This is a genomic window from Robertmurraya sp. (assembly GCF_036676585.1).
Classification (GTDB): Bacteria; Bacillota; Bacilli; order Bacillales; family Cytobacillaceae; genus Robertmurraya_A.
Genome location: NZ_JAKFCQ010000085.1, coordinates 1 through 81,217, shown reverse-complemented (window position 1 = coordinate 81,217; position 81,217 = coordinate 1). Strand labels below are relative to the sequence as shown.

Annotated in this window: 79 protein-coding genes, 1 riboswitch and 2 other annotated features; of the genes, 25 read left to right on the top strand and 54 right to left on the bottom strand. The window is 38.4% G+C overall.

Annotation, left to right across the window (positions count from 1 at the left end; genetic code table 11):
- Positions 1-209 precede the first annotated feature (209 nt).
- Positions 210-1,469, bottom strand: a complete 1,260-nt coding sequence (gene tyrS, locus ACGLXV_RS12110) for a tyrosine--tRNA ligase (RefSeq protein WP_391558791.1) — start codon at positions 1,467-1,469, stop codon at positions 210-212.
- 56 nt (positions 1,470-1,525) lie between these two features.
- Positions 1,526-1,754 (bottom strand) — a binding site (T-box leader).
- A gap of 145 nt (positions 1,755-1,899) precedes the next feature.
- Between tyrS and ACGLXV_RS12105 the strand changes: the two genes are divergently transcribed.
- A complete protein-coding gene (locus tag ACGLXV_RS12105) occupies positions 1,900-4,779 on the top strand; it encodes a transglycosylase domain-containing protein (protein ID WP_391558790.1) in 2,880 nt (959 codons plus the stop codon).
- Between the two features lie 42 nt (positions 4,780-4,821).
- On the opposite strand, the gene acsA is transcribed toward ACGLXV_RS12105, so the two are convergent.
- Positions 4,822-6,540 carry an acetate--CoA ligase gene (acsA, locus tag ACGLXV_RS12100; protein WP_391558797.1) on the bottom strand — a complete coding sequence of 573 codons (1,719 nt, stop codon included), beginning with the start codon at positions 6,538-6,540 and terminating at the stop codon, positions 4,822-4,824.
- Positions 6,541-6,748: 208 nt separating this feature from the next.
- Between acsA and ACGLXV_RS12095 the strand changes: the two genes are divergently transcribed.
- The 3 genes from ACGLXV_RS12095 to ACGLXV_RS12085 are packed head-to-tail and all read left to right on the top strand — an operon-like array spanning position 6,749 to position 9,254.
- Positions 6,749-7,381, top strand: a complete 633-nt coding sequence (locus ACGLXV_RS12095; RefSeq protein WP_391558788.1) for a GNAT family N-acetyltransferase — start codon at positions 6,749-6,751, stop codon at positions 7,379-7,381.
- A 50-nt stretch (positions 7,382-7,431) separates the two neighbouring features.
- Complete coding sequence (locus ACGLXV_RS12090) at positions 7,432-8,079, top strand: acetoin utilization AcuB family protein (RefSeq protein ID WP_391558787.1); 648 nt, start codon at positions 7,432-7,434, stop codon at positions 8,077-8,079.
- Positions 8,076-9,254: an acetoin utilization protein AcuC gene (locus ACGLXV_RS12085; protein WP_391558796.1), complete on the top strand. Its 1,179-nt coding sequence runs from the start codon at positions 8,076-8,078 to the stop codon at positions 9,252-9,254. Before ACGLXV_RS12090 ends, ACGLXV_RS12085 begins: the two co-directional genes overlap by 4 nt.
- A gap of 18 nt (positions 9,255-9,272) precedes the next feature.
- On the opposite strand, the gene motS is transcribed toward ACGLXV_RS12085, so the two are convergent.
- The 4 genes from motS to ACGLXV_RS12065 all read right to left on the bottom strand — a co-directional run bounded on the left by motS (position 9,273) and on the right by ACGLXV_RS12065 (position 13,180).
- Positions 9,273-10,001 carry a flagellar motor protein MotS gene (motS, locus tag ACGLXV_RS12080; protein ID WP_391558795.1) on the bottom strand — a complete coding sequence of 243 codons (729 nt, stop codon included), beginning with the start codon at positions 9,999-10,001 and terminating at the stop codon, positions 9,273-9,275.
- Positions 9,988-10,806 (bottom strand): flagellar motor protein MotP, encoded by an 819-nt coding sequence (motP, locus tag ACGLXV_RS12075; RefSeq protein WP_119709501.1) that lies wholly within the window; start codon positions 10,804-10,806, stop codon positions 9,988-9,990. The genes motS and motP overlap by 14 nt, the downstream gene beginning before the upstream one ends.
- 60 nt (positions 10,807-10,866) lie before the next feature.
- Positions 10,867-11,865, bottom strand: a complete 999-nt coding sequence (gene ccpA, locus ACGLXV_RS12070; protein ID WP_119709502.1) for a catabolite control protein A — start codon at positions 11,863-11,865, stop codon at positions 10,867-10,869.
- Between the two features lie 238 nt (positions 11,866-12,103).
- The gene (locus tag ACGLXV_RS12065; RefSeq protein ID WP_119709503.1) at positions 12,104-13,180 is read right to left on the bottom strand and encodes a bifunctional 3-deoxy-7-phosphoheptulonate synthase/chorismate mutase; all 1,077 of its coding nucleotides are present in this window, start codon (positions 13,178-13,180) and stop codon (positions 12,104-12,106) included.
- A 247-nt stretch (positions 13,181-13,427) separates the two neighbouring features.
- Here ACGLXV_RS12065 and pilM point away from each other — a divergent pair, with 247 nt between their 5' ends.
- Complete coding sequence (gene pilM, locus ACGLXV_RS12060; RefSeq protein WP_391558794.1) at positions 13,428-15,593, top strand: pilus assembly protein PilM; 2,166 nt, start codon at positions 13,428-13,430, stop codon at positions 15,591-15,593.
- A 19-nt stretch (positions 15,594-15,612) separates the two neighbouring features.
- Here the strand turns inward: pilM and ytxJ are convergent, their stop codons facing one another.
- The 3 genes from ytxJ to ACGLXV_RS12045 all read right to left on the bottom strand — a co-directional run bounded on the left by ytxJ (position 15,613) and on the right by ACGLXV_RS12045 (position 16,995).
- Entirely contained in the window at positions 15,613-15,939 is a 327-nt protein-coding gene (gene ytxJ, locus ACGLXV_RS12055; RefSeq protein WP_391558786.1) for a bacillithiol system redox-active protein YtxJ, read from the bottom strand.
- Positions 15,940-16,048: 109 nt separating this feature from the next.
- A complete protein-coding gene (locus ACGLXV_RS12050) occupies positions 16,049-16,510 on the bottom strand; it encodes a YtxH domain-containing protein (RefSeq protein ID WP_391558785.1) in 462 nt (153 codons plus the stop codon).
- Positions 16,511-16,524: 14 nt separating this feature from the next.
- Positions 16,525-16,995, bottom strand: coding sequence for a DUF948 domain-containing protein (locus tag ACGLXV_RS12045; RefSeq protein ID WP_391558784.1), 471 nt, complete (start codon positions 16,993-16,995; stop codon positions 16,525-16,527).
- A gap of 192 nt (positions 16,996-17,187) precedes the next feature.
- On the opposite strand from ACGLXV_RS12045, the gene ACGLXV_RS12040 reads away from it, so the two are divergent.
- Entirely contained in the window at positions 17,188-18,303 is a 1,116-nt protein-coding gene (locus ACGLXV_RS12040) for an aminopeptidase (RefSeq protein WP_391558783.1), read from the top strand.
- Positions 18,304-18,336: 33 nt separating this feature from the next.
- On the opposite strand, the gene murC is transcribed toward ACGLXV_RS12040, so the two are convergent.
- The 7 genes from murC to ACGLXV_RS12005 form a co-directional block, all read right to left on the bottom strand.
- The gene (gene murC / locus ACGLXV_RS12035; RefSeq protein WP_391558782.1) at positions 18,337-19,632 is read right to left on the bottom strand and encodes a UDP-N-acetylmuramate--L-alanine ligase; all 1,296 of its coding nucleotides are present in this window, start codon (positions 19,630-19,632) and stop codon (positions 18,337-18,339) included.
- Positions 19,633-19,866: 234 nt separating this feature from the next.
- On the bottom strand, positions 19,867-22,446 hold the full coding sequence (locus tag ACGLXV_RS12030) for a DNA translocase FtsK (RefSeq protein WP_391558781.1): 2,580 nt from the start codon (positions 22,444-22,446) through the stop codon (positions 19,867-19,869).
- A 188-nt stretch (positions 22,447-22,634) separates the two neighbouring features.
- Complete coding sequence (locus tag ACGLXV_RS12025) at positions 22,635-23,438, bottom strand: DUF1444 domain-containing protein (protein ID WP_391558793.1); 804 nt, start codon at positions 23,436-23,438, stop codon at positions 22,635-22,637.
- 91 nt (positions 23,439-23,529) lie between these two features.
- Complete coding sequence (locus tag ACGLXV_RS12020) at positions 23,530-23,841, bottom strand: thioredoxin family protein (RefSeq protein ID WP_391558780.1); 312 nt, start codon at positions 23,839-23,841, stop codon at positions 23,530-23,532.
- Positions 23,842-24,111: 270 nt separating this feature from the next.
- A complete protein-coding gene (locus ACGLXV_RS12015; RefSeq protein ID WP_391558779.1) occupies positions 24,112-24,630 on the bottom strand; it encodes a hypothetical protein in 519 nt (172 codons plus the stop codon).
- 82 nt (positions 24,631-24,712) lie between these two features.
- Positions 24,713-25,243, bottom strand: coding sequence for a DUF84 family protein (locus ACGLXV_RS12010; protein ID WP_391558778.1), 531 nt, complete (start codon positions 25,241-25,243; stop codon positions 24,713-24,715).
- Positions 25,244-25,303: 60 nt separating this feature from the next.
- A complete protein-coding gene (locus ACGLXV_RS12005; RefSeq protein ID WP_391558777.1) occupies positions 25,304-26,377 on the bottom strand; it encodes a M42 family metallopeptidase in 1,074 nt (357 codons plus the stop codon).
- 161 nt (positions 26,378-26,538) lie between these two features.
- Here ACGLXV_RS12005 and ACGLXV_RS12000 point away from each other — a divergent pair, with 161 nt between their 5' ends.
- Entirely contained in the window at positions 26,539-26,850 is a 312-nt protein-coding gene (locus tag ACGLXV_RS12000) for a PepSY domain-containing protein (RefSeq protein WP_391558776.1), read from the top strand.
- A 28-nt stretch (positions 26,851-26,878) separates the two neighbouring features.
- Here the strand turns inward: ACGLXV_RS12000 and ACGLXV_RS11995 are convergent, their stop codons facing one another.
- From ACGLXV_RS11995 to trmB, 3 genes are all read right to left on the bottom strand, one after another.
- Entirely contained in the window at positions 26,879-27,718 is an 840-nt protein-coding gene (locus ACGLXV_RS11995) for a YtnP family quorum-quenching lactonase (RefSeq protein WP_391558775.1), read from the bottom strand.
- Between the two features lie 736 nt (positions 27,719-28,454).
- Complete coding sequence (speD, locus tag ACGLXV_RS11990; RefSeq protein ID WP_391558774.1) at positions 28,455-29,264, bottom strand: adenosylmethionine decarboxylase; 810 nt, start codon at positions 29,262-29,264, stop codon at positions 28,455-28,457.
- A gap of 89 nt (positions 29,265-29,353) precedes the next feature.
- Positions 29,354-29,998: a tRNA (guanosine(46)-N7)-methyltransferase TrmB gene (trmB, locus tag ACGLXV_RS11985; RefSeq protein ID WP_391558773.1), complete on the bottom strand. Its 645-nt coding sequence runs from the start codon at positions 29,996-29,998 to the stop codon at positions 29,354-29,356.
- A 178-nt stretch (positions 29,999-30,176) separates the two neighbouring features.
- On the opposite strand from trmB, the gene ACGLXV_RS11980 reads away from it, so the two are divergent.
- Positions 30,177-30,455, top strand: a complete 279-nt coding sequence (locus tag ACGLXV_RS11980; RefSeq protein WP_119709513.1) for a YtzH-like family protein — start codon at positions 30,177-30,179, stop codon at positions 30,453-30,455.
- Here the strand turns inward: ACGLXV_RS11980 and ACGLXV_RS11975 are convergent.
- The 5 genes from ACGLXV_RS11975 to thpR form a co-directional block, all read right to left on the bottom strand.
- Complete coding sequence (locus tag ACGLXV_RS11975; protein WP_391558772.1) at positions 30,443-31,228, bottom strand: phosphotransferase; 786 nt, start codon at positions 31,226-31,228, stop codon at positions 30,443-30,445. The two genes, ACGLXV_RS11980 and ACGLXV_RS11975, sit on opposite strands and share 13 nt — an antisense overlap.
- Before the next feature lie 194 nt (positions 31,229-31,422).
- A complete protein-coding gene (gene pulA / locus ACGLXV_RS11970) occupies positions 31,423-33,561 on the bottom strand; it encodes a type I pullulanase (RefSeq protein WP_391558771.1) in 2,139 nt (712 codons plus the stop codon).
- Entirely contained in the window at positions 33,558-34,526 is a 969-nt protein-coding gene (locus ACGLXV_RS11965) for a diacylglycerol/lipid kinase family protein (RefSeq protein ID WP_391558770.1), read from the bottom strand. Before ACGLXV_RS11965 ends, pulA begins: the two co-directional genes overlap by 4 nt.
- A 20-nt stretch (positions 34,527-34,546) precedes the next feature.
- Entirely contained in the window at positions 34,547-35,527 is a 981-nt protein-coding gene (locus ACGLXV_RS11960) for an NERD domain-containing protein (protein ID WP_391558769.1), read from the bottom strand.
- A 29-nt stretch (positions 35,528-35,556) separates the two neighbouring features.
- On the bottom strand, positions 35,557-36,120 hold the full coding sequence (gene thpR, locus ACGLXV_RS11955; RefSeq protein ID WP_391558768.1) for an RNA 2',3'-cyclic phosphodiesterase: 564 nt from the start codon (positions 36,118-36,120) through the stop codon (positions 35,557-35,559).
- A gap of 211 nt (positions 36,121-36,331) precedes the next feature.
- Here thpR and cysK point away from each other — a divergent pair, with 211 nt between their 5' ends.
- On the top strand, positions 36,332-37,258 hold the full coding sequence (gene cysK / locus ACGLXV_RS11950; RefSeq protein ID WP_119709519.1) for a cysteine synthase A: 927 nt from the start codon (positions 36,332-36,334) through the stop codon (positions 37,256-37,258).
- 40 nt (positions 37,259-37,298) lie between these two features.
- Here cysK and dat read toward each other — a convergent pair whose 3' ends face one another.
- The 5 genes from dat to ACGLXV_RS11925 all read right to left on the bottom strand — a co-directional run bounded on the left by dat (position 37,299) and on the right by ACGLXV_RS11925 (position 42,834).
- Positions 37,299-38,153, bottom strand: a complete 855-nt coding sequence (gene dat / locus ACGLXV_RS11945) for a D-amino-acid transaminase (protein WP_391558767.1) — start codon at positions 38,151-38,153, stop codon at positions 37,299-37,301.
- Positions 38,154-38,177: 24 nt separating this feature from the next.
- Positions 38,178-39,590, bottom strand: coding sequence for a dipeptidase PepV (pepV, locus tag ACGLXV_RS11940; RefSeq protein WP_391558766.1), 1,413 nt, complete (start codon positions 39,588-39,590; stop codon positions 38,178-38,180).
- 10 nt (positions 39,591-39,600) lie between these two features.
- Positions 39,601-40,773, bottom strand: a complete 1,173-nt coding sequence (locus ACGLXV_RS11935; RefSeq protein ID WP_391558765.1) for an ABC transporter permease — start codon at positions 40,771-40,773, stop codon at positions 39,601-39,603.
- On the bottom strand, positions 40,773-41,480 hold the full coding sequence (locus ACGLXV_RS11930; protein ID WP_391558764.1) for an ABC transporter ATP-binding protein: 708 nt from the start codon (positions 41,478-41,480) through the stop codon (positions 40,773-40,775). Before ACGLXV_RS11930 ends, ACGLXV_RS11935 begins: the two co-directional genes overlap by 1 nt.
- An 85-nt stretch (positions 41,481-41,565) precedes the next feature.
- Positions 41,566-42,834, bottom strand: a complete 1,269-nt coding sequence (locus ACGLXV_RS11925) for a M48 family metallopeptidase (protein WP_391558762.1) — start codon at positions 42,832-42,834, stop codon at positions 41,566-41,568.
- Between the two features lie 350 nt (positions 42,835-43,184).
- Between ACGLXV_RS11925 and ACGLXV_RS11920 the strand changes: the two genes are divergently transcribed.
- Positions 43,185-43,406 carry a DeoR family transcriptional regulator gene (locus ACGLXV_RS11920; protein WP_066057490.1) on the top strand — a complete coding sequence of 74 codons (222 nt, stop codon included), beginning with the start codon at positions 43,185-43,187 and terminating at the stop codon, positions 43,404-43,406.
- 39 nt (positions 43,407-43,445) lie between these two features.
- On the opposite strand, the gene ACGLXV_RS11915 is transcribed toward ACGLXV_RS11920, so the two are convergent.
- Positions 43,446-44,165, bottom strand: coding sequence for a pseudouridine synthase (locus tag ACGLXV_RS11915; protein ID WP_391558761.1), 720 nt, complete (start codon positions 44,163-44,165; stop codon positions 43,446-43,448).
- A 22-nt stretch (positions 44,166-44,187) separates the two neighbouring features.
- A complete protein-coding gene (locus ACGLXV_RS11910) occupies positions 44,188-45,804 on the bottom strand; it encodes a putative polysaccharide biosynthesis protein (protein ID WP_391558760.1) in 1,617 nt (538 codons plus the stop codon).
- A gap of 202 nt (positions 45,805-46,006) precedes the next feature.
- On the opposite strand from ACGLXV_RS11910, the gene ACGLXV_RS11905 reads away from it, so the two are divergent.
- Entirely contained in the window at positions 46,007-47,278 is a 1,272-nt protein-coding gene (locus ACGLXV_RS11905; RefSeq protein ID WP_391558792.1) for a BaiN/RdsA family NAD(P)/FAD-dependent oxidoreductase, read from the top strand.
- A gap of 13 nt (positions 47,279-47,291) precedes the next feature.
- Here ACGLXV_RS11905 and ACGLXV_RS11900 read toward each other — a convergent pair whose 3' ends face one another.
- The 10 genes from ACGLXV_RS11900 to ACGLXV_RS11855 all read right to left on the bottom strand — a co-directional run bounded on the left by ACGLXV_RS11900 (position 47,292) and on the right by ACGLXV_RS11855 (position 57,306).
- Complete coding sequence (locus tag ACGLXV_RS11900) at positions 47,292-47,474, bottom strand: sporulation protein Cse60 (protein WP_066057499.1); 183 nt, start codon at positions 47,472-47,474, stop codon at positions 47,292-47,294.
- A gap of 90 nt (positions 47,475-47,564) precedes the next feature.
- Positions 47,565-47,864 carry a rhodanese-like domain-containing protein gene (locus tag ACGLXV_RS11895; RefSeq protein WP_119709527.1) on the bottom strand — a complete coding sequence of 100 codons (300 nt, stop codon included), beginning with the start codon at positions 47,862-47,864 and terminating at the stop codon, positions 47,565-47,567.
- A 111-nt stretch (positions 47,865-47,975) separates the two neighbouring features.
- A complete protein-coding gene (leuS, locus tag ACGLXV_RS11890) occupies positions 47,976-50,390 on the bottom strand; it encodes a leucine--tRNA ligase (RefSeq protein ID WP_391558759.1) in 2,415 nt (804 codons plus the stop codon).
- A gap of 53 nt (positions 50,391-50,443) precedes the next feature.
- Positions 50,444-50,663: a binding site (T-box leader), on the bottom strand.
- A gap of 96 nt (positions 50,664-50,759) precedes the next feature.
- Entirely contained in the window at positions 50,760-51,536 is a 777-nt protein-coding gene (locus tag ACGLXV_RS11885; protein ID WP_391558758.1) for a 3-hydroxybutyrate dehydrogenase, read from the bottom strand.
- 13 nt (positions 51,537-51,549) lie between these two features.
- Positions 51,550-52,869: a GntP family permease gene (locus ACGLXV_RS11880; RefSeq protein WP_391558757.1), complete on the bottom strand. Its 1,320-nt coding sequence runs from the start codon at positions 52,867-52,869 to the stop codon at positions 51,550-51,552.
- A gap of 293 nt (positions 52,870-53,162) precedes the next feature.
- Positions 53,163-54,524, bottom strand: a complete 1,362-nt coding sequence (locus tag ACGLXV_RS11875) for a sigma-54 interaction domain-containing protein (RefSeq protein ID WP_391558756.1) — start codon at positions 54,522-54,524, stop codon at positions 53,163-53,165.
- 106 nt (positions 54,525-54,630) lie between these two features.
- Positions 54,631-55,350: a toast rack family protein gene (locus tag ACGLXV_RS11870; protein WP_391558755.1), complete on the bottom strand. Its 720-nt coding sequence runs from the start codon at positions 55,348-55,350 to the stop codon at positions 54,631-54,633.
- A gap of 131 nt (positions 55,351-55,481) precedes the next feature.
- On the bottom strand, positions 55,482-56,678 hold the full coding sequence (locus ACGLXV_RS11865; RefSeq protein WP_391558754.1) for an MDR family MFS transporter: 1,197 nt from the start codon (positions 56,676-56,678) through the stop codon (positions 55,482-55,484).
- Between the two features lie 174 nt (positions 56,679-56,852).
- Complete coding sequence (locus ACGLXV_RS11860) at positions 56,853-57,032, bottom strand: glycogen biosynthesis protein GlgD (RefSeq protein ID WP_391558753.1); 180 nt, start codon at positions 57,030-57,032, stop codon at positions 56,853-56,855.
- A gap of 10 nt (positions 57,033-57,042) precedes the next feature.
- Positions 57,043-57,306, bottom strand: a complete 264-nt coding sequence (locus ACGLXV_RS11855; RefSeq protein WP_391558752.1) for a YtzC family protein — start codon at positions 57,304-57,306, stop codon at positions 57,043-57,045.
- A 178-nt stretch (positions 57,307-57,484) separates the two neighbouring features.
- Here ACGLXV_RS11855 and mnmL point away from each other — a divergent pair, with 178 nt between their 5' ends.
- Entirely contained in the window at positions 57,485-58,447 is a 963-nt protein-coding gene (gene mnmL, locus ACGLXV_RS11850; RefSeq protein ID WP_391558751.1) for a tRNA modification radical SAM protein MnmL/YtqA, read from the top strand.
- On the top strand, positions 58,444-59,019 hold the full coding sequence (gene mnmM / locus ACGLXV_RS11845; RefSeq protein ID WP_391558750.1) for a tRNA 5-(aminomethyl)-2-thiouridylate-methyltransferase MnmM: 576 nt from the start codon (positions 58,444-58,446) through the stop codon (positions 59,017-59,019). Before mnmL ends, mnmM begins: the two co-directional genes overlap by 4 nt.
- A gap of 32 nt (positions 59,020-59,051) precedes the next feature.
- Here the strand turns inward: mnmM and ACGLXV_RS11840 are convergent, their stop codons facing one another.
- Both ACGLXV_RS11840 and ACGLXV_RS11835 read right to left on the bottom strand, forming a co-directional pair.
- Positions 59,052-60,137, bottom strand: coding sequence for a tetraprenyl-beta-curcumene synthase family protein (locus ACGLXV_RS11840; protein WP_391558749.1), 1,086 nt, complete (start codon positions 60,135-60,137; stop codon positions 59,052-59,054).
- Positions 60,138-60,151: 14 nt separating this feature from the next.
- Positions 60,152-60,955, bottom strand: coding sequence for an alpha/beta hydrolase (locus ACGLXV_RS11835; RefSeq protein WP_391558748.1), 804 nt, complete (start codon positions 60,953-60,955; stop codon positions 60,152-60,154).
- A gap of 92 nt (positions 60,956-61,047) precedes the next feature.
- Here ACGLXV_RS11835 and ACGLXV_RS11830 point away from each other — a divergent pair, with 92 nt between their 5' ends.
- Together ACGLXV_RS11830 and ACGLXV_RS11825 are read left to right on the top strand one after the other, a co-directional pair.
- Positions 61,048-61,560 carry a gamma carbonic anhydrase gene (locus ACGLXV_RS11830; protein ID WP_391558747.1) on the top strand — a complete coding sequence of 171 codons (513 nt, stop codon included), beginning with the start codon at positions 61,048-61,050 and terminating at the stop codon, positions 61,558-61,560.
- 90 nt (positions 61,561-61,650) lie between these two features.
- Positions 61,651-62,517 carry a C39 family peptidase gene (locus ACGLXV_RS11825; RefSeq protein ID WP_391558746.1) on the top strand — a complete coding sequence of 289 codons (867 nt, stop codon included), beginning with the start codon at positions 61,651-61,653 and terminating at the stop codon, positions 62,515-62,517.
- Here the strand turns inward: ACGLXV_RS11825 and asnB are convergent, their stop codons facing one another.
- From asnB to ACGLXV_RS11810, 3 genes are all read right to left on the bottom strand, one after another.
- Positions 62,518-64,413: an asparagine synthase (glutamine-hydrolyzing) gene (gene asnB / locus ACGLXV_RS11820; protein WP_391558745.1), complete on the bottom strand. Its 1,896-nt coding sequence runs from the start codon at positions 64,411-64,413 to the stop codon at positions 62,518-62,520. It abuts the gene before it with no gap.
- Between the two features lie 240 nt (positions 64,414-64,653).
- Entirely contained in the window at positions 64,654-65,856 is a 1,203-nt protein-coding gene (gene metK / locus ACGLXV_RS11815) for a methionine adenosyltransferase (RefSeq protein WP_119709542.1), read from the bottom strand.
- Between the two features lie 229 nt (positions 65,857-66,085).
- Positions 66,086-66,224: riboswitch (SAM riboswitch) on the bottom strand.
- Between the two features lie 72 nt (positions 66,225-66,296).
- Positions 66,297-66,680 (bottom strand): thiol-disulfide oxidoreductase DCC family protein, encoded by a 384-nt coding sequence (locus ACGLXV_RS11810; protein ID WP_391558744.1) that lies wholly within the window; start codon positions 66,678-66,680, stop codon positions 66,297-66,299.
- A gap of 194 nt (positions 66,681-66,874) precedes the next feature.
- Between ACGLXV_RS11810 and pckA the strand changes: the two genes are divergently transcribed.
- Positions 66,875-68,461 carry a phosphoenolpyruvate carboxykinase (ATP) gene (gene pckA, locus ACGLXV_RS11805; protein ID WP_391558743.1) on the top strand — a complete coding sequence of 529 codons (1,587 nt, stop codon included), beginning with the start codon at positions 66,875-66,877 and terminating at the stop codon, positions 68,459-68,461.
- A gap of 36 nt (positions 68,462-68,497) precedes the next feature.
- On the opposite strand, the gene ACGLXV_RS11800 is transcribed toward pckA, so the two are convergent.
- Positions 68,498-68,740 carry a DUF2584 domain-containing protein gene (locus tag ACGLXV_RS11800; protein ID WP_391558742.1) on the bottom strand — a complete coding sequence of 81 codons (243 nt, stop codon included), beginning with the start codon at positions 68,738-68,740 and terminating at the stop codon, positions 68,498-68,500.
- A 34-nt stretch (positions 68,741-68,774) separates the two neighbouring features.
- The gene (locus ACGLXV_RS11795; protein WP_391558741.1) at positions 68,775-69,554 is read right to left on the bottom strand and encodes an alpha/beta hydrolase family protein; all 780 of its coding nucleotides are present in this window, start codon (positions 69,552-69,554) and stop codon (positions 68,775-68,777) included.
- A 132-nt stretch (positions 69,555-69,686) separates the two neighbouring features.
- On the opposite strand from ACGLXV_RS11795, the gene ACGLXV_RS11790 reads away from it, so the two are divergent.
- Genes ACGLXV_RS11790 through ACGLXV_RS11780 form a run of 3 tightly spaced genes read left to right on the top strand, consistent with a single transcriptional unit; the run spans position 69,687 to position 72,273 of the window.
- A complete protein-coding gene (locus ACGLXV_RS11790) occupies positions 69,687-70,682 on the top strand; it encodes an ABC transporter substrate-binding protein (RefSeq protein WP_391558740.1) in 996 nt (331 codons plus the stop codon).
- A 27-nt stretch (positions 70,683-70,709) separates the two neighbouring features.
- On the top strand, positions 70,710-71,477 hold the full coding sequence (locus tag ACGLXV_RS11785) for an ABC transporter ATP-binding protein (protein WP_391558739.1): 768 nt from the start codon (positions 70,710-70,712) through the stop codon (positions 71,475-71,477).
- Positions 71,467-72,273 (top strand): ABC transporter permease, encoded by an 807-nt coding sequence (locus ACGLXV_RS11780; RefSeq protein WP_391558738.1) that lies wholly within the window; start codon positions 71,467-71,469, stop codon positions 72,271-72,273. The genes ACGLXV_RS11785 and ACGLXV_RS11780 overlap by 11 nt, the downstream gene beginning before the upstream one ends.
- Positions 72,274-72,303: 30 nt before the next feature.
- On the opposite strand, the gene ytkD is transcribed toward ACGLXV_RS11780, so the two are convergent.
- Positions 72,304-72,774 (bottom strand): RNA deprotection pyrophosphohydrolase, encoded by a 471-nt coding sequence (gene ytkD, locus ACGLXV_RS11775; RefSeq protein ID WP_119709549.1) that lies wholly within the window; start codon positions 72,772-72,774, stop codon positions 72,304-72,306.
- 97 nt (positions 72,775-72,871) lie between these two features.
- Between ytkD and ACGLXV_RS11770 the strand changes: the two genes are divergently transcribed.
- A complete protein-coding gene (locus ACGLXV_RS11770) occupies positions 72,872-73,726 on the top strand; it encodes a DUF6612 family protein (protein ID WP_391558737.1) in 855 nt (284 codons plus the stop codon).
- A gap of 213 nt (positions 73,727-73,939) precedes the next feature.
- On the opposite strand, the gene ACGLXV_RS11765 is transcribed toward ACGLXV_RS11770, so the two are convergent.
- On the bottom strand, positions 73,940-74,269 hold the full coding sequence (locus tag ACGLXV_RS11765) for a hydrolase (RefSeq protein ID WP_119709551.1): 330 nt from the start codon (positions 74,267-74,269) through the stop codon (positions 73,940-73,942).
- 165 nt (positions 74,270-74,434) lie between these two features.
- Between ACGLXV_RS11765 and ACGLXV_RS11760 the strand changes: the two genes are divergently transcribed.
- Complete coding sequence (locus tag ACGLXV_RS11760; protein WP_119709552.1) at positions 74,435-74,692, top strand: DUF6154 family protein; 258 nt, start codon at positions 74,435-74,437, stop codon at positions 74,690-74,692.
- A gap of 71 nt (positions 74,693-74,763) precedes the next feature.
- Here the strand turns inward: ACGLXV_RS11760 and ACGLXV_RS11755 are convergent, their stop codons facing one another.
- Together ACGLXV_RS11755 and ACGLXV_RS11750 are read right to left on the bottom strand one after the other, a co-directional pair.
- Complete coding sequence (locus ACGLXV_RS11755; RefSeq protein ID WP_391558736.1) at positions 74,764-75,759, bottom strand: methyl-accepting chemotaxis protein; 996 nt, start codon at positions 75,757-75,759, stop codon at positions 74,764-74,766.
- A gap of 191 nt (positions 75,760-75,950) precedes the next feature.
- Positions 75,951-76,397: a Dps family protein gene (locus tag ACGLXV_RS11750; protein WP_119709554.1), complete on the bottom strand. Its 447-nt coding sequence runs from the start codon at positions 76,395-76,397 to the stop codon at positions 75,951-75,953.
- Between the two features lie 149 nt (positions 76,398-76,546).
- Here ACGLXV_RS11750 and ytzI point away from each other — a divergent pair, with 149 nt between their 5' ends.
- Positions 76,547-76,705: a YtzI protein gene (gene ytzI, locus ACGLXV_RS11745; protein WP_119709555.1), complete on the top strand. Its 159-nt coding sequence runs from the start codon at positions 76,547-76,549 to the stop codon at positions 76,703-76,705.
- Positions 76,706-76,715: 10 nt separating this feature from the next.
- Positions 76,716-78,164, top strand: a complete 1,449-nt coding sequence (gene cls, locus ACGLXV_RS11740; RefSeq protein WP_391558735.1) for a cardiolipin synthase — start codon at positions 76,716-76,718, stop codon at positions 78,162-78,164.
- A 33-nt stretch (positions 78,165-78,197) separates the two neighbouring features.
- Here cls and ACGLXV_RS11735 read toward each other — a convergent pair whose 3' ends face one another.
- Complete coding sequence (locus ACGLXV_RS11735) at positions 78,198-78,671, bottom strand: S-ribosylhomocysteine lyase (protein WP_066057584.1); 474 nt, start codon at positions 78,669-78,671, stop codon at positions 78,198-78,200.
- A gap of 148 nt (positions 78,672-78,819) precedes the next feature.
- Between ACGLXV_RS11735 and yidD the strand changes: the two genes are divergently transcribed.
- A complete protein-coding gene (gene yidD / locus ACGLXV_RS11730) occupies positions 78,820-79,053 on the top strand; it encodes a membrane protein insertion efficiency factor YidD (RefSeq protein ID WP_119709556.1) in 234 nt (77 codons plus the stop codon).
- On the opposite strand, the gene ACGLXV_RS11725 is transcribed toward yidD, so the two are convergent.
- Positions 79,050-79,616 carry a beta-class carbonic anhydrase gene (locus ACGLXV_RS11725; protein ID WP_119709557.1) on the bottom strand — a complete coding sequence of 189 codons (567 nt, stop codon included), beginning with the start codon at positions 79,614-79,616 and terminating at the stop codon, positions 79,050-79,052. The two genes, yidD and ACGLXV_RS11725, sit on opposite strands and share 4 nt — an antisense overlap.
- Before the next feature lie 223 nt (positions 79,617-79,839).
- On the opposite strand from ACGLXV_RS11725, the gene ACGLXV_RS11720 reads away from it, so the two are divergent.
- The gene (locus ACGLXV_RS11720) at positions 79,840-80,889 is read left to right on the top strand and encodes a metal ABC transporter solute-binding protein, Zn/Mn family (protein WP_391558734.1); all 1,050 of its coding nucleotides are present in this window, start codon (positions 79,840-79,842) and stop codon (positions 80,887-80,889) included.
- Positions 80,890-81,217: the final 328 nt, after the last annotated feature.

Below are 81,217 nucleotides of genomic sequence, written 5' to 3'. Positions count from 1 at the left end.
TCTGAATTGGAAAACCAAAGAGCTCCATTTAATCACCTCTTTTATAAAACTTAAATCTCCTTTCGTATGTAATTAGTAGTTAATACGAAAGGTATAGAAAAAAGTTTCAAAAAATTTCCTTCTCCCCCCCAGTGCCTCCCTCAGCATATGATTGTCTATTTTATTACAACAACAAAAAAAGACCGCTTAATCAGCGGTCCCAACATTCATCAGTATTTAATCAAAAAGTACTTCTTCTTGCCACGTCGAATAACAGTAAACTCTCCGTCAATGCGGTCTTTTTCGTCTAATGTGTATTCGAGTTCATTCACACGTACTCCATTTACAGAAATCGCGCCATTGGTCACATCTTCACGTGCTTGACGCTTCGACTGTACAATCCCAGAGTTTACAAGTAACTCAACAATATTCAGGCTGCTGCCTTGCTCGTAAGTAAATGAAGGTACATCCTTGAAGCCTTGTTTAATTTCGCTTCCTGTTAAGCTTTGAATATCACCACTAAATAAAGCGGCGGAAATTCGAATGGCTTGTTGTAATGCATCTTCACCATGAATCAAACGAGTCATTTCTTCACCTAAAGCTTTTTGCGCCTTACGAAGATGCGGCTCTTCTTGAACGGCTTTTTCAAGCTCTTCAATTTCTTCTTTAGATAAGAATGTAAAGAATTTCAAGTATTTCACAACGTCGGCATCACTTGTGTTAATCCAGAACTGGTAAAACTCGTACGGCGATGTTTTTTCTGGATCTAACCAAACGGCTCCACCTTCCGTTTTCCCGAATTTCGTTCCGTCAGCTTTTGTCACTAGAGGAATCGTTAAACCAAAAGCTTTTGATCCTTCTGGTGACATCTTTCTGATTAACTCAAGTCCAGTTGTGATATTCCCCCATTGGTCGCTTCCACCAATTTGCATTCTACACTCATAGTTTTTATGCAGGTAGTAGAAATCCATTGCTTGTAAAATCGTGTACGTAAATTCAGTGAAAGAAATTCCCGTTTCTAAACGTGAGGAAATGGTATCCTTCGCCAGCATGTAATTGACTCCCACATGCTTTCCAAAATCACGTAAAAACGTAACGATATCCATAGAACCAGCCCAATCGTAGTTATTCACCATAACTGCGCCGTTTTCGCCCTCAAAATTAAACAGTCGATTCAACTGTCCCTTGATTCCCGCTACATTCACCTGAACTTGTTCAAGTGTTTGCAGCTTTCTCTCTTCACTTTTTCCACTCGGATCACCAATTAGACCTGTGGCTCCTCCCACTAATACGATTGGTCGATGTCCTGCTTGTTGAAAACGTCTTAAGGTTAAAAACGGAAGCAAATGACCAATATGCATGCTGTCAGCTGTTGGATCCACACCACAGTACAACGATATTTTCTCTTTATCTAAAACGTCTTTAATACCCTCTTCATCTGTTTGTTGGTAGACGATTCCTCGCCACTGTAAGTCCTGTAATAAATCCATACAAAGATCCTCCTTAATTGTGAGAAAAATAAAAAAGCCCCTCCGAATCAAAGATTCGAAGGGACGACTAATATAATCGCGGTACCACCCAACTTGAGGAACAGAATGCTCCTCCACTTAAAAAGATAACGGAATAACCGTTTACTGCTATAACTGACTTTAATTACAGGTTCACAGTAAATGCTCAGGGAGGTAATTCGATATTCTACATGTACTGACTCGCATCAAACGTCAGCTTTCTTTAACAGAGATAGAACAGCTACTAATTCCCATCAAGGCAAAATATTTAGGTGTTATTAGCATTTTTAACATAAAGGAACCTTTATTGTCAATCCAATTTTAGGTAATTTCTCATAAAACGACAGGATTCCCCCTTTTTGATAGCCTTTTTGTGGTATAATATAACTTGATTTTAGGGGGAATGTTGCCAATGAATGAAGAACGTAATTGGAAAGAAAAACTGAGGACATTGCTTCAACTTTTTACAAATAAAAAAACAGTAAAAGGTGCGAGCATTACCTATCAAGTAGTTTGGAACCTGACCTTAATATTACTTATTATTATTCTACTTGGTGGGGCGTTTGCAGGTGGTGTTGGAGCAGGCTACTTCGCATCATTGACAAAAAACGAACCTATCCGATCTTACGAAAGTATGAAGAAAGATATATACAACTATGAAGAAACATCGAATCTTTATTTTGCAAATGATGTATACCTCGGAAAGCTTCGAACAGATCTAGAAAGAGAAGAAGTTAAATTAGAGGAAGTGTCCGACTATTTAATAAAAGCTGTCGTTGCTACTGAGGACGAATACTTTTATGAACATGACGGAATAGTTCCCAAGGCAATTCTACGCGCACTTTTCCAAGAGGTAACAAACTCCTCTGTACAGTCTGGCGGAAGTACGTTAACACAGCAGCTTATTAAGAATCAAATTCTAACAAATGAAATTTCTTTTGACCGTAAAGCGAAAGAAATTCTTCTTGCTCTACGTTTGGAAAAGTTTTTTGACAAAAAAGAAATTTTGGAAGCGTATTTAAATGTATCGACTTTTGGTAGAAATTCCTCTGGAAGAAATATTGCAGGGGTCCAATCGGCTGCAAAAGGACTATTCGGGATTAGTGCAAAGGAATTATCACTTCCGCAGGCAGCCTTCATTGCTGGTTTGCCGCAAAGTCCTTTCGGCTACACTCCTTTTACCAATAAAGGAGAGCTAAAAAAGAACCTTGAGCCAGGGTTAACAAGAATGAAAACCGTATTACAAAGAATGTACGAAAATAACTCGATTACAAAAGATCAATATGACGAAGCATTAAGCTATGATGTGACAAAGGATCTTATCCCAGCTGGGACAAGTTCTATAGAGCAATATCCATGGGTTACCTTTGAAATCGAAAAAAGAGCCATAGACATACTTGCTAAAATTCTTGCAGAAAAAGATGGTTATACAGAAGAAGACTTACAAAATGACAATGCTTTGTTTGAAGAATATCAAACATTAGCAGACAGAGATATCCGTCGTAACGGGTATGAAATTCACTCCACGATTGATAAGAACATTTATGACGCAATGGATAAGGTGAAAAATGAGTATCAAAACTATGGGCCGGACAAGCCAGAAACGGTAATAGACCCTGAAACAGGGGAAGAAGTGACCATTATGGAACCTGTCCAAGTAGGTGCGATTCTTATTGAAAATAAAACCGGTAAAATTTTGAGTTTTGTAGGCGGTAGAGAGTATTCCGAAGACTCTCAGCTGAACCATGCTACGAATGCGATTCGTCAAAACGGGTCAACGATGAAGCCGCTGCTTGTTTACGCCCCTGCTTTTGAGCTTGGAAAGGCATCACCAGGTAGTATTTTACCTGATGTACCGTTACGATTAGCGCCAGGGATTAATCGCCCTTGGCCAACGAACTATGATAAGAGCTATAGTGGACTGGTTACTGCGAGATACGCTTTAGCTAAATCATTTAACGTTCCTGCTGTTAAACTATACAAAGATATTATTGGTCAGAGACCAGCTGAATACTTAAAGAAGATGGGATTCTCCGCTTTAACTCCTGGTGACTATGAACAATTGTCAACGGCTATTGGATCATTAGATAACGGAGTAACCGTTGAAGAAAACACAAATGCATTCGGTACTTTTGCAAATAGTGGACAGTTTATCGACGCATATATGATTGAAAAAATCGTTGATAAAGACGGGAATATTCTTTACCAGCATGAAGTAAAACCGGTAGAAGTATTTAGCCCACAAACCGCTTACCTCACGATTGATATGATGCGTGATGTAATCAATATGGGGACAGCTACTTCCGTTAAAAGTAGACTAAAGTTTTCATCTGATTGGGCTGGAAAAACTGGAACAGGAACAGATTTCCATGATGCCTGGTTCGTGGCGGTAAATCCAAATGTCTCTTTTGGTATTTGGAACGGATATGATACACCAAAATCTCTAAAATCATCTGGCCTCAATTATAGCTTACGGAATAACTATTTATGGGCTGACTTGATGAATGCAGCTTATGATGTAAATCCTGCTTTAATTGACCCTGCTGAAAGCTTTAACATGCCTGGTGGAATTGTGAGACGTTCATTCTGTGGTATTTCTGGTTTGCTCCCTTCAGATGCATGTTCAAAGGCTGGACTAGTTCAAACCGACTTATTTAATGCGAAATACGTACCGACGACTGTTGATGACAGCTTAGTCCAAGGAAAATATGTAACAATCGGAGACAAAAAGTATTTGGCACTAGATTCAACTCCAGCAGAGTTTGCAGAAACAGGAATGATATTAAACCCTGATTATATTGAAAAACTCTTTGGAATTAAGACAGGAGTTCAAAACCTGATTCCGAAAAAGAACAATAGCAATTGGGCAAACATTCTTCTTCCGGATGATAAACTTTCAGATAATGGAAAGGCGCCATCTCCTTTATCAATAGGTGTAAATGGCAATCAAATTACTTGGGGTTCTCACCCTGAAAATGATATTGTTGGATATCGTGTGTATTTGAATGGAAATAAAGTTGCTAGTATTAAGGTTGGCTCAGCACTTTCGTTTAGTGGTGGAAACGGCAAATATTATGTAACCGCGGTTGACATTGCTGGACAAGAATCAGCACCTTCGAATGAGGCATTAATCGGGCCAAAAGAAGAGGAAAAGCCTGCTGAACCACCAGTAACAGATCCTGGGACCGGAACAGGCACAGACCCTGGTACAGGAGGAGAAACCGGTTCAGGAAACGGAAATGGAAACGGGACAAATCCTGGCAATAACGGTGGAAATGGTTCAAACGGATAACCAAAAAAGCAATCCTCAATGAAAAGAGGATTGCTTTTTTTCTTAATCTTCCATTGTAGAAAGATCACCTGTTGGTAAATCTAACTCCCATGCTTTTAAGACGCGTCGCATAATTTTACCACTTCTTGTTTTCGGAAGTTTATCTCGGAATTCAATTTCACGAGGCGCTGCATGAGCCGCTAACCCTTTTTTCACAAATTGACGGATATCCTCCTTTAACTCTTCCGTTACTTCGTATCCATCTCTTAATGCAACAAATGCCTTAATAATTTCCCCTCTTACTGGATCTGGCTTCCCAATGACACCTGCCTCAGCGACTGCTGGATGTTCAACCAGTTTGCTTTCTACTTCGAAAGGTCCTACACGTTCACCAGATGTCATAATTACGTCGTCAATTCTTCCTTGGAACCAGAAATAACCATCTTCATCCATATATGCAGAGTCACCAGACACATACCAACCACCCGGCATAAAATACGACTCGTATTTCTGCTCATTTTTCCAAATGGTATGCATCATGGATGGCCAGCCTTTTTGAATGGCTAAGTTACCCATTCTATATGGAGGCAGTTCATTTCCTTGGTCATCAACGATGGCTGCTTTTACTCCTGGGATTGGTTTACCCATAGAGCCTGGCTTGATTTCCATACAAGGATAATTACAAATTAATTGAGCACCCGTCTCTGTCATCCACCATGTATCATGAATTCTAAGCTGGAATACCTTCATTCCCCAACGAACGACCTCTGGATTTAATGGCTCACCCACACTTAAAATATGTCTTAAGCTACTTAAGTCAAAGCGCTTTACCACTTCATCTCCCGCACCCATCAACATTCTAAAGGCGGTTGGAGCACTATACCAAACACTAACGCCGTATTCTTCAATCATTTTGTACCATGTTTCTGGATTAAAGCGGCCACCTACAACTACATTAGATGTCCCCGTAAGCCATGGACCAAAGATTCCATAGGAAGTTCCGGTTACCCAACCTGGATCAGCTGTACACCAGTACACATCGTCATCCTTAAGGTCTAATACCCATTTTGCTGTTTGATAGTGTTGAATCATTGCATTATGTACATGCAGTACACCCTTTGGTTTTCCCGTTGACCCTGATGTATAGTGGAGAATGAGTCCGTCTCTTCGGTCTACCCATTCAATGTCTAGCTTGCTGCTTGACTCTTCAAATCTCTTCTTAAAATCAATAAACTTTCCTTCTTCTTTAATATTTTCTCCCACCAAGAAAATCGTTTTTAAAGCAGGAAGTTCATCTACTGGGACTCTCTCAAGGAGTTCCGGTGTTGTCACAAGAACCTTTGCCTCACTGTCTTCCAAACGATCTCGAACAGCACCTTCCATAAATGCTTCAAATAATGGTCCAACAATGGCTCCTAGTTTGATTGCTCCTAAAACAGCAAAATACAATTCTGGTGATCTCGGCATAAAAATGAAGACACGGTCCCCTTTTTCCACATCTCCAAATGATTTTAATGTATTACCAGCTTTGTTTGAGAATTGCTTCATTTCTTTAAACGTATACTTTTCATTACGATCTGCATCTCTGTAATAAAGAGCAACCTTGTTTTTACGGTAGGATTCTGCATGTCGGTCAATCGCTTCATACGCAAGGTTTACTCGACCTGTTTCAGACCATGAAAATTCCTTTTCCACTTCTCGCCAGTCGAATTGCTTGTACATTTCATCATAGTTTCCTAGATTAAATACCCCATTGACTACTGATAGCGCTTCCACTTTCATCAAACCGTATCCCCCTTTGTTCATGCTTATTGTTATTATATAACAGAAAAATATTTTTCTCAATTTTTAAAATATTTGTTCAGGAAAATATTTATGTCACAAAATCTTTTTAAATTTAACAGAAAATTTGGTGAAAGCGCTTAAATTAAATGATTTTCATGTATAATATTGATTACAAAAGGTACGATTTTCATTGGGTGGTGTATAGATGGAACATATTAAAATATATAATGCAAAAAAATTAAAAACTCCCCATGGTGATTTAATTATTGAAGGTCCTATCTCTCCTGAAGCCTTATCAGGTTATGAATTTCATCATGACTTAGTTGCTTTTCGTCCCCCAGCGCAACAGCATCAAGCATTAATTGAAATCGCAGCCCTGCCAGAAGGAAGGATTATTGTAGCGAGGGACCGTCATACAATTGTTGGTTATGTTACCTATTTATATCCAGATCCTCTCGAGCGCTGGTCTGAAGGGAAAATGGAAGATCTAATTGAATTAGGTGCCATTGAGGTTATTCCTAAATACCGAGGTTGCAGTGTAGGGAAAAGCTTACTTATCGTCTCCATGATGGATGATGCAATGGAAGATTTCATTACTATTACAACGGAATACTACTGGCACTGGGATTTGAAAGGTACTGGCTTGAATGTGTGGGAGTATCGCAAAATAATGGAAAAAATGATGAATGCCGGCGGTTTAGAATATTTTGCAACTGATGACCCTGAAATTAGCTCTCATCCGGCTAACTGTCTTATGGCTAAGATCGGAAAACGTGTTCCCAATGAATCGATTGAAAAGTTTGATCGATTAAGATTCATGAATCGTTTCATGTACTAACTCTTATGTTTCTAAAAGAGTGATGTATTCATAGAAGGGGAGAAAATAGTATGATTGTCGAAGAGATTATGAAATCTGACGTCTCAACTTTAACCTCTGACAGCACGATAGCAGACGCCATTCAAATGATGAAAACAAAGCGGATTAGACATCTTCCAGTAATAGATACTGACCATCAGATCATCGGATTAGTGACAGATCGTGATATTAAGGATGCAACTCCGTCCATTTTTTATGCGTCCGAACACAGTGATGTGCTTCAAAAACCAGTAAAAGAAATTATGAGAACCAATATAATTACTGGACACCCTTTAGACTTTGTAGAAGAAATTTCAGCTGTTTTTTATGAACACCATATAAGCTGTGTCCCCATCGTAAAAGACCAAAAACTTGTTGGAATCGTAACTGAAACTGATCTGTTACATACGTTGGTTCAATTAACTGGAGCCCATCAACCTGGTTCTCAAATAGAAGTAAAAGTACCTAATCGAGCTGGAATGCTTTGTGAAGTTACTGCAGTAATTAGTAAGCGTAAAGCCAATTTACTTAGCGTGCTTGTCTATCCAGACAAAAAGGATGAAAACTTTAAAATTCTAGTATTGAGAGTACAAACGATGAATCCGGTTACTCTCATTGACGAATTAAAAAAAGCAGGATATACGGTCCTATGGCCAAATCTGCCAGGGATTACGACATGATCCATGATTCTGTTTTTATTTTTTCTGAAGAACAACTAAAGTACAAATTCAACTCCAATCATCCTTTTAATCAGCTTCGCTTAAAAATTACTCTAGATTTATTAAAACAACTGAATGCCCTATCTGATCATCAAATGATTCAACCTAGGAAAGCTAGCGATGAAGAATTACAGCTTATTCATGATCCTAGTTATATTAATGCAGTAAAGCTTGCCGGTCTCGGCCAACTCTCTGCCGAAAAAGCAGAAAATTATGGCCTTGGAACAGATGATACTCCAATCTTTCCCCATATGCATGATGCAAGCTCCTGGCTGGTTGGGGGAACATTGACCGCTGCTGACTATGTTATGACAGGGAAAGCCAAACATGCACTGAATCTTGGTGGTGGTTTACATCACGGTTTTAAAGGAAAGGCTTCTGGCTTTTGTGTCTATAATGATAGTTCCGTAGCTATAAAGTATCTTCAAGAAAAATACCATGCAAGAGTTCTTTATGTGGACACAGATGCTCACCATGGTGATGGGGTACAATGGTCCTTTTATGATGATCCGGATGTTTGTACATTGTCCATACATGAAACAGGGAGATATTTATTTCCTGGTACAGGGAATGTGAACGAAAGAGGGCAGGGTAAAGGCTATGGTTTTTCCTTCAACATCCCTGTTGATGCCTTTACGGAAGATGAATCGTGGCTTGAGTCGTATACCACCTCTTTAACAGAAGTTGCTGCTTTTTTCAAACCAGATGTGATCGTAACCCAGAATGGCGCTGATTCTCATTATTTGGACCCTTTAACCCATTTATCAGCTACCATGAACATCTATCGTGAAATCCCTAAACTTGCCCATCGTATTGCCCATCAGTATTGTGAAGGTAGATGGATTGCTGTTGGTGGTGGGGGGTATGATATTTGGAGGGTTGTTCCTAGAGCTTGGTCATTACTCTGGCTAGAAATGACCAATAACTTAGAGCTTTTGAATCATCCATTGCCTACAGAGTGGATTCAAGCATGGCAGTCAAAAGCCTCTGTCTCATTACCAAAACACTGGGATGACCCAAGCGATTTATATCCACCCATTCCTCGGAAAGCTGAAATTACTGAAAAAAATGCACAAACAGTCGAAAAAGCATTATATCCGATCCGTAACAATAAAAAGAGTATTGAAAAAGGCTGAAACTAATCAGCCTTTTTCTCATTTATCCGCTATTTCATTAGCATTGTATTTTGGATCAGAGATGACAATCTCGACCCTTCTATTTTTTTGCCAATTTTCCTCACTATTGTTGGGAACAATCGGCCTCGTCTCACCGTATCCAACAGCAATAAACCTCGTTGAATCAAGCTGAAAGTTTTCAATTAAATATCTGATGACTGAACCAGCTCTAGCTGCAGAAAGCTCCCAATTGGATGGATACCGCTCAGTCGTAATTGGTCGATTATCTGTATGGCCTTCGACCTTTACAAGATTCGGCATCTCCCCAAGCATCGCTCCCACTTTGTCCAAAAAGGCATTTGATTCATTTAGAATCTCTGCTTCTCCTGACTGGAACAATGCTTGTTCTTGAAGAACTAACACCACGCCTCGCTCTGTTCGATTGGCAACGATGACGTTGTTTAGCCCATTATCATCTAAATAGGATTGGACCTCTGCCAAAAGATCATCTAAACTTTGAGCAGATTCATTATTCTCTTCTTGTTCCGACTCACCCTCTCCTTCTAGTGGTACAATAGAAGGATAAAAATCTAGGAATTGCTTATCTCTCATCGAATCAGCAAGTGCTTGGAACTTAATAAGATCGATTTGCGACATAGAAAATAAAAGAATAAAAAAGACAAGTACAAGCGTTATTAAATCAGAAAAAGTTACCATCCAACGTGGTGCCCCTTTAGGAGGCTGCCGATGTTTTTTAGTAATTTTCATCATCTAAAGCCTCACTATTTAACTCTTTTTCCTTGGCCTCACGTTCTTCTTCAGACAGAAATGCACTTAGCTTCTCTTGAAGAAGATTCGGATTTTGCCCTGATTGGACACCAATAACCCCTTCAACAATAACCTGTTTAATAAAAGCTTCTTTTTCTGTCTTCAACTCTAGTTTTGCTGCTATAGGAATAAAGACCAGGTTCGCAAGCAAGGATCCATATAACGTTGTTAATAGAGCGATTGCCATATTAGGTCCTAGTGTTGATGGGTCATTTAAATTTTTGAGCATGAGAACAAGCCCTATTAATGTCCCGATCATCCCCCAAGCTGGAGCATAATCACCAGCCTTTTCGAGAATCGCCCTTCCCTTTCTATGCCGTTCTTCCATCGCTGAAATTTCAGCTAATAGAATATCTTGAATAACATCAGGATCCGTTCCATCAATAGCTAATAACATCCCTTTTCGTAAAAATCGATCTTCTACTTGATCAATCTCCATTTCAAGTGAAAGGAGACCTTCTCTTCTCGCTTTGCCCGATAAATGGACAAAGGTATCAATCAAATCTTGAAGCTTCCTTTCGTCAGAAGAAAAAGACTGTTTCATAACTTTGATCATCTGCTTTATATCTTTTAAAGAAAAGCTGACAAGTAAGCCTGAAAGTAGTCCCCCTATAACAATAAGCAATGATGCAGGGTCAACAAATGATAAAAGTCCGCTTATTCCCCCGTTGTATACAATTCCAAATAACAGCATAATTACACCTATCGATAATCCGATAGGTGTTAGAACATCAAGCTTTTTCATAGTTTCTCTCCCAACTATCATAAACGAATTTGTCCACTACCTAACATATCGACAAACTGTTTACTTTGTTGAGCTTCTAAGCTCAATTCGGTGCGGAAGTACTACTGTATGTTCTGAGACTTTTTCCTTATTCATAAATTTCGTTAACAAACGCATCGCAACTGCACCGATATCATACAGAGGCTGAATAACCGTTGTTAGTTGTGGTCTTACCATAAGAGAAATTCTTGTATTGTCTGAGCTGATCACTTCGAAGTCTTCTGGAACGCTGTACCCTTTATCTTGTGCTCCATGTACAACTCCGACGGCCATTTCATCAGAACCAACAAAGATAGCTGTTGGTTTTTCAGGAAGTTCGATTAACTTATCGAACGCTTCAATACCTGAATCGTACGTATAATCTCCCTCTACAATAAGAGCTTCATCAACTGGAATTCCAGCTGCCTCTAATGCCTTTTTGTAACCTACCAACTTCTTCTCTTTGTTAATCGGTTCATGGTAAGGTCCGATAACCATCGCAATTTTTTTATGGCCTTTTTCAATAAAGGTATTTACAGCATCAAACGTAGCTTGCTCATAATCAATATTTACAGAAGGTACTTGTTCAGAATCTTCCAAGGATCCAGCAAGAACAATTGGAGCTGGAGATCTTTTAAATTCTGCCACATGCTCCTCAGATATATTTCCACCCATAAATACAATTCCATCCACTTGTTTTCCAAGCATGGTGTTCAGTAAGTGTAACTCCTTGTCCTTATTTTGGTCTGAGTTACTTAAGATGATGTTGTATTTGTACATGGTCGCAATATCTTCAATACCACGAGCAAGTTCTGCAAAAAATGGATTCGAGATATCTGGGATAATTACTCCAACCGTTGTTGTTTTTTTACTAGCTAATCCTCTTGCTACGGCATTTGGACGATAGCCTAATCTTTCAATCACTTCTAAAACCTTTTTTCTTGTAGCTGGTTTTACATTTGGATTACCATTCACAACACGTGACACTGTAGCCATGGAAACATTTGCTTCACGTGCTACATCATAAATTGTTATGTTCACAATACCCACTCCTTCTATATACGTCCTAACTTTACGTTTATTTTACTGCAAGTCTGTCATTTTTAACCATTATATAAAAATCGAAACTTGTCTATTTATGTATCATTATCATACTTCACATAGTGAATTGTCGCAATGTAAAGGCTATCTATTTAACAAAAAAAACAATTTTACGGTGGAAAACGCAAAAAAAACCGCCTATGATAAGCTCTCATAAGTCGGTTTTTTGTGTTATATCTTATACACGCACTAAGTTAGAAGCTTGAATTTCTTTGTAGAAAGCATTAAATTGATCAATGTTCATTTGTTGAGCCGAATCCGACAATGCAACTGCTGGATCTGGATGAACTTCTGCCATTACTCCATCTGCACCTACAGCAAGAGCTGCTTTTGCCATCGGAAGAAGTAGATCTCTACGACCAGTTGAGTGTGTTACGTCAACAAGAACAGGTAAATGTGTTTCTTGCTTTAAGATTGGAACAGCTGAAATGTCTAATGTATTTCTTGTTGCTCTTTCATACGTACGAATACCACGCTCACAAAGGATAATTTGACCATTACCTTGAGACATAATGTATTCAGCTGCATTAATGAATTCTTCAATAGTTGCAGCAAGTCCACGCTTCAATAGAACCGGCTTATTTACAGCACCTGCTGCTTTTAAAAGCTCAAAGTTCTGCATGTTACGCGCACCAATTTGGATGACATCAATATAGTCAACAGCTTTCTCTATGTCAGCTGGGCTTACGATTTCACTAATTACAGCTAGATCGTACTCGTCAGCTACTCTTTTTAAAATTTTCAGCCCTTCTACACCAAGTCCTTGGAAATCATAAGGTGAAGTTCTAGGCTTGTATGCTCCACCACGCATGAATTTTAATCCTTTTTCTTTGATTGAAGCAGCAACAGCAGCAACCTGCTCATATGACTCAACTGCACATGGTCCGAAAATTAATTGTGGGATGCCATGGCCAACTTTTTCTCCCTTTACTTCAACAATTGTATCTTCAGCCTTCTTCTTACGAGACACAAGCAATGCTTTGCTATGATCATCCTTTTGAAGTTCTAATCCAGCCTTAAAGATTTCTTTGAAGATATGTTCAACCGTAGAATTTTGGAAAGGTCCATCGTTGTTTTCCTTAATTATATCAAGCATGCTTCTTTCACGAACTGGATCGTAACGGAATACCCCTTGTGTTTCCTTTACACGTCCAATTTCTTGAACAAGTCTAGCTCTTTCATTAATTAACTTTAAAAGCTCAACATTTAACTCGTCAACACGGTCCCTAAGCTGATCTAACTCAACATTACTCATCATTTCTCGCCCCTTTGAATAGTAGATTTGAAAACAATGCTTTATTACATGCGAAATGAAAAGCCTAAGAAGGATTGTTCTTTATCCGCTTCATAAAGTGTGTTACATTTCTATATAAGTTAGAGTAATTATATATGAAATATTTTCAAATGTCACGCAATTTTCTTTAATAATTAAACGCTTTTAAGTATTAAAGTAGATTCTTTATTATATGAACCTAAGCTAGAAGGTGTGATTTTCTTTGTCAATGAATAATAAATTGTTTGCTTTAGATATAGGTACTCGCTCATGTGTTGGCATTATTCTTGAAGAAACGAATGGTCAATATCATGTGGTTGATATGTTATCAATAGAACACTCGGAGCGTGCTATGCTAGATGGCCAAATTCATGATGTTATGGCTGTATCAAAGCTTATTACCCAAATAAAAGAGAAACTTGAAATCAAACACGGTCCTCTTCAAAAGGTATGCGTCGCAGCTGCGGGAAGGGCTTTACGAACGGAACGCTCAAAGGTATCACTCCCCATTAACGGCAAACCAATCATGCAAAAACAGGACATTCTTCATCTGGAGCTTTTAGCTGTTCAACATGCTCAAGCTGCAGTTGCAGAGAAATATAAAGAAGAAAAAAGTCATTATTATTATTGTGTCGGATATTCTGTCCTTTATTATCGTTTAGATGGAGAAGAAATCGGTAGCCTGATTGACCAACAAGGAGACGAGGCATCTGTAGAAATTATTGCAACTTTTTTACCGAAAGTTGTGGTTGAATCCCTATTAGCTGCCTTAACACGTTCAGGGTTAGAGATGGAAGCTTTAACACTAGAGCCAATAGCAGCCATAAATGTTCTCATTCCTCCCTCCATGAGGCGGTTAAATGTAGCGTTGGTGGATATCGGTGCTGGAACGTCTGATATTGCCTTAACCGATATGGGAACAGTTATTGCTTATGGAATGGTTCCTATCGCAGGAGATGAAATTACAGAAGCAATCAGTGATCAATACTTACTTGATTTCCCTTTAGCCGAAATGGCTAAAAGACAATTAAATACCCAAGAGTCCATAACAGTCACTGATATTTTGGGATTTGAGACAGAGGTTTCGAAGTGGGAGGCAATTGAACAAATTTCTTATGCCATTGATCGCCTTGCTGGGTCAATTTGCAATGAGGTACTACAGCTTAACAATGGCAAATCCCCAAAAGCAGTTATGCTAGTCGGCGGTGGAAGCTTAACACCTGAACTGGCAAAGAAAATTGCTGAGAGGCTTGAGCTTCCTCCAAATCGAGTCGCAATAAGAGGGATTGATGCCATTTCGTCCTTAACTATCTCAGAGAAGATCACAAAGGGACCAGAGCTTGTCACTCCCATTGGTATTGCTCTAGCTGCCAAACAATCACCGGTGCAATATATGACTGTTTACGTGAATGAACAACCCGTTAGACTATTCGAGGTGAAAAAATTAACAGTTGGAGATTGTTTATTAGCTGCAGGAATTAAAATGAATAAGCTGTACGGTCGACCAGGTCTAGCCATGATCGTTACTTTAAATGGAAAAAACATTACCATTCCTGGTCAATATGGTCTTCCTCCGACATTAATGAAAAATGGAGAATGTTGTGCCCTAGATGATTCTATTGAAAACGGGGATGTCCTGTATGTTGAAAAAGGACAAGATGGAGATCGTACCACACTATCCATTGGTCAGTTACTTGATGAAATCCCAACCAATGAAATAGAGATCAACGGAGAAACATACCAAATTGAACCAACATTTATATGCAATGGCGAAACGGTAGATACAAATTATCTACTTAATGATCGAGATGATATTCTATTTCAATTTCCGAAGACACTTGAAGATCTGTTTCATTATCTGAATCTGACAAATCTTAAAGAAGAACTTCGACCGTTTCAACTAACCCTGAATGGTAAGGATACATTTTATCCCTCCTTTTCAGGTAAGCTCTACCGTAATGGGATGGAATCAAGACTTCAAAGTAGCTTTGAGAATCATGATAAAATCACCGTACAAATGAGGGAAAATATTACTCTACTAGACCTTGCGAATGCAAATCAATATATACTTAATCAAACAATACCTGTTACGTTCAATAATAAAGAAATACTCTTAAAAAAGAGTATCACCGTTGTGAACCGAGGAGATCAAAAATTATATGAGGATAGCACCATCTATGATGGTGACACCTTAAGCATCTCTCATCAACGTTTACAGCCCTTTATCTTTCAAGACATCTTTAAAGAGGTGAATATTGACCTTCCAAAAGAAATGAATGGGTCATTCATACTTTTGAAGAATAACGAAGAAACAACGTTCTATGATAATCTTGAACCGTTCGACTCTTTACAGATCATTTTTCCAACTCAAAAAGGAAGCCAGGTTATCAAATGATACCTAGCTTCCTTTTTTATCATAATTGATTTTCTTGCGATACGGTAGCTAATGCTTTGCTTGTAATCTTCCAGTGAGAGGCATGCCAAACAACGTCTCCTTTTACAAAAAGGATGGCTTGAGGTGACTCATGTTTAATGTGAAAGCGGTCTGCGATATAATTTGAAAGCTCTCTTGATGTTTGAACAATTAAGTAATAGCTTTTAACACTTGAGTTACTTGTAAATTCTTCGTATTCCTCGTAAGCTGCTTGACTGATTGGACAAGTATTCGAATGCTTTAAAAGATAAAAATTCTCATTGTCAACAAGAGCATCAAATTGCTCTTTCGTTTGAATTTGTTCCATTTCTACCCCTCCTAAGGATATGTATAAGTTTATTTTACACAAATTGTAATAAAAAACGCAGTGTAGATATAATATCATTACACTGCGCTTTTGAACATTTATCTGCTTATTAATGATTTAACTGCGATTCCGTTTCATCAAAAGCTCTTTTTGTTTCCTCGAGCTTTCTTTGAAGTTCCTTATCATCACTTAACACGGGAGAAAAATCGTCTTCATACACGACGTCTGCCTCAGAATCATTAACAGGTTTGACCGACTTCACTTTACTCATAATGTCATTGGATTGCTTAGAAACAGCTTGTCCAATGGAAGAGGACTTTAGTTTAGCAACCTCGGCTAATTCAGTACTCTTTGTTTTTGCTACATCATAAAGCTGACTCGTCTTCCCTTTTAAATTTTCAGCTTGTGTGTTTATTTCCGTTCTCATTTCTTTTCCTGACTTTGGAGCGAGGAATAGTGCCGTTGCTGCTCCAACTAGCCCACCGATGATAGCACCCATTAAAAATTCCTTCGACCCTGGTGTTTCATTTACGTTTTGTCGATCTTCCTTTTCAGTTTCGTGATTCACCATATGATATTCCTCCTCTAATAATAACTTCTTTCTCTTCCCTTCTCGCTAGGACCTTTTTCAACAACTGTCTTTTCTTTTTTCCTATGAGTCCATCGATCCTTCATTTCAAGAAGGACATTGCCCCATTGGAGGACTTGACTAACCTTGTCCTTATTTTGCTCAACTGCAAGGTTCACAGAATTTGTGATCGTTTGAAGTGATGAGTTAAACTTTTGTACCGTTACTCCTACATCCTTAACGGAATCAACGACACTTCCTAAGCTTTCTGATTTCTTTTGAATATCTTCCGCTAGGGCATTCGTTTTATGCAACAAGTCTGTTGTTTCCCTTGTAACGCCGTCAAGCTGACGCTCCAATCCATTTAATGTTTTTGAAATACTATCTAAGGTTACTTGAAGAGACTGTAACGCTTTCGATAGAAAAATAACTAAAATAAGAAAAGCAATTGCCGCAATCCCTGCACTGACATAAAGTATCCACTCCAAAATATCCTGCACCTCCATTGACGCTTACATTTCATTACTTACCCTACTAAGAATTCATTAAACACCAATTGCAATAAATCAATACTAAAATTTTACCATAAATAAAACAAAATTGTTATAAATGCGCCAACTTTCGCCCTTTAGGTTACAATAATAAATGTGTTAAAAGTTTTTTAAAAGGAAGGGAAAAAAATGAAAGATTCACGCATTGAGCTTCTAGCAAAAAACCTTATTAATTACTCTGTTAAGCTACAACCTGGTGAAAAGGTGCTAATTGAAAATTTTGGTTTGCAGCGAGAGCTAGTAACAGCATTAGTAAAGGAAGCGTATGCTGCGGGAGGACATCCATTCGTACTTCTTAAAGATCAGCAAGTGGACCGAGCGTTACTTCTAGGTGCCCAAGAAGAACAATTTAACTTGATGGCAGATTTTGAAGCGAACGTTATGAGTCAAATGGATGCATACATAGGATTACGTTCCGGCGACAATATCAACGAGCATGCGGATGTTCCTGATGACAAGATGAAAATTCACGGATCAACGATCGGGAAGAAAGTACACCGTGATATCCGTGTTCCTAAAACCAAATGGGTCGTCCTGCGTTATCCAAATTCATCAATGGCGCAACTAGCAAAAATGAGCACAGAGGGCTTTGAAGATTTTTATTTTAATGTTTGTAATTTAGATTATGGGAAAATGGATCAAGCAATGGATGCCTTAGTCGAATTGATGAACAAAACCGACAAAGTAAGAATCACTGGACCAGGAACTGATTTATCCTTCTCTATCAAAGATATTCCTGCCATAAAGTGCTCGGGACAAATGAATATTCCTGATGGAGAGGTATATACCGCTCCAGTACGTGATTCAGTCAATGGAGTCATCACTTACAATACTCCTTCTCCGTATCAAGGTTTTACATTTGAAAATGTAAAACTAACCTTTAAGGATGGAAAAATTGTTGAGGCAACTGCAAATGATACAGAGCGAATTAATAAAATATTCGATACAGATGAAGGGGCACGCTTTGTTGGAGAATTTGCCATTGGTGTGAATCCTTATATCTTACATCCGATGCAAGATATATTATTTGATGAAAAGATTGATGGAAGCTTCCATTTTACTCCTGGTCAATGTTATGATGACGCCTTTAATGGAAATCATTCGAACATTCACTGGGATATGATCAATATTCAACGCAGCGACTACGGTGGCGGAGAAATGTACTTTGACGATGTGCTAGTTAGAAAGGATGGCCGCTTCGTAATCAAAGAGCTCGAGGTATTAAATCCTGAGAATTTAAAATAACAAAAAGATGCAGCCACTAAAGCTGCATCTTTTTTATAATTGGCGTTCGTAAGCTTCTTGGAATTTTTGAATATCTCCTGCTCCCATGAACAGGATGACGCTGTTTTCGTGTTTCTTTAGAGTTTCTGTATTTTCTTCGTTGATCATTTCAGCCGATTCGATTTTATTGCGTAAGTCCTCGATTGATAACTTACCATGGTTCTCCCTGGCCGAACCGAAAATATCACATAAATATACTTTATCTGCTAATTGAAGACTATCAGCAAATTCCTCTAAAAATGTTTGTGTTCTTGTAAATGTATGAGGCTGGAATACAGCAACAATTTCACGATCTGGATACTTTTGTCTTGCTGCATCAACCGTCGCCTTAATCTCCGTTGGATGATGTGCATAATCATCAATCAATACCTGAGAGCCGACGTGCTTTTCTGTAAATCTTCTCTTAACCCCTGTGAAGCTTAACAGCTGTTCCTTGACCTTGTCAGCTGACAGCTCCTCATAGTGACAAATGGCAATAACAGCAAGAGCATTTAATACATTGTGATCACCAAAGGTTGGTACTTGGAATGTATCATAAAAAGTGTTTCTAACAAATACATCGAAGGTCGTTCCTTCAGTAGTTTTTACAACATTTCTAGCCTGGAAGTCATTTTCTTCGCCAAAGCCATAAAAAACAACAGGTACTTTTGCTTGAATCTTTTGAAGCTGCTCATCATCGCCACAAGCGAAAATCCCTTTTTTCACCTGCCATGCCATTTCTTGGAATGCAGAAAATACATCATCAATATTAGCAAAATAGTCAGGGTGATCAAAATCAATATTCGTCATGATTGCATAATCTGGAAAATACGATAGGAAATGCCTTCTATATTCACAAGCTTCAAACACAAAATACTCGGCATTTTCTTCCCCTTTACCCGTACCATCTCCGATTAAAAACGCAGTTGGTTTTGCACCTCTCATGACATGCGAAAGGAGCCCGGTTGTAGATGTCTTCCCGTGGGCACCAGTCACAGCAATACTAGTGAAATTTTGCATAAAATCACCTAAGAAACGGTGATATCGAATGACAGGTAAACCTAGTTTCATCGCTTCTTGAATTTCTTCATGTTCATCTTTATAGGCATTTCCAGCAATAACTGTTAATCCTGGTACAATATTTTCTTTTTGGAAAGGTAGGATCTTTATTCCTAAATGTTCAAGGGCCGTCTGTGTAAAGAAACGTTTCTCAACATCTGAACCCTGAACCTCAAAATTCATATCATGAAGAATTTGTGCTAGTGCACTCATTCCAGATCCTTTTATACCCACAAAATGGTAAATTGTCATATAAAGAACCTCCAACCATCTTCTAACTGTATCACAGTATATGACATTTTCTTTTATTTGCTCATTTTTGCATTACGTCCTCTTTGTTTGCAAATAGTGAACACGATTTTATCATATTGTGACATTATATCATTTATTAATTATAAAAACTATGCAACGTTTGGCCATAATACCTTTTCTTTCTATGTCTATTTTACTCCATAGTTTATGAAAAAAAGCCTAAAATAACCATACTTACATTTCTTGTATACTTTGAAGATCATCCTGATTAATTAATACATCACGCGGTTTACTGCCACGATTTTCAGAAATATACCCGTTTTTCTCCATCATATCAATTAATCTAGCTGCTCGATTATAACCAATCTTGAATCTTCTTTGAAGGCTCGAGGTGGAAGCAGAGCCTTGATCAACGACAAATTCACAAGCTTCAAAAAATAGTTCATCTTCTTCTTCAGTAACAGCAGCCCTCTTTAATAGCTCCTCTTGATGAAACAAGTAGTTTGGACTTTGTTCTCTTCGAACATGAGCTACTACTTGGTCAATTTCTTCATCTGATACAAATGTACCTTGAAGACGAACAGGTTTTGAGGATCCATTTTCTAAAAATAGCATATCCCCACGACCTAGTAGACGTTCTGCTCCAGCGATATCAATAATCGTACGAGAATCGATTTGACTTGATACAGAGAAGGCGATTCTTGTAGGAACATTTGCTTTAATTAATCCCGTAATAACATCAACAGACGGTCGTTGTGTTGCAATAATTAAGTGAATCCCACATGCTCTAGCCTTTTGAGCGATACGACATATCGCTTCCTCGACATCTGCAGGGGCCATCATCATCAAGTCCGCTAATTCATCTATAATAATGACAATGAACGGTAGCTTATCAGCATGTTGATTATGCTGTTCACATTGTTCATTAAAACGATTGATCTCACGTACTCCCGTATGTGCAAATAATTCGTATCGTCTTTCCATTTCCTCAACAGCCCACTTAAGGGCAGCTGTTGCTGCTTTTACATCGGTAATCACAGGGCTTACAAGATGCGGTATTTGATTATAAGGTGCTAGCTCAACCATCTTCGGATCAATTAATAGAAGCTTTAATTCATCAGGCCTAGCTTTATAGAGAAGGCTGACTAAGATTGTATTTATGCACACACTTTTCCCAGACCCAGTAGCTCCTGCAATTAAGCCATGCGGCATTTTACGCAAATCAGTTACAATTGGCTTCCCGGATATATCTAGTCCGAGTACAGCTGTTAAAGGTGACTTCGATTGTAGAAATTCTGTGCTGTTAATAATTTCCGAGAGTAAAACCGGTCTACTTACTTCATTCGGGACCTCAATCCCGATCGTGTGTTTCCCTGGAATCGGTGCTTCAATCCGAATATCTTTTGCGGCAAGACTTAATTTAATATCATCTGCTAGATTAGTAATTTTGTTTACTTTTACACCCGGCTCCGGTTGCACCTCAAACCTTGTAACCGATGGACCTTGTGTAACATTTACCACACTTGCTCGAACATTAAAACTTTCTAACGTGTCGTTTAAAAGTCTTTCCCGCTCCTCAAGCCATTCTCCACTTGTATCATAAATAACGGGAGGTGACAGGAGATCGAGCTCAGGGAATACGTAGTACGGATTTTCCTCATCGATCACTTCAGCTATCTCAATGACGCTAGCAGGCTGCTTATTGTCTTCGGCTTCCTTTTCAGGTATCAATGGTTTCGGTGGTTCAATAGTGGCTTCACTCTTTATTTGATTTCTTTTTTCCTCTAATCTACGACGATCTTCTTTCAACATTAATACATTAAAAGGCAATTGCTTGCGTTTAGGCGCAGGTTCGACAGGAGGTTCTTCATGACCATCTAATTCCTCCTGTTCGGTATTCTGTTGCATGCTTTCTTCGATTTTTTGCACCTCTACCTGTTCAAGTTCCTCTTCAGCTACGTTCAGTTCTTCTATCTGAACACTCTGTTCAACTACGTTTAATTCTTCTATTTGTACACTTTGTTCAACTTCTAGTTTTTCCTCTTCCTGGGCGGGACTCTCTGCTGTTACGGCAACCTCCAATTCCCCGGTAGACTCCAATGGGACAATGTGCTCTATATCATCCTCTATATCTTCCTCTTCAACTGGTTCTATTTGTTCTTCATGAGCATAATCCGGTTCTGCTCCTGTTTCTGCCGGAAGCGATTCCTCTGTAACATCCATGCTAATCAATTCAATGGGATCCGTATTTATAACCGTTTCTTCTACTTGAACAACTTCTTCAATGGCCTGTTTCTCTATTCTATCTACCTGAACAGATGCTTCAGAATAACGCTCTATGTACTCTTTCTTCAAAAAGGAGTTTAACTCGTATTCTACCGGCTTCTCCTCCTGCGGTCTTACCCTTTTCTCAAAACCATAGACTGGAGAAGGAATTTCTGTTGGTCGAAACGGTCTTCTTGATACATCTCTATTTTTTGTTTCACTTTTAGTAGGTGGACTTTCTTTGCTTTTTGTAAGAGAGCCGACTCTAGGTTTCGAACGAACCGTTTCACTTTTCATTACTGGTTCTGGTTCTGTTCGCTGACGGGAAGAAGTCCTTTCTTCTCTACTTTTTCTAGAAGCTTTCTGCATTTCTCGTTCATCAGGTATTAACGGAAACTTAAATTTACCTTTCGGATACTGGTAGACAATTCGAGCATCCATATCCTTTTGTTCTTTTCTTGTTCCTTTAAATGGTTCTACTTTTTGTTCATATATTTCTTCCACTTCATCGTCACTTATTTTACTAAACAATTTCTTAAACCAATTCAAACCTTATCACTCTTTCTTCTTTCTCATCATGTCTTCTTATTTTATCATTGAATACAATAATATCGACAAGAAATAAAAGATTGCTAGTAATAATATAATTTTGAATCTTTTGACCTAACTAAATTTTAGCTTGTTGGTTTTCGCTCCAGAGACAACATAAAAAGGAAAAAAGGACCATCATTGGCCCTTTAGTTTGGTTTTTTACTTCTGTTTTTTCCTAAAATAAAGATCGGTTCTAATTCTCCATTTTCATATAAAAAGGATAATGCCGTTATTGGCACTCGACCGCTGGCAAAGAAGCTCATGGTCATTTGTGCGAGAATATCATATCCTGTCTCATTTTGAATATCTGCCAGAATTAATACATCCTGATGTGGAACCGCTACCGCCATATCTCCACTAATTTTCGAACTCATTTCCTTTAAAAACGCATCGTTTAGGACACGGCTTGCATCATATCCGTCGTTTGTATTGAGAAAATAAAAGATATTTCCTGCCACTTCATCACGTTTCATAGTTGTTTTTAGGCTTCTTACATTGAAAAGAGCTACTTCACGGATATAATCTCTCGTCCAATTCTCCTTTGCCATTAATGCTTCATCAATAATTCGGTACGCATTTCCTAAATCTAGCGCATAATAAACCCTGGTTTCAGCCGTATGATCATCATATACTAAAGGAATTTCTTCACGCGATACAACAGGAGTAGACGTAGAGCGTATGACAGGGAAAATCCGAGTCTTTTCACCTTCTTGAGTCGTTTTCTCATCCATTGCCTTAAGGCCTTCCTCAACATAGTATACGACTTCATCGATGGCCTTTTCTTTGTCTACTTCCCATTTTGCTATAATTCTAGGCAACTCAACGGAAATTCCTCTTCCACTTTCATTGCTCTCTATACGTAATTGATCATTTTTTCGATCATAAGTTATCGTACGGCTATCACTTTGAAGGCGTTTTTCAAGCTCTGTCTTCATTTTTTTACTATCCATTTTCATAAATACTTGCCTCCTTATTGGAGAATTTCTCTTTTATCTACATGAAATAGCCCCAATCTCGGGAAGATTGGGAGCTATTCCATTATTATAGACCTTCGATAAATTGCTCAATTTCTTCTTGTGTTTTCCGGTCTTTGCTGACAAAACGGCCTAGCTCGTTTCCATCTGCAAACGCGATAAAGCTAGGGATTCCAAACACATCTAAGCTTATACACAAGTCAATAAATTGATCACGATCTACATGAACAAAATTGTATTCACTATATTTCTCTTCTATTTCTGGCAAGACCGGCTCAATCACTCGGCAGTCTGGACACCAATTTGCTGAAAACATAAATATATGTTTTCCATTGTTTTTCATCGTTTCAAACTGTTCTACACTCTCAAGCATTTTCATATGATTACCTCCCATAACAGTTTATACATTACGTAAATAGTTATTCAGACTACCATATTCTAAAACATTGTAGCCCCTCTGAAAAGAAATTAGACTTACAAGAAAAGCGCAAGCGCCTTGGTAAGCTCCGACAGGCATAAGACGGAGACCGAAAGAGGTCCTGACCTCTGTAGGACTTTGGCTTATGACCCCGAGGAGCTAGGCGCTGGAGCTAGACACTGCTCAAAGTTCTAAAACAATACATTATTTTCTAACAAAAAACGAAGGAATTCATCCTTCGTTTTCTTTTAACTCTATGGAGTTAACGATATCAATCATCATATCTGCTTCGCTGCTAAGGGACCTTGTTTTTGTTTCTGTGGTAATCTTCATACCACCGACCCCTATAGTTAGCTCATTCAGGTTATCTTCGAGCTTTTTTACTAATAGAAAGCCATATTTCCCATCCGTTTTGATCACTTTATCGGTATCGAATTTGTCTTGATCGACTGTTGCTTGGTAAACGACTTCACTATCTTGACCTTCTATTGGATTGTAAAACAATATATATGTTTTTGAACCATTCTTTAAAATAATATTATTGGGAGATTCTTCTTCCACTTCAAAACCAAAAGGTAAATAATATTCAATTTCCTCAGTTTTATTATTTGGTTCTTTAGCCTCTTCCTTAAATGCGTTCTCCACAACATCAACTGTTTCTGTTTCCTCTTCGTCAAAGGATGCAGAACATCCACTAAGGTAAAATAGAGCAGCTATACAGAGGAGAGATGCCTGTATATACTTTCTCATACTTTCTTCCTCCCTACATAGGAACTATTGTCTTCCTTTCTATCATACCCGTCTCCCTATCCAATGACAAGCCTTCCAATTGTTACAATTGTGTTTCTAAACCGTTTATGTGCCTGTATTCATATTGACCGACGAGTAAAGTACTAACGTGAAGAAACATTTCCTGCCTCGGGATGAGTCCATTCGTAAAGATTCCTATTGCCCCTTCTTTGCTTCGAATATTTGTTTTATTCATGAAGTCATCCATAATCGGACCCAATTCTCCCCCTACTAATAGCCTATGTTCAATTTCTTTTGGTAATAAGATTCTAGCTCCGCCGCTGATAATGGGGGTTTTTCCATGTTGAACTAATGCACCCCAATTACATAACATCATACCAAATTTCGTTTGATGTACTCCACCTTCAAGACCTATCCCTATTTCTGCATCACTGATTTCAAGGGCTGCTTGCGCTCGATTGATGGCTCCTTGAATCGTCTCTTCATCTGAAAAGGGTTGTTCACTTACTCCAGATGGGACTTCCATTCCCTTAACCGTTGCATTATAGCTCTTAAAAGCCTCTTCAACAGCTTTTACTTTCGTTTGGTTTTTTGAACCTACTGCCACATGCATATAACTACACCTCAACTTCAATATAAAAGGAGGTTCCCAATGGTTACCTCCCTACCGTTTTTAACTATTTTGTCTAATTGTATCTACTGTAGTCTGGTCACAAGCCTTTACAAGTCTTATTAAAAGCTCTTTTGCAGCAGCATAATCGTCAACATGAACAATCGAAGCAGCAGTATGGATGTATCGAGAGCAAATACCAACAACAGCACTTGGAACTCCTTCATTTGAAATATGCACTCGTCCAGCATCAGTACCACCAGGGGAGACAAAGTATTGATATGATATATTATGCGTTTCTGCTGTATCTAGAACAAACTCTCTCATCCCTCGATGGGTCACCATTGATCGATCTAGAATTCTTAGCAGCGCTCCTTTTCCTAGTTGACCAAACTCATTTTTATCACCTGCAGCATCATTTGCAGGACTTGCATCAAGGGCAAAGAAGATATCTGGCTTAATTAAAGCGGCTGCTGTTTGTGCACCTCTTAATCCAACTTCTTCCTGAACGGTTGCACCAGAATATAAAGTGTTTGGTAAACTCTCTCCTTGTACTTCTTCTAATAATTCAATAGCTAGACCACAACCGTACCGGTTATCCCAAGCCTTAGCCATTATTTTCTTTTCATTTGCCATTGGGGTAAACGGACAGATCGGAACAATTTGCTGTCCTGGTTTAATTCCTAGTTCCTTCGCATGTTCCCTGCTATCAGCCCCAATATCAATTAACATATTACTAATTTCCATCGGCTTACTTCTCTTACTTTCATCCAAAAGATGAGGAGGAATGGAAGCAATCACCCCAATAACAGGACCTTCATTTGTCATGACCTGTACACGCTGTGCTAGTAGAACTTGGCTCCACCAACCGCCTAATGGCTGAAAACGAATCATCCCATTATCTGTAATCGCCGTTACCATAAATCCAACCTCGTCCATATGTCCCGCAACCATGACACGAGGGCCATTGGCATTTCCGTGCTTCACTCCAAAAATACTTCCTAAATTATCTTGAATGATTTCATCAGAATACTGAGTTAATTGTTCACGCATAAACTTTCTAACTAAATGCTCATTTCCAGATGCACCCTGAAGTTCCGTTAGCGTTTTGAAAAGCTGTAATGTCTTCGAATTCATGTATTATGGCCTCCTAATATTCACATGACTCTTTATGTACAATCTTTATTTTACTTAACTTTCCGACATGTTACCACTTTATTGGTTGCTACTCTTAATTATGTACGCAAAATTTGATATGATGGAAGGAGAATTTATTTGTATGAAAAAGGAGGGGCTTTATGAACTGGAAATCATTTTTAACTGGTGTTTCTGTTGGAATCATTTCAGGCTTTATAGCTAGCGAATGGGTCTCCCAAAAGGGCAAAGTGTCCCCAGAAAAAGCCCTTACACACGCAAAGACAAAATTTAAAGAAAGAGGTCCGATTAGCGGCTCTTGGATTCAAATGAAAACTGAACCGTTTGAAAAAAACAACATCACCTATGATGTGTATAAAGGTGGAGTATCACGAACGGTAGGTGACACTTTAGAGCAATACGAATTTATTTCAGATGCAAAAACCGGATCTATTCTAGAAGTATATCCACTTTAAGAAAAGCTGCCGAATAAGGCAGCTTTTCTTATATAACTCTCTTCACTGACTCAACAATTTCATAGTGATCATTCCACTTTATTGCCCGATAGAAAGCATCATGATAAAAGGTAAACCAAGCATGATTCTCCATCCCAAATTGGAGCCACTTTTGTTTTGCATCTATCGAATTCATTGGATAATCATCATATGCCATAACCCAAAGTGGATTTTGGTGGGCATGTGTTGGCATGATATCTGCCATATGAATAATCACTTCATTGTCATCCTCAACTATAAGAATGGAATGTCCATCACTATGTCCACCAGTATGAACCATTTTTATTTTCCCATTGACCCACTCTTGCTCAAAAGGAACAACCTGTGACTCTATGCTTTGCCAATTTTCTTTCCAGTATGTATTTTGAGATCGAATATTTGGTTTTCTCATTTCATTCCACTCGACTGTGGAAACGATAATTTCTGCGTTAGGAAATGTGGATATATACTCGTTATTCACTATTTCTGTTAACCCACAAGCATGATCAAAGTGCATATGTGTCATTAAAACATAATCAATATCTTCTTTTGTTAACCCTAGTACTTCTAAGGATTGTAGCAGTTCTGATTCCTCTGTTACACCGAAATTCTTTTTCTGTTTGTCAGACAGCTTTCCTTTCCCAATTCCAGTCTCAACTAAAAAGTTTTTCCCTTCTTGTTGGATTAAAATAGGATCCGTTCTAAGCTCAATTTGATTTTTATCGTTATGAGGATATTTCTTTGACCAAAGTGCTTTCGGAACGACACCAAACATGGCACCACCATCTAAGTGAGTAACTCCGCCTTTCAACCAAGTAAGCTTTACATGTTTTAACTGTAACGTTTCCATCTCATCCCCCCTAGGTCTTATACCTGTATTGTACCACTCCTTCCTTTTTTAGGAATATAAAAAAGAGTCTATCACGACAATAGACTGAAAGAAAATTGAGTTTACATACGGTCCTTATCTTTGACAATATCAATCTAGATAAAAACAGCTTAGTTAGATTTCCGCTGCGGGTGGGCGCTTTCCGCGGGCGGGGCCGAGCCGCTCCCCTCGCTTCGCTCAGTCCAGGGTCTCGACTGTCCCGTTTTTCCCGCAGGAGTCGCCACCCTCCGCTCCAATCAATATTTAATTCATCTAAAAGATATTACATTCCGAGGTGATTTCTATAAGAGGAAGGGTTACCAAAGACCATTAGTACGTAAGCATGAGTCAATCATTGATATTTCGTTCATCTTATCAATCAAGCGTGTGGCTTTTCTAATACGAAGGAAAAGCGTGGTATGCAATGCTCATCCTCTCAAGTCCTAACAATTGTCCATGAATTGATGCTTACGTTTACTGTTTGAATGTAAAAAAAGAAACTGGAACTTAACAAGTTACTTGGCAATAACTTAGGAAAGAAAGTTTCCCTAGTTAATATTTATAGTCGAAACCGCTGATTGGATCGGAAGGTGCTTGACTCCTGGGGGATCAGCGGGACAAGTGAGACCCCACAGGCGAATGCCGAGGAGGCTCACCGCCCGCCCCCCGGAAAGCAAGCACCTGGAGAGGAAATCAGCCTTTTCTCTACCATTCCAAATTACTGTAAAAAATTCTTCCCATAAAAAATTTCATCCATTTCAGTTGTTAAGCTTTCTGTAATTTCTTCTTGCTCATATATGTTTAATGAATCCTTTGTGTATCCAAATAAATAATTATTTAAATCAAAATTTTTCAGTTTGCACTTCGTATGAAAGATATTTTCTTGATACACGTTTACATCAATCATATCATATTGATTCTTGATCTCGTCTGGAATAAAGTTTTGTATCGATGTGATATCATGATCGATAAACAATTTGTGGCCATGTTTATCCCTCGTAAACCCGCGTACCCGGTAATCAATGGTCATAATATCTGTATCAAATGAATGGATTAAGTAATGTAACGCTTTTAAAGGAGAAATTTCCCCACAGGTGGAGACATCGATGTCAGCACGGAAGGTACTTATTCCTTCGTATGGGTGGAACTCCGGGTACGTATGAACTGTAATATGACTTTTATCCAATTGCATAACCACTGAATCCGGAAGTGGCCCTGGAGATTCGTCATATGTAGATTCAGTCGGCACCTCAACAACAGGTCCTTCAGAAACGAGAATGGTCACGCTTGCTCCCTGTGGTACATAATCCTGCTGAGCGATATTTAAAACATGTGCACCAATAATATCGGATACATTTTTTAAAATTTTTGTTAACCGATCTGCATTATATTGTTCATCAATATATTCTAAGTAAGCTTCCCGCTCTTGCCTGGTTTTTGTGTAACAAATATCATACATATTAAAGCTAAGTGACTTTGTTAAGTTATTAAATCCATGCAACTCAATTCGCTGTTCTGGAGTGAGCATTCATTCTTCCCCCTTCACATAATCTCCGTAAATATTATTAACTTACCCAACTCCTTACGAAAAAAACAGTCCTACAATAGTAGGACTGCTTATTTTTTCTGAAATTGAACTTCGCAACGATAGATACGAGAGCCTTTGGAGGAGAACTTCTCTTCGTATTCTGTCATAATATTTCCTTCATAAGGACTATTATGAAGATCTAAGCTTACATACTTTAAAAGCATTCCGTACTCCGAAAAGCTTCTAAGAGAGAACTCAAATAAACCTTGATTATCTGTTTTAAAGTGAATCTCACCGTTATCTACCAGAATATTTTCATAAATGGAAAGGAAAGTTTTGTATGTTAACCGTCTCTTCTCATGGCGTGTTTTCGGCCAAGGATCAGAGAAATTTAAATAAACTTGATCAACATCACCCTTAGCAAAATAGTTCTGAAGTTCGACAGCATTTACGTTCATCAGACGGAGATTAGGAAGGTCTTCTTCAATTAGGCGGTCGAGAGCAATAACAATAACACTTTTATATACCTCAATACCAATATAATTAATATGTGGATTTGCTTTAGCCATTTCAGTAATGAAACGACCTTTACCCGTTCCAATTTCGATATGAATAGGCTGGTCATTCCCGAATACTTCGTTCCAATTTCCTTTGTAGCTTTCTGGATTTGCTACAACATATTGCGGATAGGATTCGAGCCTATCCTTTGCCCAAGGCTTATTTCTTAAACGCATGTTGACACCCCTAAAATAATCTATCGTTCAAACCATATCATGTGAGCAATTTTGTTGCAACCAAAACTAATACCTAATCCATATAATTAATTTACGTATAAATAAAAAAAGGAATTCACAACATAAATGTGAAGTTCCTTTTTGCGTATTTTCAAGCAACCTTGAAAGGGTGTATCGGATGCCTTTAGAACAGAAAGATCAAATGAATTTATTAAAAGATATATTAACGAATCATAGTACCGATTGTTGCGGGTCCGTATCTGAATGTGAACAATTAGAACGTTTGGTAAAATCACTGATGGTTAACACTGAACTCGATCATAATGTAAAAAATGTACTGGAACAAATTTATAGCTATTCTCAGCACGGTGCAAATACGAATGAGCTAGATCAACATATTGAGTCGCACCAAGAACAACTTGGACAGTGGGTATCAGAAATTGATCAATTTTCTTGACCAACCAGAGTAGACAAATAATTCACCCAGTAATTCATCTCTTCGTACCTATCCTTATTTTTATGCCATTGAATAGATGAGATGGTCTGTGCAATCGTATACCATTTCATTCGCAGCATCAGTTCGTCCGTAAGCTCTATTTCATACATGTCTAACCATTCGCTCCATTTGTCTTGCGGGAGATACCAATACAGCATCATTCCTAAGTCTATGGCAGGGTCGGCAATCATCGCACCATCCCAATCAATGAGGTACAACTGGTTGCTTTCTGTGAGCAACCAGTTATTGTGATTAACATCGCAATGACAAACAACTTTTTCCTCATAATGTATACTATCAAGCTCCTGATGCAAGAATAATAGAGCCTCTTGAATGGCCGCCTGAGATTTCACATCTTCATCTATCTCCTGCACTAAAATGGACAAAAGATGAACAGGCTCTAATGGAGTTTTCCCCATCCTTTTTAGCATGCCGAGTAAGGCTTCCGACTGGTGAATCTTCTTTAGGAGCTTTGCCACTCTCTTCGTATTCATATCTTGCGGCTTTAGCTCTCTTCCCTCTAACCATTGCTGAGCGGTGATTACATCCCCATTTTCAAGCCTTTTTGTCCAAATTAGCTTTGGAACAATACCCTCTGCTGATAATACGGCAAGGAATGGAGAGGAATTTCGTTTAAGAAAGAGCCTCTGATCTTCATGCTGTGCAATAAACGCTTCTCCTGTCGCTCCTCCTGCAGGAACGATTTCCCACTCTTGTCCAAATAAGTGTTCCAAAATTGTTCACCTTCATTTTAACTGCGTCGTTAGTTTCTATAATAAGTACTTTTCTTTATTAAGTATTCACCATGGTAAAGCACAAGTCTCTTACAAGTAAAAAAGACGGCTATTGTAAAGAAATTCGACAATAGCCATCTTTATAGATTTTATCTCCTAGTGTTTCCTTCGTCAAGTAGAGACATCATACTTTCTTACTTGACTAGTACATAAACACTAAGTGGAGGTAGACTAAATTCTTTTTCATGTATATGATAAATCCCATTCATTTCTACGATGTCTTGGTCTGCAATGACCTGCCAATCAACGGTAGGTAACGAAACATGACGTTCAGTTTTTAGAGGATTGAATAGAACGACGATTTCACTCCATATTCCAAATTTCCTAACATCACGAAGTGTGTATCCAATAACAGGCTTTTCCACTGGTAAGAAAGACATATGCTTATTAATCAGTTCGGTTGAATGAAAACGAAAGGCTTGATGTGACTTTCTTAATTTGATTAAACCCTTGATATAGTCTACATGATCTTTGTTTTCAAATACTCGGTCCCAATCCACTTGATTAATGTCATTAGGGGATCGATAACTATTTCCATTTCCTTTTTTTGTCCGAAAAAATTCTTGGCCACAATGTAAAAAGGGAACTCCTTGAGACAAGAGAACAAATGCAGTTGCTAATCTCTGCTGCTTTTTTCTAATCTCTTCAGGCTCCTCTTTTTCACATAAAAGGAGTTTATCCCAAAAGGTATGGTTGTCATGAGATTCGATGTAGTTTACCGATTGAATTGGTTCTTGAAATAATCCCTTTTCCTTCAAACCTACACTACCTGCTAAAATTTTCTTTGCAGCCTCGAAGTATCTTTCATTTCCTAATGCGTAGCCTTTATCATGGAGATTGAATGTATTTCCCTTTACCGTATCCCTAAAGAAGTCATTGAATTGACCAACTCTTGGAAGTTTCTTCTGATTACGAATACTCGCCTTTGTGTCAATGGCGATTGGAGTATTTAAATCCCATCCTTCCCCAATCATAATGGTCGAAGGATCCAATAAATCAAGCGCTTTTCTTATTTCATTCATGGTTTCTATATCTAAGATCCCCATCAAATCAAAGCGAAACCCATCTATACCGTATTCTTTTTTCCAAAAGAGGACCGATTCGACGATAAATTTCCTCACCATTTTTCGTTCAGAAGCAATATCATTTCCTACTCCTGTTCCATTAGAGGGCATTCCATTTTGATCATGTCGAAAAAAATAGCCTGGTACAATTTTTTCAAAAGAAGATTCTTCTCTAATGTATACATGGTTGTATACAACATCCAATATGACTCGAAGTCCTTCATCGTGAACAGCGCCAACTAACTTCTTTAATTCATTGATTCTGGCATACGGATCATGACAATTTGATGAATAACTTCCTTCAGGGGCATTGAAGTGTATTGGGTTATATCCCCAGTTATAATCTTCCTTATCCCCTAGCTCATCAACACCAGCAAAATCATGTAACGGGAGCAGCTCGATGTGTGTTACTCCTAAATCCTTTATATAGCTAAGTCCAGTAACCTGACCCTGGCTAGTAAACGTATCTCGTTCACTCGCACCTAAATATAAACCTTTATCTGTAACTCCACTATTTGGGTGGATGGTTAAGTCTCTAATATGTGCTTCATAAATAATAGCGTCAGTAGGGGAATTAAATCCTGTTAGCGGTTTACTTACCACAGGTGTTCGATTTAGATCGATTATCACTCCTTTTTCCCCATTTGCTGTAACAGCAACAACATAAGGATCTACCGCTTCTCTCCATTGAAGATTCACACAAACGAGATAAGTATAGTGATATCCTTCCAGATCTCCTTCTACCGTAGTGACCCATATCCCTTTTTCCATACGAGTCATTTCGTATTGACATGTTTTATCGTCAGCTGTCCGAGCAAGTTTTACCTGACATTGTGTTGCGGTAGGCGCCCAAAGTGTAAAGATGGTCCTTTCTGGTGAATATTGGATTCCCATAGGCCCGTCATAGTAAAATTTTTCATCAAACTGAGGAGTTCGGATAACGGCTCCTATCTGTAGATCCGTCTCCCCTCCATATTCATCCATCACACAATAAGTCAATCCGATTTCCGGTTCCTTGTCGGTATGGCAAATATATTTAACGGAATCATGTAATCGTATTTTCTCAATAATAGCTAACTTCTCAGTTTTATCACCAGCTCTGAGTGAAAACTCCTTTGACTCGCCATTATGATAACTCATAGGTAACAAGATCGTAATTATGTTCACATCATCTAAATAGGCATAAAAAAGTCTTTCAATAATAATCATGCATTTTTCAGCTCCTTCTGCCCCCTATCCTTCTTTATTCCCCTTGTGATAATTGGCAACACCTGCTGACAAGCCTGAATTTGTAAAGGCGTTTCAGCAAAATAATCACCGTCAGCATGCGCCATCATTGGGGTAGAAGAATATATTTGAATTTCTCGTCCAGTTAACATCTTCACTTCTTTGAAGGCGACATGACCACCCCAAAAAACGCTTACAAACACAGAAAGCATTTTTAGCCTTGATAAACGATGCACGATAACAATATTTAACAAGCCATCATCGGTTTTTGCATTCGGAGCAATTTGCATTCCTCCACCATAAAACGGCTGGTTGGCCACAGTCACAAACCAGGTAGCAGGAAAATCATGAGTGATACCATCCACAGTAAGTTGAACATCTGTCGGTTGATAAAATAGAATTTCCTTAATAAGTAAGTACACGTATACTAGGCCACCCAAGGATAATTTATTTAGCCACTTTTTCATCTTTGATTGATTGGCGAGTTTAGAAATTAAGCCGTCGAGACCTGCTCCCATGTTATTTATGAAGTACAGGTCCTCCGTACTGGACCTTATTATTCTACCAACGTCAGTTAACCTCGGTTCTTGCTTTCTTTCTCTTAACAATACGGATAATGCATGAAGAGGATTTCTTGGTATTTGAAATCCTCTTGCAAAATCATTTCCAGAACCAGCAGGAATAAATCCAACCTTAACATGTGGAATAGAGATGACCCCATTAACTACCTCATTTAATGTTCCATCTCCTCCAACAACAGTGATTGATACCTCTCCTTCTTGCCTAGCAAGAAGCATCGCTATTTCAGCACCATTCCCTTTATAAGCTGTCAGAAACGCTTCGTAGGGAATTTGTTGTCTTTGTAATTCTTTTTCTACTTTAGCCCACACTTTTAAACTATAGCCATTCTTGGCGTTTGGATTAATAATAAAGTATAATTTCCCCATTTTTCTCATCCCATACGTGTCTAGAATTCTTTTTCTTCTTGTTCCCCTTTATTTAAAACATCCCATTCTAGTCGGCGCATACTCGTTGTTTGACTAAACTGAAGAAGCATTTGTGCTGCTTTAAGCTGAGCATGCTTCAGTGGAGTTTTATTGCTTCTCATCGTTTGAAACCATTCTTCGTAATTTCTTTTTTCAATGAGCTGTAAACCATAGGGTGGAAAGGGATAATCAATATAGCCATTTCTACTTAATACTACTTTATGAATCGGCAACTCTATTTCATACAACTCAAATATTTTCTTTACAATTTTTTCTGTACGATTAAGCCCAATAAGTGGATTTAACACCTTTTGTTCCTGATCTTGATGACGCTTTACCCAAAACCTTTCTTTCGTTCCTTGAAATACGGCATGGTCCTCTTCCTCTAAGAAGCTGATACACCACACCTCTGTTGGAGTGATCAAAATCGTCTCTACTTCTACCGGAGCTTTTTTCAATAGAAAGATTGGCTCATACATCACGAGGGTTGTATCGGGAAAGCGTTGCAAAAAGTACTTAAGTCTGTGATCATACAAATACTTCTTACTGATATTTGATTGCTCTAACAAGGTTGTGCTCGCCCATTTCATTTGAAAACGAAATAATTGGTCGAGAAATTGATGCTTGAGCTCAACTTCAGTAGCTGGTTTAAAGGTAAAAGAAGGGGAAAATGAAAGACCTGAAGACTCTTGTACCTCCGATTGTATCTCCTTCTCCACCACTTCTTCGTCTTTTCTTTCTCTTTTAAAAAATCCCTTCATACGATCAACTAAGGGCTGTTTATCTTCTTCTAACCAATTCGTTGAGACCGGTTGAATGCTTTCAATGATAGAATCTGACTCCCAGAGAGAGTAGATTTTTTCCCATTGCTGCTTTTTCAACCTCACATATCTAGTTGGATATTCGTAAATATTTTGTTCGTAACGTGAAACATAATCTTGCAGTTTAATTAATTGTCCCATACGGGTTTTCCTTTCTATAAACAGATGATCTATAACTTAAAAGTTTGAACAACCTCGTATTTTGGTTCTCTTTCCAAATGTGTCTGGTACAACACAATTTCATTAGCAACAAACGAGATTGCGTCACGAACAAAAGGGTTCTTTTGTTGTAGTGATTCAGGCGCAAATAGCGTATCTCCCTTCCACTTTCTTGCTACTGTTATATGTGGATGAAACGGTCTTTTCTCAAGGGAAAAACCAGCTAACTCACAAGCATGAAATACCGTTTTCCTTACTTCGTATAAACAAATTTGTTCCATTAATCGCACCCAAAAGATTCTTGGAGAATCATTTCTTCCAAAAGTATCTAGGCCTTCAATATCTAGAGGAAAAGCATTTTCTTTCTTAAGTGCATCTGATACAAGTTGAATCGACTTTTCCAACATGCCTGTTTCTGCGTTTCCTAAAAAGGCTAGAGTAATATGATAATCCTCAGGATGAACCCATTTTTGAAAAGGAAAGTCCTTTTGGAGTGGGAGTAGTTTATTATATACAAGGTTTTTTGTATCACTTGGTATTTTTACTGCATAAAAAAAATGAGTTTTTTTATCCATTATAACTTTTCAAACCTTTCAAGCTTTCTTATATTTTAACAGAGATTGAAACTGAATCGAAAAAATGACGATTACACGAAGTACATATGTTTGAATACAATATACCTCTTTAGGTATAATAAAGTTATTCTCTTTTATATGTTACATTTCCCATTTTTGTAGTAAAAATTTCGAATTCCAAGGAAAATAATTGAAGTTAGGAGAACATTAGATGAAAGTTGTTCAAAATATTGCGGAACTAATTGGGGAAACCCCTTTACTTAAATTAAATCGTTTGGCACCCAAAAATGGTGCTTCCGTCTATTTAAAACTCGAATTTTTTAATCCTAGTAAAAGTGTAAAGGATCGTGCTGCATTCAACATGATTATTACAGCTGAACAGAAGGGATTATTAAAAAAAGGCGCGACTATTATTGAGCCGACAAGCGGGAACACAGGAATTGGACTAGCCATGAATGCTGCGGCCAGAGGATACCGTTCCATATTAGTCATGCCTGATACCATGACAAAGGAACGCATCAATCTATTAAAGGCATACGGTGCTGAGGTTGTTTTAACACCAGGTGATGAAAAAATGCCTGGATCGATAAAAAAGGCACAAGAGCTAGCAAAACAAATACCAAATAGTTATTTACCTATGCAATTTGAAAACGAAGCAAATCCAGATGCACACAGACACTCTACTGCTCTTGAAATTGTTGAAGCTATGAAGGAAATAGGTAAGCCACTTTCCGCATTTGTCGCCACTGCGGGAACAGGAGGCACGATAACTGGAACGGGTGAAGTGTTAAAAGAACATTATTCAAATTTGCAAGTTCATGTAGTGGAACCTGCAGGCTCACCGGTCCTTTCTGGGGGCAAGCCTGGGAAGCATAAATTAGTAGGAACGAGCCCAGGATTTATTCCTGATATACTAAACCAGGATGTATACGACCAGATTCATAAAATTACGGATGAAGATGCCTACACAATCACAAGAAGATTGGCTAGTGAAGAAGGAATATTAGTTGGGCCATCCTCTGGTGCCGCCTGCTACGCTGCCATAGAAGTTGCTAAAACTCTTGGCCCTGATGACGTTGTTGTCTGCATCGCATGTGACACCGGTGAGAGATATCTTTCAAGTGATTTATTTTCTTAAGATACTAGAGAAGGCTGCCATAGTAGGCAGCCTATTTTAGTTATTCTATGGTTCCGCATTCCTTCTCTATTTCGTCCTTTATCAACTGTTGAAGCTTTTTCGTAACTTCTCCTGGAGTTCCTCCAGAGATTTGTTGCTCCTCAACTTCTACAATTGGTGTTACCTCCACAGTTGTTCCAGATAAAAATACTTCATCCGCACGTAAAACCTCTTCAACTGTGAACTCTTTTTCTTCAAAAGGAATTTGATTTTGCTCACATATTTGCTTCACTTTTTGCCTTGTTATTCCGTTTAAAATCAAGTTGTTCGCTGGATGAGTGATGACCGATCCATTTTTCACAATGGCTACATTAGAGGAACTGCCTTCTGTTACGATATCACCTCGATGTTGTATGGCCTCAAAGCAACCAGCTTCTACTGCTTTTTGTTTGGCAAGGAGATTCCCTAGTAAATTCAGACTCTTAATATCACAGCGCAGCCAACGAATGTCATCAATAAATATAGCCTTTACACCTTCTTGCATACTGTTAACTGGACGATCAACTTTTCTCGTATATGCAACAAAAGTAGTAGCTACGTTGTGAGGGAAGGCATGATTACGCGGAGACGCCCCCCTTGTAAATTGCATATAAATAATGCCATTTGTCAGCTCATTTTTCTCAATAAGACCTTTTAACATTTCCTCTAGTTCAGACGGTTGATAAGGTATTTGAATGCTTATCTTTTCCGCACTTTCCTGCAATCGATTCAAATGCTCCTTAGCGGTAAACATTTTTCCATTATACACCCGTATCACTTCATAGACACCATCTCCAAACTGATAGCCACGGTCCTCAATATCGACAGTTGCAAGTCCACGATCTACTATTTCTCCACCAACAATAACGTATTCCATACATACACTCCCTTTGTCCTCTATTTATTTAGCTAATTCATATATGGCATGAGCATAGATTGCTGTTGCTTTTAGCAAATCCTCAACAACCATATACTCATCCTTTTGGTGAGCCACGTCCGGTCGACCTGGAAATAATGGCCCAAAGGCAACTCCTGATTGCAGCGAACGTGCATAGGTGCCCCCACCAATCGCCAGCAATTCTGCCTTCTCACCCGTTTGTTCTTCATAAACCTTTTTTAGGGTTTGAATCAGAAAATCCTTTTCATCCACATGATGGGGTTTGGAGTCTGATACATTTTGAACCTCAAAACCTTGTTCATGTAAAACAGGAGCTAACTTTTCCTGTATTTGATCAAGTTCTGCTGTGACAGGGTAACGAAGATTGATTCCTAACATCCCGCCATTTTCTTTTGTAAAGGAAAGTTTTCCAACGTTTAACGTAAGATCCCCAGAGATATCATCTGTATAAGCAATTCCCAATTGTTTTCCACGGCTATCATGATAGAAATATGTTTGAATAAAGGAGAAATACTGTTTGGCTAGACCACTTAGCTGTAATTTATTTAGGAAAACAGCTAAAAGAATCCCGGCATTTTTCCCCAGATCAGGTTCCATCCCATGCACAGATACTCCTTCTAGCTCTAAAATAAGTTCTCCATTATCAACTAGGTATTTTCCATTCAGCTGTTGCTCATCAAGGAAGCTTTGAAACTCTTGAATAATATGTGTTTCTTCTTGATTGGTATGTAAGGCCGCCTTGGCGAAATCAGGAACCATATTATAGCGTCTGCCTGCTTGAAAAGATAATACAGTAGTTCCACTGTTATCCTCAGTTTCGTATGTCCTTTGCACAATATCAAAATCTGAGATTCCTTTTTCTGCAAATATGATCGGGAAATCAGCATCTGGTGCAAATCCCATGGTTGGCATTTCTTCATGTTCAAAATAATGATCCACACAGCGCCAGTTGCTTTCTTCATCTGTTCCGATGATCATTCTCACTCTTTTCGAAAGAGGCAATTGAAGTTCTTTTACAATTTTCATTGCATAATAAGCGGCCATTGTTGGTCCCTTATCATCAATAGCCCCACGAGCATAAATGTTCCCATCACGAATTTCCGCTGCATACGGGTCACTCGACCATCCATCTCCTTCTGGGACCACATCAACGTGACAAAGAATGCCGACGCTTTCCTTTCCTTCTCCGAATTCTACATGCCCAGCAAGATTTCCTACATTCTTGATTGAAAACCCATCAGACTTCCCAAGTTCAAGCATGTGGACAAGTGCATCCTTTACCCCCTGTCCGAGCGGTGCATCATCAGTGGCATTTTCTTCATCTAGAACGCTTTTTATTTGTAAAAGCTTTTGTGTATCTTCAATTAATGCATCTTTTCTTTTTTCGACTTCTGAAAACCAATTGATGTTTGTCACGAAAATCCTCCTAAAAAATCCAATCTACTTGACTTAAATAATATATCCCCGTGCTGGAAAAGACAACCGCAATGACAATTCCAAGAAGAAACAAACTATTCACCGCTTTCCGCTTGCCTTCGTAATAACCTGGGTGATCCTTATACTTCCCGACGAGAGGATGTGAAGCGGTAATTTTCACCCAACAAGCATCAAGATACCAACGAAGGATAAAAAGAAAAGCCACAAAAAAGAGGACGACAAGCCAGATCGTTGGTGAGACAACCATCGCTGAAATGGTAACCCCAATAATCTGTAAGTACGAAAACACATACGAATAATTCCGCAGAAACACCTTCAGAAACAGTTCGATAAAGGCATGACTAGGAGTCCTCTTTTTAAATAGTCGTTTGGAATGACGAAACAATAACGGATATTTCCGAATAACAGGAGTCGTCTTTTCAACAGAATAAGAAAATTGATAAATAAGACCAACGTATTTTAGCTTTTCCTCTCTTTCGATCATAAGTTCTTCATCAAAACTACTTATTTTCAGAAGCTTTCGAGTCGATAAATACACCCCCACCATACCAGGAACCCAAGCTATACACATGAGAACAAATGGATGGTTTGCGACAGCCCAAATGACCAATTGAGTAATCCAGCTGCCGATCACAAACACAAAAAATAAGAATAGAAACCGTATGTATTTTTGCTTCATCCTACGTAACTGTAGTTTTCCATACATCAGTAAAATCTTAATGTGCAAAAGGTAGAAAAAATACACAAAGATATTCGCTAGCTTAAGTTCATAATGTACAACTACAAAAGGCAGTAACACACAGAGTAGTAGAAGCAACGAGAGTGTTTGTGTAATAACAGTTGTAAAATAGCTCCATATCTTCATTCGTAAGTATAGAGTCCTATTCTTTATTAAAAATACTTTATCTGCCTCTTCCACAAATGTACGACAATTTCCAAACCAAGTGAAAACATAACCAACCAGTAAAACAAGTTCAACCGGAATAGGTATGATCCAGGTTGGAACCTCTATCCACCAGGAACGATAAATACCAATACCAATGGCTACTGATGGGAGAATAATATAAAGGAGAATGGTCCAATCCGCTACACTTTTTATTACACCGTATTGAAACTTCCATTCTCTTATTAACCTTGTATAGAATAAAGTAAATCCATTCATTACACATGCTCCTCAGCGATGTAATGAAAGCAATCAAATAATGATCCATAAGGAAGCTTACAGATCCTCCTTATTTCCTCGAGTGTACCGTATGCAGCTAACCGTCCATTGTTTACTAATAAAAAGCGATCACATACCTTTTCTGCTGTATCAAGTACATGCGTCGACATGAGGATTCCTGCTCCCTTAGAACGTTCTTCCTCTATTGACGTGAGAAAAAGTTTCATCGCCATCGGGTCTAATCCAATAAAAGGTTCGTCTATAATATAGATTTCTGGATTAGTGATTAAAGCTAGAATTAACATCGCTTTTTGCTGCATCCCTTTTGAGTATGTTGCTGGTAATGTATGGGCAACTTCGGCTAGTTTATATTGCTCGAGCAACAGTTCTGCTTGTTGTTGATATCTTGTTTGATCAAGCCCCTCAACAGCTGCTATAAAGTCCAAATGTTCCCACAAGGTTAATTCATCATAAAAAATGGGTCTCTCAGGCAAGTAGGAATAGCTACTGTCTCGAGGAAATTCGATCGTCCCCTTCATATTTTTCATTAAACCTAAAATGGATTTAATCGTAGTGCTTTTCCCTGCTCCGTTTGGTCCAATAAGGCCAATTAATTCTCCACTACTCAAGGAAAAGTGAATATCCTCAATAATTGAAGAGCCTATTTCGTATTGTGCTTGATTTATATTTACTTTAAGTAACTCCATGATCCACCTCCTATTTAGAGTACGAATCATTGAGCGAAGAAGTTTCAAAATAAAAAATGCTGTCCTTATGTGGACAGCATTTTTCCTATGGGCCAAGCAGCTCTTGTAACTCAGCATTTTCGTATTCTAATGCGTAATCATATGCGGTGTAGCCAGAGGCATCGATGTAGTTTGGATCTGCTCCGTATTCTAACAACAGCTTTACCATTTCTACGTCCTCTGCAAAAACAGCACTGATGAGTGGCGTTGCATCGTATATATCAACCGTATTGGTATCAGCCCCATTTTCAAGTAATAAAGCTGCAGCATCATAGTAACCAGAGTAAACCGCCCAATGTAGAGCAGTTGAGCCTTCACTATCTGCTTCATTTACATCAGCACCTTCATCTAAAAGAGTGGATATGGCATCCGTATCGTTCTCACTTGCCGCTTCCATTAGGGGTGTCATGCCCTCGATTTCAAAAGCTTCAGAGAATACATTGAACTTCTCTAGTGCCTTGTAGGTCATATACACGCCGCCAGCAAATACAAGTGATAGCAATAAGGCTACGATTACTCCAATGACGATTCCTCTTTTTGGTTCCTTTAACGTCTCCACTTCTGTTTCTGAAAAGAATTTATCAACTTCATATAATCTTTTTGGCAGATGAGGATGTGTAGAGAGCTTTTCATTTAACCAAACAAAGAAGCCTGCTTCAGATTCAATTTGTCTCATATATGACTCTTTGTTGACCTTTTTATAAAGCTCCTTCCCAATTGCTAGAATGGTCAAAGCATTTTTCGATGCTGTAAGTGACCCACAGTAATAGGTTGCATAACGGTCGCATGTATATTCACATGCTCGTAAGTATGCATCTCCTAAAAAAGGAACCCACATGGCTGGCAATAGAAGAAAATTCACCGTTACATGCTTCCTTTTTAAATGAGCAAACTCATGAGCAAGAACAAATAGCACCTCATCTTCTGCATCCCTTTCAATAAGTTCAAATATCTCCGAATAAAGGACCACCATATTTCTCCCGAAAAATCTGGTCGCAAATGCATTTAATGTTCCTTGTGATTCAATAACATACATTTGTGGCATCTTTTCCAAGCCCATTTGTGCGGCCATTTCCTGTGCCTTTTGATAAAGGGTAGGAAATTGTTCTTCACTTATACGAACGCCATTTCTTCTAATGCCTCCGACCATTAATCCATGAAAAAATACGGATAAGAGGACCATTACGATAATAATTCCAATACCTAGAATAGAAAAAACTAAAAAAAGATAGGTTAAAATACTAAAAGTTAAAACAAGTGCAAAATAGATATTCTCTTTGCGATGGACAAGCTGTGAGGGTAAATATGAATTCAATCTGTGTCATTCCTTTCAAATTATTATTGTCCTATTTTTTCAAAAATCAAATTTCTTATCATAACTTATATGACTTAAGTAATAGAATGTAACAGCAGCAAGAAAAAGGAGGGATATTTTAAAGAAAAGATTACCGTTTTATTAAATTATTATGTAAAAGTAGAAATTATCTGTAAATAAGAGTACAATAATCTACAAGAAAAGACATTTTCATTTAGTCAGCTTATAATTCACTTGTAAAGGGGTTGTCTAGGGAAAAGAAGCTTACATACATTTGGAGAGTCATCTTCAAGAAGTCGTCCGTTGTAGCTATTTGCCAAAGGTTTGAAAAAAGGATAGGGAGTGGTTTTTTGAAACCTTCGACTAACCGGATGTTAAACCGTATCAAATCCATCTACATGTTTATTAATAACCATGGAATTGTCACGACGCAAGAGCTTGTGGAGGAATTTGGTATCACTCCTCGAACGATCCAGAGAGATCTAAATGTTTTAGCTTATAATGACCTAGTCGAAAGTCCAAGTCGTGGAAAATGGACAACAACCGAAAAAAAGGTAAAAATATCATCTTAAATGACGGTTCGCCCTTCCCTCATCGGAAGGGCGAACTCTTTATTTCACTTCGTAATTGATTAACTCTTCTAATTCCTCGTCCGTTAATTCTCGATACTCCCCTAATTCTAGAGTCTCATCAAGCTTTAGTGGCCCCATTGATAATCTTTTTAAATAGATGACTCTTTTTCCTACGGCTTCAAACATTCGTTTTACTTGATGGAATTTTCCTTCTGTAATCGTTAGCTCGATATCTGATGTTATTCCAGATTTCAAAATCGTTAAATATGCTGGCTTCGTCACATAGCCATCATCGAGTGTGACTCCCTTTTGAAAAGCTTCCCCATCATCGTTAGTGACCATTCCTTCAATAACTGCGAAGTATGTTTTAGGTACGTGCTTCTTTGGAGATAACAAACGATGAGAGAGCTGACCATCGTTTGTTATCAGTAAAAGTCCTTCCGTATCTTTATCAAGTCGACCAACAGGAAACGGTTCAAACACTTGATCCTCATATTCAAGCAAATCAATCACTGTCTCATCGTGATTATCTTCAGTAGCTGATATGACACCAGGAGGTTTGTTCATCATTAAATAAACAAATTCCTTGTACTCGACTACTTCTCCATTTAAGGTAACCACATCATTGTCTGGATCAATATGTTGTTTTGAATCTTTTATTACTTTATCGTTCACGACTACTGCGCCGTCTTTTAAAAGTTTTTTTACATCTTTTCTACTTCCATAGCCTAAATTAGCGAGCATTTTATCAATACGCAATTGTTTCCCTCCTAGTGGAGTCTTACCCTCTTAGTTTTACCTTCTTCATGATTCTTTCCACACGTTCACCAAATAAAAAGTAGATGAGACGAGTTTTAAAGCTTAAATATATATAAATTCCTGCTCCAGCTGCTGCTGAGACGAGGATGATAATAATAGACTCCATCTCAAGTTTTGGAGATAAAACCAGTGTTGCTAAATAGTAGACAAGTGCTGCTAAGAGTATCATAAAAACATTAAAAATAACAATTAGCAATCCTCTCCGCAAAACGAGGCGGAAGCGATACCCAGAGAATATTTTAATAACCACCAAATTAATTCCAATAGCAACTCCATAACCAAGTGCCGTTGCGTAAATCGCTCCGTCTGTCTCAAACATCTTTATTAATGGGATATTTAGAGAGAGCTTCACCAAAATTCCTACTAACAGACTTAAAATGGTGAACTTTTGCTCGTCAATTCCTTGTAATATTGCTGCTGTCACTGAGTAAAGGGCAAACAAGACCGCAACTGGTGCATATAATTGCAGGATGTCAGTCCCAGATGCATTAGGTCCGTAAAAAACCGTATACGCAGGCTCAGCAAGTAATGATAACCCAAGTGCAGCAGGCAATGTGATGAACATCAGTACCTGGAAGGTTTGATTCAACTGCTTGTTCACAGCCTTTTGGTCCTTCGAAATAAAGGCTTGAGTAATACTAGGAACTAGCGTTAACGAAAAAGCGGTTGCCAACGATACTGGAATGATCACTAACTTATGTGTATTAAAACTTAATTTAGCTAGTTCTCTTTCCGAAATACTGCCTAGTCCAATAGAAGTCATTGCCCGGTTAAAGGTCATCGTATCAATCCATTGAAATAAAGGATTTGCAATTCCAACAAGAATAAATGGGATCGAATAAATCAGAATTTCCTTGTACATATCTTTTAAAGATACTTGAACAGTTCCCTTATCTTGTAGTAATAATTCATCGAGATAAGGCTTTCTCTTATACCAATACCAAAAGAGAATAAATAAGCTACCCAAGCCCCCAACAAAGGCTGAGAACGTTGCAATACTAATCGCAGTAACAATTTCACCTTTCATTACTTTAAGAACGACAAACGCTCCAGCTAATAAAAAGGCAATACGAACAATTTGTTCAACCACCTGGGACACAGCCGAAGGCCCCATCGATTGGTGTCCTTGGAAAAACCCGCGAATTAAACTCATAAAAGGAATAATGATAAGAGCAAAACTCACTGCTCGAATGACAGTAACTATTTCGCTTGGATTCGTTTGCTTTTCATTATCAGCAATGATAATGTCCGCAACAATTGGCGCGGATAAATAGAGGATCAAGAAGGCAGCAATCCCTGTCCCAAGCATGACTAGCAATCCTGACTTAAAGAGCCTCCTGCCAACCGCATATTCTTCCATAGCATTATATTTAGAAATAAACTTAGCTACAGCTAGAGGTACTCCAGCAGTTGCAAGACTGATAAATATCGTATAAGGAACATAGGAATATTGATACAGTACGGTTCCTGTTTCTCCTACAATCCTTGCAAACGGAATAACATAAAAAAGACCTAATAATTTTGAAATAAATGTTCCTAAAGTTAGAATAAATGTTCCTCGTAATAACTTAGATTGCATGTGATCCCTTCCTATGTAGAAATGCCGAAAATTATTTCAAACGCCAAATTCATATTTTATCATAAAGTTTGAAAAAAACTGTGATTTTTGTGTGAACCTAATCTGAGTGTACACAACTCCGTGCTTTGATGCTACTTTTTGTGGAAAAGTTTTCTTTCTTTACAAGCTGACTTATAATGGTGATGGAAAGTTGGTGAAAGATATGAACTATGACGTAATCGTCATTGGTGGAGGGCCTTCTGGGCTGATGGCTTCCATCGCTGCAGGTGAAAAGGGAGCTAAAGTACTTTTAATTGATAAAGGAGACAAGCTAGGTCGAAAGCTTGCCATATCTGGAGGTGGTCGCTGTAATGTGACGAATCGACTTCCAGTGGACGAAATAATCAAGCATATCCCAGGTAACGGTCGCTTTTTATATAGTGCGTTTTCCATATTCAATAACGAGGACATTATTTCTTTTTTTGAAAAGCTTGGCATTCAATTGAAGGAGGAAGACCACGGGCGGATGTTTCCTGTTTCAGATAAAGCACAATCTGTTGTTGATGCAATGATCACAAGGATGAAAGAGCTTAAGGTGGATATGCTTACAAACTCCCCAGTCGAAACAGTGGAATATGAAGATGGGAAAGCATCCGCTGTTCGATTAAAAAACAAAGAGAGATACTCTGCCTCATCAATTATTTTGGCAGTTGGAGGCAAATCGGTCCCTCATACCGGATCTACAGGAGATGGATATGCTTGGGCGGAAAAGGCCGGACATACCATCACAGAATTATTTCCAACAGAAGTTCCTATTACTTCAAATGAACCTTTCATTCAGTCAAAGGAGCTACAAGGATTGTCATTACGTGGAGTCGGCCTCAGTGTGTTGAATCCAAAGGGCAAGCCTCTCATCACCCATGAGATGGATATGATTTTCACTCACTTTGGGATTAGTGGCCCAGCAGTACTTCGTTGCAGCCAGTATGTGGTGAAGGCGATGAAAAAGTGGAACCTAAAGGAAGTAGTAATGAGTATTGATGCCCTTCCAGGTAAAAAAGAGGAGCCACTATTCCAAGAAATCATTGCGATGGTGAAGGCCGATCCAAAGAAAAGTGTAAAAAATATACTTAAGGGCTATTTACCCGAACGCTATTTATTGTTTTTATTACAGGTTGCTGACATCGATGCAAACGAACAGGGTGGAGTCATTTCCCATGATAAGCTTCGAAACTTTGTGAAAGCCTGCAAACAGTTTCAGTTTAAGGTGAATGGAACTCTTTCCCTAGAAAAAGCCTTTGTTACAGGTGGCGGAGTGTCTGTGAAAGAGGTTGAACCACAAACAATGGCATCCAAGCTTGTTGATGGATTGTATTTTTGTGGGGAGATACTGGATATCCACGGATATACTGGTGGGTATAATATTACTTCTGCCCTTGTGACCGGACGATTAGCTGGAGTCAATAGTGCCGAATATGCCTTGAGTCAAGCCTGAGGTTTTTTCTTCCTCAGGCTTTATATATAATCATGGCTGTAAAACAATAAATTTGCTCATCCACGTCCTCTGGTAAGGCAGCAATATTGTATTTAATATCAACTAGTTTTTGTTCATCCACCTTTTCGAGAAAACGATTCATTTTCTTTTCAAGGTCTTTTTCATGCTCCTCATCAAACAGTTTTACTTGAATCATTGATCTCACTCCTTTTTATTATGGAGTATTAACAAAATTCAGATATTTTAAAAGCGTAAAAAAAGCCTAGTTTCCTAGGCCCCCACTACATTATTCTACTTTTCCAGTCCATTTCATCATGCCACCGACCATATTTACTACATTATAGCCGTGATCATGCAAGAAATAGCACACATTTTCACTTCTTCCACCTGAGCGACAAATGAATATGTACTCCGTATCTTGATCTAATTCGTCTAAACGCATAGGGATTTCGCCCATTTTAATATGCTTTGCACCAGGAATCATTCCAGCAGCTACTTCTTCATCCTCACGCACGTCGATCAGTTCTAGCTTTTCCCCTTTTTCTAGCTTTTCTTGTAACTCTGCAGTTGTAATTTCTTTTACCATCCAACATTACCCCTTTTAATTTTCTTCTATCGTACACGCTTGCTCGGTACATTTCAATCTTTCTATTTTAGAAAAAGAGCCCCCTAGTGATTGGGGAGCTCCTATCATAAACTAATTTGCTACAATATTAACTAATTTTCCTGGAACAGCAATCACTTTGCGGACAGTTTTTCCATCAATTTGCTCTTTAACTGTTGTATCATCCATAGCTATTTGCTCAAGTGCTTCTTTATTTGCATCAGATGGCACCATAAGCTTCGCCTTCACCTTGCCGTTAATTTGAACAACGATTTCTACTTCATCATCAACTAGCTTCGCTTCATCAAATGCTGGCCAAGCTTCATAGGAGATGCTTTCGCTATGACCTAACTTTGACCAAAGCTCTTCAGCGATATGTGGACAAATCGGAGCAAGCAATTTCACAAAGCCCTCCACATAGTCTTTTGGAAGCACTGGCGTTTTATAAGCTTCGTTAATAAATACCATTAACTGAGAAATAGCCGTATTAAAGCGTAATCCTTCAAAGTCCTCTGTCACCTTTTTCACAGTTTGGTGATAAACCTTTTCAAGGCTAGAAGAATCAGCAGATTGAACCTTCTCAGCGATTTCACCATTTTCATCCACTAACAAACGCCAAATACGGTCTAGGAAGCGGCGTGAACCGTCTAACCCTTGTGTAGACCATGCAATAGAAGCCTCAAGTGGACCCATGAACATTTCGTATAAACGTAGAGTATCAGCACCATGGGTTCCAACGATTTCGTCAGGGTTTACAACATTCCCTTTTGATTTACTCATTTTTTCATTGTTTTCCCCAAGAATCATCCCTTGGTTAAACAATTTTTGGAATGGTTCTTTTGTGCTTACTACGCCGATATCATACAAAAACTTATGCCAGAATCGAGCATAAAGTAAGTGAAGAACCGCATGCTCTGCCCCACCGATATAAATATCAACTGGAAGCCACTCTTTTAATTTTTCTGGATCTGCTAACGCTTGATCATTCTTCGGATCAATATAACGTAAGTAGTACCAGCAGCTTCCTGCCCATTGCGGCATCGTATTTGTTTCACGACGTCCTTTTTTCCCTGTTACAGGGTCAACTACGTTTACCCAGTCTTCGATATTCGCAAGTGGCGATTCGCCTGTTCCAGACGGACGAATTTCTGTCGTTTTTGGCAACATCAATGGAAGCTCTGAATCAGGAACAGCTGTCATTGTCCCGTCTTCCCAGTGAATGACTGGAATTGGCTCTCCCCAATAGCGTTGACGGCTAAATAACCAATCGCGTAGACGGTACGTAACCTTCTTCGTTCCGATTTCTTTTTCCTCTAACCAAGCAATCATTCGAGAAATGGCTTCTTCTTTGTTCATTCCATTTAAGAAGTCAGAGTTTACATGCTCACCATCACCTGTGTAAGCTTCCTTTGAAACATCTCCACCTGCAACTACTTCCACAATTGGCAATTCGAATTTCTTAGCAAATTCGTAGTCTCTCTCATCATGACCTGGTACCGCCATAATTGCTCCTGTTCCATAGCTAACAAGTACATAATCAGCGATCCAGATTGGCATTTTCGCTCCATTAACCGGATTAATTGCATAAGCACCCGTAAATACACCCGTTTTGTCTTTCGCTAAATCCGTTCGCTCCAAATCACTTTTACTCTTGATCTGTTCAATATATGCTTGAACCGCGTCACGCTGCTCTGCTGTCGTAATACTTTCAACTAAAGCATGCTCGGGTGCTAATACCGCATAGGTGGCACCGAATAACGTATCAGGTCTTGTTGTAAAAACCGTGAACTGACCATCGTTACCCTCAATGTTAAAAGTAATCTCGGCTCCTTCAGATCGACCGATCCAGTTGCGTTGCATATCCTTTAAGCTTTCTGGCCAGTCAAGTTCTTCCAAGTCCTCTAATAAACGATCCGCATACGCAGTAATTTTTAATACCCACTGCTTCATTGGACGGCGTTCAACGGGATGACCACCACGTTCACTTTTTCCATCAATGACTTCTTCATTTGATAATACCGTTCCAAGAGCTGGACACCAGTTTACGGCTACCTCATCAATATAGGCTAGGCCTTTTTCAAACAATTTTAAGAAAATCCATTGTGTCCATTTATAATATTCAGGATCTGTAGTGTTCACTTCGCGATCCCAATCGTATGAGAAACCTAAAGCCTTGATTTGGCGCTTAAATGTTGCAATATTTAATGCTGTAAATTCAGCAGGATCATTCCCTGTGTCTAATGCATATTGCTCAGCTGGAAGACCAAACGCATCCCATCCCATTGGGTGTAATACGTTATAGCCTTGCGCACGCTTCATACGTGATAAAATATCTGTTGCAGTGTAACCTTCTGGATGTCCTACATGCAGTCCTGCTCCAGATGGATACGGAAACATATCTAACGCATAAAATTTGCGCTTTCCTTTTTCTTCACTTGTTTGAAACGTCTTATTAGCATCCCAAAAGCTCTGCCACTTTTTTTCAATTTCTTGATGATTAAAGCTCACTTTTAATTCCTCCTAAAAATACTTGTTTAAACGCAAAAAATCCCGTCCCTATAAAAAGGGACGAGAGGATTATGTAGAATCTCCCGCGGTACCACCCACATTAGTGCACAAGTCACTCGCTTCATTATCCTTAACGCGGAATACGGCAAGCATTACTTTCCTTTCACACTTGCGACTCAAAGGCGAGTTCATGGACACCTGGTTGACTTTCACCATCCGTCAACTCTCTACTTTCAGGTATTTCTCACTACTACTCCTTATCATGGTCACCACATATTTAAGTATGATGCTATTGTAGTGTATTTTCTAGCTCGATGCAAGTTGTGTTTTGTAGCATATGAAGATAAGGAGTAGAGTGTGTTTATTTTTTTATTGAACCGTATAGCCTGCGTCAATAACAACCGCTTGACCAGTAATCCCTTTTGCCGCTTCACTTGACAGAAATATCGCGTAACTCGCAATCTCGTCAACAGTTAACAAGCGTTTTTGTGGGACGAGTGGGTAGAGAACGTCCTCGAGAACTCTTTCTAGTTCCACACCTCTTGTCTTGGCTAGATCTGCTAACTGATTACGTACCAGTGGAGTGTCTACATAACCTGGGCAAAGAGCGTTCACCGTAATCCCATAGGTTGCTGCTTCCAAGGCTGTTACTTTCGTTAACCCAATGACTCCATGCTTCGCGCTATTGTAAGCGGCTTTACCAGCGAACCCAACTAACCCATTGATAGATGCCATATTAATGATTCGTCCGAAGTTTTGTTTTTTCATATGAGGCAACACATGCTTTGTTAACATAAACGGTGCCGTTAACATGACTTTTATCAACAGCTCAAACCTTTCTGTAGGAAAATCCTCAATATATGATACATGTTGAAGTCCTGCATTATTGATTAACACATCAATTGATCCTAAATGAGAAATCACATGGTTAATCGCTGCAATAATTTCTTCTTCCTTTGTTACATCGCATTTGATTCCTATTGCCTCAAAACCTAACCCTCGAAGCTCGTTTGCTGAAGCGACAACCGCCTCTTCATTGACATCTGTTAAGACAATCTTTGCACCTTGCTCAGCAAACTTTCTACTAATCTCATACCCTATTCCCTGGGCTGCCCCCGTCACAAAAACAATCGATTGGTCCTTCATAAGAAACTCCTTTCTAGATTCCTACACCTAAAGAGAACAAAATAATCGCCAGAATAACACCTAGGGTTGGTACTATGACGGTTACTGCACCAACTGGATTGTATGCATCCTTATGACTTTCCCCACAAATGGCCCGAACAGTGGTGACCACATATCCGTTATGAGGGAGAGAGTCCAATGCTCCAGATGAAATAGCTACGACTCGGTGGAGCGCTTCCGGATTGACTCCCATATCCATGTAGTGAGGCGCAAGTAACGGCAATGCAATCGCTTGACCACCAGAGGCTGAACCTGTCATACCAGCAATGACACTAACTGCTATCGCACCTCCAATAAGAGGGCTTCCCGGAATGCTCGTCATAAAGTCAACAGCCACTCCAAATGCAGGAACTGCCTTCGCTACACCACCAAATCCAACAACAGCTGCTGTATTTCCTATGGCAATTAACGCTCCAAGAGTCCCTTCTGAAACAGCACTCCAAAAGTTTTTAAAATATTTACGGTTAAGGGCATACGTCGCGATAACACCACCCAAAAGTGCAATGATAAGTGCCGATTGCTTTAAGGAATCATGGAAAATAAATGAAATCGCAAGAACCACGACTAACGGCAAAATACCCATTAAAGGATTTGGTAGTTCTCTTTCTTCATTGACCGGATCACCATCTCGTTCAACAAAGCGCTCCCCTTTTTCTACCGCTTTTGTAATCATGCGCTTTAGCCACCAATAACCAAAAATCATCATAAATACTGCAACAATTAAGCTAACTTCCCATCCCGCATAAGGAGAAGTATTCAAATAATCGATTGGAATCCAGTTTTGAATTTCAGGTGAGCCAGCAGAGGTCATCGTAAAGGTAACCGATCCGAATGCTAATGCTGCAGGTATGAAACGTCGTGGTAAGTTCGCTTGTTTAAACAAACTAAGTGCCATCGGATAGACTGAAAAGGCCACAACGAACAAACTGACTCCTCCATACGTTAACACCGCACAGGCAGCAACAATGGCAAGAATGGCATACTTCATTCCAAGCTTCTCAACAATCAACCTAGAAACTGAATCAGCTGCACCGCTATCTTCCATAACTTTTCCAAAGATAGCCCCTAAAAGGAACATTAAATACCATGCCGTAACAAAGCTAGAAAAACCAGACATATAGTTTCCAACAAGGTTCGCTTCCCCTTCTACTACAAGTTGTGGAAACAATGGCATTCCATTCAGAACAGCAACAAACAGTGCTGATAATGGACCTGCGACAAGTAAATTCATTCCTCGCATCGTTAAGAAAATTAATAAGGCCAAACCCCCAATTAAACCAATCATACTTAGCATCTTATTTCCCCCTTTGTTGTCAAACTAAATTGCAAGCGGTTACATCTTTCTTTTACATCCTCCTTTCCCTTTTATTTATGCAAGGATCGTGCCAAACTGTTAATCCTTATTGTGATGTGATTTTATGACTATTTGTTGAACATTCTTTCCGGATTTCCGGACTGAACAGTCTATTAGATCTCAAAAATCATAGAATAGATTTCCAAAAAAACATGTCCTTTACCTGAATGGGCTTAATAAAATCATAGACAGAAAGAAGTCCAGAAATCTGGAACACATTCCGGATATCTGGACTACTCAAGCCCATATTTTTTTAATTTATCATACATAGTTGATTTACTAATTCCTAGTGCTTTAGCTGCCAAAAGTTTATCATGATTATACTTTACTAAGCTTTGCTGAAGAACTCTTCGCTCGGTTTCGTCCATTATTTCCTTTAGCTTCATTTTTCCAAGTGGGTAAACAGACGAGTCATGAATATAATCCGGTAAGGACTCCACTGTGATGATTTCTCCATTTGATAAGTGAATGGCCGCCTCCATCACATTTTCTAGCTCTCGGATATTTCCTGGCCAACTATACGTTTGAAGCAATTCAGAGACTTCTTCACTCACTCCATGTATTCTTTTCCCACTTTTTCTTGTAATCTTATTAATAAAGTAATCTAGTAAGATAGGGATATCTTCCATTCTTTCACGTAATGAGGGGACTTGAAAGGGAACGACATTAATCCGATAAAAAAGATCTTCCCGAAATCGTTTTTCCTCCATCATTTTTTCTAACGGACGGTTAGTCGCAGCAATAATCCGAACATCTACATTCATTGGCTTTAGTGCCCCAACACTTTCAATTTCTCCTTCCTGAAGTGCACGCAGCAACTTCACCTGCATATTTAATGGCATGTCGCCCACTTCGTCTAAGAAGAGAGTTCCTCCATCCGCTAGATGAAACTTTCCTTTTTTTCCACCTTTCTTTGCCCCTGTAAACGCGCCCTCCTCATAACCAAAAAGTTCAGATTCTAATAGATGCTCTGGGATGGCTGCACAATTGATCTTAACGAATGGCTGATGACTTCGATTGCTTAGCTGATGAATGCTGTGCGCAAAAAGCTCTTTTCCCGTACCGCTTTCTCCCCGAATTAGTATCGATATATCACTCGCTGCAATCATCTTGACCTTTTCTTTTAAGCTGACAATTTGCCTTGAAGTCCCTAGAATATCCTCTAATGAGTATTTCACACTTCGATCAAGATCTTGTATGTAACTTTGCATCTTTGAAAGCAAGCTCTTTACATGTGAGTTCATCTTCATCCATTCTTGTGTATCTCGAAAGAAAACGGTTCCAAATGCCCCGATCACTTCCCCTTTTGAAAAAATAGGAATACGATTCGCAATCATATAATTGCCTTTAATATACTGGAGATCTGCAATTTCTTCCTTTCCTGTGCTCGCTACAATATGCATTCTTGAATTCTCTATTACCTTTGAAACATGAACCCCAATTACTTCATCTCTGTTCACGTCAAGAAACTCACAATAATTTTTATTTATATAAGTGATTAAGCCTTCCCTATCAACAACAACTAGCCACTCAAATGCATTTTCAACAATTGTTTCAATCGTATCCACTGAAAGCTTTGACAAGGCATGAATCATTAGATGGCTCCCCCGCTTTTTATTCCATTATCATATTTTTCAGATAATGGTGTAAAGCAAAAAAACTGATCGATTATCTCAATCAGTTCCCCCACCTAATTAGTGACTACTCCTCTTTAATCTCAAACTCCCCAATTCCTAGATCCGCATTCACCGTTATTGTGACGTCACTTTTGCCAAGCTTGTCATTTACGTAGACACCATCTCCCTCTGACGATAATCCTTCCACTGATCTTACTCCTAATCCTTTTTCCGAAATAACCTTTACCCCAACATCTTTAGGTAAAATCAATGTTGTTACGCCTACCCCCATATCCATATTTACATCAAAACTATTGTTCCAGTCTCCGCTTAAATCAACAGTAAGATCTCCAACACCGGCGTTAATTTGAAGGTCTTGAAGCTTTAATCCTGATAAGTTCAATGTACTAGCGGAAGCACCAGAGTTCACAATCAATTCCATTGGAACTTTATTCGTTGCCTTTAGATTCCATTCATTTTTTAGGCCGCCTTTATTTACATTGATATCTTCGCTCTTTGATTGGTCAATAGTTATTTCCCCTGTATCTCCGGTTAATTTATAGGAAACCTCAGGCTCTAACTCTTTATTGTTGTACTTCGCCACTCCAGTTACCCACTCCTTTGATCCTTGTTCCAGGGTTAATTCTCCCGCTCCCATGTTTACCTCAAGCTCTAGCTCTTCTGCTTTATCACTTTTAACCAATAGACTTTTTTCATAAGCATCTTTCCCAACTGCCAAAATATTACACCCTGCAAGCATAAGTGCTCCCGTAGCTACCACAACTCCATATATTAATTTTTTCATTTTTCTTCCTCCTTGAATTCTATACCTTGATTATAGAAGGACATTGAAAAAAAGTAGCGAGGCGCAAGCTTTAACTTCTCCTCGGACTTAAGGCGTAGAATCATCTGAGTAATACAAAAAACTAGCTCATTTTATAAGCTAGCTTGTTTGAATTGCATTTTTCTTGATTGAAGACTTCGATCATATATAAATGTGGTTACAATGGAGATCACAAATAATGTGATTAAGATTAACAACATCATCTGATGGCCATAAAAGTCTACGAGTATTCCTCCCAATAGTGGACCGATCATTCTGCCACCTGTTGCCGTACTATTGACGATTCCCTGATAAAATCCTTCTCTCCCCTTAGGAGCTAACTTATCAGCAATGGTTGGTACCGCCGGCCAGACAAGCATTTCACCAATCGTTAGAATGACCATTGCTGTCAGGAATCCAGAAAATTCATTTGCTACAGAAGCAACGACAAATGAAAGAATAAATATAAGAATACCTGTGATAATTTGCCCTTTGATTTGATGAGCAAATGGTTTCAACAATTTATTAATGATGGGCTGAGCAACAACTATCAACGCACCGTTTATAGTCCATAAAACACTGTATTGCTTTAATGAAATCCCAAGCTCCTGTGTGTGTGAAGCAATGGTAGACTGCCACTGTACATAACCAACCCAGCATAACAAATACCCGATACATAAAATCAAAAGTGCATATAGCTTTGCATGACTTTTCACTGAAGTAGATTGTTCTAAAATATTAGTCTGCTTACCACCACTATTACTTGATTGTATTCCACGATAACCAAACACAGCTATGAATAAAAAGAGAATATACATTAGTGTATTGGCGACAAAAATCCACTGAAAGGAATACGATGCAACCAGACCGCCAAGAGCAGCACCAATAGCTACCCCTAAATTTTGGGCCACATAAATAGCATTAAATGCACTTCTTCCTCCTTCTTTCCATACGGTTCCTGCCATTGCGTACATAGAAGGAAAAACGATTCCAGAACCAAAACCAATGATTGTTAAAAAGACAACATACATGGGCCACCCATGCCAAAAGGTAAGGCCTATAAGTGCGGCCACAGTAATCCCGATTCCAAGTAAAATGGCTTTATAACCACCAATTTTATCAAACAAAGCTCCACCAAATAAATTACCCGCTACACTTGCACCAGCGTTCAACATAAGAACAATCCCAGCCACCGTCAATGATTTTCCTAAGTGCTCATGGATGTAAATCGTGTTTAAAGGCCATAAAAAAGAAGAGCCGGTTACATTCACCGCCATCCCTATAATTAGTAACCATAGAGCTCTAGGCATGAAAAAACGCCCCTTTTCTTTGTTAGAAGTATTTACAATTTCGAGTCTAGAAATAATTTTAGTTGGTTCGTAAGGAAACATCAATCATTTTCTATTGACAAAAAGAGAGTAAAAATATTCAATCAATTCTTAACAAAAAATAAGAGTCCCAACGACTGTGGGACTCTTATCATATTAAGAGCTCTGCTCTGGTTCTGGATGAAATTTAGATTTCACAGGCTGGCCGCCACTGTTTTCATACTTCTTTTTTGATGCTTTGACCTGATCGTAATCAGATCCAAGCTCTACGTCTTGATTGTTGATTCCGTTTCTTGTTTTTTGTTCAGGGTTGTTTTGTTTTGAACGCTTTTTCATGCTTCTCCCCCTATCGATCAAGTAACGTCATTTGGTTTTGGAGCTGCTGAATTTGCAGCCTCATACGGTGTAACTCTTCTCGTTGTACCTCATTTGCACTTAATGCCATTTTTGCGACATCATTGTATGCATCCTCAAGCTCTCTCATAGCAATATCAAGGTTCTCATCGTTATAATGATCCTGTTTACTGCTTACGATATACTGCGTCTCTGCATTTCGGAGAACCGCATTACATTTCTCAAAGAGGTTATTCATGGATTCATGAGTTGCCATTCTTAAAGCCCCCCTATTCTTCTGACAAGAAGCAATATGCTTCATATGTAGTTTGTGCAAATACCCCTTTTCTTACAACTTCTCTCTAGTGGCAGAACTCACCAATCATTTATTCAGTTGGTTGTCCACCCTTTTTCTGATAAAATGAGAATACTTTGATTGTAAGGAGATTACGTAGGTGAGTAAGTTACATCCTTTTTTATATGCATCAGATAATAAGCGATATCATACATGGAATTACCACTTAAGAAAAACCTTTGGACATAAAGTTTTTAAAGTAGCACTTGATGGAGGCTTTGATTGTCCAAACCGAGACGGCACTGTTGCTTATGGGGGCTGTACCTTTTGTAGCGCAGCAGGCTCAGGAGACTTCGCAGGAAATAGAGTAGATGATTTAACGACACAGTTCCAACATATAAAAGAGAAAATGCACTCAAAATGGAAAGATGGCAAGTATATGGCTTATTTTCAAGCCTATACGAACACACATGGGCCAATTGAGGAATTAAAAGAAAAATTCGAAAGTGTCCTTTCACAAGAAGGCGTTGTAGGTATATCTATAGCTACAAGACCTGATTGTCTACCTGACGAGGTGGTTGAGTATTTAGCTGAACTCAATAAGAGAACCTACTTATGGGTAGAGTTAGGTCTTCAAACCGTTCATGAACGAACAGCACTATTGATAAACAGAGCTCATGATTACCAATGTTACGTGGAGGGAGTAAACAAGCTTCGCAAGCATAATATTCGAATTTGCTCACATATTATTAATGGGTTGCCACTTGAGTCATATGACATGATGATGACAACAGCAAAAGAAGTGGCAAAGCTGGACGTACAAGGAATTAAGATTCATTTATTACACCTTTTAAAGGGAACACCTATGGTAAAGCAATATGAAAAGGGAATGCTTGAATTTCTTTCTTTTGAAAACTACGTAAGCTTAGTATGTGACCAATTAGAAATTTTACCACCTGAAATGATTGTCCATCGAATTACGGGGGATGGACCGATTGATTTAATGATCGGACCCATGTGGAGCGTGAATAAATGGGAAGTATTAAATGCGATTGACGCTGAACTCAAAAGACGAGACAGCTGGCAAGGGAAGTTCTATCGTGTGGAGGCCAGCAGCTTATGAAGCTAGAGAGAATTTTGCCCTTTGCGAGAAGCTTGCTAGAAAAGGCATTTCTCAAGGATACCGTAGCAGTAGATGCTACTTTAGGAAATGGACATGATACTTATTTTTTAGCAAAGCTCACAAGCGCTGGCGGACATGTGTATGGTTTTGATATTCAAGAACAAGCCATTCAAGCGACTAAAGAGCGCCTAGCGGAGGAAAACCTTTCAGATCGCGTCACCCTAATCCATCGTGGACATGAAGAGTTGAATGCCTTCATTCCAGAATCAGCAAAAGGAAGAATAACAGCAGCGATCTTCAACTTAGGATATCTTCCTGGCGGAGACAAGAGCATTGTTACAAAACCTGAAACTACTATCTCTGCAATTGAGCAGCTATTAGACCTTTTAGCTGTTGAGGGGATCATTGTCCTTGTCATTTATCATGGGCATGAAGAAGGTGCGATTGAACGGGATAAACTTTTACAATATGTGAAAGAGTTAGACCAACAAAAGGCGCATGTCCTTCGTTATCAGTTTGAAAATCAAAAAAACAATGCCCCATTTATCATTGCTATTGAAAAACGATCATAAAAAAACAGTCTGAAATTTGATTTCAGACTGTTTTACTGTGTACGCGTTCGAAATATATTCCATTTTTGCACGGAGCGATACAAACGCCCATTAATATAGAAAAATAAACCTACAGGACCTGAATTCCAGATCATTGTTCGAGAAAGTTTTCTTACTCCTCTTTGATTACGTACTTTATCATCTGATAAATATATACCTACTAAGCCTCGGTTAATCAACTGATGAAATCTTTTATACGGCAGATTTTCAATGTGGCGATCTGCTTCATTTACAAAATGATTGAGTCGTTCAAACAGCGCTTTTTCATCTTTATAGTAAAAACAAAAATTAAGATCTCCACCATCTAAATCCTCTTCTTGGTCAATAAAGTAATCCAGAAGAATATGTAATCCTTGTACATAAGGGAAATAACCTTCACGAATAGAATTCGCATGGTGATGAGTAAATCCTTCGCTCATAGCAAATGAAACAAGGCAGAAAATTCCTAATGTAGAACCAGAGCAAGCAGAAAATTCATACCACTCCATTTCAGGTATTTTGCTTCTATGCTTACCAAACCAATTTTTGAGCCGGGGAATTCGTTCTTCGTGTTGAACATGCTTATGAATTTGTAAATCGCAATAATAACGGCATAACTCAAGCAAATGCTCCCGAATCATTTCGTAATTATCTAACCCTGCAAGGACCTCCTGACAGGTTGCCACTAGATCATGTAAATACCCTCCATCATCTTGGTCTTCGCGATGCTCATAATAATTTTTCTGCTCTTTCCCAACAGTGAGAGCATGTTCCATTGATTCATGCAACGTCGCAAAATCGATCGGGTCAAGAGAAGTACTCCGGTCACATAAATTGTCTAAATAATCACTAATTGTCTGATAAGCAACGATAAAGCGAATCGCTTCTTCATAGCGGTCCATTCCCATTAAAGAAAGAATTCCACCGCCTTCACAATGAAACGCTTTGTGTTCAATGCTAGCTAGCGCTTGCTTCCGAAGTTCTAGATTCGGTATTTCTTCCGCTCGCGCCTTCCAACCCTTCAGTTCTCTATGAACAGCAGGTAGAACCTTCCTATACACTTCCGTCATTAAGCTGATGGGCATTGTTGGAACACTCATTCATTTCACCTCACTCACACAATATATCCTAGTCCTTTTAATTGACCTTCCACGAAATCTTTAACATATATAAATACTTCTTCCCGTTCTGGTTCATTAAACACTTCATGATAGCATTTTGGCCATTCCTTGAAACGTTTTTCCGATAAAGGGACAGAGTTGAACCAATTTCTTACTTTCTCTTTATCTACGACCCTGTCATCCCCACTTTGAACGACCAATAATGGTGTGTCCTGAGTTCTTTTAATCATTGCGAATGCATTCTTCATCGCTTCTTCTAGCTCACGATACCAGCGTACAGATATCTTTTTTACATATAAAGTGTCTTTAAGGTCCAACTCTCTTACATCTTCATTTCTCGTCACCATGTCTAAAGAAATTCCTGAAGATACTCGTAAGGCTGGGAACACTTTATTTAAAATAAAGGTTGCCGCGTGTAAGATTGGAGAAGGCTTGTTCACTAAACCTAAGCAAGGAGATGAAAGAATGACACCAGCTACATTTAATCTCTCTTTTTGTAGAAGTCTTAGTGAAATCAGTCCTCCCATGCTGTGACCAATTAAGAATACAGGCAAATCAAATTGATACGATGCATCAATCCACTTTTTTACTTCATCCACGTATTCTTCAAATGAATCGATATGCCCTCTTCTTGATCTTGTCGTTAATCCATGACCAGGCAAATCACCCATGACGACATGAAAGCCCGAATTTCTCCACTGCTCAATAAGCCAACCGTATCTTCTATGATGCTCCATCGCCCCATGAACGATAACAATAACTGCTTTAGCATTCCCTTCTGCTTCCCATTTCCACATATGTATTGCCCCTTCTAAAAAAGTATAAGAAAATATTATGTAAATTCGTTATAGTAAATATATATGATTACATTACATAAAGGAGGATGTTTATGATTTATCCTTATCATGATAAAACCCCGAGAATTGCCGAAACTGCGTACCTTGCCGAATATACAACGGTAACCGGAGATGTTGTCATTGGTGAACAAACAAGCATATGGTTCGGTACTGTTATCCGCGGAGATGTTGCCCCAACAATAATAGGGGACCGCGTGAACATTCAGGATAACTCTATTTTACACCAAAGTCCAAATAATCCGCTCATAATTGAAGACGAAGTCACCATCGGTCACCAAGTTATTTTGCATAGCTGCGTCATCCGAAAGAAAGCTTTAGTTGGAATGGGTTCTATTATACTAGATCAGGCAGAAATTGGCGAAGGTGCATTCATTGGAGCCGGAAGTTTAGTTCCTCAAGGAAAGAAAATCCCACCGAACACTCTTGCGTTTGGTCGCCCTGCCAAGGTGATTCGCGAGTTAACTGAGGAAGATATTAAGGATCGTGACAGAATCATGAACCAGTACGTAGAAAAAGGACAATACTACAAATCGATACAAAAATAAGAATTCTTAAAAAATATCTTGAAACTAGAAGAAATATGCCGATATAACTAGAAATAGAATGCTTAACTACATGTTGTATCGGTGGTGCCCATGACTACACTAATCATATTAATAGGGATTTTAACCATCCTACTATTTATTTTCACACGTCTTATAAAGAAAAGTCCTTCTCTTAAAACTTCTTTTTCAATTATTGGAATGGTTTTACTAGGGTTCTTCATCTTATTTATTGCACAAACTCCAAATATTGCGGAAGCCGTAGGTCGAATGAAGACCTGGGTACAAGCCCCTTTACGTTCGACGAACACTTTTATCGATGATAGGGTTGACCTTACGATTATTCCGTTAGAACAAACCGTTCTCTTAGATGCACCGGTCATCAACCAACTACCTGAACTTCCACGCGGTTGTGAAGTTACGAGTTTAGCCATGCTATTACAATACGCAAATATTTCAGTAGATAAGATGACTCTTGCTAAAGAAATCAAAAAAGACACTACAGCGTACAAGGTCTCCGGTGGAAAAGTTTACTACGGTCATCCTAATGATGGATTTGTAGGGAGCATGTATACAAAAGAACTACCTGGTTTAGGCGTGTACCATAAACCCATTAAAGAACTAGCTGAAAAATATTTACCTGGACAAATTAAAGATTTAAGCGGTTCACCTTTTAATGAATTAAAGATACACCTTTCTGACAAACGTCCTGTCTGGGTGATCACCAACACCTCTTATAAAAAGCTGTCATCCAACCAATTTGTGACCTGGCACACTCCAAGTGGTGTTATTGATATTACCTACAAAGAACACTCTGTTTTATTAACAGGCTTTGATAACGATTTTGTATACTTTAACGACCCATTAACAGGGGAAAAAAATAAAAAAGCACCCATAATGGATTTTGAAGAATCCTGGGTGCAAATGGGGAGTCAGGCAATTACCTACCTCCCTCGCTAATTAGCTTTGTAATACTTTTTCCGCTAGGTATTCCTTCTCGAAGGAATACTTTTTTTCTACATACACCTGATGCCATACCATAAACATGAGCACCGTCCAGATCTTTCTGCTATTATCAGCTTTCCCTTGGCAGTGGTCCTCAAGCAATTGAAGCACATACGTCTTATTTAATAAATAATCTGTATCACTTTCTCTTATAATTGTCTTCGCCCACTCATTCATCTCAGCCTTTAACCAGTGACGAATTGGAACAGGGAAGCCAAGCTTTTTACGATTAAGAACATGTTCTGGTACAATTCCTTCTGCTGCTTTCCTAAGAACGTACTTCGTTGTTCCATTAGCTGTTTTTAAACTCGTTGGAATTTTAGAAGCAACCTCAAAAACAGCTTTATCTAAAAATGGGACACGAAGCTCTAACGAATGAGCCATCGTCATTTTGTCAGCCTTTAATAAAATATCTCCACGCATCCATGTGTGAATATCAATATACTGCATACGGTCAACCGGGTCGTAGCCTTCACTTTCTTTATATAGAGGCTTTGTGATATTGGTGAAATCTAAACCTTTGTTATACGTATTTAGAAGATCGCTCTTTTCAAGCTCACTAAACATCTTTGCATTTCCGATATAACGTTCTTCTAAAGGAGTCAAACCACGTTCAATAAAGCTCTTCCCACGCATACCTTCTGGCATGATTTTCGCTAGTAAACGTAAAAATGCTTTTCCAACCTGTGGAATTTTATTAAACACATCTAGACTCTGAGGCTCTCTATAAATATTGTAGCCACCAAATAGCTCATCTGCACCTTCTCCAGATAGAACCACCGTAACGTGCTTACGGGCTTCACGTGCCACAAAATATAAAGGTACACATGCAGGGTCTGCAAGCGGATCGTCCATATGCCACATAATCTTCGGTACTTCATTCATATACTCTTCTGGAGTAATGATATAGCTAATATTTTCTACTCCAAGCTTATCAGCCGTTTCCTTAGCAACATCAATCTCACTAAACCCATTATGATCAAAACCTACAGAAAATGTCTTAATCGCCGGATGAAATTCTTTTGCAATGGAAGCAATGATCGAAGAGTCAATTCCACCAGAAAGGAACGAACCTACAGGCACATCACTTCTCATATGAATTTTGACAGAATCAAAAAGAACATCTTTAATTTCCTTTACAAAATCACTCTCTGATTTTCTTACTGGGTGGAAATGAGCCTTCCAATAACGCTTAATTTCCATTTCAGATCCGATTTTCTTTGTAAAGTAGTGCCCTGGTTCTAATTTTGAAATACCTTCTGACATCGTATAAGGCTCAGGAACAAACTGATACGTTAAGTAATACTGCAAAGAATCATAGTTTAATACATCGTTCTGCAGTGCGAGTAAAATACTCTTTTTCTCAGATGCAAAGAATGTCTTTTCCCCGTCATCAAAATAGAAGAAAGGCTTAATGCCGAATGGATCACGTGCTCCATAAAGCGTCTTTTCAACCTTATCCCAAATAACAAAAGCAAACATTCCACGAAGCTTCTCCACCGCTTTTTCCTTCAGATGGCTATATAGGGCAATAATTACTTCTGTATCGGAGCTTGTTGCAAAGGTTATTCCTTCTGCCAATAGTTCTTCTCTCAACTCAACATAGTTATAGATTTCACCGTTAAAAATAATCCAGTATCTTTCGTTTTCAAAATGAAGGGGTTGATGCCCACTTTCTATATCAATGATACTTAAACGACGAAACCCAAATTGAACATGAGAATCATAAAAATATCCGTCATCATCAGGTCCGCGATGTGTAATCACATTATTCATATTTTCAAATTGTTGTTTTTGTCCATCACTAAACACTTGCGATTTGTCATGAACACATCCAATAAAACCACACATGTATGTAACTCACCTACTCCGTTCTTACGAGTTTAATCTTCCATTCAGAAAGAATACCTATTAATACTACCATTAAAATTATCGAATCGCACTGTCTAATTGACCATTTCCTAAAAATTCAAGCTTACTACCCATTGTTTACATTCATTTTTGCTTCTAAACCACCATACCCTTATAGACGTAAAGAAAAACCGGGAGTTACAAATTTTCTGTAACTCCCGGCTAATTTATTCTATTGAATTATCTTTCAAGAGCTTCCTTACGAAGCGTGTCAGCTTTATCTGTACGCTCCCATGGAAGATCTACATCTGTACGCCCAAAGTGACCATAAGCAGCAGTTTGCTTATAGATAGGACGTCTTAAATCAAGCATTTTAATGATTCCAGCTGGACGAAGATCGAAGTTATTACGTACAACTTCAATAAGAACTTCTTCACTTACTTCGCTAGTACCAAATGTATCAATAGAGATAGATACTGGATGTGCAACACCGATTGCGTATGCAAGCTGTACTTCCACTTTATCTGCTAAACCTGCAGCAACAAGATTCTTTGCTACATAACGAGCAGCGTACGCAGCTGAACGGTCAACCTTTGTAGGATCCTTACCAGAGAATGCACCGCCACCGTGACGAGCATAACCACCGTACGTATCTACAATAATCTTACGTCCTGTTAATCCAGCGTCACCTTGTGGTCCACCGATAACGAAACGACCAGTTGGGTTAATGAAATACTTTGTATTTTCATCAATTAACTCTTCTGGTACAACAGGGTTAATAACATACTCTTTAAGATTACGTTGAATTTGCTCCAAAGTTACTTCAGGATGGTGCTGTGTTGAAATAACAATTGTATCAATACGAACTGGCTTATTATTTTCATCGTATTCAACTGTAACCTGAGTTTTTCCATCAGGACGAAGGTAAGGAAGAATATCCTCCTTACGAACTTCAGTTAGTCTGCGAGCTAGTTTATGTGCTAAAGAAATCGGAAGAGGCATAAGCTCTTTTGTCTCGTTACAAGCAAAACCAAACATTAACCCTTGGTCTCCTGCTCCAATTGCATCGATTTCTTCATCAGACATAGATCCTTCACGTGCTTCTAATGCTTGGTCAACCCCCATTGCAATATCAGCTGATTGCTCATCAATAGAAGTTAAAACCGCACATGTTTCTGAATCGAAACCATATTTAGCACGAGTGTACCCAATTTCCTTAATTGTTTCACGAACAATCTTTGGAATATCTACGTATGTAGAGGTTGTAATTTCCCCAGCAACTAATACTAAACCTGTTGTTACTGACGTTTCTGCAGCAACACGAGCATTTGCGTCTTTTGCTAAAATAGCATCTAAAATTGAGTCTGAAATTTGGTCACTGATTTTATCTGGATGACCTTCAGTAACTGACTCGGATGTAAATAAACGACGTTTTTTTGACATCTCCTGACCTCCTATTTATTTATACTTGAGAAAAAGGTATGCTTATTATATCAACATAAACAAAACCTTCCATTTGATACGGAACTCATTCCCTAAGTAGTATGAAATAAACATGCCATTTTTATTATGAAGGTTTGAAAAATTACCCACCCAAATAAAAACTTTATGCAAAATAAAAAACCTTCCCTGCTTGAGGAAAGGGTGATAGCAAAGTAATTTGCGCCTTTCGCTCTTATCGTTCAAGGACTAAAATCCTTGCCTCAGGTTAGCACCTTCTCTTTTATATTAATTACAGTTATCGTAATTAATTATTAAAGCAGGTTGCTGGGTTTCATAGGGCCTGTCCCTCCACCAGCTCGGGATAAGAGAGTATCCGTTCAATGTAGAATAATACCGTATCACGTCAAATACTGTCAACATCTTTATGAAAAATAGTTAGTTCATTCTTCAAATAATGAGCAATTGTTATCTTCACATTTCCTTTTATTGAGTTTGTAACGATTTTTTGCTATTAGTCGGTAAACCCGATTTCCAATTAAATGTACGAAAGGGAGGTGAAGCACTAACCCGAACAAGCATGTAATAGGAGAAAGAAGCAATAGCCTTCTTACAGCCCAATATCCTATAAGTACCTTTCCATCTGGATTAATCACATGAATTTCCCTTCTAAGATCCACTGCCTTGAACTGAGGGCTAAAACCTTTTCTCTCATATTCCTGAAGAGACATCCACGTCACCTTTTTTCCAATATCAAGCTTTTGAAAGAGCCTTTTGGTGTTCTGACATAATGAACATTGAGCATCAAATAATGCGATCATTTCCATTTGAATTTGTCCCTTCTTTTAATAGTATAGACTATTAACTCGGATTCTTGTTTTTATGAAATAAAAAGGCTATAAAATAGGTCAAATAAGATGTTTTTCCTTGCACCCTCTAATATTTTTATAAATAGTATAGACTAATTAAGTTAATGTGTTATACTAATTAAAAATAACAAATAAAGGTAGGTAGTCATCAGATGAACTCTGTCCGTATTTCTAACCAATTAAGTGAATTGTTAGCCTCTGGTCATGTGCATGTGCAACTATCTGTACCACAATTAGTCGAAAAGGTTCTTACTAGAAACGAAGGAGTCTTGACTTCGACTGGAGCTGTTCGAGCAACAACAGGAAAATATACTGGTCGGTCTCCAAAAGACAAATACATTGTTGAAGAAGCTTCCACAAAGGACAAGATTGACTGGGGAGCGGTTAACCAACCAATCTCTCCAGAAGTGTTTGATCGTTTATATAATAAAGTACTAAGTTACTTGAAAGATAGAGATGAGCTGTTTGTTTTCAAAGGGTTTGCTGGTGCAGATAAGAAACATCGCCTTCCCATACAAGTGATAAATGAGTTTGCTTGGCATAATCTATTTGCCCACCAGTTATTCATTAGACCAACAGCAGAAGAGCTTTTGACTCATGAGGAACAATTCACAGTCATATCGGCTCCAAACTTTAAAGCAGACCCTATTATTGATGGAACAAAGTCTGAGACTTTTATCATTGTCTCCTTTGAAAGAAAGACGGTATTAATCGGTGGTACAGAATATGCAGGAGAAATGAAGAAGTCTATTTTCTCCATCATGAATTACTTACTGCCTGAAAATAATATTCTCCCTATGCACTGCTCAGCAAATGTCGGCGTTGAAGGAGATGTTGCTTTATTCTTCGGTTTATCAGGTACAGGTAAAACAACCTTATCTGCTGATGCGAATCGACGCCTAATCGGAGATGATGAACACGGCTGGTCAGCTAACGGTGTCTTTAATATTGAAGGAGGCTGCTACGCTAAGTGCATTAACCTTTCAAGAGAAAAGGAGCCTCAAATCTTCGACGCGATTCATTTTGGATCTGTGTTAGAGAATGTCGTGCTGAATAAGGAAACACGAGTCGCTGACTATGATGATGGAACATTAACTGAGAATACACGTGCTGCTTATCCTATCCAATCTATTAGTAATATCGTGGATCCAAGTGTCGCTGGTCATCCTAATACTATTATATTCCTAACAGCAGATGCTTTTGGGGTGTTGCCTCCTATTGCAAAGCTATCTAAGGAACAAGCAATGTACCATTTCTTAAGCGGATACACATCAAAACTCGCTGGTACGGAACAAGGAATCACTTCACCACAAGCAACATTTTCAACTTGCTTCGGCTCTCCTTTCCTACCATTAGAAGCAACTCGCTATGCTGAAATGCTAGGATCCAAGATTGACGAGCATAACGCGAAAGTTTATCTAGTAAATACAGGCTGGACTGGTGGCGAGTATGGAGTCGGAAGTAGAATGAAGCTATCATACACCCGCTCCATGGTACAGGCAGCTCTCGAAGGGGAACTAAACCATGTAGAAACATGTAAAGATCCTATTTTCGGATTGGAGATCCCCCTTCATGTTCCTGGTGTTCCGGATGATGTTCTTCAACCAAACCGAACATGGGCTGTCCAAGAGGCGTACCAGATTAAAGCGAACGAATTAGCCACTAAGTTCAAAGATAACTTCAAAAAATTTGCAAATGTTTCAGCACAGATTATCGAAAAAGGCGGTCCTTTAGTATAACTTTAAAAAAGAGCGTAATCAGTCGATTACGCTCTTTTAATTGGATGAATGCAAGGAGATCAATTGATACTCGATCGTCGTTTTTTCACCTTCTAAGATCACTTTTTTAATTTTTGCCATGCCACTAACTTCCCCATCAATCGTTCTTCTTACCTCAAGAGGAATGTCTATTGGATATATGCGATATCCTTCTTTGGTTAGTGTAAATAGGTTTTCCTCTAGTCGCTTTTCTCTACCCTTAGTAACAATCATTGTATTAAACTCTAATGGCATACCCATAATTCTCCACTCCTTTTCTTATATTTTATCATTATTATGACTGTTTTTTCATCCATTGAGTTAACTCTGCAACGACTTTTCGGTTAATACTTGGAGGAAAATAATGTGTCAACTCCTCAAAATACCAACTCTCCACTGGATGACGTATATCCTTTAACCTCTCTTCCAATCTTCGCGCATGGTCCACACTTACATTTTGATCCTTCGATCCATGAATGATTAAAGTTGGACATCGTAATTGTTCAATATCATACAATGGAGTCCGAAATTTATATCTTTCTGGATATTTCGTCGGTGTACCACCAATGACTCTCTTCATCATCCTTCTCAAATCTTCTCTTTCCATATATGTAAGATTCATATCACTTACTCCACCCCAGGTGACGAGAGAGGCCGTATCAGGAAACTTAATGGCAGTTAATAATGCCATCACCCCACCACGAGAAAATCCAAATACATGTACCCTTTTCACTCTTGAATGCTGCTGTAAGATACGATACCCTGCAAATGCATCTTCTCGATCATCTCCAGCAAAATCTTCATTTCCTTCTCCTCCTTGATTTCCTCGGTAGTAAGGGGCAAATACAATAAAGCCTTCACTAGCAAATTGAACCAACCTAGATGGCCTTACCTTTCCTACACTTTTTATTCCACCCCTTAAATATAAAAAACCATCTAACGCTTTCTCTCCTTTAGGTTCTGCTAACATTCCTTTCACCTTAAATCCATCCGAATAATACGTTACTATCGATAACTCCACATGTGGATGAGGCGAAGGAAACCTCTCCATATCAACAATTTCTAGAGTATACATACCTTCTATCACACTCCCTTACACATGTTTTTCATCTAGGCATTCACACATTTTTTTCGACTTCATACGATATGTTAGGCTCCCAAACCGTTCACATAAAAAAGTTTATCTATTAAGGAGGTTATCCATAAAATGAAAAAGTCATTTAAGATTTTCTTTTCCATGTTCCTAGTCGTCATTCTCATTATACCGATTGCTGCCTGCAGCAAGGAAGAAGTCCAAAAAGTACGCATTGGTGAAGTAACCCGTTCCATTTTCTATGCACCTGAATATGTTGCCATAGAAAAAGGTTTTTTTGAAGAAGAAGGATTAGATGTTGAGCTAACAACTACCTCAGGTGGAGACAAGACAATGACTGCCCTGTTATCAAATAGTATTGATGTTGCTCTTGTTGGTTCTGAAACATCTATTTACGTTTATGCTCAAGAAGCTAATGATCCCGTCATCAACTTTGCCCAGCTAACACAAACAGATGGAACTTTCCTTGTATCTCGTGAAAAAATTGAGAATTTTTCGTGGGATATGTTGAAGGGATCCACCTTTTTAGGTCAAAGAAAAGGCGGTATGCCACAAATGGTTGGGGAATTCGTTCTAAAACAGCACGGTATTGATCCACACAACGACCTGAACCTGATCCAAAATATTGATTTTGCCAATATTTCCAGTGCCTTTGCGTCTGGAACTGGCGACTTTGTTCAGCTTTTCGAACCAACCGCGAGTGTGTTTGAAAAGGAAGGAAGAGGTCATATTGTCGCTTCATTTGGAACAGAGTCAGGCATGGTACCATATACAACATTTATGTCAAAAGAAAGCTATATGACGGAAAACAAAGAAACCGTTGAAAAATTTGCAAGAGCTATTTATAAAGCGCAAAAATGGGTAGCAGAAAATTCTGCAAAGGATATCGCTGAAGCCATTTCTCCTTACTTCGAGGATACCGACTTAACTTTAATTGAGACGGTGGTTGACCGATACAAGAGCCAGGGCTCTTACGCAACAAATCCAGTGCTTGACGAAGCAGAGTGGGAGAACCTTCAAAATATTATGGATGAAGCAGGAGAGTTACCTAAGAGAGTGGATCACAGTGTCCTTGTAAATACCCTAATTGCTGAAGAGGTAATGAAATAAAATTATTAAATTTCGAGGTGGCCGACTATGAGCTTATTGAAGCTAGAACATATTCATCACACATATTTTACTAAGACCTCTGCTACAACGGCCCTCTCCGACATTTCACTCGAAGTCGAGGAAGGAGAATTCATTTCCTTCCTTGGTCCGAGCGGATGCGGAAAAACAACCCTACTTTCAATCATAGCGGGATTATTTCAACCAACAGAGGGGACCATCCTGCTTGAGAATCGTTCTGTTAACAAATCTAAGAAAAAGATCGGTTATATGCTACAGCAAGATTATTTATTTCCTTGGAAAACCATCGAGGAAAATATATTGCTTGGTTTAAAAATTTTTGGAATTGAAGACAGTGCTAAGAAGGAATATGCCTTTTCTCTTCTTGAAGAAATGGGATTAAAGGGCTATGAAAAACAATATCCGAAGCAACTCTCTGGTGGAATGAGACAAAGGGTTGCACTAGTTAGAACTTTAGTAACGGAACCGAAACTGCTTATGCTAGATGAACCATTTTCTGCATTAGATTATCAAACAAAGCTTCGACTCGAGGATCTTGTGTCTGAGACATTAAAATCCTTCGGAAAAACAGCTATCCTTGTCACACATGATATTGGAGAAGCAATCGCCATGAGTGATCGAATTTATTTATTTTCTGCTCGTCCTGGGCAAATTCACAAGTCATTTGAGGTTCCAAAGGTGTTAAGAGAACTCTCTCCTTTTCAAGCTAGAAATCACGAAAATTATACTCAGCTATTCCAAGAGATATGGAAGGAGTTGGAATCCCTTGAATCATAAGCAACCAGTAGAACTCCTTCATAACAATTATATTAAAAAGCTCACCTATGAGAAGAGATGGGTTCGTTTTTACCAATTTGTCATCTTCTTTGTATTTTTCCTAGGTTGGGAGATTGCGAGCAAGAAACAATGGATTGACCCATTAATCTTTAGTGCACCTTCAAAAGTATGGGATTTATTCATTAAAAAGATCCAAGATGGTACCCTTATGGTAGACCTAGGCTACACCTTATCAGAAACCGTTCTTGGTTTTATTTTAGGAACACTGCTTGGAACCATTCTGGCTGCCATTCTCTGGTGGTCACCCTTCCTGTCAAAGGTACTTGACCCCTATTTAGTGATTTTAAATGCCATGCCAAAGGTTGCCTTAGGTCCGATTTTAATCGTTGCACTCGGTCCGAGTATGACTTCTATTATTGCGATGGGTGCGATCATCTCGGTCATCATCACGACCATTGTCGTTTATACCGCCTTTAAAGAAGTGGACCCCAATTATATTAAGGTACTACAAACATTTGGTGCCACCAGATCCCAATGCTTTAAAGAGGCCATACTTCCAGCTTGTTTCCCTACGATCATTTCAACACTTAAGGTGAATGTTGGACTCTCATGGGTTGGGGTCATCGTTGGAGAATTTCTCGTTTCGTCTAAAGGATTGGGTTACATGATTATTTATGGGTTTCAAGTATTTAATTTCACCCTTGTACTGCTCTCCTTACTTGTCATTGCCGTATTCGCGACTATCATGTACCAGTTGGTTGAACTGTTAGAAAGAAAATTAATTAAAAGTAATTAAAAGAGGCGAAGGAATATCCTTGCCTCTTTTTTACAGCAAATGTGTTTGTATGTAATGCAAACTCTTTTCAACCACAGAATCCTTCATAATAAAACTATATTCATCACTCAATCGATCACTTAGGTGAGGATCATCAATGAATACCGGCCCGTCCGTTTCTAGAAAGTCATCTTTCCTTATCAGTTCCTTTATCTCTCCGTAGAAGATGGCTTTTACAAATCTCTCATCATCATTACGAACTTCATAATGACCAATTTTCATTAACTTATTTAATAACCCACCAGTCTCTTCGAATACTTCCCGGGTAGCAGCCTCCTCTAACGTTTCCCCATGTTCCACTTTTCCACCAGGAAATTCTAGACCTCTTTCTTTATGCTTAGTCAGTACCCACCCATTTTTATATTTACTTAGAATAAGAACATGTTTTACAACAGTGCCAAACTTATTTTCTCCAAATGAAAGCAACACCTGTGCTCCCAAATGGTCCCTAAACATCTCCATGAACCCTTCACCCTTAATTTTCTATTTATTTACATAATAGCTGAAACCAATTGTTTTTCCAATCGTATATATTCCGAAGAGATATAGGAGGGATAAAATGAAAAAGTTCATGAAACCATTCGTTACCTTATTGCTAGTATTATTACTTGCAGCATGTTCACAAACAGCCACACCAACAGGAAACAATGAAAAAGAGAGTAGCAGCAAAGGAACAAATTCAGAATTAACTCTTGAACAAGTGTTTGAGAAGTCGTTGAAAGCCTCTGAGGAACTACAAAGTTTCTCCGTTGACATGGATTTGAGCCAAGAGATAACCGCAGCACAAGAAGAAGCGATGAAGATTCAATCATCCATTACAATGGATGTTGTTACAGAACCAATGGCGTTTTACCAAAAAATGAATATGACAATGGGAGGTACTTCTGAAAGCTTTGCAACAGAAGCATACTTTTCAAAGGACGGAATGTTTATGTCAGATCCAACCACCAATACTTGGATGAAGTTCCCAAGCGAGATGTCCGATCAATTACTACAACTATCTGACCAACAAACAAATCCTGCGGAAGAACTAAAAAAACTTAAGGATTATGTAAGTGATTTTTCTTTTGAACAAGATAATAATAATTACATCTTAACTCTACAGGCTTCTGGGGAAGATCTTAGTGAATTTATTAAAGAGGCGGCCATGGAAGGAATGCCTGCTGAGCTGACTGCCGACCCTGCAATTTTTGATGCGATGAAAATTAATGATGCAAAATTTGTGTACCATATTGATAAAGAAACGTTTTATCCTGTAAAGACCGATGTATATATGGATATGGAAATCTCAGCAGAGGGTGAAACTGTACACATGATTCAAGACATGAAAGGAACATACAACAAATTTAACGAAGTAAATACGATTACCATTCCAAAAGAAGTGTTAGATACTGCTACAGAAATGGATATGTAAGAAAAGCGTAAGCGCCCTGGTCAGCGCACGACAGGCCTGGAGCGCTCCAACTGAGATAAAGGAAACAAGAAGAGCCAGAGGCGCATTCGTGCTTGACTTATCGTAGGGCGGAGAGCGAAGGACACTAGGCGCTAGGGCGCTGGAGCTAGACAATTCTCAAAGTCGAAAATCTTATACTTCCTTATCTTTTAAAATAGACAAACCGCTTTCGAATTACGTTAGCGGTTTGTTGTTTAATATACCCATAGACTCAATATGCTTTTTAGCTTCTTCGTCCCCGAGATTATAGATCATGTTATACACTTGAACGGTAACAGAATCATAGGCATCATTTTCTCTGTCATGATGATATTGAACATATGGAACGTGTGCACGGAAAAAGTTTTCCCAGTCATTTGCATGATTTTGATCAAAATATTCACGAAGCTGAATGATCTCATCATCTGTGGCTTCAATTTTAAAATTCCAAGGAGAGCTCGTTCTACTTTGGGAGATTTCTCCTGTACTAACCGTAATATAGTATGTCTTTTTCTCATTATTCATGGCCCACACTCCCTTTTTTATTATAATTTGCACAAGGATATGATTTATTCCCTTTTTCCCAACACCTTATTGAAGAAAATTAAAGAATAGTTTACATATTTACGGGTATTGCTGAAGTATAATGATAACAATACCTTTATAATAAAAATAAGGGAGGTGAAAATCGTGAAGCTTGTAGATGAAATATATGAGTTTTATCGGCACAAGTTAACAGGTGATGAAGAAGATATTGATATGCTTGCTTTTGCCTTTTTAGAGGAGTTAACACAAGAGGATTTGCTTAATATTATTAAAGATCTCGATAAGCAGGAATTGTACGATTTAGTTGGGGTGTATCTAATTGAAGGATTGAAAGGGAAATTTGCACAAGAAGAATACGGCCAACGGAAAATTCCTAACTTCCAACAACGGAACTTTCACTAACGGTACATAGAAGAAAACAAAAGCACATATACAGAAGCTGACTATAACTAGTCAGCTTCCTTTATTTTACTCTATATAGATTCTGCAACAATAACTGACCAACCTTTACCTTTATAGGCATTATATCCTTCAGTTAACGAGTATGCGAAAATTTGATTATCCTCAATCGTATACCCTCGAGTTTCTCTTCCTGATAAAATATTCTGGACAGCTTTTAAATGAGTGAGCTTTGTTTTTAAAATTTCGGTACGGTCCTTTGAAGCAATAACATAACCTTCTGAATTGATTGCATAGAGCTTGCTTTTTTCATCTGTTTGAACCCGGTCAATAATGTCATAAATGTACTCCCAGTTAAATCGGGTGGTAAATACGCCTATGACTTCTCCCGCATCATTTCGAACAGGACTAGAATACCCCATGGTATACCCCTCAACAACGGAAGAATAGTACATATCTGTGACGTACACATCGTTTGTTTTTACCGTTTCTTGAAACCACTTCCGGTCACTCATATTCCGCCCTACTTGGCTTTGATTTTGCGCGGCAACAAGAATTTCTCCCGATAAATCAATAACAAACAAATCGAAATACACTTCATAAATGTTATAGATATTTTTCATGAATGCTTCCGCTGTCTTTTTCGAATCAGAGGTAGGCTGAATTAAACATTCTTTAATGGCATCGAAGGTTGCCCATGCCTGAACGTCACAATTTCTTTCAAATAAATTCCGATCAATTTTATCAATCGTATCAAAGGCAATATCCACCGTTCTTAACGCAATAATATTATTTGCCTTCGTTTGAATACTTTTGATAATACTCTCACTTGCTTTGCTAGAATCTAAGCAGTCCTGAGCAAACTTTTTAATCTCCTTCGCAACGACCGAAAATGCTCGTCCTGCCTCCCCTGCTCTTGCTGCCTCAATTCCTGAATTTAATGCTAATATATTGGATTTCATGGAAATGTCTTTAATATTTTGCATGACACCTTCCATCTTACTATTTTCCTGCTTTAACTCATTCATCAGCATGGATACATTTAAATTTTTCTCTTGAGTACTGACCATATCCACTCATTCTCCTCTCAAACCGAACCATAATGTTATGTTTTGTGACATGATATGATAAATAATATCACAATTCCGAAAATATTGTCGATTCAGAGAATATAAAATTTTAATAATTTATGAATCTTTTGTACCAAAAAAAAAAAAAAAAAAAAAAAAAACAACCCTGTTTAAAGAGTTGTTTTATACAATCATACTGATTCGCCGAGGTAGGCTTTTAACATCCAAACATGTTTTTCTAGTGTGGAATGAATGGCTAGGAACATGTCACCTGTTGCCTCGTCGTCCATCTCTTCAGCTAGTGACATTCCGCTTTTTAGTTCTTCAATTAACAATGAGAAATCCTCTGATATGCTTTGAACCATTTCAATAGCTGTTTCACTTCCTGAAGACTCTTTAATGCTCGATTTTTCTAAGTACTCCTTCATAGTTGCAATGGGCTCTCCACCAATTGATAAGAGCCTTTCGGCTAACTCGTCAATATGAATAGCTGCTTCGTTATAAAACTCCTCAAATTTTGTATGCAGGGTAAAAAAGTCTTTCCCTTTAATATACCAATGAAAATTATGTAGCTTAACAAATAACACGCTCCAGTTAGAGATTTGGCTGTTCAACACATCATGTAGTTTATTATCCATATGATCTCCTCCTATAATTTCTTATCCATGCCGTTACTCCCATTGTTATATTACCCAGAATGGACAAGATAAAACGTTTGGCCAAGTGACAAATAATTAAAGTTCTTAATCACACATGCTAAAATAGAATGGGAGAAAGGAGGAATAATATGATAACTGTTCTAATTATTTGTCTCATAATCGTAGGTATTGTCTTACTTTTATCGGTTGTCACTACTTCAAAGGCCTATTCATATAAACATACTGTTGATTCACTTGAGGATAACCCCAATATACATAAAGAAAGCGATCAAAAAAAAGAAGAGTGAGGGTATCTTGGTGAATATACTTTCTATTTTTGTTGGAATTATTTTCTTCCTTAACATTTTACTTGCTATCATTGTCATTTTTTTAGAAAGAAGAGATCCTAGTGCCACCTGGGCTTGGATTTTAGTACTATTTTTCATTCCTGTACTCGGCTTTATTATGTATTTACTTTTTGGACAGAATTTAAGCAGAAAGAAAATGTTTTATTGGGAAGATCGTGACAAAGTAGGAATAGAGCCTTTAATCGAAGAGCAAATCGCACAATTGAATCAAAGAAGTTTTCCTTTCCAAAATTCAACCGAGGAAAAAAGTCGTGACCTGATTCATATGCATTTAATTAATAATGCTGCCATGTTTTCTCAACATAACAACATTCAAATTTTTACTGATGGTAAAGAAAAGTTTCACTCTCTCTTTCATGATATAGAGCATGCGGAGGACCATATCCATTTGCAATACTATATCATCAAAAACGACGAACTCGGCAGAAAGTTGATAAACGTATTAACACAAAAGGCACGTGTTGGAGTAAAGGTTCGAGTTCTTTATGATGAGCTAGGCTCCCGATCATTAAGAAAGTCATTTTTCAAGGAGTTGCGGCAAGCTGGTGGAGAGGTAGAAGCCTTCTTCCCTTCAAAACTTCCTTTGATTAATTTGCGATTAAATTATCGTAATCATCGTAAGCTTGCTATTATTGATGGGAAAATCGGTTATGTTGGCGGATTCAATGTGGGAGATGAGTATCTAGGATTAAACAAAAGATTCGGATACTGGCGTGATACACATGTTCGGATTGTAGGTGAAGCAGTACACCCTATACAAACTAGGTTTATTCTCGATTGGAACCAAGCTTCCTACCGGCACGATATTAACTATTCCCCTCGATACTTCCAACAACCACGAAATAACGGGGATGTTGGCCTACAAATTGTAACAAGCGGACCTGACTCCGAGTGGGAACAAATAAAAAACGGGTATATAAAAATGATTTCTTTAGCAAAAGAAACCATTTATATTCAAACACCATACTTTATTCCTGACACAAGTCTTTTAGATGCATTAAGAATCGCTTCTTTATGTGGAGTCGATGTAAAAATTATGATCCCAAATAAGCCAGATCATATGTTTGTTTATTGGGCTACCTATTTTTATGTTGGAGAAATGCTGAAAGCTGGGGCAAAAATTTATATTTATGAAAAAGGATTTATCCATTCGAAATCTATTGTCGTAGATCATGAAATTGCGTCTGTTGGGACAGCAAATATTGATGTACGAAGCTTCCGGCTTAATTTTGAAGTGAATGCATTCATCTATCATAAAGGATTTTCTAAGACCCTAATGCACCAATTTTCTGAGGATATGAAGGCTTCAACGGAATTAACTCTTGAAAATTATATGAAAAGACCTGTGAAGATTCGTCTAAAGGAATCTGTATCAAGACTTTTATCTCCCATATTATAAAAAATAGCCGAGCAAAAATGCTCGGCTAAACTTTTAAGCAAATACCTGTTTCAAATCTTCTTTTGATTGTTCAAGCCAAAAACGCATTAAACGTTTAGCTCCCTCAAGGTCGTGGAGCTTCGCTTGACCACATTGTGTTTCATTAGCTGCAGGAATCTCAACGATTTCCACGGCTGATTTCATCGTATCCTCTAACAGATCAATAATTTCCTCTACCGAAGGCTCCCCACTCACCACTAGGTAATAACCCGTTTGACATCCCATTGGAGAAATATCAATAATATCAAAATGGCTGTATTTCTCAGCATGCTCACGCAGGTTAAACGCTAGTAAGTGCTCTAATGTATGAATAACATCTGGCTTCATCGCTTGCTTATTCGGTTGGCAGAATCGAATATCAAATTTATTAACAACTCCATCACTTCCCACTTTATGTACTCCACAATGTCTTACATAAGGGGCTTTCACAGCATTATGATCTAGTTCAAAGCTTTCTACAGAAGGCATTTGTTCCACTCCTATCATTCAATTTCTTTTATCAGTATACAACAATAATTTCGCATTATCTCTACTAAACCATATGCCATTTTTTAGACTAATTTTCCTATCTATGTTATGTTGTTCGTAAATAGGAAGAGGAAAGTGAGAGATTTACATGTTAAAAAAGGCGATGATTGCCTTTATCCGTTTCTATCAAATAGCCATATCCCCGCTCAAACCGCCAAGCTGTCGCTTCTATCCAACTTGCTCACACTATGGATTAGAGGCAATTGAAAGATTTGGACCGATAAAAGGTGGCTACCTAACCATTAAGCGATTATTAAAATGTCATCCTTTTCATCCAGGTGGGTTTGATTATGTTCCCGAAAAAAAGGAAAGAAAAAACTAGATGCTCTCATACCCATTTTCAACAGCGTCTAATCTACCTGTCGCAGGGTCAATGACAAGTCCATGTACAGGAACTCCTTTTGGAAGAAGAGGATGCTTCTTAATCATGTCCACACTGTGCTTCACGCTATCAGACACATTGTCAAATCCATGCATCCACTCAGAGACGTTAATGCCAGAGTAGTTTAGCATATCAAGCGTCTCTTGCGTAATTCCCCGCTCTTTCATGCTTTCGATGACTACATCAGCCTTCATTCCACTCATTCCACAATCATAATGACCAATGACCAAAACCTCATCTGCCTGCAACTGATACACAGCTACAAGTAAACTTCTCATAATACTTCCAAACGGATGCGTAACTAGTGCACCAGCATTTTTTATGAGTTTTACATCCCCATTTGACACGTTCATCGCTTTTGGTAAAAGCTCTAGTAATCTTGTGTCCATACAAGTTAAAATAACTAGTCGTTTGTTCGGGAATTTTGTTGTTGTAAATTCCTCATACCGTTTTTCTTCAACAAACTGTTGATTATACTCTAAAATTTCATCTAACAATCTCATCCTGGTACCCCCTTTTTTTTGCTTTTTTGCTTATGACTATAATACAAGATAATTGCAAAACTAGACAAATTTTATGGTTGCATAATTCTTTACTATTAGGTAATATAACTAATATAAATCGTAACCGTTTCGTATTATCTATTAAAATACAAAATTACATCTATTTTCATACACTTTAAATCGAAATTATTACGTTTTATCCATAAACGAGAGGAGAGTAAGTATGTTTCGTAAATATTCAGCATTTATTTTTATAATACTCATTGCCACATTTCTAGCAGGTTGTCAGGGAGAATCAACGGATACCAGTCAGGAAAACGATAAGCTATCCATCTATACAACCGTTTATCCACTACAGTACTTCACAGAACGTATTGGTGGAGATTTAGTAAATGTCAAATCCATTTATCCTAATGGTGCAGATGAGCACACTTATGAGCCATCTCAAAAGGATATGATCGATCTGGCAGATTCTGACCTTTTCTTTTACATTGGCCTAGGTTTAGAAGGTTTCGTTTCAAAGGCAGAAGAAGCATTAAAAAATGAAAACGTCACGTTAGTAGCAACTACAGATACTCTAACATTTGAAGAATCAGAAGAAGAGCATGCGGAAGAATCTGCTGAAGAGCACGCTGAGCATGCGGACGAGTCTGCTGAAGAGCACGCTGAACATGCGGATGAGTCTGCTGAAGAGCACGCTGAGCATGCGGATGAGGCTACTGAAGATGCTGATGAGCATAATCATAGTGGTTATGATCCCCATGTATGGCTCGACCCAATCTATTCAATTAGTGTAGCCGAGGTTATTAAAGATCAACTTGTTGAAAAGCTTCCCGATCAAAAAGAGCAACTCGAAGAAAACTTTTCAGCTCTTGAAGCAGAGCTGCAACAATTGAATGATGAATTTATAGATGTAACTAGCACTGCCAAACACAAGGAATTTTTAGTGTCCCATGCCGCATTCGGTTACTGGTCTGAACGTTACGGGCTTGAGCAAATCAGCGTATCAGGTTTGGCCTCAACAAATGAGCCAACTCAAAAGGAACTTGAAAATATTATCGCTGAAGCCGAGGAACATGATCTACATTATATTTTCTTCGAGCAAAATGTAAGCTCAAAGCTAACTGAAATTGTTCAAAAGGAAATTGGTGCAGAGCCATTAACCCTTCATAATCTTTCAACCTTAACGGATGAAGATGTAAAAGAAGAACGTACGTATTTTACCATCATGAAGGATAATATTGAAGCATTGCAAACCGCTTTAAACGAATAGTATAAGTCAGCCCCCTCGTTTTTCGAGGGGGTTTTTGCTGTTTTTAGATCCATTTTTAATCTATTTAAATGAATTTGATGGTACTTTTATTTAAAACAGCTTTGGAATGTCTTAATTTTATTGTATTTTGTTTCTCATGTGGTTCTTCTCAGTAGATTTGCTAGACTTTTTTGCGAATCTCAGATTTTATTTGCGATTCTCAAAATTTATTTGCGATTCTCAGATTTTATTTGCGATTCTCAAAATTTATTTGCGATTCTCAGATTTTATTTGCGATTCTCAGATTTTATTTGCGATTCTCAAAATTTATTTGCGATTCTCAGATTTT

Excerpts from the sequence above, each read along its gene's own strand:
- tyrS (WP_391558791.1), bottom strand. The coding sequence starts at position 1,469 with ATGGATTTATTACAGGACTTACAGTGGCGAGGAATCGTCTACCAACAA.
- ACGLXV_RS12105 (WP_391558790.1), top strand. The coding sequence starts at position 1,900 with ATGAATGAAGAACGTAATTGGAAAGAAAAACTGAGGACATTGCTTCAA.
- acsA (WP_391558797.1), bottom strand. The coding sequence starts at position 6,540 with ATGAAAGTGGAAGCGCTATCAGTAGTCAATGGGGTATTTAATCTAGGA.
- ACGLXV_RS12095 (WP_391558788.1), top strand. The coding sequence starts at position 6,749 with ATGGAACATATTAAAATATATAATGCAAAAAAATTAAAAACTCCCCAT.
- ACGLXV_RS12090 (WP_391558787.1), top strand. The coding sequence starts at position 7,432 with ATGATTGTCGAAGAGATTATGAAATCTGACGTCTCAACTTTAACCTCT.
- ACGLXV_RS12085 (WP_391558796.1), top strand. The coding sequence starts at position 8,076 with ATGATCCATGATTCTGTTTTTATTTTTTCTGAAGAACAACTAAAGTAC.
- motS (WP_391558795.1), bottom strand. The coding sequence starts at position 10,001 with ATGAAAATTACTAAAAAACATCGGCAGCCTCCTAAAGGGGCACCACGT.
- motP (WP_119709501.1), bottom strand. The coding sequence starts at position 10,806 with ATGAAAAAGCTTGATGTTCTAACACCTATCGGATTATCGATAGGTGTA.
- ACGLXV_RS12065 (WP_119709503.1), bottom strand. The coding sequence starts at position 13,180 with ATGAGTAATGTTGAGTTAGATCAGCTTAGGGACCGTGTTGACGAGTTA.
- pilM (WP_391558794.1), top strand. The coding sequence starts at position 13,428 with ATGAATAATAAATTGTTTGCTTTAGATATAGGTACTCGCTCATGTGTT.
- ytxJ (WP_391558786.1), bottom strand. The coding sequence starts at position 15,939 with ATGGAACAAATTCAAACGAAAGAGCAATTTGATGCTCTTGTTGACAAT.
- ACGLXV_RS12050 (WP_391558785.1), bottom strand. The coding sequence starts at position 16,510 with ATGGTGAATCACGAAACTGAAAAGGAAGATCGACAAAACGTAAATGAA.
- ACGLXV_RS12040 (WP_391558783.1), top strand. The coding sequence starts at position 17,188 with ATGAAAGATTCACGCATTGAGCTTCTAGCAAAAAACCTTATTAATTAC.
- murC (WP_391558782.1), bottom strand. The coding sequence starts at position 19,632 with ATGACAATTTACCATTTTGTGGGTATAAAAGGATCTGGAATGAGTGCA.
- ACGLXV_RS12025 (WP_391558793.1), bottom strand. The coding sequence starts at position 23,438 with ATGGATAGTAAAAAAATGAAGACAGAGCTTGAAAAACGCCTTCAAAGT.
- ACGLXV_RS12020 (WP_391558780.1), bottom strand. The coding sequence starts at position 23,841 with ATGAAAATGCTTGAGAGTGTAGAACAGTTTGAAACGATGAAAAACAAT.
- ACGLXV_RS12015 (WP_391558779.1), bottom strand. The coding sequence starts at position 24,630 with ATGAGAAAGTATATACAGGCATCTCTCCTCTGTATAGCTGCTCTATTT.
- ACGLXV_RS12010 (WP_391558778.1), bottom strand. The coding sequence starts at position 25,243 with ATGCATGTGGCAGTAGGTTCAAAAAACCAAACGAAAGTAAAAGCTGTT.
- ACGLXV_RS12005 (WP_391558777.1), bottom strand. The coding sequence starts at position 26,377 with ATGAATTCGAAGACATTACAGCTTTTCAAAACGCTAACGGAACTTCAG.
- ACGLXV_RS12000 (WP_391558776.1), top strand. The coding sequence starts at position 26,539 with ATGAACTGGAAATCATTTTTAACTGGTGTTTCTGTTGGAATCATTTCA.
- ACGLXV_RS11995 (WP_391558775.1), bottom strand. The coding sequence starts at position 27,718 with ATGGAAACGTTACAGTTAAAACATGTAAAGCTTACTTGGTTGAAAGGC.
- speD (WP_391558774.1), bottom strand. The coding sequence starts at position 29,264 with ATGCTCACTCCAGAACAGCGAATTGAGTTGCATGGATTTAATAACTTA.
- trmB (WP_391558773.1), bottom strand. The coding sequence starts at position 29,998 with ATGCGTTTAAGAAATAAGCCTTGGGCAAAGGATAGGCTCGAATCCTAT.
- ACGLXV_RS11980 (WP_119709513.1), top strand. The coding sequence starts at position 30,177 with ATGCCTTTAGAACAGAAAGATCAAATGAATTTATTAAAAGATATATTA.
- pulA (WP_391558771.1), bottom strand. The coding sequence starts at position 33,561 with ATGATTATTATTGAAAGACTTTTTTATGCCTATTTAGATGATGTGAAC.
- ACGLXV_RS11965 (WP_391558770.1), bottom strand. The coding sequence starts at position 34,526 with ATGGGGAAATTATACTTTATTATTAATCCAAACGCCAAGAATGGCTAT.
- ACGLXV_RS11960 (WP_391558769.1), bottom strand. The coding sequence starts at position 35,527 with ATGGGACAATTAATTAAACTGCAAGATTATGTTTCACGTTACGAACAA.
- thpR (WP_391558768.1), bottom strand. The coding sequence starts at position 36,120 with ATGGATAAAAAAACTCATTTTTTTTATGCAGTAAAAATACCAAGTGAT.
- cysK (WP_119709519.1), top strand. The coding sequence starts at position 36,332 with ATGAAAGTTGTTCAAAATATTGCGGAACTAATTGGGGAAACCCCTTTA.
- dat (WP_391558767.1), bottom strand. The coding sequence starts at position 38,153 with ATGGAATACGTTATTGTTGGTGGAGAAATAGTAGATCGTGGACTTGCA.
- ACGLXV_RS11935 (WP_391558765.1), bottom strand. The coding sequence starts at position 40,773 with ATGAATGGATTTACTTTATTCTATACAAGGTTAATAAGAGAATGGAAG.
- ACGLXV_RS11930 (WP_391558764.1), bottom strand. The coding sequence starts at position 41,480 with ATGGAGTTACTTAAAGTAAATATAAATCAAGCACAATACGAAATAGGC.
- ACGLXV_RS11910 (WP_391558760.1), bottom strand. The coding sequence starts at position 45,804 with ATGCAATCTAAGTTATTACGAGGAACATTTATTCTAACTTTAGGAACA.
- ACGLXV_RS11905 (WP_391558792.1), top strand. The coding sequence starts at position 46,007 with ATGAACTATGACGTAATCGTCATTGGTGGAGGGCCTTCTGGGCTGATG.
- ACGLXV_RS11900 (WP_066057499.1), bottom strand. The coding sequence starts at position 47,474 with ATGATTCAAGTAAAACTGTTTGATGAGGAGCATGAAAAAGACCTTGAA.
- ACGLXV_RS11895 (WP_119709527.1), bottom strand. The coding sequence starts at position 47,864 with ATGGTAAAAGAAATTACAACTGCAGAGTTACAAGAAAAGCTAGAAAAA.
- ACGLXV_RS11885 (WP_391558758.1), bottom strand. The coding sequence starts at position 51,536 with ATGAAGGACCAATCGATTGTTTTTGTGACGGGGGCAGCCCAGGGAATA.
- ACGLXV_RS11880 (WP_391558757.1), bottom strand. The coding sequence starts at position 52,869 with ATGCTAAGTATGATTGGTTTAATTGGGGGTTTGGCCTTATTAATTTTC.
- ACGLXV_RS11875 (WP_391558756.1), bottom strand. The coding sequence starts at position 54,524 with ATGATTCATGCCTTGTCAAAGCTTTCAGTGGATACGATTGAAACAATT.
- ACGLXV_RS11870 (WP_391558755.1), bottom strand. The coding sequence starts at position 55,350 with ATGAAAAAATTAATATATGGAGTTGTGGTAGCTACGGGAGCACTTATG.
- ACGLXV_RS11865 (WP_391558754.1), bottom strand. The coding sequence starts at position 56,678 with ATGCCTAGAGCTCTATGGTTACTAATTATAGGGATGGCGGTGAATGTA.
- ACGLXV_RS11860 (WP_391558753.1), bottom strand. The coding sequence starts at position 57,032 with ATGAAAAAGCGTTCAAAACAAAACAACCCTGAACAAAAAACAAGAAAC.
- ACGLXV_RS11855 (WP_391558752.1), bottom strand. The coding sequence starts at position 57,306 with ATGGCAACTCATGAATCCATGAATAACCTCTTTGAGAAATGTAATGCG.
- mnmM (WP_391558750.1), top strand. The coding sequence starts at position 58,444 with ATGAAGCTAGAGAGAATTTTGCCCTTTGCGAGAAGCTTGCTAGAAAAG.
- ACGLXV_RS11840 (WP_391558749.1), bottom strand. The coding sequence starts at position 60,137 with ATGAGTGTTCCAACAATGCCCATCAGCTTAATGACGGAAGTGTATAGG.
- ACGLXV_RS11835 (WP_391558748.1), bottom strand. The coding sequence starts at position 60,955 with ATGTGGAAATGGGAAGCAGAAGGGAATGCTAAAGCAGTTATTGTTATC.
- ACGLXV_RS11830 (WP_391558747.1), top strand. The coding sequence starts at position 61,048 with ATGATTTATCCTTATCATGATAAAACCCCGAGAATTGCCGAAACTGCG.
- ACGLXV_RS11825 (WP_391558746.1), top strand. The coding sequence starts at position 61,651 with ATGACTACACTAATCATATTAATAGGGATTTTAACCATCCTACTATTT.
- asnB (WP_391558745.1), bottom strand. The coding sequence starts at position 64,413 with ATGTGTGGTTTTATTGGATGTGTTCATGACAAATCGCAAGTGTTTAGT.
- metK (WP_119709542.1), bottom strand. The coding sequence starts at position 65,856 with ATGTCAAAAAAACGTCGTTTATTTACATCCGAGTCAGTTACTGAAGGT.
- ACGLXV_RS11810 (WP_391558744.1), bottom strand. The coding sequence starts at position 66,680 with ATGGAAATGATCGCATTATTTGATGCTCAATGTTCATTATGTCAGAAC.
- pckA (WP_391558743.1), top strand. The coding sequence starts at position 66,875 with ATGAACTCTGTCCGTATTTCTAACCAATTAAGTGAATTGTTAGCCTCT.
- ACGLXV_RS11800 (WP_391558742.1), bottom strand. The coding sequence starts at position 68,740 with ATGGGTATGCCATTAGAGTTTAATACAATGATTGTTACTAAGGGTAGA.
- ACGLXV_RS11795 (WP_391558741.1), bottom strand. The coding sequence starts at position 69,554 with ATGTATACTCTAGAAATTGTTGATATGGAGAGGTTTCCTTCGCCTCAT.
- ACGLXV_RS11790 (WP_391558740.1), top strand. The coding sequence starts at position 69,687 with ATGAAAAAGTCATTTAAGATTTTCTTTTCCATGTTCCTAGTCGTCATT.
- ACGLXV_RS11785 (WP_391558739.1), top strand. The coding sequence starts at position 70,710 with ATGAGCTTATTGAAGCTAGAACATATTCATCACACATATTTTACTAAG.
- ytkD (WP_119709549.1), bottom strand. The coding sequence starts at position 72,774 with ATGGAGATGTTTAGGGACCATTTGGGAGCACAGGTGTTGCTTTCATTT.
- ACGLXV_RS11770 (WP_391558737.1), top strand. The coding sequence starts at position 72,872 with ATGAAAAAGTTCATGAAACCATTCGTTACCTTATTGCTAGTATTATTA.
- ACGLXV_RS11765 (WP_119709551.1), bottom strand. The coding sequence starts at position 74,269 with ATGAATAATGAGAAAAAGACATACTATATTACGGTTAGTACAGGAGAA.
- ACGLXV_RS11755 (WP_391558736.1), bottom strand. The coding sequence starts at position 75,759 with ATGGTCAGTACTCAAGAGAAAAATTTAAATGTATCCATGCTGATGAAT.
- ACGLXV_RS11750 (WP_119709554.1), bottom strand. The coding sequence starts at position 76,397 with ATGGATAATAAACTACATGATGTGTTGAACAGCCAAATCTCTAACTGG.
- ytzI (WP_119709555.1), top strand. The coding sequence starts at position 76,547 with ATGATAACTGTTCTAATTATTTGTCTCATAATCGTAGGTATTGTCTTA.
- ACGLXV_RS11735 (WP_066057584.1), bottom strand. The coding sequence starts at position 78,671 with ATGCCTTCTGTAGAAAGCTTTGAACTAGATCATAATGCTGTGAAAGCC.
- yidD (WP_119709556.1), top strand. The coding sequence starts at position 78,820 with ATGTTAAAAAAGGCGATGATTGCCTTTATCCGTTTCTATCAAATAGCC.
- ACGLXV_RS11725 (WP_119709557.1), bottom strand. The coding sequence starts at position 79,616 with ATGAGATTGTTAGATGAAATTTTAGAGTATAATCAACAGTTTGTTGAA.
- ACGLXV_RS11720 (WP_391558734.1), top strand. The coding sequence starts at position 79,840 with ATGTTTCGTAAATATTCAGCATTTATTTTTATAATACTCATTGCCACA.